Here is a 114,094-nt window from a genome sequence, read left to right as displayed (position 1 = left end):
ATTCTCGCCATGCTGCAATTTATGCGCCGGATGGCGTCCTCTGTGGAGATTCAGCTAATGGTTGAAAAAGAGCTGGAGGTAGAGTTGCGTATGAATGGGCATGTACATCTTCCCCCCGGTATTTTGGTTTACACCATTGAGGGGCCTCTCTTCTTTGGCGCAGCAGAAACCTTTGAGCGCGTTTTGGCTCAAACACACACCGATCCTGGGACTTTGATTATTCGACTAAAGCGAGTGCCGTTCATGGATATCACTGGCTTACAAACGCTGCTCGAAGTCATTGAGCAGCTGCGCAAGCGCAGCATCGTCGTGAAGTTGTGTGAAGCCAACGAGAAAGTCCTCGGCAAGCTCGACAGGGCAGGGATTCTTCAGGCGCTCGGCTCAGAGCATTATCATGCCGACTTCAGTGGCGCACTGGGCAGTTATGTCGACATCGACAAGACCCAAGGCTAGAGAGGGGGGGCAGTAGGCTAAGAAGGAGCGATGAGCAGGCATTCGTCGTGCCCGCTCATGCGCAGACGAATCACTTGCCATTGGCTGCAATTCTGCTTTTGGTCGAGTAGGACACGCCATGCGTCTCTAGGTAGTCCCGAATAAGCTGACGAACAACCTGAGAAGGCGTCAGATCCTGAGACGCACAAAGCTCCTCAAGTGCTTTTTTCTTGACGGGATCAATGAGCACAGTTAATCGTGCAGTCTTATTTTCCATGGGATTGCCTGTACCCTAAATCGGTCGATGATAATCAAATTATAATAGCCGGGCATTCATTTGTCACCGGTTAGGTTCGCTACTGCTAGCTAGATTGGCCGTGGTCAAAAGGTGGCACTGAACAAACGCCTCCCAGCGATCACTGTGCGCCTTGACCGTGCCGTAATGCCCGCCGCCAAACAGATCGCGCAACGCCTGTGGCCCGGCATAGCTCAGTTGTTGTCCATAGCCAAAATTTCGCCCATCCCGTCTATCTACCAATGCCATGATCAAACTCCTCTCGAAGCCAAAACCTTTGAAACTTTCCCCACGTCATCCCGCCAAGAATGTTGAGTGTTATCAGGGATCAAGGCCCCTGCGACCTGTGAGGGTTGTCCGCTAACGCGGGACTGGCGGCTCCTTACGACCGGGAGCATGGGCGTCTCATGACCTGGTCTCCTGAACACTTCCGCAGAAGTGGGCGGGCGGGGGCTGCGCTGGCTGACGAGACCGGCACCGCGAGATCCTGAGTCGGTGAAGGTAGTGATGCGATGGCCGGGGCATGCCTGACTGTCAGTCAGGTGCAGTCTATTCCGTGGGCTGCGGCACCATCATCTGCATCGCTGTTGCTGGTGACTCGGTGTTTGTCACGCCGATTGTCACGAAGGGGAATGCCGCAAAGCCTTGTACGAGCTGGGCTGCAGCAGTGGTAGGAGCGCCCGTCTCTTTCCGGGAGAAAGAGACTGGCGCAGGTTGGCGCAAAGAAATGGCCAAACGGATAGATTGCTGCAGGGCAGCTATGAAAGGGGATGAATTGCCGCAGTGGGCACTCTGCTAGAAGTAGGCATCCATCACATCGCTGTGATCGTGCGAGCCGCCGGACGCTAATCGCACTTTGGGAGAACCACCACGGTGTGGCGTAGCCTTAAAGGTTCTGGCTACCTGGGTTGCTGTCAACGACAGCGCTTTGCCCGACCTTTTCTATGCTTGTGGAGATTTCGGGTCAAGGCTCGAATTTTCGGGAGTTCTGCGGCTGTGGATGAAATTATCCACTAATGGAAATCAGTGGTTCTCCACAGACAATTGCGTGGGCTTTAGATTTTTTAAGTGAGGTCCATCCAAACAGGGCGGCTTTGCAGCCCTGTTTGGATGGACCCGCGTGGACAAGCGGATCACTGAGATATGAGGATCGAGCGCTTACTCAGTTGCGCCACGTTTTGCTTTTAGTCGAGAGACGTTCGCACCCGTCTGATTGGCGAATTCGCGTGGGCTGACATGCTCCTCCTGATTAGTCTCAAGGTAGCGACTCCACCAGTTCATGATCAGCCTGCGCTCCTCGATGAGCTCGGCCTTGTGGATGTAAGCGGCGCGGACGTTGTTGCGTTCCTTGTGGCTCATCTGCCGCTCGATGGCTGTGTCCGTCCACAAACCTGACTCGATCAGTGCGCTACAGGCCATCGAACGAAACCCATGCCCACAGATCTCGGATTTGGTGTCGTACCCCATCTTCCGAAGCGCGCTGTTCACCGTGTTTTCGGACATTGGTTTCCAAGATTTGGTATCGCCTGCGAACACCAAGTCAAATTTGCCTGTGATTGCGTGGATCTGCTCGAGCAGGGCGATCGCTTGCGGCGATAAGGGTACAAGATGGATATCGCCGGCCATCTTCGTACCCCTTGTGGAAAAGGGTACGCCTTCCAACGCTGGTCGCGTGTCGGGTATTTCCCAGACGCCACGTTTGAGGTCGAACTCGCTCCAGCGGGCGAAGCGCAGCTCGCTGGAGCGTACAAACACGTGCAGCGACAGCAAGACCGTCAGCCGGGTAAGTGCGCGGCCTTTATAGGTGTCGATCCGTTCCTGCAATTCAGGCAAGCGCGATAAGGATAAGGATAAGGCGGGGCGGTGGACGACCCGCGAGGCTTTGATCGAGCCTACGAGGTCGTAAGCAGGGTTTACGGTGATAAGCCGGAGGCGCTTTGCCTCGCGCATGATGCTCTGCAGATAGTTTTGTACCCTTAAAGCAATGTCTATCGTGCCGCGCTTCTTAATCGCGTCCAGGGGCCGCATAAGGTCGTGGGTGTCCAGATCGACAATGGCGCGGGCGCCGATCAGCGGGAAGAGGTGAGTCTTGAGGCGACTCATCACTGTCTTGGAATAGTCCGGTGCCCACTTGGCTGACATTTCCGTGTGCCAGGCGAGGGCAACGCTTTCAAAGGTGCGGCCTTTGATCAGAGCGTCCGTCTTGGCTTGGTTCTTGGCTCCTATGGGGTCAATGCCATCCGCCAGCATCCGCTTGACCTCCAAGCGCTTGCGGCGCGCATCGGCGAGGCCAACGATGGGGTAGTTGCCGAACGAGGTCAGTCCTTCCCGGCCATCAGGTTTGACGTATCTGAGACGCCAGCCTTTGCGGCCATTGGGTTGGACTAGAAGGTAAAGGCCGTCGCCGTCGAAAAGCTTGTAGGCGCGGTCGGTGGGCTTGGCCGAACGGCAAGCGGCGTCGGAGAGTGGAGCAGTAGTGCGCGACATAAGGGTACTCCCTTTTATCGAACTGACCTTTATCCCAAACTCTACCCTTAAAATGGCTGGTACCCACCGGAATCCGACAGAACACCAAAACGAAAAAACCCGCCAGAAGGCGGGTTTTTCGGGGGTTTCAGAGATTTTGAAAGCCTTCTCTGGAACCTTGTCTGGCTCCACGACCTGGACTCGAACCAGGGACCCAGTGATTAACAGTCACTTGCTCTACCAACTGAGCTATCGCGGAATGGCGCGTATCTTACTGATTCAAAAAGAGAAGTCAAGCACCGAATAACAATTGGAGCGAATCATCGGGACGGGCGGTGGTTTAGCGGCGATTGGCGGTTACCAGGATCGCCCCAGAGGTCTACCATGGCCGCCCGGAAGTGGTGACACGCGCTGCCGGCCATTCGCCGAAAAGGTACGCGCCATGAATCATTTGACCCTCACCCCTCGACACCACGGGGTGCACCCATGAGCATCTCGCAGATCAGCCTGCCCAAAGGTGTCGGCCCCCACGCCGAAAAGTTGTTCGACGCCATCACACAGGCCGGCACCGCTGAAGCATTGAACCGTGCTGGCGGCAAGGCCGAAGGTTTTGTCCTTGGCCTGGAAAGCACTAAAGCGATCAAGAGCCAGGTCGCTGAATCGCTGTATGTCGCCTACGACGACGCTGCCAGCCAGCGTGCGACCGAACTGGCCTAACCGCCGAAGGTAATCGTGGCAAGCATCAGTTTGGCGTAGAGCGCTGTGGCACCCAATTGCACCAGCCACAGGGCCAGGCCGCCGAGAAACACACCGGCGGCCACCTGCATCACCAGGTTATTGCCGCGTTTTGTCGGGGCGCGGGGGGTGAAGTGATCCAGGTCATCCAGGTCATCGCGGTCGGCGCGCAGGTCATCGTTTTTCATGTGGGTTCTCGCAGGAATTCCAGGGTGTATACAAGCCTGTGGAGTTTAGAGGGCAGAGCCAGCGCTTTGAGATTAATCTGCAACAAATAAAAAACGGGAAGCCAGTGGCTTCCCGTTTTCAGGTCAAGGCGTAATCAGATGACTTGGACGATAGCGTCCGTCACAACCTTGATGTTGCTCTGGTTCAGCGCAGCCACGCAGATGCGGCCGGTGTCCAGGGCGTAGATGCCGAACTCGTTGCGCAGGCGGTGAACTTGTTCAACCGTCAGGCCGGAGTAGGAGAACATGCCGCACTGACGACCGACGAAACTGAAATCGCGCTGAGGCGCTTTTTGTGCCAGCAGGTCGACCATCTGGGTGCGCATGCCACGAATGCGCAAGCGCATTTCGGCCAGTTCGGCTTCCCACTGGGCGCGCAGTTCCGGGCTGTTCAGTACGGCAGCGACAACGCTGGCACCGTGGGTCGGCGGGTTGGAGTAGTTGGTGCGGATCACGCGTTTGACTTGCGACAGCACGCGCGCGCTTTCTTCTTTCGATTCGCTGACGATCGACAGGGCACCCACGCGCTCGCCGTACAGCGAGAACGACTTGGAGAACGAGCTGGAAGCGAAGAAAGTCAGGCCCGATTCAGCAAACAGGCGTACGGCAGCGGCGTCTTCGTCGATGCCATCGCCGAAACCCTGGTAGGCCATGTCGAGGAACGGCACGTGGCCTTTGGCTTTAACGACTTCCAGGACGTTTTTCCAGTCCGCCGGGCTCAGGTCCACGCCGGTCGGGTTGTGGCAGCAGGCGTGCAGCACAATGATCGAGCCGTTTGGCAGCGCGTTCAGGTCTTCCAGCATGCCGGTACGGTTCACGTCGTGGGTCGCGGCGTCGTAGTAACGGTAGTTCTGCACCGGGAAACCGGCGGTTTCGAACAGGGCGCGGTGGTTTTCCCAGCTCGGGTCGCTGATCGCCACGACGGCGTTTGGCAGCAGTTGCTTGAGGAAGTCGGCACCGATTTTCAGTGCGCCAGTACCGCCAACGGCCTGGGTGGTGATGACGCGGCCAGCGGCGATCAGCGGCGAGTCATTGCCGAACAGCAGCTTTTGCACGGCCTGGTCGTAGGCGGCGATGCCGTCGATTGGCAGGTAGCCACGGGATACGTGTTGAGCGGCGCGAATGGTTTCGGCTTCGACAACGGCGCGCAGGAGTGGAATTCGCCCCTCCTCGTTGCAGTAAACACCGACCCCCAGGTTGACTTTGTTGGTCCGGGTATCGGCGTTGAATGCTTCGTTGAGGCCCAGGATTGGATCGCGTGGTGCCATTTCGACAGCGGAGAACAGGCTCATTATTGCGGCGGCTCTGAATGGAGAGTGGAGGGACGTGTCGCGCTCCAGCCGAATGCACTAGAGCGGTGCACAAACGGGGAGCTAGTATAGAGGCCATCGGCGATGGCTGGCGACAGGCGAATCAGCATTTCGGGTAAGTTTTTCCGATTATTTATCGACCGTTAGTCGAATGGCGTCGGCAAAGGTTTTGCGTGATGTAGGACGTTTGCCTTGAAAGCGCTGGCAATCGGCTCCACATTGAGCACAATCCAGTTTTTTCCTCGGGCGACATCGGTCGTTTGCGGTCTTTCTCGTTCGTGCCGGTTTTACCGGCAAGAGTGATCCAGAGGTATTTCATGTCTGAATTCCAGCTAGTCACCCGTTTCGAGCCCGCCGGCGATCAGCCGGAAGCCATCCGCCTGATGGTCGAGGGTATCGAAGCCGGGCTGGCGCACCAGACGCTGCTCGGTGTGACCGGCTCGGGCAAGACCTTCAGCATCGCCAATGTGATCGCCCAGGTGCAGCGCCCGACCCTGGTGCTGGCGCCGAACAAGACCCTGGCGGCGCAGTTGTACGGGGAGTTCAAGGCATTCTTCCCGAACAACGCGGTGGAATATTTCGTTTCCTACTACGACTACTACCAGCCGGAAGCCTATGTGCCGTCCTCGGACACCTTCATCGAGAAAGACGCCTCGATCAACGACCACATCGAACAGATGCGATTGTCCGCAACCAAGGCATTGCTCGAGCGCAAGGACGCGATCATCGTCACCACGGTGTCCTGCATCTACGGTCTGGGCAGCCCGGAAACCTACTTGAAGATGGTGTTGCACGTGGATCGCGGCGACCGGCTCGATCAGCGCGAATTGCTGCGCCGCCTGGCCGACCTGCAGTACACCCGCAATGACATGGATTTTGCCCGTGCGACCTTCCGCGTGCGTGGCGATGTGATCGATATCCACCCGGCGGAATCCGATTTCGAGGCGATCCGCATCGAGCTGTTCGACGATGAAGTGGAAAGCCTGTCGGCGTTCGATCCGCTGACCGGCGAAGTCATTCGCAAACTGCCGCGCTTCACCTTCTACCCGAAGAGCCACTACGTGACGCCACGGGAAACCCTGATGGGCGCGGTCGAAGGCATCAAAGTGGAATTGCAGGAGCGTCTGGAATACCTACGCTCCAACAACAAACTGGTGGAAGCCCAACGCCTGGAGCAGCGCACCCGTTTCGACCTGGAGATGATCCTCGAACTGGGTTACTGCAACGGCATCGAAAACTACTCGCGCTATCTGTCTGGTCGTGAAGCCGGCGCGGCGCCACCAACCCTTTACGATTACCTGCCGGCCGATGCCTTGCTGGTGATCGACGAGTCCCACGTCAGCGTTCCGCAGGTTGGCGCCATGTACAAGGGCGACCGCTCGCGTAAGGAAACCCTGGTCGAATACGGCTTCCGCCTGCCTTCGGCCCTGGACAACCGGCCGATGCGTTTCGATGAGTGGGAAAGCATCAGCCCGCAGACGATTTTCGTCTCGGCGACCCCGGGCAACTACGAAGCCGAGCACGCCGGGCGCGTCATTGACATGGTGGTGCGCCCGACCGGGCTGGTGGACCCACAAATCGAGATCCGCCCGGCACTGACCCAGGTCGACGATTTGCTGTCGGAAATCAGCAAGCGCGTGGCGGTCGAGGAGCGGGTGTTGGTCACGACGCTGACCAAGCGCATGGCCGAGGACCTGACTGACTATCTGGCGGATCACGGCGTGCGTGTGCGCTATCTGCACTCGGACATCGACACCGTGGAGCGGGTCGAGATTATCCGCGATCTGCGTCTCGGCACCTTCGATGTGCTGGTGGGGATCAACCTGCTGCGCGAAGGCCTGGACATGCCGGAGGTCTCATTGGTGGCGATCCTCGATGCCGACAAGGAAGGTTTCCTGCGTTCCGAGCGCTCGCTGATCCAAACCATCGGTCGGGCGGCGCGTAACCTCAATGGCCGGGCGATTCTGTATGCCGACCGCATTACCGGTTCCATGGAACGCGCGATCGGCGAAACCGAGCGCCGTCGCGACAAGCAGATCGCCTTCAACCTGGCCAACGGCATCACCCCCAAAGGCGTGTTCAAGGACGTTGCCGACATCATGGAAGGCGCCACCGTGCCCGGTTCGCGCAGCAAGAAGCGCAAAGGCATGGCCAAGGCCGCCGAGGAAAACGCCCGGTACGAAGCCGAACTGCGCTCGCCGGGCGAGATCGCCAAGCGCATTAAAGCCCTGGAAGAGAAGATGTACCAGCTCGCCCGAGACCTGGAGTTCGAGGCCGCGGCGCAGATGCGCGACGAGGTTGCCAAGTTGCGTGAGCGGTTGTTGACGGTCTGAAATTGAAACGCGGTCCCTGTGGCGAGGGGGCTTGCCCCCGTTGGGCTGCGAAGCGGCCCTAAGGCTATTTGGCTCGGTCGATCAGGATTATCGAGTGTGCCGGATTTGCGACTGCTGCGCAGCCGAGCGGGGCGGTGCGGCGATCCGACAAGCCCCCTCGCCACAATGTTGTGTATGACTCGATATCAGTGTGCTTCACCCGCCTTCAACCCCTCCGGCAACTTCCTGGTCAGCAACACCGCCACCATGCTGATCCCCAGCGCAATCCCGACAAAGTGAAACGCATCGTTATAGGCCATGATCGACGCCTGTTGGTGGGCGATCTCGCTGAGTTTGCCCAGTGCTGCCGTTTCATTGCCCAGCCGATCAGCCAGTGAGGCGATCCGTTCGGCCACCTGCGGATTGCTCGGCACGATGGATTCACGCAAGTAGTCAAAGTAAACCTTGGTCCGTGCATCCAGCAGCGTGGCGAGCAGGGCGATGCCGATGGCGCCGCCGAGGTTGCGCAGGATGTTGAACAGGCTCGAGGCCGATCCCGCATCCTGGGGCAGGATGTAGGCGGTGGCGATCAGCGAGATGGTCACCATGATCAGCGGTTGGCCCAGGGCGCGGATGATCTGGATCTGATTGAACTGCGGCCCGGCAAAGTCCGGGTTCAGCACGCCCGAAGAGAAACTCGCCAACCCGAACAGCCCGAAGCCCAGCGTGCACAGCCATTTCGGCGAGACGAACTTCATCAACTTGGGCACCAGCGGGATCAGGAAAAGTTGCGGCACGCCCATCCACATGATCACTTCACCGATCTGCAGGGCGTTGTAGTTCTGGATCTGCGCCAGGTACAGCGGCAGCAGGTAGATCGAGCCGTACAGCCCGACCCCCATCCCGACGCTGGAAATACTGGATAACCCGAAGTTGCGGTTGCCGAGGATGCCGAGATTGATCAGTGGATTGGGTTTGGAAAACTGCACGATCACAAAGCTGATCAGGCTGACCAGCGCGATGCTGCCCAGGGTCACGATCAGGTTCGACTCCAGCCAGTCCTTGCGATGGCCTTCCTCCAGAAACACCTGCAAGCAACCAAGCCCGACGCCGAGGGTGAGAATGCCGGCGTAATCGGTGCTTTTCAGCAACTCCCAGTGGGCTTCTTTTTTCTCCAGGCCGTACATCAGGCCGGCGATCATGATCAGGCCGGGCGGGATGTTGATGTAGAAAATGTATTCCCAGCCCCAGTTCTCGGTCAGCCAGCCACCAAGAGTAGGGCCGATGGAGGGCGCGAAGGTGGCGGTCATGGCGAACATGGCCATGCCTTTGGCGCGGTGGTGTTCCGGGAGCTTGATCAGGGTCAGGGTGAACGCCAGTGGAATCAGCGCGCCACCGGTAAAGCCTTGCAGGGCGCGGAACACGATCATGCTTTCCAGGCTCCACGCCATGGAGCAGAGCAGGGACGCGGCCAGGAATCCGAGGGACACCCACACCGCCAGGCGCCGGGCCGACAGCAACTGCACGAGCCAGGCGGTGAGCGGGATCATGATGATTTCCGCCACCAGGTACGAGGTGGAAATCCACGAGCCTTCTTCCAGGGTCGCCGACAGCGCACCCTGGATGTCCTTGAGCGAGGAGTTGGTGATCTGGATGTCCAGCACCGCCATGAACGCACCGAGCATCACGCTCATCACCGCAATCCAGTCCCGCCGGGTCGGTTCGCCGACCGGGCGGATCAGTTGATCACCGGCCATCGTCAGGGGCGTCTTTGTGGCTCACTTTGGGGATGACATCTTCAGGGGCGTCCTTGATGTTCACCTTGGCGGTGACCGACATGCCCGGGCGGATCTTGCCGCGCAGCGGATTGTCCGCGGCGAAGGTCAGTTTTACCGGAATCCGTTGTACGACTTTGGTGAAGTTGCCCGTGGCATTGTCCGGCGGCAACAGGCTGAACTGCGCACCCGAGGCGGCGAACAGGCTGTCGACCCGGGCTTTGATCGGGGTGTCGTTGTAGGCGTCGAAGGTCAGTTCGGCTTCCTGGCCGGGCTGTATGTGGCCAATCTGGGTTTCCTTGAAATTGGCCTGAATCCAGATGTCTTCGTCCGGCACGATTGACAACAGGTAAGCACCGGCCTGCACGTATTGGCCTTCGCGGGCTGCTCGCTGGCCGATCAGACCGCTGATTGGCGCGTGGATTTCGCTGCGGGTCAGGTTCAGTTCGGCCTGGGCCAGGTCGGTTTTGGCATTGGCGATCTGCGCGTCAAGGCGTTTGATCTCGGCGTTCAGTGCGTTGACTTGCTGACGCTGACTTTGCGCGTCCGCCTGGGCCTTGGCCACTTGCGAGCGGGCGATGTGGGATTCGGCGGAGAGGGTGGTCACGCGTTCTTCCGAGACATAGCCGGGTTTGCGCAAGGTCTCGGCGCGGGTCAGGTCGATCTGCGAGCGACCGAGGCTGGCCTGGCTGGACGCGACTTGCGCTTCGCTGGCGGCAATCAGGCTGGCCTGCTGGGTCAGTTTGCTCTGGGCTTGCAGGCGTTCGGCCTCGCGGGTGGCGAGGGTCGCGTTGGCACGGTCGACGGCGAGGCGGAAGTCGTCGCCTTCGAGTTTGACCAGCAACTGGCCTTTCTCGACATGCTGGTTGTCCTGCACCAATACCTGATCGATGCGCGCGCCCAATTGGCTCGACACACGGGTGATCTCGCCCTGGACATAAGCGTTGTCGGTGCTTTCATAAAAGCGCCCCTTGAAGAACCAGTGGGCGAACAGGCCCCCGGCAATCAACAGGATGATCAGCAGGAAAAAGGACAGGCGACGCTTGAGTTGGGCAGGCATGAGGCAAACTGTAGTCGAGAAATTGTAAGAGAAGTTATCAGCAGGCAAATCTGGCATACAGCCGATTAACGGTAAATGCCATTGGCCGATATTCGGCCATTCACCGCGTCATACGGGCGTTACAGACGCAACCTTGGCTTAAATGCCCTGTTCACTGGAGCCGGGCGGGTGTCGCCTGTTACCATTCGCGCCTTGTTTGAACTTCGCTTTTATTCTTTTCGAGACATGCCATGACCACCGTCCGCACTCGCATCGCGCCATCGCCTACCGGGGATCCCCACGTAGGTACCGCCTACATCGCCTTGTTCAACTACTGCTTTGCCAAGCAGCACGGCGGTGAGTTCATCCTGCGGATCGAAGACACCGACCAACTGCGTTCGACCCGCGAGTCCGAACAGCAGATTTTCGACGCCTTGCGCTGGCTGGGGATCGACTGGAGCGAAGGCCCGGACGTCGGCGGCCCGCACGGTCCGTACCGTCAAAGCGAGCGCGGCGATATTTATCAGAAGTATTGCCAGCAGCTTGTGGAGCTCGGCCATGCCTTCCCGTGCTTCTGCACCGCCGAAGAGCTGGACCAGATGCGCGCCGAGCAGATGGCTCGCGGTGAAACCCCGCGTTACGACGGCCGCGCGCTGCTGCTGTCCAAGGAAGAAGTTGCCCGTCGCCTGGCGGCTGGTGAGCCCCACGTCATCCGGATGAAAGTACCGAGCGAAGGCGTCTGCGTGGTGCCGGACATGCTGCGTGGCGACGTTGAAATCCCGTGGGACCGCATGGACATGCAAGTCCTGATGAAGACCGACGGCCTGCCGACGTACTTCCTGGCCAACGTGGTCGACGACCACCTGATGGGCATCACCCACGTATTGCGCGGCGAAGAGTGGCTGCCATCGGCACCGAAGCTGATCCTGCTGTACGAGTACTTCGGCTGGGAGCAACCGGAGCTGTGCTACATGCCGCTGCTGCGTAACCCGGACAAGAGCAAGCTGTCCAAGCGCAAGAACCCGACCTCGGTGACGTTCTACGAGCGCATGGGCTTCATGCCGGAAGCGATGCTCAACTACCTGGGGCGCATGGGCTGGTCGATGCCGGACGAGCGCGAGAAGTTCTCGTTGCAGGAAATGGTCGACAACTTCGATCTCAAGCGCGTGTCCCTCGGCGGGCCGATCTTCGACATCGAGAAACTGTCGTGGCTCAACGGCCAATGGCTGCGTGACCTGCCGGTGGAAGAGTTCGCCACGCGCGTGCAGAAGTGGGCGTTCAATTCCGAATACATGATGAAGATCGCGCCGCACGTGCAGGGCCGCGTCGAAACCTTCAGCCAGGTGGCACCGCTGGCCGGGTTCTTCTTTGCCGGTGGCGTGAACCCCGATGCCAAGCTGTTCGAATCCAAGAAGCTCTCGGGCGATCAGGTCCGCCAGTTGATGCAGTTGATCCTGTGGAAGCTCGAAAGCCTGCGTCAGTGGGAGAAGGACAGCATCACCGCGACCATTCAGGCGGTGGTCGAATCCCTGGAGCTGAAGCTGCGTGATGCCATGCCGCTGATGTTCGCTGCGATCACCGGCCAGGCCAGTTCGGTGTCGGTGCTCGATGCGATGGAAATCCTCGGGCCGGACCTGACCCGTTTCCGTCTGCGCCAGGCCATTGACCTGCTGGGCGGCGTGTCGAAGAAAGAAAACAAAGAGTGGGAAAAGCTGCTGGGCGCTATCGCCTGAGCACGCCTGACTCTGCGGTAGCCGTCGGAGGCCGGGATCTTTTGTTCCTGTCCTCCGGCGTTTTCCCCCGAATTTATGGGGGGAGGGCGGTAAGTGGTTGTTATGTCGGCAAAAAATTTTAAATTTTTTGAAAAATAAGTTTGACAGGCTTTCGATACGCCCTTAAGATTCGCCCCGTCCTCAGCGATGAAATCAACGATGAGGGGCTATAGCTCAGCTGGGAGAGCGCTTGCATGGCATGCAAGAGGTCGACGGTTCGATCCCGTCTAGCTCCACCAAATTACACTTCAAGGTCTGGCCACACCGGCCTTGAAGCGATCAACACTCAGCGTTGGTCTGTTGTATAGAAGGGTTTGCGTCCCCTTCGTCTAGTGGCCTAGGACACCGCCCTTTCACGGCGGTAACAGGGGTTCGAGTCCCCTAGGGGACGCCAGTTTTACAGAAGCGATGTTGCAAGATGTCGTTCCGCCGCGAGGCGAAAAATCCGGGGCTATAGCTCAGCTGGGAGAGCGCCTGCATGGCATGCAGGAGGTCAGCGGTTCGATCCCGCTTAGCTCCACCAATTTTACAGTTCAAGGTCTGGCCACACCGGCCTTGAATCGATCAGCTCTCAGCACTGATCAGTTGTATAGAAGGGTTTGTGTCCCCTTCGTCTAGTGGCCTAGGACACCGCCCTTTCACGGCGGTAACAGGGGTTCGAGTCCCCTAGGGGACGCCACGATTACCCGCTCTGCGGGATTTATAAGGGTCATTCAATTATTGAATGGCCCTTTTGTTTGTCTGGCGTTTGGCCAAATTCCTCCATTTCCAAAAAACTGTTCTTCAGACCAGCGGTCACATCCATGACTTGCTAAAATTTATTATGAGAATAATATTTCAATCGTAATATTTGGAGGCAACGATGAACGATAAAAAAGCTCAAACCCGCGAACGCATCCTCAAGGCTGCCAGCGCAGCGCTAATTCAGCGCGGCCCGGCCGAGCCAAGTGTGGGCGAAGTGATGGGTGCAGCGGGCCTGACGGTCGGCGGCTTCTACGCCCACTTCGAAAGCAAGGACGCGATGATGCTCGAGGCGTTCAGGCAATTGCTCGGTCACCGCCGCGACCTGATTGCCGACATGGACGCGGAATTGACCGGCGAAGAGCGCCGCGCGTTGGTGGCAGCGTTTTATCTGTCGCGCAAGCACCGTGATTCCTCCGAATCGGCCTGTCCGATCCCGGCATCGGTCGGCGAACTGGGGCGGCTGCCGGAAGCGTTTCGTGTCGCGCTCAATGAGCATGTGGAATTGATGGTCGCGCAGTTGGCGGCCAGCCCTGAAGAAACCGAAAAAGCCCTGGCCGACATGGCCTTGATGGTGGGTGGGCTGGCTCTGGCGCGGGCGCTGGGGCCGGGAGAGTTGTCCGATCGATTACTGCGTGCCGCCAAATCGGCAGTGCGTTGACCTGAAGGCTGCGGCCTGAGGAGAATGCGATGAGCACGTTAAAGTGGGTTCGTGGCGTTAATGGCACCTTGGGCTGGTTTGCCCCGAAACTGGTCGCAAGCAAAATGCGACAGGCGTTCATGACGCCACGGGATCTGCCGCTGCGTGACTGGGAGCTGCCGCTGTTGGCGAAGTCTGAGCGGATTACCCTGCGTTTCGGTCTCTCGGCCTTGCGCTGGGGGCAGGGCCCGGCAGTCTTGCTGATGCATGGTTGGGAAGGGCGGCCAACGCAGTTTGCCAGCCTCATCACCGCGCTGGTCGATGCCGGTTACTCGGTCGTGGCCCTGGATGGTCCGGCCCACGGTCGCTCACCGGGCAGTGAGGCGAATGTGGTGCTGTTCGCCCGCGCCATGCTTGAAGCGGCCGCCGAACTGCCACCCCTGCAAGCGGTCATCGGCCACTCCATGGGCGGCGCCAGTGCGATGCTCGCGGTCCAGTTGGGCTTGCGCACCGAAACCCTGGTCACCATTGCCGCTCCGGCGCGAATTCTCGGCGTGTTGCGTGGTTTTGCCCGCTATGTCGGGTTGCCACCGAAGGCCCGCTCGGCATTCATTCGCCAGGTCGAGCAAGACGTCGGCATGCGAGCCGCGACGCTGGATGTCGCGCACTATCAACTCGACATGCCCGGCCTGATTGTCCACGCCGAAGACGACAACCTTGTCTCTGTGAAGGAATCCCAGTTGATTCACGAAGCGTGGTTCGACAGCCGCTTGTTGCGTTTGAAAGACGGTGGTCATCAGCGAGTGTTGGCCGACCCGCGGGTGATTGATGGCGTGTTATCACTGCTGGCCGGGCGCAGTCTGCAATCACGCCAATCCGCCTGAGCTTCCGTTACACTGCCCCGGTCGAAATTATCTGACCAGGGAGTCGGGCATGGGCTGGGATCGGGAAACGCCGTTCATCATTGATCTGCAAGTGAGCGCCGAGGACATTGACGGGTTGGGGCACGCGAACAACGCGGTCTACGTGACCTGGCTCGAACGCTGTGCCTGGCGCCACTCCCAGCGCCTTGGCCTGGACCTGGTCGAATATCGACGGCTGGACCGGGCGATGGCGGTGGTGCGCCACGAGATCGATTACCTGGCGGCTGCCTATGAGGACGATGAGTTGCAATTGGCGACCTGGATCATCGATTGGGACCAGCGCCTGAAAATGACCCGGCACTTCCAGCTGATCCGCCCCAGCGACAACACCACGCTATTGCGCGCGCAGACCACGTTCGTTTGCATCGAACTGTCCACCGGCAAGCCCAAGCGCATGCCGGCAGAATTCATCGAGGGCTATGGCCCGGCGCTACAAACCCCGGCCTGACGCTGATTCCTGTGGCGAGGGGGCTTGCCCCCGTTCGGCTGCGAAGCAGTCGCAAAACCTGTCGATGCAATTTATCTGACGAAATGCCGGGGCCGCTTCGCGACCCAACGGGGCGGTACGGCGGTCCGACAAGCCCCCTCGCCACAGGGTATGGGCGAGTCTTTCCATTGATAATCCAGTAAACTGCCGCACGTTTTTCCTCGAGTGTGTTTTTCATGCAAATTGCTTTGGCGCCCATGGAGGGGTTGGTCGACGACATCCTGCGCGATGTGCTGACCCGCGTGGGTGGTATTGACTGGTGCGTGACCGAGTTCATTCGGGTCAACGACCAGTTGCTCACACCTGCCTATTTCCACAAGTTCGGCCCGGAGTTGCTCAACGGTGCCCGGACGGCCTCAGGCGTGCCGCTGCGTGTGCAACTGCTCGGTTCCGATCCGGTGTGCCTGGCGGAAAATGCCGCGCTGGCCTGCGAGCTGGGTTCCGAAGTGATCGACCTGAACTTCGGCTGTCCGGCCAAGACCGTGAACAAGTCCCGTGGTGGCGCGGTACTGCTCAAGGAGCCCGAGCTGCTCAACCAGATCGTCGAGCACGTTCGTCGTGCCGTCCCCGCGCACATTCCAGTCACCGCCAAGATGCGCCTGGGCTTCGACAGCCCGGACGGTTCGCTGGTGTGTGCCACGGCCCTGGCCGAAGGTGGCGCCGAACACATCGTGGTGCACGCGCGGACCAAGGTCGACGGCTACAAACCGCCAGCACACTGGGAGTGGATTCCGCGGGTGCAGGACGTGGTCAAGGTGCCGGTGTTCGCCAATGGCGACATCTGGAGCGTCGAAGACTGGCGTCGCTGCCGCGAAATCAGCGGTGTGGAAGACATCATGCTCGGTCGTGGCCTGGTTTCGCGTCCGGACCTTGCCCGGCAGATCGCCGCGGCGCGGGCCGGTGAGGAGGTCGTCGAGATGACCTGGGCCGAGTTGCTGCCGTTGATTCAGGACTTCTGGTTGCAGGCCAAGGCACAGATGACGCCACGCCAGTCGCCGGGTCGCCTGAAGCAATGGCTGGCGATGCTGACCCGCAATTATCCCGAGGCGGTGGAGCTGTTCACCGTGCTGCGTCGTGAGACCGAGCTGGATAATGTCTCGCGTTTGCTGGGGCTGCCGGTGGCTGAAGCGGCCTGAGCCTTTTTTGTGCCTTGTCCTTTAAAAAAGCGCTACTTCAGCAGTTTTTGAAACTCTTCCACCGGCAACGGCTGGCTATGCAAATACCCTTGGTAGAAATGGCATTCCAGCCCCTGCAGGAACTCAAGCTGCTCCGCTGTTTCCACCCCTTCGGCAATCACTTTCAAATCCAGGCTGCGAGCCATGGCGACGATGGCGCGGATGATCTCGGCGTCGTTCGGGTCGCTGGTGGCGTCGCGGATGAACGACTGGTCGATTTTCAGGGTGTCGACCGGCAAGCGCTTGAGGTAGGTCAGTGAGGAGTAGCCAGTGCCGAAGTCGTCCATGGCGAAGCTCACGCCGAGTTTTTTCAGGCGGCGCATTTTGCTGATGGTGTCTTCCAGGTTATGGATGACGATGCCTTCGGTGATTTCCAGCTTCAACAGGGAGCAGGGCAGGCCATAGCTGGTCAGGCTGTTTTCGATTCGTTCGACGAAGTCGTTCTGGCGGAACTGGCGCGGGCTGATGTTCACGCACAGGCTGAATTTGTACGGGTTCACCAGACCGTCGTCGATCAACTGCTTGAAGGCCTGGCAGGCTTCGTCGAGGATCCAGGTGCCGACCTCCAGAATCAGCCCGCTGTCTTCCAGTACCTTGATGAACTCGGCGGGTGATTGCGCGCCGAGCTCCGGATGATTCCAGCGTACCAGTGCCTCGGCGCCGACAATGCGGTCGCCCCGGGCGTCGACCTGGGGTTGGTAATGCACACGAAACTCGCCCCGGGAAAGCGCCAGGCGCAAGTCAGTCTCCATGCGCAGGCGTTCGCTCGCGGCCTTCTGCATGGTGTTGTGGTACATCTGCGCGGTATTGCGCCCCGAGTCCTTGGCGCGATAAAGCGCGATGTCGGCGCGCTTGAGCAGGTCGGTCGGGGTCGAGCCGTGATCGGGGATCAGCGCAATGCCGATGCTGGGTGTCACTTGCAGGCGCTGGCCGTCGAGGAACATCGGTTCGGACAGCAGCTCGCGGATGGTGTCGGCCACTTCGCGAACCTGATCGCTGACCTCACTGCGCGAGCCTTCGAGACCGCTGAGCAGTACCACGAATTCGTCACCGCCCAGGCGCGCAACGGTGTCTTCCATGCGCACGCTGGCCTCCAGGCGCGCGGTGATGATTTTCAGCACCGTGTCGCCCACCGGGTGCCCGAGGGAGTCGTTGATGTGCTTGAAGTGGTCGAGGTCGAGGAACATCAGCGCGCCGCGCAGGTTATGCCGTTTGAGCAGGGCGATCTGCTGGCTCAGGCGGTCCATCAGCAAGGCGCGGTTGGGCAGGTTGGTCAGTGGGTCGTGGTAGGCCAGGTGGCGGATCTGCGCTTCGGCGTTTTTCAGCAGACTGACGTCTCGCGCGGTCAACAGCAGGCAGGCGGTTTCATTGAGGGTGATCGGTTCCACCGAGACTTCGACGGTGAGCAGTTCGCCGCGCTTGTTGCGCCCGAGCATTTCCTGGTGATGAACCCGACCCTTGATCTGCAATTCCGCCAGCAGCGCCGAGCGTTGTTTTTCTTCCGCCCATATCCCCACCTGATACACCGTGCGGCCCACCACTTCCTCGGCGCGGTAACCGGTCAGGCGGCAGAAGCCGTCGTTGACCTCCAGATAGCGTCCGGTGTCGCGCTCGGTGATGGTGATGGCGTCGGGGCTGGAGTGAAAGGCCTTGGCGAATTTCTCTTCACTGGCCTTGAGCGCCGCTTCCGAGCGCTGTTGCTGGGTGATATCGCGCAGCGTGGTGACGATGCAGGCCTGGTCGCCGACGCTGATCTGGCGGCTGGAAATCACGCAAGTCAGGACCTGTCCGTCCTTGTGCTGGACCAGAATGGCCACGTTGTTCAGGCCTTGTTCGCGGATCACTTGTTCGATCCGTCGCAGGCTTTTCGCCGAAGCGTCCCACAGGCCGATTTCGTCGGCGCTGCGGCCGATCACATCGGCAGTGCTCCAGCCGAAGGTCTGGGTGAAGCTGGAGTTGATTTCAATGAACTGGCCGGAGTCCTGGTGGGTGACGCAGATCGGATCGGGGCTGACCTGGAACAGCGTGGCGAATTTTTCTTCGGAGGCCACCAGCCGTTGCTCGCGCTCGACCTGGTCGGTGATGTCGAGCAATGTGCCGGCCATGCGCACCGGCACGCCGTTGTCATCGCGGTAGAGGCGGGCGCGGCTTTCCAGGTAGCGCGAGCTGCCGTCGGGTAACTGCACGCGGTAGGTCAATTGATAGTTGCCGGCCGGGCCTTCACGCAGGCTGCGGTAAGCGTCGCGCATGGTGTCGCGTTCTTCGCCGGGCACGCCTTCGAAGAACTCGTCGAAGGACTCGTGAAAGGGTTTGGCGTCCAGGCCGTGCAGTTGGGCGGCCCGTGCCGATCCGTAGAGCATGCCGCTGGGAATGTGCCAGTCCCAGGTGCCGAGTTGCGCCGAGTCCAGGGCCAGGTCGAGGCGCTCCTGGCTGTCCTTGAGGGCATGTTCGGCGATTTTGCGTTCGGTGGTGTCAAGGAAAGTGCTCAGTAGATAGGGTTGGCCTTCGAGCTCGACTTTTTGCGCACTGAGGATGCCGTCGTGGACCTGGCCATTGCTGGCACGAAACTGCACTTCCATGCTGACCAGATCGCCTTTGGCTTTGGTGGCCTTGACCAGTTCGTCCCGTTGCTCGGGGTGCACCCACAGGCCCAGCTCCAGAGTGGTGCGGCCGATCGCGTTTTGCACCGGCCAGCCGAACAGGCTTTCGAAATACTGGTTGGCTTCGGAAATCAGGCCGTCTTCCTGGCGGGTCAGCAGGACCATGTTCGGGCACAGGTGAAACAGGGTGGCGAAGCGTTTTTCCGAGCTGCTCAACGCCTGTTCGCGCTGGCGCTGGTGGGTAATCTCGCGGATTACGCCGATCATCCGTGGCCTGCCGTGCTTGTCCGGTAATAGGCTGCCGTTGATTTCCAGCCAGTGCAGGCTGCCATCGGGCCAGCGGATGCGGTGACGCATCGCTTGCTCCAGCGGCGCGCCAGCAATGACCGCGTGGAATGCGCGAAGGGTTTTCGCGCGATCCTCCGGGGGCAGCAGGTCGAGGTATTCCAGATCCGATGGCAACGGTTTGCGGGGGTCGAAGCCGAACAACGCCTGCGTACCCCGGGACCAGCTGATCTGCCCGCGCTCGATGTCCCAATACCAGGCACCCAGGCGCGCGCCGTTGAGCGCGGCCAACAGTTGCGAGGCACTTTCCCAGCTCTGTTCGGAGTTTTTCGGGTCAAGTGCCTGTATGCGCGGCATTGGCGGAATACGGTCAACAGATTTGGGCATTGGCAAGCCTTAGGCTGAATGGGCGTTTGGCACAGGGGGGCGCGGCTCTATAGGAGTAGCACAAGTCAGCCTTGAGTCCCTGGCGGATCGAGTTGAGCATCCAGCAAGGCCATGAAAGCCCGAGCAGCATTCGACAGCGTCCTTTCCGTGTGCAGGATATAGCCTAGCTGGCGAGTGAGCTGTATGCCCGGCAAAGGTATGCGCGCCACCTGGTCATCGAGCATGGTGCGCGGCAAAACGCTCCAGGCCAGGCCGATCGAGACCATCATCTTGATGGTTTCCAGGTAGTTGGTGCTCATGGCGATGTTGGGCGTCAGGCCCTGGGCTTCAAACAGCCGTTGCACAATGTGGTGGGTAAAGGTGTTACCGCCGGGGAAGACCGCCGGGTGTCGGGCGATATCCGCCAGGCTGACCTTGCCGTTATTGAGCAACGAATGTTCCGGGGCAACCACGAAATCCAGCGGGTCGTCCCACACCGGGGTGGCCTTGACCAGCGCATGGGGTTCCGGTGCCAGGGTAATGACCGCCAGTTCGGCACGGCCGTGGAGAATTTCCTCGTAGGCCACTTCCGAATCGAGGAACTGAATATCCAGCGCCACTTGTGGGTAGCGTCGGGTGAACTCCCTCAATAAGGGTGGCAAACGGTGCAGGCCGATATGGTGACTGGTGGCCAGGGTCAGACGGCCGGTCACTTCACCTGTGAGGTTGGTCAAGGCGCGGCGCGTATCATCGAGGACATTGAGAATCTGGTAGGCCCGCGGCAGCAGGGCGCGCCCGGCCTCGGTCAGGCCCACTTCACGCCCCAGGCGATCGAACAACCGCACCTTCAATTGCTGCTCCAGCCCGGCGATGCGTTTGCTGATGGCCGGTTGGGTCAGGTGCAGTCGTTCCCCAGCGCCGGAGAAGCTTCCGGTCTCGGCGATGGCAATAAAAGCATTGAGGTTGGCCAGGTCCATGGTTGTATTCCAGTTGGTTATCCAAAGCATAAAAAATATGAATTTGAGTTATTTAATGTAACCCCATAGGATCAGCCTCACAAGCCAAAGGGTTATTGAGACTTTCAAGACCCAGAGGTCTGTGTAGCGAGTTTGTTAGTTCAAATTCGGATGCCAGAAGTCCATAGCCAAGGCGCTGCGACGAGTCATAGCGCGCTATGGCGAGGAGCAGCAACGCAGGATATGGGCTTCTGGCGCCGAAGTTGACTAACGAAACTCGCTATACAGACCTCACTGGCATAGAAAAAGCTGATGAGGAACCGTCTGATGGCCGGCAAAACGCTCTACGACAAGCTCTGGGATTCGCATTTGGTCAAGCAGCGCGACGATGGCTCTGCGCTGATCTACATCGATCGTCACATCATCCACGAAGTGACCTCGCCGCAAGCCTTCGAAGGCCTGCGTCTGGCCGGGCGCAAGCCATGGCGCATCGATGCCAACATCGCGACCCCGGACCACAACGTACCGACCACGCCGGAGCGCAAGGGCGGCATCGACGCCATCGTTGACCAGGTCTCGCGCCTGCAAGTGCAGACCCTCGATGACAACTGCGATGAATACGGCATCGTCGAGTTCAAGATGAACGACGTTCGCCAGGGCATCGTCCACGTCATCGGCCCGGAGCAGGGCGCAACCTTGCCGGGCATGACCGTGGTCTGCGGCGACTCCCACACCTCGACCCACGGCGCATTCGGCGCATTGGCTCACGGTATCGGCACTTCCGAGGTCGAGCATGTGCTCGCCACCCAGTGCCTGGTCGCCAAGAAAATGAAAAACATGCGGGTAGCGGTCGAAGGCCAATTGCCGTTCGGCGTGACCGCCAAGGACATCGTGCTCGCCGTGATCGGCAAGATCGGCACCGCCGGCGGTAACGGCCACGCCATCGAATTCGCCGGCAGCGCGATTCGCGACCTGTCCGTCGAAGGCCGCATGACCATCTGCAACATGTCCATCGAGGCCGGCGCTCGCGTAGGCCTGGTGGCCGCGGACGAAAAGACCGTGGCTTACGTCAAGGGCCGTCCATTTGCTCCGAAAGGCGCGGAATGGGACCTGGCCGTCGAAGCCTGGAAAGACCTGGTGTCTGACGCTGATGCCAGGTTCGATACCGTGATCGAGCTCGATGCGACCCAGATCAAGCCGCAAGTCAGCTGGGGCACTTCGCCGGAAATGGTGTTGGCTGTTGATCAGAACGTGCCGGATCCTGCGAAGGAAATGGACCTGGTCAAGCGCGACTCCATCGTCCGCGCCTTGAAGTACATGGGTTTGACCGCCAATCAGGCGATCACCGACATTCAGCTCGACCGCGTGTTCATCGGTTCCTGCACCAACTCGCGGATCGAAGACCTGCGCGCTGCGGCGGTGATCGCCAAGGGCCGCAAAGTGGCCTCGACCATCAAGCAGGCCATCGTCGTGCCGGGCTCGGGTCTGGTCAAAGCCCAGGCTGAATCGGAAGGCCTGGACAAGATTTTCCTCGAAGCCGGTTTCGAATGGCGCGAGCCGGGTTGCTCGATGTGCCTGGCGATGAACCCGGACCGTTTGGAATCCGGCGAGCATTGCGCTTCGACCTCCAACCGTAACTTCGAAGGTCGTCAGGGCGCTGGTGGTCGTACTCACCTCGTCAGCCCGGCCATGGCCGCCGCAGCCGCTGTGAACGGTCGTTTCGTCGACGTCCGTGAATTGATTTAAGGAGCGCAGCATGAAAGCTTTTACCCAGCACACTGGACTTGTCGCGCCTTTGGATCGTGCCAACGTCGACACCGACCAGATCATCCCGAAGCAATTCTTGAAGTCGATCAAGCGCACGGGCTTTGGCCCGAACCTGTTCGATGAATGGCGCTACCTGGATGTGGGCCAGCCTTATCAGGACAACTCCAGGCGTCCGCTGAACAAGGACTTCGTCCTCAACGCCGAACGTTACCAGGGCGCCAGCGTATTGCTGGCCCGGGAGAACTTCGGTTGCGGCTCCAGCCGTGAACATGCGCCGTGGGCGCTGGAAGAGTACGGTTTCCGCAGCATCATCGCGCCGAGCTATGCCGACATCTTCTTCAACAACAGCTTCAAGAACGGCTTGCTGCCGATCATCTTGAGCGATGCCGAAGTCGATGAGCTGTTCCAGCAGGTCGAGGCCAATCCGGGCTACCAGTTACAGGTCGATCTGCAAGCCCAGACCGTGACCCGCCCTGACGGCAAAGTGTTGAGCTTCGAAATCGATGCCTTTCGCAAACACTGCCTGCTCAACGGCCTGGACGATATCGGCCTGACCTTGCAGGACGGCGATGCGATTGCGACGTTTGAAGCCAAGCATCGTGCGAGCCAGCCTTGGTTGTTTCGCGACGCGTGATTGATCCGAGATTGATGTAGTCAGGGCCGGCCTCTTCGCGAGCAAGCCCGCTCCCACAGTAATTGCGGCGTACACAAAACCTGTGGGAGCGGGCTTGCCCGCGATGAGGCCGGAACAGGCGCCACAAAACTAAAAGGAAGTCCCCCATGACCAGCACCGCCCGACACACCCAGGTAGTCCAAAAGCAATTCGGTGAACAGGCCTCGGCCTACCTGAGCAGCGCCGTCCACGCTCAAGGCACTGAATTCGCGCTGCTACAGGCCGAGCTGGCCGGGCAGGGCGATGCCCGGGTCCTGGATCTGGGTTGCGGCGCCGGTCACGTGAGTTTTCATGTGGCACCGCTGGTCAAGGAAGTGGTGGCCTATGACCTGTCGCAGCAGATGCTCGACGTGGTGACCGCTGCCGCTGTCGATCGTGGCTTGAGCAACGTGACCACGGTCAATGGTGCCGCTGAGCGCCTGCCGTTCGCCGATGGCGAATTCGATTTCGTCTTCAGCCGTTATTCGGCGCACCATTGGAGCGATCTGGGCCTGGCCCTGCGGGAGGTGCGTCGAGTCCTGAAACCGGGCGGTGTGGCGGCGTTCGTCGACGTGTTGTCACCGGGTAGCCCGCTGTTCGACACTTACCTGCAAAGCGTCGAAGTGCTGCGCGACACCAGCCATGTGCGCGATTATTCCGCCGGCGAGTGGCTGCGCCAGGTCAGCGAGGCGGGGCTGCACACCCGCAGTACCACCCGTCAGCGCTTGCGCCTGGAGTACAACAGCTGGGTCGAGCGCATGCGCACACCTGAAGTGATGCGCGCGGCGATCCGCGAGTTGCAGCAGTCGATGGGCAATGAAGTACGCGAATATTTCGAGATTGAGGCCGATGGTTCGTTCAGTACCGATGTACTGGTGCTGATGGCTGAGCGATAGAATTTTTCCGGGTGCGTCCATGGGCGCACCGACTGATGACATGAGGAAAGCATGAGCAAGCAGATTCTGATTCTCCCAGGTGACGGTATTGGCCCGGAAATCATGGCCGAAGCGGTCAAGGTGCTGGAGCTGGCCAGTGACAAGTTTGCCCTGGGTTTCGAGCTGAGCCACGACGTGATCGGTGGTGCTGCCATCGACAAGCACGGCGTGCCGCTGGCCGACGAGACCCTGGACCGTGCCCGCGCGGCCGACGCCGTGTTGCTGGGCGCCGTTGGCGGCCCGAAATGGGATGCCATCGAGCGTGACATCCGCCCTGAACGCGGCCTGTTGAAGATCCGTGCGCAACTGGGCCTGTTCGGCAACCTGCGCCCGGCGATCCTGTACCCGCAACTGGCCGAGGCTTCCAGCCTGAAGCCGGAAATCGTGGCCGGCCTGGACATCCTGATCGTCCGTGAGCTGACCGGCGGTATCTACTTCGGCGCGCCACGCGGCACCCGTACCCTGGAAAACGGCGAGCGTCAGTCCTACGACACCCTGCCATACAGCGAAAGCGAAATCCGTCGTATCGCCCGTGTCGGTTTCGACATGGCCATGGTCCGTGGCAAGAAGCTGTGTTCGGTGGACAAGGCCAACGTACTGGCCTCCAGCCAGCTGTGGCGTGAAGTGGTCGAACAAGTGGCCAAGGATTATCCTGAAGTCGAACTGAGCCACATGTACGTCGACAACGCCGCGATGCAGCTGGTGCGTGCACCGAAGCAGTTCGACGTGATCGTCACCGACAACATGTTCGGCGACATCCTGTCCGACCAGGCCTCGATGCTCACCGGTTCCATCGGCATGCTGCCGTCGGCGTCCCTGGACACCAACAACAAAGGCATGTACGAGCCGTGCCACGGTTCGGCGCCGGACATCGCGGGCAAGGGCATCGCCAACCCGTTGGCGACCATTTTGTCGGTGTCGATGATGCTGCGTTACAGCTTCAACCAGCAGGCCGCGGCCGATGCCATCGAGAAAGCCGTCAGCCTGGTGCTGGATCAGGGCTTGCGCACCGGTGACATCTGGTCGGCCGGTTGTACTAAAGTCGGTACGCAGGAAATGGGTGACGCAGTAGTCGCCGCGCTGCGGAATCTGTAATCTCTCGGGCCCGCTGCCAAATTCAAGACAAGGCAGCGGCCCACATTTCAAGAAGGTGTAGTTGCGATGAAACGTGTAGGTCTGATCGGTTGGCGCGGTATGGTCGGTTCCGTGCTCATGCAGCGGATGCTGGAAGAGCAGGATTTCGATCTTATCGAGCCGGTGTTTTTCACCACTTCCAATGTCGGTGGCCAAGGCCCGTCCGTGGGCAAGGACATTGCTCCGCTCAAGGACGCTTACAGCATTGAAGAGCTGAAAACCCTCGACGTGATTCTGACCTGCCAGGGTGGCGACTACACCAGCGAAGTCTTCCCCAAGCTGCGTGAAGCCGGCTGGCAGGGTTACTGGATCGACGCCGCTTCCAGCCTGCGCATGCAGGATGACGCGGTGATCGTTCTGGATCCGGTCAACCGCAAGGTGATCGACCAGCAGTTGGATGCGGGCACCAAGAACTACATTGGCGGCAACTGCACCGTCAGCCTGATGCTGATGGGCCTTGGTGGCCTGTTCGAAGCTGGCCTGGTGGAGTGGATGAGCGCCATGACTTATCAGGCGGCCTCCGGTGCCGGCGCGCAGAACATGCGTGAACTGATCAAGCAAATGGGCGCGACCCACGCCGCTGTTGCCGATCAACTGGCCGATCCGGCCAGCGCGATCCTCGACATCGACCGTCGTGTGGCCGAAGCCATGCGCAGCGACGCGTACCCGACCGAAAACTTCGGCGTACCGCTGGCCGGCAGCCTGATCCCGTGGATCGACAAGGAACTGCCGAACGGCCAGAGCCGCGAAGAGTGGAAGGCCCAGGCCGAGACCAACAAGATCCTCGGTCGCTTCAAGAGCCCGATCCCGGTCGATGGTATCTGCGTGCGCATCGGCGCCATGCGCTGCCACAGCCAGGCGCTGACCATCAAGCTGAACAAAGACGTACCGATCGCTGATATCGAAGGGTTGATCAGCCAGCACAACCCTTGGGTCAAGCTGGTGCCGAACAGCCGTGAGACCAGCATTCAGGAGCTGAGCCCGAACAAGGTCACCGGCACCCTGAACATCCCGGTTGGTCGTCTGCGCAAGCTGAACATGGGTTCGCAATTCGTCGGCGCGTTTACCGTCGGCGACCAGTTGTTGTGGGGCGCGGCCGAACCGCTGCGTCGCATGCTGCGGATCCTGCTCGAGCGTTGATCGGTTGATGCAATGAAAGAACCCGCGCCTTGAAAGAGGTGCGGGTTTTTTTATCCTTGTAGGAGCGAGCTTGCTCGCGATGAGGCCGGCACGAACACCACAAATCTCCCGCCGAATTGCCTGCATCCCCACCACCCGGTAAAGTGCCGCTCCCCCCGTTTCGCCAGAGGTAAAACCCATGAGCCAGACCATTGATATTGCCGTGATCGGCGCCACCGGTACTGTCGGCGAAACACTCGTGCAGATTCTCGAAGAGCGCGATTTCCCGATCGGCAACCTTCATCTGTTGGCCAGCAGCGAATCGGCCGGCAGTTCGGTACCGTTTCGCGGCAAGAACGTGCGGGTGCGGGAGGTCGATGAGTTCGACTTCAGCAAGGTGCAGTTGGCATTCTTTGCCGCCGGCCCGGCGGTTTCGTTGAGTTTTGCTTCCCGCGCGACCGATGCCGGTTGCTCGGTGATCGATCTCTCCGGTGCCTTGGCGGCCGAAAAGGCGCCGCAGGTTGTGCCTGAGGCCAACGCTGAGGTGTTGGCCGGCTTGAAAAAGCCGTTTCAGCTCAGCAGTCCAAGTCCGTCGGCCACCACGCTGGCGGTGGTGCTCGCGCCACTGATGGATTTGCTCGACTTGCAGCGCGTCAGCCTGACCGCCAGCCTGGCGGTATCGGCCCAGGGCCGCGAAGCCGTGAGCGAGCTGGCGCGGCAGACCGCCGAGCTGCTGAATGTGCGGCCGCTGGAGCCGAAATTCTTTGATCGGCAGATGGCCTTCAACCTGTTGGCCCAGGTCGGCAAACCGGATGAGCAAGGTCATACGTTGCTGGAAAAACGCCTGGTGCGTGAGCTGCGCCAGGTCATGGCGCGGCCTTCATTGAAGATTTCCGTCACTTGCATTCAAGCCCCGGTGTTTTTTGGCGATAGCTATAGCGTGACCCTGCAGTCCGCGAGTGAAATCGACCTGGCGAAAATCAATGCGGCCCTGGAAGACGCACCCGGCATCGAGCTGGTGGAAGCCGGCGATTACCCGACGCCGGTGGGCGATGCGGTAGGGCAGGATGTGGTCTACGTCGGTCGGGTTCGCCTGGGTATCGACGACCCGTCGGAACTTAATCTGTGGCTGACGTCAGATAACGTACGCAAAGGCGCGGCGCTCAACGCTGTGCAGCTGGCCGAGTTGTTGCTTAAAGACCTGCTGTAAAAGATACTTTGCAACAATTTGTCGAATGATTCCGCGCGTGCCTATGCTTGCCGGAGTGCTGAAGGCGAGCCACTCTGCGGGGCTTTGCCGGGCATCAATGAAATGACCGCGCGCGACGACCCTCGCCGTTGCGCGCAATGCCTTACGGCAGCGGCTATCAATACCTTCTCGCTGGCCGAGGAATGTTCAAACTAAGGATGAGCTAATGGTTCAAGTTCGCAAACTGGTGTTAGCAATAGCGGCCGCCTCGGCGCTGTCCTCCGGTATGGCGCATGCCCTCGGGCTCGGGGAGTTGACCCTGAAATCGACGCTCAACCAGCCGCTGGTAGCGGAAATCGAGCTGCTCGATGTCAAGGATCTCACCGCCGCCGAAGTGGTGCCGAGCCTGGCCTCACCAGACGATTTCGCCAAGGCCGGTGTCGACCGCCAGGCGTTTCTCAACGACTTGACCTTTACCCCGGTGCTTAACGCGAGCGGCAAAAGCATCCTGCGCGTGACCTCCAGCAAACCACTCTCCGAACCCATGGTGAAGTTCCTGGTTCAGGTCATGTGGCCGAACGGCCGCTTGCTGCGCGACTACAGTGTGCTGCTCGATCCGTCCAAATTCTCGCCGCAAACCGCTGAAGCGGCTGCGCAACCGACGTCAACGGTTGCCGCGCCCGTCACCGGTGCGACCAAACCGTCGCAATACACCACCACGCCGCGCGATACCCTGTGGGAAATCGCCGCGAAGGCGCGTAACGGCGGTTCGATCCAGCAGACCATGCTGGCTATTCAGGCGCTGAACCCGGATGCATTCATCGACGGCAACATCAACCGCTTGAAAACTGGCCAGGTGCTGCGCCTGCCGGACCAGGCACAGAGCACGGGCCTGCCGCAAGCCAAGGCCATTGCCGAAGTGGCTGCGCAGAACACCGCATGGCGCCAGGGGCGTCGCTACGTGGCGAAACCCGGGGCAGGCCAGCAACAGCTTGATGCCACCAGTCGCGCTCGTACCGATGGTGCTCCGGCGCAGGCGACCACCGACAAGCTGAGCCTGGTGTCTGCCGAGTCCGGCAAGAACCGTGGCAAAGGGGCTGCCGGAGATGCCAAGGCCCTCGGCAACAAGCTGGCGGTGACCCAGGAAAGCCTCGACAGCAGCCGTCGTGATAACGCCGAACTGCAAAGCCGCATGACCGATCTGCAAAGCCAGGTGGACAAGCTGCAACGCCTGATCGAGTTGAAGAACAATCAACTGGCCAAGTTGCAGGCCGAGGGCGCTGCGGGTGCACAAGCGGCTGCGACAGCTCCGGCGATGTCGGCCGAGCTGGCTGCAAACCCGGCAGCGCCTGGTCCGGCTGAAACTGCGCCAGTGGTCACAGCGCCCGAGGCAACTGCGGTGCCGGCCGAGAAGCCCGTTGAGGCGACACCGGCAGCATCCGATGATCAGAAATTCAATGAGTTGCTGGCCAATCCGGTGCTGCTGGGCCTGGTGGGTGGCGGTGCGGTGATTCTGCTGCTCTTGCTGCTGTTGCTGGCGCGCCGCCGCAAAGCCCAGCAAGAAGCCGAAAAGCATATGCGCATGGCCCGTGCCTTGGCCGAAGAACAGCCGTTCCCGGCCGATTTCGACTTGCCGGAAAGCAGCTTCGAAGGCCTTGGAGTTCCGTCGCCGAGTGTGAAGCTGGCGACTGCCCCGACGCCTGCTCCCGCGCCAGCGCCGGTGGTTGCTCCGGTGGTGATGACCACGCCGATTGCCGCACCATTGGTGGCTCCGGCCGCCGAGCGTTCCGACGACGTGCTGGGCCAGGCTCAGTCGCACATCAATGCCGGTCGCCTGAATCAGGCTGCCGCGTTGCTGGAGGACGGCGTCAAGCAAGAGCCGAAGCGCAGCGACTTGCGCTTGAAACTGATGGAAGTCTACGGCCAGCAAGGCGACCGCGATGCGTTCGTCGGCCAGGAGCGTCAGTTGGTGGCCAATGGCGACAACTTCACCCAGGTTGAAAAGCTCAAAAGCCGCTTCCCGGCCATGGCGCTGGTGGCTGCCGGTGGCATCGCCGCAGCCGCCGTTGCTGCTGAGCTGGACGCGCAATACGTCAAGGATCTGTTGCTCGATGAGCCGCAAGCACCGGCGCCAGAGCCAGTGCCAGCGCCGTTCGAGGATGACCTCGACAGTGCCTTCGACTTGAGCCTGGATGATCTGGACGCGATTACGCCTGTGGCGCCTGCACCTGCACCTGCACCTGCACCTGCACCTGCACCTGCACCTGCGCCGGAGCCTGAAGTGACGGCGCTGGCAGACCTGGACGAGTTCCCGCTGGATGACGATCTGAGTTTTGAGTCGGCGTTGCAGCAACAGACTGAAATCAAGGAAAACCTCGACGATCTGTCGGACTTCGATCTCGACCTGGATCTCGGTGCGCAACCGTCACCGGCGATGCTGGCTGAAGACGATTTCCTGCTGGATCTGGACGAAGGTGTGAAAGATTTCCCGGTTGCCGAAAATCCGGCTGTCCCTGAGGTCGCGCTGGATGATCTGGAATTGCCGGCCGATTTCGATCTGTCGCTGGCTGACGAAATGGACGCACCGGATGCGTTCGCGGCAGAGCTGGATGATGTCAACGCCGAGCTGGAGAGCTTGTCCAACAGCATCGGCGAGCCGACCTTTACCGAAGCTGATGCAGCACTGGGTGACGATGATGACTTCGACTTCCTCTCGGGTACTGACGAAGCCGCTACCAAGCTCGATCTGGCTCAGGCTTATATCGACATGGGGGACAGCGACGGTGCTCGCGACATCCTCAATGAGGTGGTGAGCGAAGGCAGTGCCGAGCAGAAGAATGAAGCCGAGGAAATGCTTTCGCGCCTGGCTTGAGTGATTGGTAGGTTGTAAAAAAGCGGCAGCCCATTGAGGCTGCCGTTTTTGTTTAGTCGATGAGTCGATGTCGTCTGTTGTGGTCCCTTCGCGGGCATTGCGAACGCCACAGAACCCTGTGGGAGCGGGCTTGCCCGCGATGAGGCCGGTGCAGTCAAAGGAGATCCCTCTGGCATCCCCGCCCGGCGGCCTTATAATGCCCGCCTTTGGTACATCAGCAGGCTGTCCCTCCTTGGCAAATATAGATAACCCGGTCGCCGAAATGGCAGCCGACGGCTTTTTCCGGATCGCGCTGGGCGTCGAATACAAAGGCTCGCGCTACCGCGGCTGGCAGCGCCAGGCGTCCGGGGTGCTCACCGTGCAGGAAACCCTCGAAAACGCCTTGTCCAAAGTCGCCGACTCACCCGTTTCGCTGATGTGCGCCGGGCGTACCGACGCCGGGGTGCATGCCTGCGGACAGGTGGTGCATTTCGACACCCAGGTCGAGCGTTCGATGAAGGCCTGGACCATGGGCGCCAACATCAACTTGCCCCACGACGTCAGTGTCAGTTGGGCCAAGGTTATGCCGGCGCATTTCCATGCGCGGTTCAAGGCCATTGCCCGGCGTTATCGCTACGTGATCTACAACGATCAGATCCGCCCGGCGCACCTGAACGAAGAGGTGACCTGGAACCACCGTCCGCTGGACGTCGAGCGCATGGCCGAGGCCGCCCAGTACCTGCTCGGCACCCATGATTTCAGTGCTTTTCGCGCCGGTCAGTGCCAGGCCAAGTCGCCGATCAAGGAGCTGCATCACCTGCGTGTCACCCGTCACGGCAAGATGATCGTGCTGGATATCCGCGCCAGCGCCTTCCTGCATCACATGGTGCGCAACATTGCCGGCGTGCTGATGACCATTGGCGCCGGAGAGCGTCCGGTGGAGTGGATGAAAGAGGTGCTGGAGAGCCGGATTCGCCGGACCGGTGGCGTGACCGCGCATCCATTCGGTTTGTATCTGGTGCAGGTCGAGTACCGTGACGAGTTCCAATTGCCCGAGCGTTACATCGGTCCACACTTCTTGACCGGTTTCTCGGAACTTGGCGGCTGACGCCCTCGAACGCTTTTGTTACCATCCGGGACTTTCCTGGATTTGTCTTGGAGTTGTGCCAACATGTCAGCCGTTCGCAGCAAGATCTGTGGGATTACCCGCATGGAAGATGCGTTGGCAGCCGTCGAAGCCGGGGCGGATGCCATCGGATTCGTGTTCTACGCCAAAAGCCCCCGTGCGGTAACGTTCCAGCAGGCGCGCTCGATCATCAAGGCACTGCCGCCGTTCGTGACCACCGTGGGCTTGTTCGTCAATGCAAGCCGGTGCGAATTGGGTGAAATCCTCGACGCGGTGCCCCTGGACCTGCTGCAATTTCACGGCGATGAAAGCGCGGCCGAGTGCGAAGGTTGGCACCGCCCGTACATCAAGGCGCTGCGGGTCAAGGCGGGTGATGACATCGCCGCGGCCTGTGATGCTTACGCCAGTGCCAGCGCAATCTTGCTCGATACCTATGTCGAAGGCGTTCCCGGAGGAACCGGCGAGGCGTTTGACTGGTCACTGATACCGCAAGGCTTGAGCAAGCCGATCATTCTGGCGGGCGGTCTGACGCCGGATAACGTCGCCGAAGCGATTGCCCGCGTTCGGCCTTATGCCGTGGATGTCAGCGGCGGGGTAGAGGCGAGCAAGGGCATCAAGGATCACGCAAAGATTCAGGCATTTATCAAAGCGGTACGCGGTAACACCTGTTGATGTGACGGCTGGCAGACTGCCGCCGTCCACTGCACTGTACAAAGCGGATGCACTGCACACAGCAGGCAGATCCGAGGGTTTGTGGTTGCACGCAGGTCATGTTTCGCGCTGACCGTGGCAGTCCATCGACCCTCTTCGCACACATGAATTTAGCGCTAGGGCATACACGGGGCTGCGAACCAGAGCGTTCGGGCCACCGGTACTGGAGAAAGAAAGCATGAGCAACTGGTTAGTAGACAAACTGATCCCTTCGATCATGCGTTCCGAGGTCAAGAAGAGCTCGGTGCCTGAAGGTCTTTGGCACAAATGCCCGTCTTGCGAGGCTGTGCTGTATCGTCCGGAGTTGGAAAAGACCCTGGACGTTTGCCCCAAGTGCAACCATCACATGCGTATCGGCGCCCGCGCCCGTATCGACATCTTCCTCGATGTTGAAGGCCGTACCGAGCTGGGTGCAGACCTGGAGCCGGTTGACCGTCTGAAATTCCGCGACGGCAAGAAGTACAAGGACCGCCTGACCGCTGCACAAAAGCAGACCGGCGAAAAAGACGCACTGGTTTCCATGAGCGGCACTTTGCTGGGCATGCCGGTCGTGGTCTCGGCGTTCGAGTTTTCCTTCATGGGTGGTTCGATGGGCGCCATCGTCGGTGAGCGTTTCGTGCGCGCCGCCAACTACGCCCTGGAAAAACGTTGCCCGATGATCTGCTTCGCGGCTTCCGGCGGTGCGCGGATGCAGGAAGCGCTGATTTCCCTGATGCAAATGGCCAAGACCTCCGCGGTGCTGGCTCGTCTGCGTGAAGAAGGCATCCCGTTCATCTCCGTGTTGACCGACCCGGTCTACGGCGGCGTTTCCGCCAGTCTGGCGATGCTCGGCGACGTGATTGTCGGCGAGCCGAAGGCGTTGATCGGTTTTGCCGGTCCGCGCGTGATCGAGCAGACCGTGCGTGAAAAACTGCCGGAAGGCTTCCAGCGCAGCGAGTTCCTGCTGGAGCACGGTGCCATCGACATGATCATCGACCGTCAGGAGCTGCGTCCGCGTCTGGGCAACCTGCTGGCGCAAATGATGGGCCTGCCGACGCCGCAGTTCGTGGCTGCACCCATCGAGCCGATCGTGGTTCCACCGGTACCCGCCAGCCTATGACCCAACGTACCCTTGGCGAATGGCTCGCCTACCTTGAGCAGTTGCACCCTTCGGCCATCGACATGGGCCTGGAGCGGTCGCAGCAGGTAGCGTCCCGCATGGGACTGGGCAAGCCGGCACCTCGGGTGATCACGGTCACCGGGACCAACGGCAAGGGTTCCACCTGTGCGTTCGTGGCGTCCTTGCTGCGGGCCCAGGGCTTGAAAGTGGGGGTTTACAACTCCCCGCACCTGCTGCGTTACAACGAGCGGGTAACGGTCAATGGCGTCGAAGCCACGGACGCCGAGCTGTGCGAGGCCTTTGCCGCGGTAGAGGCCGGGCGCGGCGACACTTCCCTGACTTACTTCGAAATGGGCACCCTGGCGGCATTCTGGCTGTTCCAGCGCTCCGGGCTCGATGCGGTGGTGCTGGAGGTCGGTCTGGGCGGTCGTCTGGACACGGTCAACGTGGTGGACGCCGACATGGCGCTGGTCACCAGTATTGGCGTCGATCATGCGGATTACCTCGGTGATACCCGAGAGTCCGTGGCCTTCGAGAAGGCCGGTATCTTCCGCCAAGGCGCGCCTGCGCTCTGCGGCGATCTGAACCCTCCACAACCCCTGCTGGACAAGGCGCGCGAGCTCAATTGCCCGTTTTTCCTGCGTGGGCGCGATTTTGACCTCGGTGTGACCGATCACAACTGGCAATGGCGCGGTGTCGATGCGCAAGGGCGCGTGGTTGAGCTGCGCGACCTGCCACTGCTCGATCTGCCGATGGAAAACGCTGCACTGGCGTTGCAGGCGTACCTGCTGCTCGGCTTGCCTTGGGTGGATGCGCAGATTGTCGAGGCGCTGCGGGCAACGAAGGTGGTCGGTCGTCTGGATCGCCGCGAGTTCGAGTGGCAAGGCAAGCGCTTGAATCTATTGCTGGATGTGGGGCATAACCCTCATGCGGCGGAGTATCTGGCTCGTCGCCTGGCCAGTCGTCCACCGGTCGGCAGGCGTCTGGCGGTGTTCGGGTTGCTGGCGGACAAAGACCTGGGTGGTGTTGTCGGCGAATTGAATGCTAGTGTCCAGCACTGGGCTGTCGCACCGCTGGATTCGCCTCGGGCGCGTTCGGTTGCGGATTTGCACGCCGCGCTGCAAGGCCTTGGGGCTTCGGTCACGTCATACGACAGTGTCGCGGCCGCCCTGGAAGGGCAGTGCGCGCAGGCCACGAGCGACGACGAAATCCTGTTGTTCGGATCATTTTATTGTGTCGCCGAGGCCCTTGAATGGCTGGCTCGGCGCTCCACGGAGGACGCGGCGAATGGCATTGCTGGATAAGGCATACAAACAGCGCATGGTTGGCGCCCTGGTGTTGGTCGCGCTGGCGGTGATTTTTCTGCCGATGCTGTTTTCCCGCCAGGACGAACAGCGCCAGGTGAAGGTCGAAGCGCCTGCGGCTCCGCAGGCGCCTGCGATGCCCCAGGTACAGGTCGAGCCGGTGGTGGTACCTGAACCGCAAGCCTTGCCTCAGGAACCCGTGCCGAGCGATGAAGAAATCGCCCAGCAGGAATCGGCGGTGCCAGCTGCGCCGCTGGCTCCAGCGCCTGCAGCCAAACCGCCTGCACCCGCGCCGGTCCCGGCTTTGGCGGCTAAACCTGCGACAGCGCCTGCCCAGCCGATCACCGCGGCACCGGGCAAGCCGGACACCACGCAAAGCCGTGTCGATGCCAATGGTTTGTCTGTCAGCTGGTCCGTGCAACTGGCCAGCCTGTCGAGTCGTGAAAGCGCGGAAAAGCTTCAGAAAACCCTGCGCAGCCAGGGTTACAACGCCTACATCCGTACCGCCGACGGCAAAAACCGGGTGTTTGTCGGGCCGCTGATCGAGCGCGCTGAAGCCGACCGGCTGCGTGACTTGCTGAACCGCCAGCAGAACCTCAAGGGGTTTGTCGTGCGCTTTCAGCCGGAACGTGGCTAAAACTATCGCCCCGATTTGAAATGCACTGACAATCGCAGCTTACCGATAAGCATGGGCTCTGCTAAAATGCGCCGCCTTATCCGTCTGTAGGCTGCACTGTGCCATTTACCTGGGTTGACTGGGCGATCGTAGCAATCGTCGCCATCTCCGCATTGATCAGTCTGAGCCGCGGCTTCGTCACAGAAGCACTGTCGCTGCTGACCTGGATCATCGCAGGAGTCGTAGCCTGGATGTTCGGTGGCTCACTGTCCGAGTACCTCGGCGGGTACATTCAAACGCCATCGGCACGTATAATCACGGGCTGTGCCATCATGTTTGTCGCCACTTTAATCGTAGGCGCAATGATCAATTATCTTATCGGCGAACTGGTTCGCGTCACCGGGCTCTCCGGGACCGACCGATTCCTCGGCATGGCCTTCGGCGCCGCGCGTGGCGGGTTGCTGGTGGTTATCGCCGTCGGGCTGTTGAGCCTGGGGCCGGTACAGCAGGACGGGTGGTGGAAAGAGTCACAGCTCGTGCCAAAATTTCTATTGGTTGCAGACTGGTCCAAAAACCTGATCCTCGGGTGGAGCAGTCAGTGGCTTGCCAGCGGAATCAGCGTACCCGCTGATATTCCGTTCAAGGAGCAACTCTTGCCGATGGCCAAAACGCCTCGGTGAGTAGTGCTCAGTTCAGATCCATTAAGTAGGGGTTGCGTCGCATGTGTGGCATCGTCGGTATCGTCGGTAAGTCGAACGTCAATCAGGCGCTGTATGACGCGCTAACCGTCCTCCAGCACCGCGGCCAGGACGCTGCCGGTATCGTGACCAGCCATGATGGCCGGTTATTCCTGCGCAAGGACAACGGCCTGGTGCGTGACGTGTTCCACCAACGTCACATGCAGCGCCTGGTCGGTCACATGGGCATTGGCCATGTGCGTTATCCAACCGCGGGCAGCTCGACTTCGGCTGAAGCTCAACCGTTTTACGTCAACTCGCCTTACGGCATCACCCTGGCGCACAACGGTAACCTGACCAACGTTGAACAACTGGCCAAGGAGATTTACGAATCTGACCTGCGCCACGTCAACACCAGTTCCGATTCGGAAGTGCTGCTCAACGTGTTCGCGCACGAACTGGCCCAGCGCGGCAAGTTGCAGCCGACCGAAGAAGACGTGTTCGCCGCTGTAACCGACGTGCACAACCGTTGCGTCGGTGGTTATGCCGTCGTGGCGATGATCACCGGCTACGGCATCGTCGGTTTCCGCGATCCGCACGGCATCCGCCCGATCGTTTTCGGCCAGCGTCACACCGACGAAGGTGTCGAGTACATGATCGCCTCGGAAAGCGTTTCCCTGGACGTGCTCGGCTTCACCCTGATTCGCGACCTGGCACCGGGCGAAGCGGTCTACATCACTGAAGAGGGCAAGCTGTACACCCGTCAGTGCGCGACCAACCCGTCCCTGACGCCGTGCATCTTCGAACACGTCTACCTGGCGCGTCCGGATTCGATCATCGACGGCGTGTCGGTCTACAAGGCCCGCCTGCGCATGGGTGAGAAACTGGCCGAGAAGATCCAGCGCGAGCGTCCGGATCACGACATCGACGTGGTCATCCCGATTCCGGACACCAGCCGCACCGCGGCGCTGGAACTGGCGAACCACCTGGGCGTGAAGTTTCGCGAAGGCTTCGTGAAGAACCGCTACATCGGCCGGACCTTCATCATGCCGGGCCAGGCCGCGCGGAAAAAATCCGTACGCCAGAAGCTCAACGCCATCGAGCTGGAATTCCGCGGCAAGAACGTGATGCTGGTGGACGACTCGATCGTTCGTGGCACGACGTGCAAGCAGATCATCCAGATGGCCCGCGAAGCCGGCGCCAAGAACGTCTACTTCTGCTCCGCGGCACCGGCCGTTCGCTACCCGAACGTCTACGGCATCGATATGCCGAGCGCTCACGAGCTGATCGCCCACAACCGTTCGACCCAGGACGTAGCCGACCTGATCGGCGCTGACTGGTTGATCTATCAGGACCTGCCTGACTTGATCGAAGCGGTCGGTGGCGGCAAGATCAAGATCGAGAAGTTCGATTGCGCGGTGTTCGACGGCCAGTACGTCACCGGCGACGTCGACGAGGCTTACCTGAACAAGATCGAGCAGGCACGCAACGATGCCTCCAAGGTCAAGACACAGGCAGTCAGTGCGATCATCGATCTGTACAACAACTGAGTTTCTACCGGCCCTGAGGGGCCGGTTTTGTATCTGGCAAAAAGACTTCTATCTATCAAGAGCAGGGCAAGGAGTGACAGCATGAGTCAGGAATGGGATGCCGGTCGGCTGGACAGCGACCTCGAAGGTGTAGCGTTCGATACCCTGGCCGTACGCGCCGGTCAGCACCGCACGCCGGAAGGCGAACACGGTGATCCGATGTTCTTCACCTCCAGCTACGTGTTCCGTACCGCCGCCGACGCCGCTGCGCGCTTCGCTGGCGAAGTGCCGGGCAACGTTTATTCGCGCTACACCAACCCGACCGTACGCGCGTTCGAAGAGCGCATCGCCGCGCTGGAAAGCGCTGAGCAGGCCGTGGCCACGGCCACCGGCATGGCGGCCATCATGGCCGTGGTGATGAGCCTGTGCAGCGCCGGTGATCATGTGCTGGTGTCGCGCAGCGTATTCGGCTCGACCATCAGCCTGTTCGAAAAGTACTTCAAGCGCTTCGGTATCGAAGTCGACTACGTCGCCCTGGCCGATTTGTCCGGTTGGGATGCTGCGATCAAGGCCAATACCAAGCTGTTGTTCGTTGAATCGCCGTCCAATCCGCTGGCCGAGTTGGTGGACATTGCGGCGCTGTCGGAAATCGCCCATGCCAAAGGCGCGATGCTGGTGGTCGACAACTGCTTCTGCACCCCGGCCTTGCAGCAGCCGCTGAAAATGGGCGCGGACATCGTCGTGCACTCGGCCACCAAGTTCATCGACGGCCAGGGCCGTTGCATGGGCGGCGTGGTCGCCGGTCGTAGCGAGCAGATGAAAGAAGTGGTTGGCTTCCTGCGTACTGCCGGGCCGACCCTGAGCCCGTTCAATGCCTGGATCTTCCTCAAGGGCCTGGAAACCCTGAACCTGCGGATGAAGGCGCATTGCGCCAACGCCCAGCAACTGGCCGAGTGGCTGGAGCAGCAGGAAGGTATCGAGAAAGTCCATTACGCCGGCCTCAAGAGCCATCCGCAGCACGAACTGGCGCTGCGCCAGCAGAAGGGCTTCGGTGCGGTCGTCAGTTTTGAGGTGAAGGGCGGCAAAGAGGGCGCCTGGCGCTTTATCGATGCCACGCGCCTGATTTCGATCACCGCCAACCTGGGCGACAGCAAGACCACCATCACCCATCCGAGCACCACCTCCCATGGTCGCCTGGCGCCGCAAGAGCGTGAAGCGGCAGGCATTCGTGACAGCCTGATCCGCGTTGCGGTCGGTCTGGAGGATGTGGCGGACCTGCAAGCCGATCTGGCGCGCGGTCTGGCTGCATTGTGATCGAGTTGTCTACGCCGACCACTGGCTCAAATGGCCGCGTAGCGCTGGTGACCGGTGCTGCGCGGGGCATTGGCCTGGGGATCTCGGCCTGGCTGATCAGCGAAGGCTGGCAAGTCGTGCTGACGGATCTGGATCGGGGGCGCGGTTCGAAAGTGGCGAAAGTGCTGGGCGACAACGCCTGGTTCATCGCCATGGATGTCTCCAACGAGGGGCAAGTCGCGCTGGGCGTGGCCGAGGTGCTCGGCCAGTTCGGGCGCCTGGATGCGCTGGTATGCAACGCAGCGGTTGCCGATCCGCACAACATCACCCTGGAAAGCCTCGACCTGGCCCACTGGAATCGGGTGTTGGCGGTGAACCTCAGTGGGCCGATGTTGCTGGCCAAACACTGTGCGCCGTACCTGCGCGCTCACAGCGGTGCCATCGTCAATCTGGCCTCGACCCGCGCCGGGCAGTCGGAACCCGACACAGAGGCCTATGCGGCGAGCAAGGGCGGTTTGTTGGCCTTGACGCATGCGTTGGCCATCAGCCTTGGCCCGGAGATCCGGGTCAATGCCGTCAGTCCAGGCTGGATCGATGGGCGCGACCCCTCGGTGCGGCGTGCCGAACCATTGACCGAGGCCGATCATGCCCAGCATCCGGCGGGCAGGGTAGGGACGGTCGAGGATGTCGCGGCGATGGTGGCCTGGCTGCTGTCGAGGAACGCCGGGTTTGTCACCGGCCAGGAATTCGTGGTCGATGGCGGCATGACCAAGAAGATGATCTATGAGCAGTGAACGGCAGCTTCAAGCTTCAAGCTGCAAGTTAAAGCGTGACGGTGGTATGCCTGCTGTATGCGTACTTGCTTTTACTCGAAGCTTGAAGCTAAAAGCTGTTTTTGAAAAAAACTTCAATCCTGCTATTGACTTAGGTTCGCTACCTGCGTAAATTTCGCGGCCTCGGAGATGCAAACGGGTGATTAGCTCAGCTGGGAGAGCGTCTGCCTTACAAGCAGAATGTCGGCGGTTCGATCCCGTCATCACCCACCACTTCCGAGATACTTGCGAAAGCAAGAGGTAGGCTGAAATGCCTCCACCGACGCGCAGCGGTAGTTCAGTCGGTTAGAATACCGGCCTGTCACGCCGGGGGTCGCGGGTTCGAGTCCCGTCCGCTGCGCCATATTTTCCGAGTCAGGTCCGCCCTGATTCGAGATTGAAAGAGAGATTGAAAAGTCTCAGAGCTTTTAATCAGACGAGTTAATTGAGCGTCAGCTCAAAGCGATACGCAGCGGTAGTTCAGTCGGTTAGAATACCGGCCTGTCACGCCGGGGGTCGCGGGTTCGAGTCCCGTCCGCTGCGCCATATCTGCCCCGAGGCCCGCTGAACGCCTTGGAGCTACGAAGAAACCGTTGGTTACTTCGAGTCGATAGCAAAAACCCTGGTCGAAAGACCGGGGTTTTTTGTGTCTGCGATTTGGCAATCTGCCTGAATACCTCGCTCAGCCCTGCAAATACACCGCGTGGGTATGGGTGTATTCGTACAACCCGTGTTTGCCATCCGCGCCGCCGATGCCGGACTTGCGCACGCCAGCGTGGAAACCCTGCATCGCTTCGAAATTCTCGCGGTTGACGTAGGTTTCGCCAAAATCCAGCTCGCGCATCGCCTGCAGGGTTTTGCTCAGGTCGCGGGTGTAGATCGATGAGGTCAGGCCATAGTCGCAGTCATTGGCCAGGGCGATGGCTTCGTCCAGGTCATCAACGATCTGGATCGGTAGCACCGGGCCGAAAATCTCTTCGCGCATGATCTCCATATCGGCACGACAACCGGCCAAAACGGTGGGCTGGAAGTGGAAGCCATTGGGCAGGTCAGCGATTTGCCCACCGCTGATCAGGCTTGCGCCCTGGCTCAACGCGGTGCGGACTTTGCGATTGACGCTGTCCAGGCCCTGACGATTGATCAGCGGACCCATTTCGACGTCGGGCTGTGCAATCGGGTCGCCATAGCGGGTCGCGCTCATGGCCGCTGCGATGCGCTCGATAAATTGATCCGCCACCTTGCGCTCGACATACACCCGCTCAGCACAATTGCACACCTGGCCGCTGTTGATGATGCGCGAATCGCGGATCGCCCTGACCGCCAGGTCGAGGTCTGCATCCGCCAGCACAATGGCCGGTGCCTTGCCGCCCAGTTCCAGATTGAGCTTGGTGATGTTTGGCGCGGCGGCGGCCATGATCCGCGAGCCGGTTTCGACGCTGCCGGTGAAGCTGATCATGTCCACGCCTTTGTGCGCACTCAGTGCCGCGCCGACTCGGCCGTCACCGCAGACCACGTTGAACACACCGGGCGGCAGGTCGGTTTCGGCCACCAGTCGGGCAAATTCGAAGCAGTTGTTCGGGGTTTCTTCGCTGGGCTTGATGACGATGGTGTTGCCGGTCAGCAGGGCCGGGGCCATCTTGCGGGCGATCAGGAAGAAGGGGAAATTCCACGGCAGGATCCCGGCCACCACGCCCAGCGGTTTGCGGAACAGGAAGATGTTTTCGTCCTGGCGGTCGCTGGTGATGATTTCACCTTCGATGCGCCGGGCCCATTCGGCCATGTAATCGAGATAATCGGCGGTGAAATTCACTTCGACTTCCGCCAGCCCGGCGGTCTTGCCTTGTTCCAGAGTGATGGTTCGTGCCAGGTGCGCAACGTTTTCCCGCAGTTTGGCGGCGATCCGGCGCAAGTAGCCGGCGCGGTCATTCGCCGGTTTGCGCGCCCAGTTTTTCTGCGCGGCACGGGCGGCAGCGAGGGCGCGGTCGACGTCCTCGGCGGTCGAGGCCGGGACTTTCGACAGCACGGCGCCGGTGGCCGGGTTGATCACATCGAGGTGGGCAGCGGTGGCCACGAACTGGCCGTCGATGAAGTTTTCGTAAACAGGCACGGATGACATGGTGCGACTCCTTGGCAGATCAGTAAGTGCGTGACGGCGCTTGGGTGGTAGCGGGTTCGCGGTAGCGGGCGAGGGTGGCCATGGCGCTTTGGCGCAGCAGGCTGATGTCGATGGCCACGGCAATGAACTGGCAGCCCCAGTGCTGGTAGCGGCGGGCGTCTTCTTCGTTGGGGGCTAGAATCCCGCAGGCCTTGCCGGCCGCCAGCGTGGCGTTCACGGCGTGTTGAATCCGCTCCTGGACTTGCGGGTGACCGGGGTTGCCGGCATGGCCCAGGCCGATCGACAAATCCGCCGGCCCGATAAACACCGCATCCACGCCCTCGACGGCGGCGATCGCTGCGACGTTTTCCACGCCGATCCGCGATTCCACCTGTACGATCAGGCACAGTTGTTCATGGGCAGTATTCAGGTAGTCCGGCACACCGTCCCAGCGGGTGGCGCGGGTCAGGCCGCCGCCGACCCCGCGAATGCCGTGGGGCGGGTAGCGCATGGCGCGCACCAGTGCCTGTGCCTGCTCGGCGGTTTCGACCATCGGGATCATCAGCGTCTGTGCGCCGATATCCAGCAGTTGCTTGATCAGGTTGGCATCGCCATTCACCGCGCGCACTACCGGCGCGGTCGAGTAAGGCGCCACGGCCTGCAACTGGGCGAGTACACCGGGCACGGTATTTGGCGCGTGCTCGCCATCGATCAGCATCCAGTCGTAACCGGTGGTGGCGACGATCTCCGCGGCGTAGCCGGTGGCGAACCCGGCCCAGATCCCGTACCGGGTTCCGCTGTTGTTCAGTGCGGCCTTGAACGCGTTGTGCGGCATGTTCATGTCGAACTCCTTTCTCAGCGGTTATACGGCCGATGCAGTTGGCATTCCGGGTTGAGGGTCACGCCGAAACCAGGCTGGTCGAGCGCGGAAAGGCGCATGCGGCCATTGACCGGCACCGGTTCGCCGAGCAATTGCGGGTGGAACATCGGCACTACTTCGTCGGCTTTCGGCGCCATCATCAGGAACTCGGCGAACGGGCTGTTATGGCGGGTGGCGACGAAGTGGTAGCTGTACACCGAAGAGCCGTGAGGGATGACCAGCGCGTTGTGGGCGTCGGCCAGGGCCGAGATCTTCACCAGTTCAGTGATGCCGCCGCACCAGCCGACATCCGGCTGGATGATGTCGCAGCAGCCCATTTCCAGGAGCATGCGGAAGCCCCAGCGCGTGGCTTCGTGTTCGCCGGTGGTCACCAGCATGCCCTTGGGCACGTTGTTGCGCAGGGCTGCGTAGCCCCAGTAATCATCCGGTGGCAGGGCTTCTTCGATCCATTTCAAGCCGTATTCGTGGGCGCCAACCGCCAGTTTGGTGGCGTAGTTGAGGTCCAGGCTCATCCAGCAATCGAGCATCAGCCAGAATTCCGGGCCGACGCGTTCGCGCATGGTTGCCAGTTCCTCCAGATTTTTGCGCAGGCCTTCCTCGCCTTCGGCCGGGCCGTGGTGCAGCGGCATCTTGCCGCCGATGAAACCCATTTTCTGCGCCAGGTCCGGGCGGGCGCCGGTGGCGTAGAACTGCAACTCGTCGCGAACCGCACCACCGAGCAACTGATGCACGGGCTCCTGGCGGATCTTGCCGAGCAAGTCCCACAGCGCCAGGTCAACGCCGGAGATCGTGTTGATGACGATGCCCTTGCGCCCGTAGTACAGGGTCGACTGGTACATCTGGTCCCAGATTTTTTCGATGTCGGTGACCCGGGCGCCTTCGAGGAAGCGCGCCAGGTGCTTTTCGACAATGTAGGCGGCAGGCTCGCCGCCAGTGGTCACGGCAAAACCGACGGTGCCGTCGCTGGCTTCGATTTCCACCACCAGGGTGCCGAGTACGTTGATGCCGAAGGTGCGGCGGCTCTGGCGGTACTCGGGGTATTTGCTCATCGGCGTGGCAATGTGATCGTCGATCCAGTGGCCGTCGGCCTGGTCGTGATAATCCGCGCCGCCGCCTCGCAGAGTGAAAGCGCGGACGTGTTTGATGGTTGGAATGCCCATGGTGTGACTCCTCAGGTTTAAACGGTGGCCGGTTTGTTCGAGGCTTTATGGCCGGGTGCGCGTATGCCCAGCACCAGCAACGCGGCGATGACGGTGGTAGCGGCCAGCACGTACAAGCCTGCTGCCGGTGAATGGAAGGCGCCTTCGGCCCAGTTCTTCAGCACTGGGGCGATGAAGCCACCGAGGGCGCCGAACGAGTTGATCAGGGCGATCCCGGCCGCGGCGGCGCTGCCGGCGAGGTAGCTGGAGGGGAAGGTCCAGAACACCGGTTGCACGGCGATGAAGCCGGACGCGGCAAAACACAGGGCGATGATCCCCAGCAGCGGGTTGCTGAAGGTCACCGAGCAGGCGATCCCGGCGGCGGCCATCAACAAGGTCAGGCAGGCGGTGCGGCGACGTTCGCCGGTGCGGTCGCTGTAGCCGGGAATCAGGTAGGCGGCGAGCAATGCGCAGATCCATGGAATCGCCGTGACCAGGCCGACCATCAGCCCGACCTTGGTGCCCAGCAGTCCGCCAACCTGGCTCGGCAGATAAAACACCACGCCGTAGACGCTGGCCTGGATCAACAGGTAGATCAGGCACAGGTACAGCACCGAAGGTTGGCAAATGACGTTGAGCAGGCTGCGGCCGTGGTTCTGTTTATGGCTGTCTTCCTGATCGAGCAGGCTCTGCACTTGCTGGCGTTCCTCGACGGTCAGCCACTTGGCGTCGGCCGGGCGGTTGTCCAGGTACCAGTAGGCCCAGATGCCCACAGCCGTGGCCATCAGGCCTTCAACGGCAAACAGCCACTGCCAGCCGTGTAAACCGGTAAAGCCGTCCAGTTCCAGCAGCAGGCCGGACAACGGGCTGCCGAAGATGAACGCCAGCGGCGCACCGAAGTAGAAGAAGCCCATGGCCTTGCCGCGCACGGCGCTGGGAAACCAGTAGGTGAGGTAGAGGATCACGCCGGGGAAGAAGCCGGCTTCGGCCACGCCCAGCAGGAAGCGCAGGACGTAGAAGCTGGTTTCAGTGTGGGCGAAGACCATGGCGGCGGAGACCAGGCCCCAGGTGACCATGATCCGGCACATCCACAGGCGGGCGCCGACGCGGTGCAGGATCAGGTTGCTCGGCACTTCGAGCAGTGCGTAACCAGCGAAGAACACGCCGGCGCCGAAGGCGAAGGCGGCATCACTGATGTTGGTATCGGCCTGGAAGGCTTGCTTGGCGAACCCGACGTTGGCGCGGTCGAGGAAAGCCATGATGTACATCAGCAGGAGAAACGGGAGCAGCCGCCAGGAAATTTTGGCGAGCAGAGGCGCGGGTAGAGTCTTCATCGCAGTTTTCCTTTGGTAGGGCATTTGTTCTTATGGGGAAGACTGTACGGCCGCTGATCGATACGTTACAAATCGAATCTAGCTCACAACTGATACCCTCAGGGTATCGATAAAAAGGCCCGCCATGACCACGCCGACCATCTCCCGCAGTCTGCTCAATCGCCTGCGCTACAAGCATCTGCACATGCTGGTGACGCTCAGCACCAGCCAGAACCTGCACCGCGCCTCGCAAAGTCTGAACATGTCGCAACCGGCGGCAACCCGCATGCTCCATGAGATTGAAGACATGTTCGGCTGCGATCTGTTCGAGCGTCTGCCGCGGGGGATGCGCCCGACAGCGCTGGGCCAGGAGCTGATTCGCTTTGCCGAGTCGGCCATCAGTGGCCTCGACCGTTGTGCCGAGGACCTGATGGCGCGGCAGCAGGGCGGCTACGGCTATCTGTCGATCGGTACCATCATGGGCGCGGCGCCAGATCTGGTGATGGATTCGATTGCCGAGATCAAGGCGCTCAATCCGCAGCTGCGGATTCGCATCATGGGCGACACCAGCGACCAGGTGATCCAGTTGCTGGAACAGGGCCGCATTGACCTTGCCATCGCCCGGCGCAATGCTGCCACCGACAGTGAGCATTACGTCTTCGAGCAATTGGGTAACGAACGCTTGCTGGTGGTGGTGCACGCCGGCCACCCGTTGGCCCGGCGCAAAAAACTGGAGATGGCGGAGCTGGTCAGCGGTTGGCCGTGGATCCTGCAACCGGAAACCAGTCCGGCGCGCATCGGTCTGGATCAGGCGTTGCAGCGCCTGGCCTTGCCGTTGCCGGCAGACATCATCGAATGCAGTTCGGTGTACTCCATGCAGCAACTGATTCAGCTGACCGACGCGATCATGGTGCTGTCGGAAACCGCATTGCGCGACTATCTTAAAATGGGCCTGGTAGTGGCGCTGCCGGTGGAACTGGATGTGCAAATGGCGCCATTCGGGCTGCTGTTGCGCAAGGGCGAGCACATCAGTCGGGAGTTGGGGTTGTTCATCGATCTGCTGCGTCGAAAAGTCGCGGTTTTTTGATTTCTTGGTCAGTTTTTGGTTTTCCGCGAAGGCATAAGCCTATAAACTTAACCTTTCGGTCAGCTTTGCACTGTCACCAACAGCCCTTTGCATCGTCGAAAAGGGCTTCTGCAAGACTCGAGATTTCCAGAACATAACCAGAAGGGCGGACCCCATAACCGCCCAGAGGATGATCCATGTCCAACCGTGATATATCCCGGCGCTCGTTCCTTCAGGGCGGGCTGGTAGCGGGTGTGAGCGTGACGCTCACGCCGTTGAGCAGCCAGGCGCTGGCCGCCTTGATGGAAAACAGCGTGACCGTGCCGTCCGAGCAGTGGCTCGGCAATAACGGCAAGGCGCGCGCCCGTAACGATGCCTTGTCCAAGGTCTGCGGCAGCAAAGTCTTTGCCCGCGACATCCGTGCCAAGGACATGCCGGGCTGGCCGCAGCAGCAAGGCCACGCCATGCTGCTGAAAACCATCAAGGCCGACCACATCTTTGCAGGCATCGACCTGTCTTGGCTCGGCGCCGAGTTGCAGCCGGACCGCATCGTTACCGCCGAGGACTTGGTCAAGGACGGTATCGTGTTCCCTGAGGAGCACGCCCCGGATCCACTGTTGCCGGCCGGCAAGGTGCCGATGTTCATCGGCCACCCGGTGGCGATCCTGATCTGGAACGATTTCGAGCGCTTCCGTCAGGCCAAGAACCAACTCAAATTCAATGACAAGGCAATTCGCTACGGCGATAAAGCGCCGTTTTATGAAGGCGATCCCTACGGCAGCTTCCGCTACGTGCGCGTCGGCGGCGCAACCTCGGCGGACGAAGACGAGTTCGCCAGCCTCAAGGATTCGATTCTGTTCCCGATGCTGCGCAATCGCCGTCCGGTGTGGAATGCCCAGCCGAACCTGCACGGCAACCTGACCGAGCGCGGGCTGTTCTACGCCGAGCGCATGAAGCAGCAGATCGACACGCCGCCGGACAACTGGCTGGTGTTCGACGAGCGCTACAAGACCCCGTCGATCGAGCCGGCCGCGTTGGAGCCGGACAACGGCAACGGCTGGTACGACCCGGCCACCAAGACCCTGCATTTCGTCGTCGCCACCCAGTGCCCGCTGGAAGCGGCGACCGAAACCGCGAAGATGATCGCACCGTCGCGTTTCGGCCTGGCCAACCTGAACATGCACCCGGGTTACACCGTCGGTTACGGCTCCAAGGATCACAACATTTTCGTCTACTACGCAGCGTTGGCCGCGTTGTACGGCGCCGGTGTGCCGGTGCGCCTGGCCAACGACCGCTACGAGCAGTTCCAGAGCGGCATCAAGCGTCACCCGTTCGACATTCGCTACCAGTTGGCGGTGGACAAAACCGATCACAGCTTCAAGATTTTCCGTTCGGAGATGAGCGTCGACGGTGGCGGGCGAATCAACTACAGCCCATCCGTGGCTGCGGTGGGCGCCACGGCGGCACAGTCGATCTACTACATGCCGCAGAACGATCTGCAGGTCACGGCCTATCACTCCCGCGCCGTTGAAGCCGGGTCGATGCGCGGCTACGGCACCCTGCAGAGCATGGCGGCGACCGAGATGATGGTCGACGAAATCGCCGGTCGCCTCGGTGTCGATGCCATTGAACTGCGCCGTAAAAACGCACTGCGCTCGGGTATGAAAAACACCCAGGGCGCGATCCCGGCCGGTGCCTTGCGCCTGCACGAGATTCTCGACAAAGCGGCCGTCCACGACACCTGGAAAAACCGCGACGCGATCAAGAAACAACGCGAAGCCGCCGATCCGGACAACTGGTACGGGGTGGGTTTCGCCATCTGCCAGAAAGACTTCGGTACCGGTTCCGAAGCGCCGATGGCCAGCATTGAATTCACTGCCGAAGGTCGCATCAGCCTGCGCCACATCGGTATCGAAATTGGCACCGGCATGTCCACCTCCCAGGCCATGGTCGTGGCCGATTTCCTTGGTATTCCGGCGCACGAGGTGAAGACCGGCGAAACCGAATGGAAAGAGTTGCAGCTGATCAGTGGCGGCAACCCGTACATCATGAGCCAGGCCGAGCAGGACAACTTCCTGCGCAATCCACGCTGGGTCGGCAAGGTCGCTTCGGCTTCGTCGGCCACCAACTCGGCGTACTACTTCAGCCACGCCACCCGTGAAGCGGCGCGCGTGCTGTTCAACCACGGCCTGTGGCCGGCGGCGCTGGAGATCTGGCGCCAAGGCCCTTACGGCGGCCAGGCCAACCCTTACGTGGTGCGCCGCGAAGACGCCCATTGGGTCGACGGCAAGCTCACGGCCAACGGCATGGAGCCACTGCCATTCGCCATGCTCGCCAAGCGCGTTCACGAGCGGGGCCTGGTGAGCGGCGCCACCGTGCACGGTTTCAACCGCTGGAGTTGGGCCGAGGCTGAGTTCAGCATCGATGGTGTGCGTGAGCGCTTGCCGCTTGACGGTCTGGCCGTGAAGTACGGCGACGGTGCACCGAAGGCGAAGAAGGCGCAGATGAACAGCGCCGGTTTCCATCTGCTGGATCGGCAGGGCATCGCCTACCCGGCGACCCAGCTGAACAACGCGGCGGTGACTTACTACAGCCCGGTCGCGACGCTGGTGGAAGTGAAGGTCAACAAGGGTTCGAACGAAGTGTCGGTGCTCAATCATCACTCGTGGGTCGAGTGCGGTCGGGTGCTGGTGGAAGAACTGGTCAGGGGCCAGCTCGAAGGTGGGATCGCCATGGGCATCGGCCATGCGCTGATGGAAGAGATGCCGTTGTACGAAGGCGGGCCGGGGGAGGGTGACTGGAACTTCAACCGTTACCGCCTGCCAATGGCGCGTCACGTCGCGGTGTGGAAACAGACGGCGGACATCCTGCCGCCGCTGTCGCCGAGCGACCCGTCCAAGGGCATCGCCGAGGTGGTGATGATCCCGGTGGTCGGTGCCATCGGCAACGCCGTGGCCCATGCCATCGGTAAACGTGTCCGCGACCTGCCTATCACTTCTGCACGCATCAAGGAGGCCCTCAATGGCTAACCGTCCGCTTCAACTGACCCTCAACGGTCAATCCGTCGGCCCGGTGGACATCCCTGATGACCTGCCGATGATCGACTACCTGCACGAATACAAGAACCTCACCGGTTCGCGCCTGGGTTGCGGCCAGGGCATCTGCCACGCCTGCGTGGTGATCGTCGACAACCCCGATGGCACCAGCGAAGAAGTGCGCACCTGCATCACCGGCGCACACTATTTCGAAGGCAAGAAAGTGCGGACCATCGAAGGCCATGCGACCCGCGACGAGCAGGGCAAGGTCACCGAGCTGAACCCGATCCAGCAGCGCTTCGTCGACGAGTTCGCCTTCCAGTGCAGCTACTGCGCGCCGGGCTTCGTGAATGCCGCGACCGTGCTGGTGGAAAAGCTGCAGCGTCAGCCCATCGTCAAAAGCCAGCTGGAAAAAGTCATCGAGGACAGCCTCGGTCATCACATCTGCCGTTGCACCGGGTACGTGCGCTACTACAGCGCCACGCGCAACGTGCTGACCGATCTCGGCCTGGTCAAGGAGGGTTAAGCATGAAGCTTCTACTTAGCCGCCTGGCGTTGGCGGTTGGTCTGGCTGCGCCTGTGGTGGCGGCTCACGCGGATGATGCGCAGGTCAAGCAAGGCGAATATCTCGCCCGCGCCGCCGACTGCATGGCGTGCCACACCGCGCCGGGTGGCGCGCCCTATGCGGGCGGCCTGCCGATCGCGTCGCCGTTCGGTACGATCTACGGCACCAACATCACCCCGAGCAAAGAGCACGGCATCGGCCTGTACAACGATGACGAGTTCTTCGCCGCGCTGACCGAAGGCAAGCGCCGCGATGGTGCGAACCTGTATCCGGCGATGCCCTACACCTCGTATCACCTGATGCCGCGAGCAGATTCCGACGCGATTCATGCCTACCTGAAAACCGTCGAGCCGATCGAGCGTGCTGCGCCGGTCACCAGCCTGAGCTTCCCGTTTAACGTGCGCCTGGGCCTGATGGGCTGGAACATGATGTACGGCAAGGACGTGAAGCTGGAGCCTGCCGAGGGCAAGAGCGAAGCCTGGAAGCGCGGCCAGTACATGGTCGACGTTCTGGGGCACTGTGGCGAATGCCACACCCCACGCGGCTTGCCGGGTGCGATGCAGCAGGACAAGCGCATGACCGGCGGGCTGCTTAACGGTTATCTGGCGCCGAGCCTGCTGGCCACTGACCTGGCGGCCCGTGGCTGGAATCACCAAGACCTGAGCTCCTTCCTCAAGCACGGCATGAGCGCCCAGGGCACGATGTTCAACGAAATGTTCCCGGTGTTCCACAACAGCACCCAGGGCCTCAGCGATCCGGATCTGGCGGCGATGGCGACCTTCCTGCTGGGCGATCAGCCGCCAGCGGCGAAAGTGCTCACCGAAGTGCCGTTGGACAAGCTGAGTCCGAGTGCCCAGCGCGGCCGTCAGGAATATTTGAATGTCTGCGCCGGTTGCCATGCGCCGGGCGGTGAGGGCAAGCCGCATATCGCCGTGGCCATGCGCGGTAACACCACGTTGCGCCTGGAAGATCCGCGCAACCTGGTACGGGTGATCGACGACGGTATCGGTGAACAGAAGTTCTCTGGTTTCGAACACATGCAACCGATGCCAGGGTTCGCCGCGAAATTGAGCGACGAGCAACTCACGGATCTACTGAACTACCTGCGTCAGGGGTGGGGCGGTCAGCCGAATGATCTGGCTGTAAACGACGTGCAGAAGTTGCGGGCCGATGCGCCGCCGCTCGAGCACAAGGCCCACTGATATGCAGCATCTCGATCTGCAAGTGATACGCCGGGCGCTGCAGTGGTCGGCGGCCGGGCAGCGCATCTGGCTGTGTACGGTGCTGACCACGTACGGCTCGGCACCGCGCGCACCGGGTTCGCTGCTGGCGGTGAACACGCAGGGGCACTGGATTGGCTCGTTGTCCGGTGGCTGTGTCGAGGAAGACTTTCTCGAGCGAGTCGCCGAGGGCGCGTTTCTGGAACCGGTCAGCGTTGTTCGTTACGGCGAAGGCGACGACCCACGCTCGCGCGTCAGCCTGCCGTGTGGCGGGGTGCTGGATGTGCTGGTCGAGAAGCTTGATGGCGATTGCGAGGTGCAAGCGCATCTGCGGGAGCTGGAGTCGGCGCTGCTGGGTCGGCGTCGGTTGATCCGCGAAGTGGATCTGCAAAGCGGTGCGCGCAGCCTGTTAGATGATCGTGAGCAGGGTGTGCGTATCGAGCGTGAAATCGACCGGGTGCGCGTGCGTGTCGGCGCAGCCCAGCGCTTGCTGCTGGCGGGGTATTCCAGTGTAGCCCAGGCCTGTGCGGAGTTTGCCGTGGGCCTGGGCTTCGAGGTGATTCTGTGTGACCCGCGGGACGAAGTGCTGGAAGGCGTCGTGCTGGAAAACGTGGAGATTCGTCGCCAACTGCCGTCGGTGTTCATCGCCGATGGAGGCTGTCACAGCGACACGGCGGTGGTGGCGTTGACCCACGACCCACGTATCGATGACCTGGCGATGATGGAGGCGGTTCGCACCGAGGCGTTTTACATCGGTGTGATGGGCTCCATGCAGACCTCGCAAAAGCGCTTCGAGCGCTTGCGGCGTATTGGTGGGCTGGGGGATGTCGAGTTGGGGCGGATTCATGCGCCCATCGGGCTGAACCTGGGCAGCAAGACGCCAGCAGAGATCGCGCTGGCGGTGCTGGCGGACATCCTGCGGATTCGCAGCGGTATCCCACGAGATCGTCTCTAACCCGAAACCCCTGTGGGAGCGAGCTTGCTCGCGATGAGGTCGTAACATCCAACATATTCGTTGGCTGCTAGACCGATATCGTCGGATCGCCGCCCGGAGCAGGCTCGCTCCTACAATGTATTGCGTGCCGCTTAGTACCCGAACCTGTCGCGCAATCCGTAGTACCAGGCGCCCAGTGCCGCGAATGGGGTACGCAGCATTTGTCCGCCGGGGAACGGGTAGTGGGGCAGGTCGGCAAACGCATCAAAACGCTCGGCCTGGCCGCGCAGCGCTTCGGCCAGGACCTTGCCCGCCAGATGCGTGTAGGTCACGCCATGGCCGCTGCAACCCTGGGAATAGTAGATGTTGTCGCCCAGCCGTCCGACCTGAGGCAGGCGCGACAGGGTCAGCAGGAAGTTGCCCGTCCACGCGTAATCGATCTTCACGTCCTTGAGCTGCGGGAATGCCTTGAGCATCTTCGGCCGGATGATCGCTTCGATGTTCGCCGGATCCCGCGCGCCATACACCACGCCACCACCGAAAATCAGGCGCTTGTCACCGCTCAGGCGGTAGTAGTCGAGCAAGTAATTGCAGTCTTCGACACAGTAATCCTGGGGCAGCAGGGTCTGTGCCAGTTCTTCGCCCAATGGCTCGGTGGTAATCACCTGTGTGCCGCAAGGCATCGACTTGGCGGCCAGTTCCGGCACCAGGTTGCCCAGATAAGCGTTGCCGGCGACGATGATGAATTTGGCCCGGACCTTACCCTGCGGCGTGTGCACCACCGGATTCGCGCCGCGCACGATGCGCACAGCGGGCGACTGCTCGTAAATCGTGCCACCCAGGGACTCGACCGCCGCCGCTTCACCCAGTGTCAGGTTAAGCGGATGGATGTGGCCGCCACTCATGTCGAGCATCCCGCCGACGTACTGATCGCAAGCAACCACCTCGCGGATGCGGCGTTGATCCATCAACTCAAGCTGGGTGTGCCCGAAACGCTCCCACAGGCGCTTCTGGGATTCGAGATGCCCCATCTGCTTGGCGGTCATCGCGGCGAACACGCCACCGTCCTTCAAGTCGCACTGAATGTTGTACCTGGCGACCCGCTCACGAATGATTCGCCCACCCTCGAACGCCATCTGCCCCAGCAACTGGGCCTGCTTGGGACCGACCGTGCGCTCGATGACATCGATATCGCGGCTATAGCTGTTAACGATCTGGCCGCCATTACGCCCGGACGCCCCGAATCCCACCCTGGCGGCTTCGAGCACCGTGACCTTGAAACCGTTCTCGAGCAGAAAGAGGGCAGAGGACAGCCCCGTATAACCGGCGCCAATCACACAGACATCGGTCTCCACGTCATCCTGCAACGCCGGGCGCGGTGGAACCGCATTGGCCGATGCGGCGTAGTAGGACTCGGGGTAGGGAGTGTTAGCCATCCGGCAGCCTCTGTTTAATATATTTTACGAGTGCGTTGATCCTACCCGAGTTGAAAATCGCCCGCCAGCCACCCGGAAAATCTTCTTTGTACCGGCAAAATTAAATATTTTGCATATTCATAGGGTTAGCTCGAAAAAAGGTGTTGACACCCCTCCGGAATTCCGTAGAATGCCGCCTCACAGCAGGCACGTAGCTCAGTTGGTTAGAGCACCACCTTGACATGGTGGGGGTCGTTGGTTCGAGTCCAATCGCGCCTACCAAACAAAATCCGCTCTGCTGGGCGGTCTAGAAGGGCTCACCGAAAGGTGGGCCCTTTTTTGTTGTCTGCGATTTGCAAAACCCTCACTCAAAACGCCAACTCGGCGCCCATCTCCAGGTACTCGATGTTCTTTTCGTCGTGCCCCTCCTGATAGTGCTTTGTCATCTTCTCGTCTGCATGTCCCATCAGCGCCTGAATTTACTCCTGTGGGAAATTCTGCTGTTCGTACAGCCATGGCGGGGCGTTGTGCGACTCAATTCGGCTACGCATCACCGTTGCCCGGGCCTCCTAGGTCGGCGGCGAGTACGTGCCGCGCCAAGCCTGATCGATGCCGATGTTCCGGCCGATGTTCGTGCTATCGGCGCTGGAGAGCGGCAGGTGACCAAAAATTGCCGGGTCAAGCATCCGCAGGCCGTGAAGCTTGCACATGGGGCGCCCGTCATGGAGCGTCCTATGCCGGGGCATGCCCGGGCGGTGGAGGGGTGGGAATCGTCTATAGTTAGGGGTCCAGCCAATGGAGGTAGATATGGAATGCCTAATTTGCGATGAGCCTGCTTCGGACGTCAATGCTGGTGATGATTACCAGGAAAGAGCATGCACGAAGTGCGGACACTATCGAATTACCCATACAGCGCTTGTTTGGATGGAAACCCATGGCTGGCGATTCGACGTGAAGCTGACTCGGGCCTGGCTCGCACATCAACAGGGCTCGGGGCTGATCCCAACTATTGATTCGCAGCAGGCTAGCGTTCTGATCCAGGCTTAAGCTGCCGCCTCTATCATCTTCCTTTCTCGCCGGCTGGCGTGATTCGTTGAAGTGGGGGTATTTGTGGGCCTGACTTTTCAGAGGTGGCCCATGGAATGGTACGAATCGCTTTTTTTGCAGATATGTACGCACGCACTATCCAGAGCGCGAGTCGCTGATCTGCGTAGGCAGGACAGAAAACTCAACCTCGAGCTTAATCAGGCTCATGAGATCGTCGCTTCTTACAGGAAGGGTGTTGCGCTCGTGTTCAGCCTTGTGCGCCGCTCGAGCTTCTTTTGTGGCCCCTTTCTCTGGCTAGGCCGCGTTGCGCAGGGCCCGCCGTATTCGTCCGGGCGCCGCCAATCAACGTCCAGATCCCGGCTATCGCTGATCTTCACGCCACCGACGTAGCTGTCACTGCCTGAGTACATTGGAGAACCCGGGCCGCCGAACACGTCGTTGAGCTTTTCCCGTTTAGCGTCGAAGCCCGCTTTCTTGGCTTCCCGGTCGGAGACGGCAGCCAGATCGAAAACGCACCGTTGTCGAAGATGAACGACTGGCAGACATCAGCGACAATGCCCATGTCGTCTTGGCGCGGGATCGACACCAGTGCATGCCGCCCGGCAAGGAAGCGAGCCCCGTCCTGTCGGGTTTCGCCGATTGGTGTGTCGATAAGTATTCACACGAAGTCCTCGCCCGCATTCAACTGCAGGCTCAATGTTAATTTTGTTCAGGATTGTGTTCGGGACACTTGGCGCTGCGCTGGGTAAAGTCATGACCGCTCGCCCGGCCTGGTGTGTTTCAGATGGATTACTGAATGGCCAGCAACTGGTCAGGGTGGGCACCAATTCAGGCAAGTTGAAGGCGACAAGCCAGCTAGTTCAGCTTCTGCATAACACCGACGCTGTTAAAGCCTCCGGTGATCCTGGCAACCCAAGCGTCTGGCTCGGCTGTAGATCCTGCCGCGCGGGCGAGGCCTCGCCACGCTCCAGTCATGTTGCAAGAGCCCGAAACTGTAATCATGATGCCTCCCAGGCCGGCGAAATACTGGTTAAGATTTGAGATCAAGCACGATCTCGCATTAATTTCTAACGAGCCGCCATCCACAGTAATCTGACCGAATGAGCCATTGGTTCCGATATCAATGTATTTGCGCTTGCAGCTGCTTGCACTTTTCCAACACATGTCTCCCTGCAAGCAATTAAAAATAGTGCAATTAGTGGGCGCTCCGTCGTACGTTTCGTCGAGAATTTCACTGAAGTAGTTCCAGTCTTCATTTCGCATGCCGGTGGACATTATGCGGTCCACGGTTTATCCAGTCGACTCCGTTATTGTCGCGGGAAACCGAAGCATTATTAGATACGTTAGTTACGTACTCAGTGTAGCGGCCACCACGAGTGCCCCATACGATTACAACGTGATCTATTGTCGTATAGGCACCATAGGCGCAGCATGCCCGGCCGATATCGTTATTTTCTCTGTTGCCATTGACTTGAATGTTTCTTGATTCGAACCAAGAGGGCGCCCGGCTATCTATTGCAACTGGCAGGCCGGCGCGGGTAAAGGCCGAGAAGTTTTCAGATGTCACAAAGTTTACGTTTGATTCCGCTTGCTATAGCAGGATAGGTACCAAGGGGTTCTCGTCCAGGATAATTACCCCCCCTTGAAATGACCTGGGTGCTTGCTACGTACGTTCAAGCCCCAAGCAGCGCTGTTCCGCCAGATGGGCCGAGAGCAGCAACTGCTTGTGCCGCGAGGTACGAAAGGAATAAGAGAAGATTCCTGGTCGGGATCAATCAGGACTTTTACATGTGGAATAATTTCAGCCAGTTGAGTTGATTCGCTATCAGTCATATTTACCTCTAGTCATGTCGACCCCAAGACAATGTTGTTTAAAGTTTCCTTAAGTTTGATGAAGTACGTCCAACTTGGCGGAGTATAAAGCCAGTTGCGGCGCTGCTGCGGTGCAGGACGATTGGACTACCAACAGCCTTCTTGTCGCTCTTGTGGGTGACGGGCATTGCGATTGATTCAGGCAGGCGTCACTAACGAAGGAGTCTATAGAAACTCTTGTTTTTTTTACTCGTCTTTAACATTTTTCAGGCGCCAAATAATTGAACTTTGGAGTTGATCGAAAAGCAATTGGCCTTAGCGCGATTTATTCATACGCGTCATTACAATCTCAGCCATAAGTAAGAAAACGTCCAACTAGAACAAGCGGCGAGGAGTACTGCAACCCTACAAAAAGCCAAAATACTGACAACAAAAAACAGTCACATTCTCCCAATTAAGTCGGTGATATATCATGATCAAGATCATGGCCTACTTTTTAATTGGAGCTGTAACTGCAGGATGCAACGGCATCGTAAAACCCGACTTTTCGGGTCCTGCCAATGATTCATACTTTTCAGTCTATTCGGGGTTTCCCGCACCGTATCTATACATGGCCTCGGCCGTGCAATGGAACGATGACTATGCGGTAACCACCCGCCACACTCCGTTCATCCCCAACGTGAAGTACAGTTGCAGCACAGGCTGCGATCTCGTCTTCATCCTGCACAAGGCCAACGGCCACTACCCATCATGGCGCGCACCGCGTGTGGGCGAGAGCATCACTGCCGTTGGGGCGAGTCCTTACCTCATGACCGCTACCGGGAAAGGCAAGGTGTATCAAACGCCGTTCGTCAATGCCGATGAACACAGCGGTGATCTCTATGCCATCCATGATGCCCCGCTGGTCAAGGGTATGTCGGGTGGGCCGGTCCTCACCAGTGACGGCTGTATTGTCGGCATCAATATCGGTTTCTACTCAACCACTCTGAACGATGTGAGCAATAACTCCGGCGTAAAGGGGGCTGAGAGGATCAGCATTTTTATTCCTTACTCGATCATTCAGCGCGAGTGGGGGATATTGCAGGCAAAACTTGACGATCCACACGGCGCGAGGTACGTGGTGAAGTAGCTTTTAGCTATCAACCAATTGGTCATCGTGTCTATCAAACAAAATCCGCTCTACCGGGCGATCTGGAAGGGCTCACCGAAAGGTGAGCCCTTTTTTGTTGTCCTGGATTTCTTGCAGAATGTTCATGACATCGTAAAGGCCATTGCGGCTCTGTGTGTTGGCGGTGTCATGCCTGCCAGTACCTAGTGGCGCTGCCAGTGGCTGCAGGATTGACCACGCAATGGATCGCTATTTGTACGGGGTGGGCGAAGGCGCACTCGGGACAAATGCGAACAGGGCTGGAATCCCTTTAAAGGCGTGCGCTGGTAATCAATTCTGCAAACAGGGCTGCAGGGTCATAATTGACGTATGACCCTGTGTTAAGACCGGATCGAATGTGCTTAATTCGCATCCGACTCCCCCGTATTCTTTTGTTGGCACCTGAGTGGGTAGCGGTACAACAACTTGCTCAATTGACTTTGACGATCTCGGGCGGGCTCCACGTCCCTTTGCCGGGAGGCAGGATGGAAGGCGTTTCCGTCTTCGGCCAATACAGCCGCATCACGAGGTAGATCAGATCATCCGGTGCAGGCAGCCAGTTGCGTTCCTTGTCCGCACCGGGCGAATCCTTCTGGATGTACAGCGTCAACGAGCCGTCCGCATTCTTCTTCATGTCGGGCAGCATCGGCGAGTTGATGAGGTAGCGATTGATCGGATTTTTGATCAGCAGTTGCGACTTGCCGTCGTACATCGTCACCGACCAGAAGGCATTGACTGGCGGGAGTTGTTCGGCGGGAAAGGTGATGGTGTAGTTGTGCTTGCTGCCGTCGAGCGACTCGTCATTAGGCAGGGTTTTGGACAGCGGATACGTGGCTTCCTCGGCATCGTTGGCATAGATGCCTGCTTGCGCGACGGCAGCACGCTTGAGCCAGTCGCCGTTGTAGAAGGCGCTGTCGCCGCCGGCACCGGCAATGTTCCAGCCATTGATCTTCGTGCCGAGATTCTTTATCCCATCCTCGACCTTTACATGCCCGGCTTGCATGCCCTGAACCACTGCGGCCTTTTGTTCGGCGGACAGATCCTGGAAGTTGAAGTCCTTGCCGGCGCCAATGCCGATACGGGCAAGTTTCGCGCGGATCGCCGCTTCATCCGGTGTAGCTGGGGCGAGCTGCAAGGCAAAGTCGAGATACTTGAAGAAGTCGGTCTTCACGAGGTTCTTGTTGATCTTCGGGAAGTCGATCGTCGGGGCGGCCGGTGGCGCAGGCTGCTTGAGATAGGTGGAAAGCGGCTGAGCCTTGTAGCCTGATTGGATCGCTACGACATTCGGCATGTCCGCCGGGTTGAAGAGCTGGGTGCGAAAGACTGCGAAGGGGAGTTGCGTGCGGGAACGAAACACTTTCTTGATGCCCTGCGGAGTCGTGCCTTTCCAATCGGGGCCGACCACCATGTAATCGCCGGCTTCATTGCCGGTGGCGCGGCCGCCGATGTAACCGAAGTTGTAGGTGTTGCCGTCTATAAGCTGCACCGTGTAGTACCGCGGCTTCTCGACCGCTGGCACCGATAGCACTATCGGCTCGCTGCGCAGGTCCATGAACAGCATGGAATATGGTGTGTCGCTGTTCGGCGAGATGATGGCCGTGTCCTTGTATGTAGCGACGTGATGCAGGCTGTCGATTTGGTTGAACGGCGCCTTGAACTGGCTGGAGTTCTTGTCCACCGCATAGTCGTACATGATCGCGTAATTCATCACGATGGGCAGGCCGTAGACGTAGCCTTCCTCGGCGATGGCTTTCGTTTCGGCGGGAGTGATGTCCGTTGCAAGGGCGAGCGTAGATCCAAAGGAGGCGAGCAATACCAGTGCACAACCAACGGCTCTCGGTAGTGGGGTTTTCATGAACCTACATCTCCATTCGTCAAGTCGGATGAGTGAGTTGGTCAACTAACGACTAATCAGGCGCTGGCGTTTGCTCAAGGCATGAGCTCGCACAACGCACTTGTTTTATCTAAAGATGCTCACTGCTACAGACAGCGCCTGCTGTAGTGCCAGGCTTGACAATTACAATGCTTGCGCTTGAAGGACCGCGTTTGTTTGCTCGTACGGCAAGGAGCATAAAACCCTTACTAGTACCAAGAATCATTATTGGTTTGTGGGGAAGCTGACTGTGGGGTTATGTTTAGTCTATGGATTTTCAATCCACAAGTAATTGCGTGTTATTTGCTGAGCCTGGCATCCAGTTGGCGGTCACTTCGCTGTGTTTGAAAGATGAGATGCCCGAATGAGTAAAATAGGACGGTACCTCCAAGCTCCCTACGACCTGGAGGTGGCGCTCGCTCAGTTCGGTCGACTTTTGTGCTTTTTCCTTGGCCATTCTCGCGTGGTTCATTGCGATTTCGTTGAGCGTTGACACGTTACATCTCCCGGCGACTGACCAAGCGTATCGCTGGCGTCCTTAAGCATTGATTGAGTGGCCGCTGCGTCAGAATCATGTCGTTCCGGCGCTGCTACGCGCGATCTGAGCAAGCCCCAAGCCACGGATGCGGGCGAACTCCTCGTTGTGTTTTGGCAAGCGACGAATGGCGGGCCACTGTGAATGATGGCCAGGATTCTTGGTCATTCGGGCGTAAACTAGTGGTGCTGCCTCATTGAAAGGAGCCGCCTATGAACGTCGATCAAATCATCAAACCGGCATCTGTGGACAAGGCTGTCTGGGATCAATACTTCTGCGCTGCATTGATTGCCGAAAGCAATTTGACTGCCCCGGTTGTTGGCGGGGCTACTCACGAAGACAGGCAGAACCTGTTGATCGAGAGGGCCAAAACCCTCGCTGACAAAATGATGGAAAATCGAAAATAACCAGAGCCCAGCCGTCGCGCTGGGCTCTTCACATACGCGGATATGCACCGATGCTGGTGATGTGCGCATTGTGGGTCAAACGATCAACTCTACCTTGCCACTTGCCAGGCGATAGATACCTCCCACGATCTTCAGCGCGCCTTTGCTCTGCGCATCAGTCAGCAGTGGCGAGGCCTGTTTCAGGCTGTTGACCGAATTTTTGACGTTTTGCGCGGTGGCGTTTTCCATCAAGCTCCCGGGCTGTTTGAGTACGGTCTCGACGGCTGACTTGAGTGCGTCAGTCAGTTTCGGGATATGGCCGGGGAAAATCGTCTGATCCTTGACGGCCTTGATACCGGCCTCGATGGCGCCGCAACTCTCATGTCCAAGTACGAGAATCAGCGGGGCACCCAGTACGGCAACCCCATATTCAAGACTGGCCAAGCCTTCCGGGGTAACGAAGTTGCCCGCGACGCGGATGGAGAAAAGATCGCCTCGAGCGGTGTCAAACGCATATTCCGGAGCGATGCGCGAGTCAGAGCAACTCAGCACTGCCACGAACGGATTCTGACCGGACACCAGGGCCTCTCGCTCGGCTTTGAAATCATGAGTCTTGGACGTACCGCTTACATATCGTTCATTGCCCTCCATCAGTCTTTTCAACGCCATATCGGGACTGATTACGTTTTGAGGTTTGGGTGGGGCTGTCGCTTTTTCGGCTGCCTGGATGATCTTGCCGGGCAGTGTGCCGGTCAGCAGCAGGGCGCCTGCGCTCAATCCGGCAAATTGAAGAAAACGACGACGGCCTGTTGTGTTTGAAGCAGAGCTTGAATCACATGATTCACACATGATTTTGTTTACTCAGTTCAATGCGGTGAGAGTGAGTTGGTGTCGGGGCCGGTACTGTCACGGACGCTCAATACCAGCGCAGTGGAGTCTAGTTGGTCTGTCATTTTATGTTCCGGACATTGTCCGCAGATGCCGTGCAAGCAGCCATTTCATGGGCTACTACTGACAGGCTCATACAACTTCGACCTGGCAGGAGTTTCTCGATGCTGACTCACTGGTTTCTGGCGGCGGTTCATCTTCTGGCATTGGCCTTGGGATTTTGGGCGGTGTTGGTTCGAGGCACGGCTTTTCGGCGTTTGGCCGAAGGGGCGGCAGAAGTGCGCAGTGTTCTGATGGCGGACAATATCTGGGGTATTTCAGCTGTCGTTTTACTGATCAGTGGGGGGATGCGAGCGTTTGGCGGGTACGAGAAAGGCACGGACTATTACCTGCATCAGCCGCTGTTTCATCTGAAGATGACGCTGTTCGTCCTGATCTTGCTGCTGGAAATCGCACCCATGGTGACGCTGATCAAGTGGCGGATAGCGCTGGGCCGTAAAGTGGCTGTCGATACCGGCCGTGCGAAGCTGTTTGCACGGATCAGTCATATCGAGGCGCTGCTGGTGCTATTGATGGTGGTGGCGGCGACTGGCATGGCACGTGGCGTGATGCTTGGTTAACCACGCAGCGAATGCGTCCTTCCCTGGGGTAAACCAGAAAAGTCTGACAGCAAAAGAGTGGAGCTTGCCGCTAGTATCGGCCCCTGGGGTTTGAGTGGGGGCGCAAGCGGAGGGCAATGGGGTGATGAATCTTTAGCCAGCCGTGGTTCCGGGCTGAACGGGCTGGCTACTGACTACAGCAGAATTCAGGGTTGCGGCTTTTCCGGGGCGGTGAGGCCGGCCTGAATGCGCTGATAAATTTCTTCACGATGCACTGCAACGTCCTTCGGGGCGTTGATGCCGATCCTGACTTGCTGGCCGCTTACGCCCAGGATGGTGATCGTAATGTCATCACCAATGTTTATGCTTTCACCGACTTTGCGGGTGAGTATCAGCATGGTCTTCTCCTTGATTGCTTTGTGGGGCACCTGATTCGGACAGTGCAGAGGTCGGTGGTATGTATAGATTAGTGCGAAGTCTCACGGTTTGGGTGCCTCTTTCTGACGCGCAGATGCGGCATTAATTCCCAAGGCGTAACTATACAGAGGCCGCAACCATCATTCTCGTTGTTTTGAGTCCATTTTACGGCACTCGCGAAGTATTCATGGATGTTAAAATCTGCGCTTTAGGCATTTAGAGGGAAACGCCGTGCGCAAAATGGTTTTGGTCGTCGCGATATTGGCGCTGGCGGGATGTGGCGAGGGCAGCAGTGTGGATGCACCGAAGCCTAAGCCGGCCATGGCTGCGGTACCCGCGCCAGTGTCCGGCCCGCAATGGGATCTTGAAGTGCGAGGTGAAACCCCTCAAGCGGTCAGCGATCTGAGTGGCTGGCTGATCGAGCACAGTTTCATGTCCAGCGTCGTCAAGGAGAATGGCAATACCCGAATCCTGATGGGGCCGTTCAATTCGAAAGCCGAAGCCGAAGCCAGGCAGGATGAAGTCCGCGCCGCGCTCACTCGCTCGAAGAAACAGAACATCGAATTGCTGGTGCTTGAGCGTCCGGCCGCTCAATAACGTTCTGTAGCGCTGACGTTGAAGAAACAAAAAAGGCCTCGGGTGTTTAGCCCCGAGGCCTTTTTTGTTTCAGTGTCTGGATTCAACCGCAGGCCTTCATGTCTACCGGGCCAACGAACTCGTTGCCGCGCCCCATGACGCACCCCACGCTCTGGTTGCGTTGGCGCTCCCAGGCCTGTACCGGATAGGTTTTGTCCCAGGCTTCATACAGTTGCCGATCCTGTTTCGACAGGCGCAAGCCATATTGCTTGCTCATGTAGAAGTAGGTCCTGGCGATCATGCCGCGAATGGAAGGGCGGGGCATGACTTTCTTGGCCTTGAAGTCGACCTGGGTCAGGCAGGATCCATATTGTCCCGACTGCTCGGGCAGCCAGCCGAAACTGAAGTTGCTGCGATCGCCATTGACCTCGCCAATGCTGGGCACCAGGTTGTGCAAATCAGCCTCGGCCTTCTGGTAAATCGGGTCGTAGCGGGTGCAGTTCTTGCGGCCGCCCTGTTGCCAGCACTGGCGTTGATGGCCGATTTGCCAGGCCGGAACAATATGCTCCCACTCGATGCGGGCTGCGCGTTTGGCATTTTTACGTGGCACATAACCGCAGGCAGCAAGGTTCACCCGGTTGCCGGTGTACTTGCAGCCACAGTAAAACTCGGTGGACTGGGGAGCGTAGAGCTTCCACGCCACCTTTTTCGCTTCGGTGAAGGTGCGCGGAGCGTCGGCTTGCGCGCCCACGACAAAAAACAGGAACAGCAAAGCAAACCAGCGGGCACTCATCGACTCAATCTTCCTTCGGCACAACCCAGAAAATCTGCACGCCGCCATCGTCGCGATAGGCGAGGGTGACGTTGTCGTTCTCGTCGATTTCTTCCAGCAAGCGTTCCCATTCATCCACCGGTTCGTCAGGAAGGCGGAAGATCAGCGCTGCCCTGGCCTTTTGTGCGGTGGGAGAGTTGATGATTTTCTGAACGCGCAGGCCCATGCGTACATAGGTGTCAGGAGAGGAGGAGGTGGTGTCCACGGAATTATCCTTATTAGGCTGTACGTGCATACAGTATTTAACTGTAGGACATTTCGCAACTGCTTAAAAATCAAGAAAATCCTCTGACAGCGGTTTTTTCCATTTGGCGTAAGACGAAGGGAGTTTTTTTGTCAGATCCAGCGGCAGCCAATCGCCAAGGCTGGCGAATGGCGCACGGGGTGCCCGACCGGATCCGGTCGGGCGAGGGCGAATCAATATTCCCAGAACATCCGTTGCAGATCTTTGCTGTCGTTGGTTTTGGTCAGCGCGACCATCGCCAGGATCCGCGCCTTTTGCGGGTTCAGATCGTTGGCCACGACCCAGTCGTATTTATCGTCAGGCTGTTCGGCGTTGCGCAATACAAAGCCGCCAGCGTTGACATGGGAGGAGCGAATGATCTGCACGCCGTCCTTGCGCAAGGCTTGCAGGGTTGGGACTACCCGCGACGATACCGAGCCATTGCCGGTGCCAGCGTGGATGATGGCTTTGGCGCCGGATTGAACCAGGGCCTTGTAGGCGGTATCGCTGACGTTGCCGTAGGAATAGGCGATTTCGACGTCAGGCAGGTTCTTGATGGTCTTGATGTCGAACTCGGAATCCATGGTGTGACGCTTGGCTGGCAAACGGAACCAGTAGGATTTGCCTTCTACTACCATGCCCAGCGGACCCCAGGCGCTTTTAAACGCTTCGGTCTTGATGTTGATCATTTTGCTGACGTCGCGACCCGACTGGATTTCATCGTTCATGGTCACCAGCACACCTTTGCCCCGCGCGTCTTTGCTGCTGGCCACGGCCACCGCGTTGTACAGGTTCAGCATGCCATCGGCGGACATCGCGGTGCCCGGGCGCATGGAGCCCACGACGATGATCGGCTTCTCGGTTTTTTCCACCAGGTTCAGGAAGTACGCGGTTTCTTCCAGGGTGTCGGTGCCGTGGGTGATCACGATGCCATCGACGTCTTTGCTGTCGGCCAGTTCGGCTACGCGGCGACCCAGTTGCAGCAGGTTTTCGTTGGTGATGCTTTCGGAGGCGATTTGCATGACCTGTTCACCGCGAACGTTAGCCAATTGGCTCAGTTCTGGAACGCCGGCGATCAACTGTTCAATGCCGACTTTCGCCGCTTGATAGGTCGCGCTGTTGGCGGCGCTGGCGCCCGCGCCGGCAATGGTGCCGCCCGTGGCAAGGATTACCACGTTGGCCAGTTTCTGTTGGGTTTCGGCTTCTTTGGCCTGAAGGGCGGTAGGCAGAAGCAGCAGGAGGGCCAAGGCGCCCGGAACAAAGGTCTTGAGTGCAGATGTCATTATTTTTCTCTTCTAGTTGTGAGACGGTGCAGATGCAAGTTCATCTAGATGCGCCCCGGGCGAATCTGAACGCCGAGGGTGCGAGAGGAAGAGCAGGATCTGTACCAGTAATACTCTGAATCGAAAAACACGCTTAAGTTAATGATTTGTAACGGTATTGCTGTTTGTGTCCGGGGCGGTTCCGGGGTCGGGGCGTCCGGAATGCCGAACATGTTTAACTTTTGCGTTCGGCTCTCCGAAACGGATCGCGGTCTTGTTTAAGATTTCAACGGGTCAAATCATCACTAACGACTAAAGAAGCACCCGCGTCGGTCGATGCTCCTTCAAGGGATCTTTTTCTGCAGGAGTTCACATGTCGTTATCTATTGGCTTCCCAAATGCCGCGGGCATCACCATCGGGGGAAAGGCTGCGACGACCATTCGTGCTTTAGGCGATGTGACAGCTGATGCGGCTGCTCAAACGCCGGGTGCAAAGGAAAGTGACGGCACCCAGGTCAAGACGGGCCCGGTAGGTCTGGGAGAAAGTGCCGGCGCACAGGCCGAATCGCAAACCAGCGACAACACCAGCGTTACGGTGAAGGTCCTGCTCAAGCGTCTGAAGGAGTTGCAGCAGCAATTGCGCGAGCAACAGCAGCAACTGGCGCAAACCCAGGCGGCGTCCTATCCGACTCCGCAAGCCAAGACCACCGCGGTAGCGGCCATTGAGGGGCAGGTTGCCGACACCAACGGCGCCATCCTGCAAGTGAGCGCGAGCCTGATCAAGGAGCTGGCCAAGGGTTCTGGCACGGGATCGGTGGTCAACACCACGGCATGAGCTGAATGCTGTTTTTCGCTAAACATCCGTGAAAGCACTTTTCCGGTCGTTGACAAATACCGGCAGGGTTCGCATAGTTTGGTTCACGCAAACGTTTGCGCGACGACAGTGATGACTTTTCATCGCGGTGGGTCGTGAAGCTTACGCCAGCGCAAGCGTTGCTCACAATAATCATAAGATCGGAGTGAACCCATGAAGCTGCCATTCGCTGGACGTCTTCTCGCTGTCGCTATGCTGGCTGCCGCATCCGCTGCATTGCCTGTCTCTTCGGCTTTTGCTGAAACCGCTGAAAAGCCGAAAGTCGCACTGGTCATGAAATCCCTGGCCAACGAGTTCTTCCTGACCATGGAAGACGGCGCCAAGGCCTACCAGAAAGATCACTCCGGCGAATTCGAGCTCATCTCCAACGGCATCAAGGATGAAACCGACACCGCAGGCCAGACGCGCATCGTCGAGCAAATGATCCTGGCCAAGGTCAACGCACTGGTGATCGCGCCGGCAGACTCCAAGGCCATGGTCCCGGTGATCAAGAAAGCCATCGATGCCGGTATCACCGTGATCAACATCGACAACCAGCTGGACCCCGCCGTGGTCAAAAGCAAAAACATCAATGTTCCGTTCGTAGGCCCGGACAACCGCAAGGGCGCACGGCTGGTGGGGGATTACCTGGCCAAACAGCTGAAGGCCGGTGACGAAGTCGGCATCGTCGAAGGTGTGTCCACCACCACCAATGCCCAGCAGCGGACCGCAGGTTTCAAGGATGCGATGGAGGCGGCGCAGATCAAGGTCGTGTCCCTGCAATCCGGCGACTGGGAGATCGACAAGGGCAACAAGGTAGCTGCATCGATTCTCAGCGAATACCCGCAAACCAAGGCCCTGTTGGCCGGCAACGACAGCATGGCGGTCGGTGCGGTGTCTGCGGTGCGCGCCGCAGGCAAGGCCGGCAAGGTGCAGGTGGTCGGCTACGACAATATCAATGCCATCCAGCCAATGCTCAAGGATGGTCGCGTGCTGGCCACCGCGGACCAGTTTGCGGCCAAACAGGCGGTGTTCGGCATCGAGACTGCATTGAAGATTCTCAAGGGCGAGCAGGTCGACGGCGGCGCCAATGGCGTGATCGAAACGCCGGTAGAGCTGGTCACCAAGTAGCCTTCTGGCGACGCAACGGCGCTCGTCCAGCCGGACGAGCGCATGGAGAGTTTTTATGTCAGTTTGCACTCCGAACGCTGTCCTCTCGGTCAGCGGTATCGGCAAGACCTACGCCCAACCGGTCCTGGCCGGCATCGACCTGACGCTCATGCGCGGGGAAGTGCTGGCGTTGACCGGCGAGAACGGTGCAGGCAAAAGCACGCTTTCGAAGATTATTGGCGGGCTGGTCACGCCGACCGCCGGCCAGATGCAGTTTCAGGGGCAGGACTATCGTCCGGGTAGTCGGGCTCAGGCTGAAGCGCTGGGTATCCGCATGGTCATGCAGGAGCTCAATCTGCTGCCGACCTTGTCGGTGGCGGAAAACCTGTTTCTCGACAACCTGCCCAGCAAAGGCGGCTGGATCAGTCGCAAGCAGTTGCGCAAGGCTGCCATCGAGGCCATGGCGCATGTCGGGCTCGACGCCATTGACCCGGATACCCTGGTCGGCGAACTGGGTATCGGCCACCAGCAAATGGTCGAGATCGCCCGCAACCTGATTGGCGATTGTCATGTGCTGATTCTCGACGAGCCGACCGCGATGCTCACTGCACGCGAAGTCGAAATGCTGTTCGAGCAGATCACCCGCCTGCAGGCGCGCGGCGTATCGATCATCTATATCTCCCATCGCCTCGAAGAACTTGCGCGAGTCGCGCAACGCATTGCCGTGCTGCGCGATGGCAACCTGGTTTGTGTCGAGCCGATGGCCAACTACAACAGCGAGCAACTGGTCACGCTGATGGTCGGTCGCGAGCTTGGCGAACACATCGATTTGGGGGCGCGCAAGATCGGCGCTCCGGCGTTGACGGTCAAGGGCCTGAGCCGTGCCGACAAGGTTCGCGACGTGTCGTTCGAAGTCCGTGCCGGAGAGATTTTCGGCATTTCCGGTTTGATCGGCGCGGGGCGCACCGAATTGCTGCGTCTGATCTTCGGTGCCGATATCGCCGACAGCGGCACGATTGCCCTGGGGGCGCCGGCGCAGGTCATCAATGTGCGTTCGCCGGTGGATGCGGTCGGGTATGGCATCGCGTTGATCACTGAAGATCGCAAGGGTGAAGGTCTTTTGTTGACGCAGTCGATCAGCGCCAATATCGCCTTGGGCAACATGCCCGGCATCTCCAGTGCGGGGTTTGTCGACAACGATGGCGAAAGCGCCCTGGCCCAGCGTCAGATCGACGCCATGCGCATTCGCAGTTCCGGTCCGGCACAGCTGGTGTCCGAGCTGTCCGGCGGCAATCAGCAGAAGGTCGTCATCGGCCGTTGGCTGGAGCGCGATTGCTCGGTGCTGCTGTTCGACGAGCCGACCCGCGGCATCGACGTCGGCGCCAAGTTCGATATCTACAACCTGCTCGGCGAGTTGACTCGCCAGGGCAAGGCGCTGGTGGTGGTTTCCAGCGACTTGCGCGAGCTGATGCTGATCTGCGACCGGATCGGTGTGCTGTCGGCAGGAAGCCTGATCGATACATTCGATCGCGACAGCTGGACCCAGGATGAGTTGCTCGCCGCTGCTTTCGCCGGCTACCAAAAACGTGATGCGCAGCTCTTTGAAGCCGCGCCTAGGGATCTTCCATGAAAACCGCTTCTTTCGCCGGCACACGCAGTGGCAACTTCTACGGCCTGGGCACCTATCTGGGCCTGGCGGGTGCCTTGTTGGCGATGATCGTGCTGTTCTCGGTGCTGAGCAGTCACTTCCTGTCCTACGATACTTTCAGCACCCTGGCCAACCAGATTCCGGACCTGATGGTGCTGGCGGTCGGCATGACCTTTGTGTTGATCATCGGAGGCATCGACCTGTCGGTAGGCTCGGTGCTGGCGCTGGCGGCCTCGACCGTGAGCGTGGCGATTCTTGGCTGGGGCTGGGGCGTGCTGCCGGCGGCGCTACTCGGCATGGCCGTCGCGGCGCTCGCCGGTACCATCACTGGCTCGATCACTGTGGCGTGGCGGATTCCGTCGTTCATCGTGTCCCTGGGCGTGCTGGAAATGGCTCGCGGGGTGGCGTACCAGATGACCGGTTCGCGTACGGCCTATATCGGCGATGCGTTCGCCTGGTTGTCCAATCCGATCGCCTTCGGCATTTCACCGTCGTTCATCATTGCGTTGCTGATCATTTTCATCGCCCAGGCCGTGTTGACCCGCACGGTGTTCGGTCGCTACCTGATCGGTATCGGCACCAACGAAGAGGCCGTGCGACTGGCGGGGATCAATCCGAAGCCTTACAAAATCCTGGTCTTCAGCCTGATGGGGTTGCTGGCCGGTATTGCCGCGTTGTTCCAGATTTCTCGCCTGGAAGCCGCCGACCCGAATGCTGGCTCCGGCCTTGAGTTGCAGGTGATCGCAGCCGTCGTGATCGGCGGGACCAGCCTGATGGGCGGGCGCGGTTCGGTGATCAGCACGTTTTTTGGCGTCCTGATTATTTCCGTGCTGGCCGCGGGGCTGGCGCAGATCGGGGCAACCGAGCCGACCAAACGCATCATTACCGGCGCGGTGATCGTGGTGGCGGTGGTGCTGGATACTTATCGCAGTCAACGCGCAAGCCGGCGGACCTGAGTCATGGCGACTATCAAAGATGTGGCAGCCCTTGCCGGCATTTCCTACACCACGGTGTCCCATGTGGTGAACAAGACCCGCCCGGTCAGTGAAGAAGTCCGGATCAAGGTCGAGGCGGCAATCCAGACCCTCGACTACGTCCCCAGCGCCGTGGCCCGTTCGCTCAAGGCCAAGACCACGGCGACCATCGGCCTGTTGGTGCCCAACAGCCTCAACCCGTATTTCGCCGAACTGGCCCGGGGTATTGAGGACTACTGCGAGCGAAACGGTTACTGCGTCATCCTGTGCAACTCCGACGACAATCCGGACAAGCAGCGCAGTTACCTGCGGGTGCTGCTGGAAAAACGCATCGACGGCCTGATTGTCGCCTCGGCTGGCGGCGACAGTGGCCTGGTACAAGGTCTGAAAGGCGTCCGCACACCCATGGTGATCGTCGACCGCGGACTGGACGGTGTCGATGCGGACCTGGTGCGCATCGACCATGAGTACGGCGCGTATCTGGCGACCCGGCACCTGTTGGAGTTGGGGCACCGGGATATCGCCACGATCAGCGGGCCGGAAAACACCAGTGTGGCGCAGATGCGTCTGGCGGGTTATCGCCGGGCCTTGGAGGAGGCGGGCGTCGAAGTCTCCCCCGGGCGCATGCTGGAAAGCGATTTCACCAGCAACGGCGGTTACAGCGCCGCCGCGATTTTGCTGGAAAGCAATCCGCCCAGCGCCATTTTTGCGGCCAACGACATGATCGGCATCGGCGTGCTACGGGCCGCCGCCGAGCGCAATATTCGCGTACCGAGCGAGTTGTCGGTGATCGGCTTCGACGATATCCAGATGAGTCGGTATGTCTACCCGTCGTTGACCACGGTCGGGCAATCGATCCTGCAGCTCGGCGAAATGGCCGCCGAAGTGCTTTTACGGCGAATCGCCACGCCGGGCCTGGTGACCGATCAGCGGATCGTGACGCCGAGTATCGTCATGCGCGAATCGACGGCGCCGCTGGCCGGCGTGTTTGCCCAGTTCCGTTGAAAACAGAAAGCCGTTGAAAACAGAGAGCCGTTGAAAACAGAAAGCCGCTGAATCAACAGCGCCGCCGAAACAGAATCGATGAGTAGCAATGTATGCCAGCAAAAGTAGTGGTAATAGGCAGTTTGAACATGGACCTGGTGACCCGGGCACCACGCTTGCCCAAGGGCGGTGAAACGCTGATTGGTCAGTCGTTTACCACCGTCTCCGGCGGCAAGGGCGCCAATCAGGCCGTGGCTGCGGCGCGGCTGGGAGCCCAGGTGTCGATGATCGGGTGCGTGGGCAGTGACGCTTATGGTGAGGCGTTGCGCGGGGCGCTGTTGGCCGAGCAGATCGATTGTCAGGCGGTCAGTACCGTTGAGGGTTCCAGCGGCGTGGCGTTGATTGTGGTCGATGACAGCAGTCAGAACAGCATCGTGATCGTCCCCGGTGCCAACGGTGCATTGACCGCTGAAGCCATTGACCGTTTTGATTCGGTGATACGCGCGGCGGACGTGCTCATCTGTCAGCTGGAAGTGCCCGATGCTTCTGTTGGTCATGCGCTCAAGCGCGGCCGCGAGCTGGGCAAGACGGTCATCCTCAACCCGGCACCGGCCAGCCGTCCGCTGCCAGCGGACTGGTACGCGTCTATCGATTACCTGATTCCCAACGAAAGCGAAGCGTCGGCCCTGAGCGGTCTGTCGGTAGACTCCCTGGAAACCGCGCAAGCCGCGGCGACCCGCCTGATTGCCCTGGGCGCCGGCAAGGTGATCATCACCCTCGGTGCGCAAGGTTCGCTGTTTGCCGATGGCCTACGCTTCGAACATTTCCCCGCGCCCGCGGTAAAGGCTGTCGATACCACGGCGGCCGGCGATACGTTCGTCGGCGGCTTCGCGGCGGCCTTGGCCGCGGGTAACGATGAGGCGCAGGCGATCCGCTTCGGACAGGTGGCCGCGGCGCTGTCGGTCACCCGTGCCGGCGCGCAACCGTCGATTCCCGCCTTGAGCGATGTACAGGCGTTTAAAATCCCATGAAAAAGACACCCCTGCTCAACATTGCGCTGTCACGGCTGATCGCTTCATTGGGGCATGGCGACAGGGTCGTCATCGGGGATGCGGGGCTGCCGGTTCCACCGGGCGTTGAATTGATCGACCTGGCCTTGACCCATGGCATTCCGGATTTTGTCAGCACCTTGAAGGTGGTGCTCAGCGAGATGCAGGTCGAAAGCCATGTTCTGGCTCAGGAAATCTTCGATAAAAAGCCGTCGGCCCTGGTCGCGCTGGAAGAGCTGAACGGTGACGGCGCGTTGGGTCGGCGTGAGGTGCTCACCCATGAACAATTCAAGGTCCTGAGCCGACAAGCGAGGGCGATAGTTCGTACAGGCGAGTGCCAGCCGTACTGCAACATTGTGCTGGTCGCCGGCGTTACGTTTTGACTGGCTGTCCGCGTTTTGATGTCCCCGGCACAAGGAGTGCGCCCCGTATCGCTATGCTCAGAAACTGCACCCACTGCTCCGGAGCCTGCTGCTTTTGTCCCTGATTATCGCAACCAACGCCCAGGCGGCACCAAAGATCGACTTGATCATCGACACCGATCCGGGGGCTGACGACGTCGTTGCCCTGTTGTTCGCCCTGGCATCGCCGGACGAGCTGAATGTCCGCGCATTGACCACCGTTGCGGGCAACGTTCGCCTGGACAAGACCTCGCGCAATGCGCGACTGGCCCGGGAGTGGGCGGGGCGCGAAGAGGTTCCGGTCTATGCGGGGGCGCCCAAGCCCCTGATGCGCACACCCATCTACGCCGAGGACATTCATGGCAAGGAAGGGTTGTCGGGCATTGCCGTGCATGAGCCCAGGCAAGGCCTGGCCAAGGGCAGCGCCATCACCTACCTGATTGATACCCTGAAATCGGCCAGGCCTCACAGCATTACCATCGCCATGCTAGGCCCACAGACCAACCTGGCCATGGCGCTGATCCAGGAGCCGGGTATCGTTCAGGGCATCAAGGAAGTGGTGGTCATGGGCGGCGCGCACTTCAACGGCGGCAACATCACACCGGTGGCCGAGTTCAACCTGTTCGCCGACCCGCAAGCGGCCGAAGTGGTGCTCAACAGTGGCGTGAAGCTGACCTACCTGCCGCTGGATGTGACCCACAAGATCCTTACCAGCGAAGCGCGCCTGAACCAGATTGCCGCGTTGAACAACAACGCCAGCCGTCTGGTGGGCGACATTCTCAATGAATACATCAAAGGCGACATGGAACACTACGGCATTGCGGGCGGCCCGGTGCATGACGCCACGGTTGTCGCTTACCTGCTCAAGCCGCAGTTGTTCAGCGGTCGCTCGGTCAACGTGGTGGTCGACAGCCGCGAAGGACCGACCTTTGGACAAACCATCGTCGACTGGTATGACGGCTTGAAAGCGCCAAAGAACGCCTTTTGGGTTGAAAGCGGTGATGCCCAGGGCTTCTTCGATCTGCTGACCGAGCGCCTGGCCCGCCTGAAATAAGCATCATCTCCCGCAGGTGGTTTCACTCCTTCGCGCTAACCGCTTAGGTCTTTTGGTCCGAAAGATGTTTCTCGAAGATCTGCTCGATGAACGATTGGGCGGCTTCGGTTCCAAGGTCCCTGACCAGCAGGTCGATACCGATAATGGCGAGCTCTTCCGTGCTGCTTGGGCTGTAGGAGCTGTGGCCGTCTTGCCACTTGGCCTTGATGTCAGCGTCGATGCTTACGGTGGTCATGATGGCGCTCGTGAGGTCGGGGAAGTCTGAGTGCCGAGTTAACCATTTTGCGGGGCTTTTGACACGTCGACTTAGGCATGAAAGGAGGGCTGTGCGACACTTGGCCTCTGACGAATATTCAAGGAGCGCGCTGTGCAGATCGATTTGAACTCCCCGGATGGCCTGACCCTTGAGGCGGTGCGTCAGTTGCTGGCCGGCGCCAGCGACGATGAGCACACCCAGTTGCGGGTCACCAAAGGAGGCATTGCCTACATCTCCTCGGGTGTCGTGGGCGGCACCGATATCGACGGGTTGTTGTTTCGTCTTGAAACCTGGGCCAAGGGCTCAGGCTACGTCGGGCGGGTCGCGGCCAGCGATGAAGTCTGGGTCATGCAAATCTTCAATGCCTTGAAAGAGAACTGGCCCAATCCGCCTTTCGACTATATCGACATCTATTGAACGTTTTTCATATTCAGTCACGATTCAATGATTAAGGGGAGGGCGGCGCTCAGGCAGAATCGCGGCTCGTCCGGATCATGGGCAGGGTGCTAGGGGGCGTTCTCAATTAGTTTCCCCACCGCGTTGTCGCCTTAAAGCTGGCCAGGCAAGGCGTAGGCCGCTGGGAATGGTTGTTCCCTTTCCAAGGCCTGCAACGCAGCATGGCCAGCTTTAAGGCACAACCCGAAGGGCCGGGCCTGCTGTTGTGCAGGGCTGTGTTGCTCGAAGCTGATTTGGAATGACCAAACTGCGCTTCTCACGCCTTGCCCTGCACAACAGCAGACCCGGCGCGGTAGGGAAACTAATTGAGAACGCCCCCTAGTGCTCCCTGTGAAACCAAACGCCAGTCTGGTTGTCGCACGATCTCAGCTTAATCATTGAATAAGGAGGCTTCATGCCTTGGAAGCTCGCGTCATTGGGTACTTTGTTGGCCGTTGCCATGCTGGCCGGTTGCAGCACTACCTCTACGGAGCCGGCAACAACGGATGTTGCGACGACTGACACGGGTCACAGTCGCTGTGAGGCAAAGGCTGCCGAGTTCACCATCGGTAAACAGGCATCGCCGCAGCTGCTTGAGCAGGCGCGTACCCGCGCAGGGGCGCAAAGTGCACGGTTCCTGCTGCCAACCGATATGGTGACGCTGGAGTACCGTTCCGATCGCCTGAACCTGAACACCGATGCCAGCCGGGTAGTGACCCGCGTCAACTGCGGCTGATCGCCCGGCTTTTGTTTCAGCCATAAAAAACCCCGTCACATGGACGGGGTTTTTTTAGTGCGCCTGGAAATTACTCTGGGCGAACTTGAGCAGCTTGCATACCCTTTTGGCCTTTCTCAGCCACGAAGGAAACAGTCTGGCCTTCTTTCAGGCTTTTGAAACCGTCGCTTTCGATAGCTTTGAAGTGTACGAACAGGTCGTCACCGCCACCTTGAGGAGTGATGAAGCCGAAGCCTTTTTCATCGTTGAACCATTTAACGGTGCCGGTTTGGCGATTAGACATGGTGTATCTCCAAGAAACATATATTTTCAGTAGTACTGTGCTGCTCAGGCCAACTGGGCACACCCGAGTATCATAGTCGAAATGTTCGCTTTGGGAGCCCCCCGGGCGAGCTGTTTGCTCTTCTATCGCACACTTTTCGTTGCGCCAAATGGCTGAAGGCCCCGGTTTAAGCGGCTTTTCGCCTAAAAAAGAGCGATTAAAAAAAGCCATAAAAGCTGCATAAATTATGTGAATCAGCAGTTTTTCGGCTGATTTTGGCCTTCGAACCTTCAAAATCTCTACTTGAATGCGTTATTTCTTGGCTTTGCACACCGAGATTTCGGTTAGTGCGCGCTGCGCCAATTCGTTTGATGGCGGTGTTTTCGGGTCCATCAGTTGCGCGATCTCTTGCGTGGTGAATTTCTTCTCCAGGACGTCGGCGCCGCACGCGCAGTGCTTCTGTGCTTCGGACGGGTTGATGCTTTTGCTGGCAGCCGCTGAGCAATCTGTCATGTATTTGGCTTTCAAACCTGCTGGCCAGGCAGCATGGGCGCTCAGTGGCAGCAGCAGGGCAAGCGGGGCGGCAAGGGCAAAAAGACGGATAAGGCGCATGACAGGAACTCCTTGGGGTCGATATCTGTGGCGATTCTCAGTCAATTTGAGGCAGCTCGTATATCTCAAGTTCACTCTGCGCCTGAAAAGTGAGGAAATCTTCACGGCCTGAATGCGTGCAAGTCGACAACCGTTCATCTGTGCTAGCATGCCCCGCTCGGGCGTTTGCAGGCTCCGACGGACCTTCAGTCCCGGTAGCGGCAGATGCGCGATTAACCCTGATTTGAATCCCAGTCACTCTGGTTCGGTTTTCCGGTTGGCCGCAAGGCTCCTGCCGCTGTAAGGCAGGCGTTCGTCATTGAATGGCCTGGACCGGATCTTGTACTGGCTCATCCCAACCCACGTGACCTTTGGTAGGGGTCACCACTAGGAGAGGAGGCGCCATGCCAACTATTACTCTTCCCGACGGTAGTCAACGTTCATTCGATCACCCGGTTTCCGTAGCCGAGGTCGCCGCATCCATCGGTGCTGGCCTGGCCAAGGCCACCGTCGCCGGCAAGGTCGATGGCAGGCTGGTCGACGCCAGCGACATCATCGACAGCGACGCGTCGCTGCAAATCATCACGCCAAAGGATGAAGAGGGGCTGGAGATCATTCGCCACTCTTGCGCCCACCTGGTTGGCCATGCGGTCAAGCAGTTGTACCCGACCGCCAAGATGGTCATCGGTCCGGTCATCGACGAAGGTTTTTATTACGACATCGCCTTCGAGCGTCCTTTCACCCCGGACGACCTGGCCGCCATCGAACAGCGCATGCAGCAGCTGATCGAGAAAGATTACGACGTGATCAAGAAAGTCACTCCGCGCGCCGAAGTGATCGAAGTGTTCAAGGCCCGTGGCGAAGACTACAAGTTGCGCCTGGTCGAAGACATGCCGAACGAGCAGGCCATGGGCCTGTATTATCACGAAGAATACGTCGACATGTGCCGCGGTCCGCACGTGCCGAACACCCGCTTCCTGAAATCCTTCAAGCTGACCAAGCTGTCCGGCGCCTACTGGCGTGGCGATGCCAAGAACGAGCAATTGCAGCGCGTCTACGGCACCGCATGGGCGGACAAGAAGCAACTGGCGGCTTACATCCAGCGCATTGAAGAAGCCGAAAAGCGCGACCACCGCAAGATCGGCAAGCGCCTGGGCCTGTTCCACACCCAGGAAGAGTCGCCGGGCATGGTGTTCTGGCACCCGAACGGCTGGACTTTGTACCAGGTGCTCGAGCAGTACATGCGCAAGGTTCAGCGCGACAACGGCTACCTGGAAATCAAGACGCCGCAAGTCGTTGACCGCAGCCTGTGGGAGAAATCCGGGCACTGGGCCAACTACGCCGACAACATGTTCACCACCCAGTCGGAAAACCGCGACTACGCGATCAAGCCAATGAACTGCCCTTGCCACGTGCAGGTGTTCAACCAGGGCCTGAAAAGCTACCGCGAGTTGCCGATGCGCCTGGCTGAGTTTGGTGCATGCCACCGTAACGAGCCATCGGGTGCCTTGCACGGCATCATGCGTGTGCGCGCATTCACCCAGGACGACGCCCACATCTTCTGCACCGAAGAGCAGATGCAGGCCGAGTCCGCCGCGTTTATCAAGCTGACCATGGACGTCTACGCCGATTTCGGCTTTAAAGATGTCGAGATGAAGCTGTCCACTCGTCCGGAAAAACGCGTAGGTTCCGACGAACTTTGGGATCGCGCCGAAGCTGCACTGGCCGCAGCCCTTGATAGCGCGGGCCTGCCGTACGATCTGCAGCCGGGCGAGGGTGCGTTCTACGGTCCGAAGATCGAGTTCTCGCTGAAAGATTGCCTTGGTCGCGTCTGGCAGTGTGGTACCCTGCAGCTCGATTTTAACCTGCCTGTCCGTCTGGGAGCCGAATACGTCTCCGAAGACAACAGCCGCAAGCACCCGGTCATGTTGCACCGGGCGATCCTGGGGTCCTTCGAACGTTTCGTCGGAATTCTGATCGAGCACTACGAGGGTGCATTCCCTGCGTGGCTGGCGCCGACCCAGGCAGTGGTGATGAATATCACTGATAAACAGGCCGATTTTGCCGCTGAAGTTGAAAAAACCCTCAGCGAAAGCGGATTTCGTGCCAAGTCTGACTTGAGAAATGAAAAGATCGGCTTTAAAATCCGCGAGCATACTTTGCTCAAGGTTCCTTATCTCTTGGTTATCGGAGATCGGGAAGTCGAGATGCAGACTGTCGCTGTGCGTACTCGTGAAGGTGCTGACCTGGGCTCGATGCCCGTCGCCCAGTTCGCTGAGTTTCTCGCGCAAGCGGTTTCCCGGCGTGGTCGCCCAGATTCGGAGTAATTATTATTAAGCGTGAAATGAGACAAGATAAACGAGCTGCACCGAAAGCCCCGATCAACGAGAATATCTCGGCACGCGAGGTTCGGTTAATTGGGGCTGAAGGTGAACAGCTTGGGATTGTGTCAATTGAAGACGCGCTTCTTAAGGCTGAAGAGGCCAAGCTGGATCTGGTGGAGATTTCCGCCGATGCAGTACCCCCTGTTTGCAAACTGATGGACTACGGCAAGTCGATCTTCGAAAAGAAGAAGCAGGTTGCTGCGGCCAAGAAAAACCAGAAGCAGATTCAGGTTAAAGAAATCAAGTTTCGTCCAGGGACGGAGGAAGGGGATTACCAGGTAAAACTGCGCAACCTGGTACGTTTCCTGAGTGATGGGGACAGGGCCAAGGTATCCTTGCGATTCCGCGGCCGTGAGATGGCCCACCAGGAGCTGGGGATGGAACTCCTCAAGCGAGTTGAAGGTGACTTGCTCGAGTACGGTTCGGTCGAACAGCATCCTAAGATGGAAGGACGCCAGCTGATCATGGTCATCGCCCCGAAAAAGAAGAAGTAATCAACAGGGCACGGCAGGCCTTCTGATTATGTTTATCAACTGAATGCGGAGTATCCGAACATGCCAAAAATGAAGACCAAAAGTGGTGCTGCTAAGCGGTTTCTGAAAACTGCTAACGGTATCAAGCACAAGCACGCTTTCAAGAGCCACATCCTGACCAAAATGTCGACCAAGCGTAAGCGTCAACTGCGCGGTAGCAGCTTGCTGCATCCGTCTGACGTGGCAAAAGTCGAGCGCATGCTGCGCCTTCGTTAATTTTAGTCAAGAATAGAGGAAGTAACTCATGGCTCGTGTAAAGCGTGGCGTCATTGCCCGTAAGCGTCACAAAAAAATTCTGAAACTTGCTAAAGGCTACTACGGCGCACGCTCCCGCGTATTCCGTGTTGCCAAGCAAGCGGTAATCAAGGCAGGCCAATACGCCTACCGTGACCGTCGTCAGAAAAAACGTCAGTTCCGCGCTCTGTGGATCGCTCGTATCAACGCTGGTGCTCGTATCAACGGTCTGTCCTACAGCCGTTTCATCGCCGGCCTGAAAAAAGCGTCCATCGAGATCGACCGTAAGGTTCTGGCTGATCTGGCAGTGAACGAAAAAGCGGCGTTTGCTGCGATTGTCGAGAAAGCTAAAGCCACCTTGGCTTAAGTACCCCCGACAGTCACCCGGCCTCGCATCTGTGGGGCCAGGTGTTAAACGTCATAAATAGGGGAAGAGCCTTCAAGCTCTTCCCCTATTTTGTATCTGGAGTCTGTACATGGAAAACCTGGATGCGCTCGTCTCTCAAGCACTAGAGGCTGTGCAAAGCGCTGAAGATATCAATGCCCTGGAGCAAATCCGGGTTCACTACCTTGGCAAGAAGGGTGAATTGACTCAGGTGATGAAGACCCTGGGGAATTTGCCGGCAGAAGAGCGTCCGCAGGTCGGTGCGCTGATCAACGTTGCCAAGGAGCGTGTCACAGAGGTCCTTAATGCGCGCAAGGCATTGTTTGAAGAAGCCGATCTGGCTGCCAAACTCTCTGCCGAGTCCATTGACGTGACCCTGCCTGGCCGTGGTCAGACCTCCGGTGGTCTACATCCGGTCACCCGTACTCTGGAACGCGTCGAACAGTTCTTCACCCGTATTGGCTACGGCATCGCCGAAGGCCCTGAGGTCGAAGACGATTATCACAACTTCGAAGCGCTCAACATCCCAGGCCACCACCCGGCCCGGTCGATGCATGACACCTTCTATTTCAATGCGAACATGCTGTTGCGCACCCATACCTCGCCGGTACAGGTCCGCACCATGGAGTCGAAACAGCCGCCGATCCGCATCGTCTGCCCAGGCCGTGTATACCGCAGCGACTCCGATATCACCCACTCGCCGATGTTCCACCAGGTCGAAGGCCTGCTGATCGATCGCGACATCAATTTCGCCGACCTCAAAGGCACCATCGAAGAGTTCCTGCGGGTGTTCTTCGAAAAGGAACTGGCGGTGCGTTTCCGTCCTTCGTACTTCCCGTTCACCGAGCCATCCGCTGAAGTCGACATGGAATGCGTGATGTGCAGCGGTAAAGGCTGCCGCGTCTGCAAGCAGACCGGCTGGCTGGAAGTGATGGGCTGCGGCATGGTTCACCCGAACGTGCTGCGCATGTCCGGGATCGACCCGGAAGAGTTCTCGGGCTTTGCCTTCGGTATGGGCGTTGAGCGTCTGGCCATGCTGCGTTACGGCGTGAACGACTTGCGTCTGTTCTTCGACAACGACTTGCGGTTCCTCGCGCAATTTCGCTAGTCGTAACGAATTCTTAGGAGAGCAGGATGAAATTCAGTGAACAATGGCTGCGTGGCTGGGTTAGCCCGCAGGTAAGTCGCGACGAGCTGGTTGCTCGTCTGTCGATGGCCGGTCTTGAGGTCGATAGCGTTACGCCGGCCGCCGGTGTTTTCAGTGGCGTGGTGGTTGGCGAGGTGCTGAGCACCGAGCCGCACCCGGATGCCGACAAACTGCGCGTGTGCCAGGTCAGCAACGGTTCGGAAACCTTCCAGGTTGTTTGCGGTGCGCCCAACGTGCGCCCGGGCCTGAAGATTCCTTTCGCCATGATCGGCGCCGAGCTGCCAGGCGACTTCAAGATCAAGAAGGCCAAGCTGCGGGGCGTTGAGTCCAACGGCATGCTGTGCTCGCAATCCGAGCTGCAGGTCGGTGAAGGTCATGACGGTCTGATGGAGCTGCCGGTCGATGCGCCGGTAGGTAAGGATTTCCGCGTTTATCTGGACCTGGAAGACGCCAGCATCGAGGTCGATCTGACCCCGAACCGTGGTGACTGCCTGTCCCTGGCCGGTCTGGCCCGTGAAGTTGGTGCACTGTACGCCGCTGCGGTGGTCCGTCCGGTGGTGGCTTCGGTTCCTGCCGCGCACGATGAAGTGCGTTCGGTAGAAGTGCTGGCGCCTGCCGCATGCCCGCGCTACCTCGGTCGTGTGATTCGTAACGTCGACCTGTCCAGGCCTACGCCGCTGTGGATGGTTGAGCGCCTGCGTCGTGCAGATGTGCGCAGCATCGATGCTGCCGTCGACATCACCAACTACGTGATGCTGGAGCTGGGTCAGCCGCTGCACGCCTTCGATCTCGCCGAAATCAACGGTGGCATCCGTGTGCGCATGGCCGAAGAGGGTGAGAAGCTGGTGCTGCTCGACGGTCAGGAAGTCAGCCTGCGTAGCGATACGCTGGTGATTGCCGACCACTCCCGCGCACTGGCAATCGCCGGCGTCATGGGTGGCGAGCACAGCGGTGTTTCCGCGACCACCCGTGATGTGTTCCTGGAAAGCGCCTTCTTCGACCAGATCGCCGTAGCAGGCAAGGCCCGTTCCTATGGCCTGCACACCGATGCATCCCATCGCTATGAGCGCGGTGTGGACTGGCAACTGGCCCGCGAAGCCATGGAGCGCGCGACTGGCTTGCTGCTGGAAATCACCGGCGGTGAAGCGGGTCCGATCATCGAGACCGTCAGCGAACAACACCTGCCGAAAATTGCTCCGATCACCCTGCGTGCCCAGCGCATTACCCAGATGCTGGGTATGGAAATGGATTCGGCCGAAGTGGAGTGTCTGCTCAATGCCTTGGGCCTGACCATTACTGCCGACGGGGCAGGGCAGTGGCGTGTGGATGTACCGAGCCATCGCTTCGATATCAGCCTGGAAGTCGACCTGATCGAAGAGCTGGCACGCCTGTACGGCTACAACCGTTTGCCTGTTCGTTATCCGCAAGCGCGTCTCGCGCCGCAAGCCAAGGCAGAAGCCCGTAGCGATTTGCCTGAACTGCGCCGCCTGCTTGTTGCTCGTGGTTATCAGGAAGCAATTACCTACAGCTTCATCGATCCGAAACAGTTCGAACTGTTTAATCCGGGTGTTGAGCCGTTGCTGCTGGCCAATCCGATCTCCAATGACATGGCCGCCATGCGTTCGTCGCTGTGGCCAGGTCTGGTCAAGGCGCTTCAGCACAACCTGAACCGTCAGCAGGATCGCGTGCGTCTGTTCGAAAGCGGCCTGCGTTTCGTTGGCCAGCTTGAAGGTCTGAAGCAAGAGCCGATGTTGGCGGGTGTTGTTTGCGGTAGTCGCCTGCCGGAAGGCTGGGCGCAGGGTCGCGATACCGTCGACTTCTTCGACGTCAAGGCCGACGTTGAAGCGGTTCTTGGTTTTGCCGGTGCCCTGGATGCGTTCACTTTCGTGCCGGGCAAGCACCCAGCGTTGCACCCGGGTCAAACCGCGCGCATCGAGCGTGACGGTCGCCTGGTCGGCTTCATTGGCGCGATCCATCCTGAGTTGTCGAAAACCCTCGGTCTCGACCGTCCGGTCTTCGTCTTCGAGTTGGTTCTGGCGGAAGTCGCGTCGGGCAAAATGCCAAAATTCCACGAGTTATCGCGCTTTCCTGAAGTGCGTCGTGACCTTGCACTGATTGCGCACAAAGACGTTGCAGCCACGGCTGTACTGGATGTAATCCGTGAAAATGCAGGCGAATGGCTGACAGACCTCAGGCTATTTGACGTGTATCAGGGTAAAGGCATTGATCCTGATAGAAAAAGCCTTGCAGTCGGCTTGACCTGGCAGCATCCATCGCGCACTCTTAATGACGATGAGGTGAATACCGCAACGCAAAACATCCTCACCTCGCTCGAACAAAGGTTGAACGCCACGTTAAGGAAGTGACGTATGGGGGCTCTGACGAAAGCTGAGATGGCGGAACGTCTGTATGAAGAGCTGGGCCTGAACAAACGGGAGGCCAAGGAATTGGTCGAACTGTTTTTTGAAGAAATCAGGCACGCTCTCGAAGACAACGAACAAGTCAAATTGTCCGGTTTCGGCAATTTCGACCTTCGGGACAAACGCCAGCGGCCTGGCCGCAATCCGAAAACGGGGGAAGAAATCCCGATCACGGCTCGCCGTGTGGTCACCTTTCGTCCAGGGCAGAAGTTGAAGGCCCGAGTTGAGGCTTATGCTGGAACCAAGTCATAACGACGAGCTCCCCGTCATCCCGGGCAAACGCTACTTCACCATTGGTGAAGTCAGCGAGCTGTGTGCGGTAAAACCACACGTGCTGCGCTACTGGGAGCAGGAGTTTCCTCAACTCAACCCTGTCAAACGCCGCGGAAACCGCCGGTATTATCAGCGCCAGGACGTGCTGATGATCCGGCAGATCCGCGCGCTTCTTTACGATCAGGGGTTCACCATCGGCGGAGCGCGCCTGCGCTTGTCCGGCGATGAAGCCAAAGACGACACCACCCAATACAAGCAAATGATCCGCCAGATGATCGCCGAGCTCGAAGATGTTCTGGTGGTACTCAAGAAATAAATTCCTGCTTTTAAATACTTCCAGTTTTCAAAAGCTTGCGATATATTCTTGAGCGTTCCTCGAGATGAGGAACAGGTTTCACGCCTAGTCGGGGCGTAGCGCAGTCCGGTAGCGCACTAGCATGGGGTGCTAGGGGTCGAGTGTTCGAATCACTCCGTCCCGACCATATAATTCAAAGGGTTGCGAGATTTTATCTCGCGACTCTTTTTTATTTTTGGTCGTTTTTCCCCCTACAAAACGACTGGCTCTGGGTGGAATCTTCAGTTGATACCAAGGCCAGAGTTCGGGCACAAGCAGTACGTCGATGCGTCCAGCCAGAGCTTCGGGCTGTGGGGCAACGACGGATCGCTCCAATTGACCTGTTCATCGCTCGGTATGCCGCGCTGCCGATCGCATCTGTTTCGATGATGCTCTGGCGTCCACAGCAATTCCTTCGCCCTTGACCAGGCGAGTGTCATTGAACAACCATCGAAACAGATCACTGTCCCGAAAACAGCCGTGTCGATTTTTGGAAAACGTCGAGTGGTGGAGACTTCATCTTGAAGGCTCAACCGGCAGAACCAGCGATACGCCAGGTTCAAATGGGCCTCTTCGCACAACCGACGCTCTGAGCGAATGCCGTAGCAATAATCCACGATCAGCATGCGGATCATCAGTTCAGGATCAATCGACGGACGCCCAATCGAGCTATAGAAATCGACGAGGTAATGGCCCAGGTCGCTCAGATCGAGTCATTGATCAATGCTGCGCAGAAGGTGATTGGCGGGGATGTGATCTTCAAGGTTGAACGAGCAAAACAGTCGCTCCTGCCCATTCGATAACTGTCCCATCATGCAGTGTGATCCCCCTCCGGCCAATGCAGAGATTTTGCCGTAGGCCAGACAGGGGGGCTACTTATTCAACAGAATCGGCTGATTGCTGCCTGCCGCGAAGGGTCATAACCGACCCATACTGTGTGAAAACGTTTTAGAGCAAGTTTGACAGTCAGGACTAGAGAGAAAATCGCGTTCCTACGCAAGCTTCCGGCCTGCTGATAACCAACCGCTGGCAGATTTTACGTAGTAACGCGGACTTCAAAACGGCGCATGCGTTTTCACACAGCCTGGACCCAAATCTGACGATCAAAGTATCAAGCGCCAACTGTGATTTACCTTGTCGACCTCACGCGCAATGGCTTTGCCACCTCCGAAGGATCGCTACTTCCCAGGGTGGCCAACACTCAGTCAGTCACACAGCCCTGCGGTATTCTCCCGGCGAAACTGTCCACCAGGCTCGCCACCACCATCTCGCCCATCCGCGTGCGGGTCTGTAGCGTCGCACTCGCGCGATGGGGCTGCAGCACCACGCTCTCGTTACCAAACAGTGCCTCGGGAATGTTCGGTTCATCGACAAACACATCCAGCGCCGCACCCGCGATCTCACCAGCGGCAAGGGCCGCCACCAGATCGACCTCGTTGACCAGCTTGCCCCGCGCCACGTTGATCAGATATCCGTCCTTGCCCAGCGATTGCAGCACATCGGCATTGATGATGGCTTCAGCCTTGTCGGCAGCGGCGGCGAGAATCAATGCGTCACTGTTAGCCGCGAGTTGCTTCAGATCGGCGATGAAGGTGTGGTTCACATCGCTCATTGGTTGCAGATCGGTGTAGCTGATCGGGCAACCGAACGCCGCGGCCCGGGTCGCCACTGCACGGCCGACCCGGCCCATGCCGACGATTCCGATGCGCATGCCCGACACCTGACGCGCCAACGGCAACGGGGCCAACGGTGTCGGGCTATGGGGCCATTGCCCCGAACGCACATAACGATCACTGGTGCACAGACCCCGGCACACGGCAATCAACAATCCGATGGCCAGGTCGGCGACGTCTTCGGTCAGCGCTCCGATGGTTGCGGTCACGCGGATCCCGCGATCTCTGGCGTAAGCCAGATCCACCGCATCGGTACCCACGCCGTTGACCGCCACCACTTCCAGTTTCGGTAGCTGCGCCATCAGCGCCTGGCTGATCCCGGTATGCCCGCCGGTGATCACCCCGCGAACGTTCGCGCCGTGTTCCTGCAAATAAGCCTGTTTGTCGGCCTGCTGGAAGTAACGTCTGACGGTAAACAGCTCATCGAGCCGCGCGTTGATTTCAGGGATCAGGATCGGGCTGAGCTGCAAGACTTCTGGCTTCATGTAAACCTCGCGTAACGGAATAAAAAGGCCGGTTTAACCGCGACCGGCAAACGGCATGGCACTGGCCATGACGGTCATGTTCAGGACGTTAGCCTCCAGCGGCAGGCCGGCGATGTAGCGCACAGCATCGGCCACATGCTTGACGTCCACCATCGGCTCCACCGCGATGGTGCCGTTGGCCTGGCGCACGCCTTTGGTCATGCGCACCGACATTTCGGTCAGGGCGTTGCCAATGTCAATCTGGCTGCAGGCGATGTTGAATTCGCGCCCGTCCAGGGCCAGGGATTTGGTCAGTCCCAGCACCGCATGTTTACTGGCGGTGTAGGCGCTGCTGAAGGGGCGTGGGGTATGCGCCGAGATCGAGCCGTTATTGATGATGCGTCCGCCCTGTGGCTGTTGCCGGCGCATCAGTGCGAAGGCACCACGGGCGCAGAGGAAAACGCCGTTGAGGTTGGTGTCGATGACGTTTCGCCACTGCTCGAACGTCAGCTCATCGAGCGGCACTGCAGGGGCGTTGACCCCGGCGTTGTTGAACACCACGTCGAGGCGTCCGTATACCTCGGTGATGGTGGCAAACAGCGCGTCGACGCTGGCCGGGTCGCGCACATCAGTGGGCACCGCCAGCGCTTCGTGTCCTTCGTTGAGCGCCAATTCGACCAAGGCCTGCAACGGCTCCGGCCGACGTCCGGCCAATACCAGGGTGAATCCGTCGGCCATCAGAGCCAGCGCCACGGCGCGGCCGATTCCGCTACCGGCGCCGGTGACCAGGGCCACTTTCAAAGGACTGGACATGTTGTTATCTCCTTTTTTCAATTCACGAGAGCGTATGCCGGGTTCAAGGTCGCTGACCGACGCGCATTTCCAGTTGGCCGACGCCGTCGATCCCAGCGTTAATGATGTCGCCCGGTTGCAGCACATCGACACCTGCCGGGCTGCCGGTCATGATCAAGTCACCGGCCCGGAGCGCTACCGATTGCGAGATGCGGCTGATGATTTCACTGACTGACCAGATCTGACTGTCCAGGCTGTCGCGTTGGCGCTCTTCGCCGTTGACGCTCAGCCACAACTCGCCGTCCGGGTGTCCCGCGCGAGTCACCGGCACGATGGCGGTCATCGGCGCGGCGCCGTCGAACACCTTGGCACCTTCCCACGGCAAACCATTGCTTTTGGCCGCACGCTGGACATCACGACGGGTCAGATCAAGACCGACGGCATAGCCCCAGACATAGGCCTGCGCCTGACTCTCCGGAATATTGGCGCCGCCTTCACCGATGGCCACGACCAATTCGATTTCGTGGACAAACTCTTCGGTCAACGGCGGGAAAGTCACTTCACCCGCCGCATCCACCACGTTGCTCGCCGGTTTCATGAAGAACACTGGCGGCTGGCGGGACTGGCCTTGGGTGTCTGGCCAAGGGTAGTTGCGGCCGACGCAAAATACCCGGCCAACGGGAAAGCGCTGCTGGCTGCCGGCAACCGGTAAGGTCACGGGCAGATCCGGGGTAAATACATACTCGGTCATCGTCATTTTTGTAGTCGTCCTGTTAGAAGCGTCAGCGTAAGGCGGCAATCTTTTGCGAAGTTGGACGAATGCCGCTTCGTGTTGGAGAAAAACGGTGTCTTGGCTCAGCGCGCCTTGAGTTCGATGCGATACAAGCGACCGAGCAGCAACGAATAGGACAAGGTCCCGATCAGCGCCACGCCACCAATGAACCAGAAGGCGTAGGCAAACGAGCCTGTCGCGTGGACGATGCCGCCAATCACGATCGGGGTGACGATCCCGCCAATGTTGGCGGCCAGGCTGGTGACCCCGCCGGTCAGGCCGATCAGTTCCTTGGGCGCGACTTCCGATACGGCCGCCCACGACGACGAAGCGATTCCCTGGGCGAAGAAGGCAATGGTGAGCACGGCAATGCAGATCACGTTCGAGTCGGTGAAATTCACCAGCACAATCGACATACCCAGCATCGATCCGACTACCAATGGCAACTTGCGAGCGAAGGACATTGAGTAACCACGGCGTATCAGCAAGTCGGAGACGATGCCGGCCAGCAGAATGCCGACGGTAGCGCCCACGAACGGCAGCACCGCAAAGATCCCGGCCTTGATCATGGTCAGCTTGCGCTCTTCGATCAGGTACGTCGGGAACCAGGTCAGGAAGAAGTACAGCGCCGAGGTGCTGGCGAACTTGCCGATGCAAATCGCCCAGATCTGCCGATAGCTGAACAACTCGGCGATCTGCCGCCAGTTGAATTTGGTGCGCTCCTGACTGCTCTTGACCAGGCCACCCCCGGCTTCGATGTACTTCAGTTCTTCCGGGCTGACGTTCTTGCAGCTCAGCGGATCGCGGTACAAGTAGAGCCAGATCACACCGAACACAATGCCGAGTATCCCGGTGCTGTAGAAAACATGGCGCCAGTCGTAGGTAGTGGCCAGCCATAACAGCGCGCCGGTAAACAGCGCGGTGCCCAAATACTGGCCGCACACGTAAATGCTGCTGGCCAGCCCCCGTTCGCGGGCCGGGAACCACACCGTGACCGCTCGGCTGTTGGCCGGAAACGCTGGAGCTTCCATGGCACCGACGGCCAGGCGCAGCCCGAACAGCGAAGCGAACCCGGTGGCAAAGCCTTGGCACACGGTGACCGTCGACCAACTGATCAGCGACACCCCGTAAGTGAACCGGGAACCGAAGCGATCGGCAATGAACCCGGCGGGGACCAAGGCGAGTGCGTAGGTCCAGGCAAACGCGGAAAAAATCAGGCCCATTTCGATCTTGTCCAGGCCCAGATCCTTGGCCATGAACGGTGCGGCAATCGAGATGTTTACGCGGTCGATGTAGTTGATGATGGTCGCAATCAGCAGCAATGACAGCATGAACCAGCGCCGACGCGTCGGCAGTCGCTGAGGCAACAGGGCGTCCCGGGCGCCGGCGCTCACCGGCGGTGCGGTGGACGGGGAGGTTTGCGAGTTCGACATGAGTAGACCTTTTTATTGTTAGAAGAATCGAGATGTTCGCGCGCAGCCGAAGCCGATGCCCCCAGTGTCGGGGCAGAGCAATCGCTACTTGAATGAGAGGCGCGGACAGCTACTGTCAGGCGCTCAGATACGCCTTCGGACTGGCTCGATCGGGGGAGGGTTAGCGAGGGGGAAAAACAGGTTCATCACGTGCGCACCTTTTGATTGTTTTTGGAAGGGTCGGGCTGCATTGGTTGTCACAGTGGTCGTACAACCTCTCAAAATCAACGGAGGCGTTAGATCGTTTTTTCTTCTGGAAAAGGCGATCAATGCAGGTGTCCAAGAAAAATCAAATCAGTTCATTTCCTTGGTTATGCTTTATTTGTTTAATAAGTAATTGTTTTTGAATGATTAAATATTTATGTGTGCTCGTAGTTTTTTGGACAGACGACACATCACACACGGATACAATTAATTCTCTGTATTTCGTTGTCATCCTATGACGTGTTGAAGCCAGCGGTGTCTGCCTTCACAATCACCGCAGTCGCCGCTTGCATCTCGGCGCGACGACAACCTGTCCATGTACCTGTCGAGGAATCCCAGGCGATGTCGTCACCCGATCGAGTGCCCACCTACGTCATGCAGCAACGCAGCGAATTGACGGACTTTTACATCCGCGACAAAAAGGGACGGCGCGCCGAAACCAGCCCGCATCGCCATGAGTATTTCCAGATCCAAGTCAACCTCGGTGGCGATACCGTGCAGCACATCGGCAACGTCGAACGTCCGTTTCCGCGCAATACGCTGGCCTTCATCCTGCCGCATCGCGTGCACGTGATTCCGCATCCGGCCGACAGCAATTTCATGGTGATCAATTTTTCCCAGACCTTTCTGCTGCCGCACTTGCAGTGCGACCCGATGGACCTGGAGGAGGTCTCGATTCTGTTGGCGCCCGAGTTGTCGCCATTCCGCTTCCAGGAACATCTGGATTTCATTCTGGGTGATGAGGACTTTCGCAAAGTCTGTGCCTTGATCGAACAGATGCGAGTCCTGGATGAGAACCGTCAGTTCGGCACCCGCGAGATGCTCAAGGGCTTGCTGCTGCAATTGGTGGGGAGCGTCTGTGCCCTCTATGCCGAGCCGCTGAAACGGTTGGCCGAAGAGAATGCCGCCGAAGTCAGCCGACGCGATGCGCTGAGCAGGATGTCCGAATACTTGCGCAAGAATATTGCCGACCCCGATCTCAACCTGATCAAGGTGGCTGCTGCGACTTACCTGTCACCGACGTATCTGACGCACTGGTTGCGCAAGGAAATCGGCAAGACCTTCACTGAGCTGGTGCTCGAGCGCAGGATGCACGCGGCACGCAATTATCTGCTCAATGGCACACGACCGGTGGGGGAGGTGGCGAGGTTGTGCGGTTTCGCTGACGAGGCTTATTTCTCCCGACGCTTTCGCCAGATACATGGCCAGCCTCCAGGGCAATTCAGACGTCAGCAACTCAATCCCGATACGCCGCAATCACCGTCCAACACGTGATCGACAGCTATGGGTGATGTGGCGGTAGGTATCGAGGTCGATCCGGGCGCACCGAATTGTCGAGGTTGATTCGCCTCGGAAAACACCGACCAGATTTTCGCTTCTTTCTACACGACCAAGCCCACCGGATTGGGGGTGGGGTGATCGGCAGTGGGACGCAACGCAGCGCCCCACAAACGCCACGTTGCTCAAGCACGTTTCACTGCATCGGCACCAAGAGGCGGCAGGTGAACATCAGCTGTATTGATTTGCCGATCCAGCAGCGGATTTTAGCTTTCTGGAATGGGTCAGCTGATAAGCAATTGCCAACCAAATGAACCACCCGGGCATGACCAGCAAGGCAATACGAGTGTCAGGTCTTAATGCCAGCAGGCAGAGAACAAACCCTAGGAACGCCAAGGAGAACCAGGCCATCGGCACGCCACCAGGCATCTTGTAGGCCGATTGCGCATGCAGGTCGGGTCGGCTTTTGCGATAGGCAATGTACGACGCGAGGATGGTCGACCAAGTGAAAATCACCAGGATCGCCGACACGGTAGAGACGATGGTGAACGCTGTCATGACTTCCGGAACGATGAAAAGCAGCAGTACACCCACCAGCATCAACAGTGTCGTGAACGCCAGGCTTAGCAAGGGCACGCTACTGCTCGACAGGCGCCGAAAAATCCCCGGAGCATTGTCGTGATTAGCCAATCCAAACAGCATACGACTGGAAGAAAATACGCCACTGTTAGCCGATGAGGCGGCAGACGTCAGCACCACAAAGTTAACGATACCTGCTGCTGCGGGAAACCCTGCAACCAGAAACAGTTCGACGAAGGGGCTCTTGCTGGGCGAAACCTGCTGCCAGGAAGTCACTGCAATAATGCAGGCCAGTGCCAACACATAAAACAGGATGATTCTCAGCGGTATCGAGTTGATGGCTTTAGGCAGGGTCTTCTCGGGGGAACGGGTTTCGGCGGCAGCGATGCCGATCAGCTCGGTGCCGGCAAATGAGAAGATGGCCATCTGGAAACCGGCGAAGAAACCGAATAAGCCGTTAGGAAAGGTTGCCTGTTTATCCAGCAGGTGGCTCAGGGATGCCGTGACGCCATTGGGTGAGACAAAGGAGCTGGCAATCAGCACCATGCTGACCCCAATCAGGGTGACGACAGCAATGATCTTGATGATTGCGAACCAGAACTCCACTTCACCGAAAAGCCTCACGGTCAGTACGTTCAAGGCAAACAACGTCATTAGCATACCGATGGCCGGTATCCAGGCGGCTACATCGGGGAACCAGTACTGAAAGAAGCCGCCGACCACCACGGCATCGCCCACCACCGCGACGCTCCAACTCAGCCAGTACGACCAACCGAGGAAAAATGCCGCTCGCGGGCCAAGGTAAGCACCGGCAAAATCCGCAAAGCTTTTGAAGTTCAAGTTGGAGAGCAACAGTTCGCCCATGGCGCGCATGACGAAGTAGACGAACATCCCGATGATCATATAAATGAGGATGATCGACGTGCCCGAGAGGGCAATGATCTTCCCGGAACCCATGAACAGACCTGTACCGATGGCACCTCCCATGGCCATTAATTGAATGTGACGATTGCTGAGCGTGCGCTGCAGCGCGGGCTGTTCAACCCGCTCGGATGGAGTCGATTTCATTACAAAACCTCTTGATTTTATGTTTTTGAGTTTTGGCAGAAAGTGGGTGTCTAGCGTTCTTGTTAGAGATGCAACGGCTACTGACGGTGGTGGTTTGGGGGTGGCAGGGTTTCTCCTCCGCTAACAAGGTGCACGGCCCATTGGCATTTGCTCAGGGGGCTATCAGCTGACTGTGCGCAGGCGCGAGAGAACTGCTGGTTGCTGCCCAAGCAGTTGGTAGAGATTTTTTATGTTGGCAGGCGTCGGCACCAGATGGATGCGCTCACCGATGGCATGCTTGCGCGCCAGGTCGTGCAGGTAGCGCAGTGACGAAAAGTCTTCCAGGGCAAACCCCACCGAATCGAAAACGGTGACCTGTGCGTCGTTCTCGCGGCCCGGGACTTCGCCCTGAACAATCCGGAAAAACTCCACGACGGGAAAGTCAGGCTCCAGTTGTTGAATATCGCCTTCAATCCGGGTTTGAGGTTCAAACTCAACGATGACCCGGGCATTGCGCAGAATGTCGGCGTGCAGTTCGGTTTTCCCCGGGCAGTCACCGCCGACGGCATTGATATGCATGCCGGGCTCGATCATCTCGGGCGTCAGAATCGTCGCATAGGCTTTGTCTGCGGTAACTGTGGTGACGATGTGCGCGCCCTTGACCGCTTCCTGTACCGAGTTGGCCAGAATCACCTCAATATCCGGGAATGCGGACAGGTTGTGCTTCAACTTGAGTGAAGCGTCGCGATCGATATCGAAAATGCGTAATTCCTTGATGGACAGCATTTCGTGGAAGGCGAGGGCTTGAAATTCGCTCTGAGCGCCATTGCCGATGATTGCCATGATGCTTGCACCGGGGCGCGCCATAGACTGCGCGACCAAGGCAGAGGTCGCGGCAGTGCGCACGGCTGTGGTCAGCGTCAGTTCACTGAGCAGGGTTGGATAGCCACTGTGGACATCGGCCAGGACACCGAAGGCCATGACCGTCAGCAAGTCCCTTTGACCGTTGTCCGGGTGGCCATTCACGTATTTGAACGAGTACTGTTGGCCATCGTCGGTCGGCATCAACTCGATCACACCGGCGGCCGAATGATTGGCGGTGCGAGGCGACTTATCAAACTGCGCCCAGCGTGAGTAGTCAGCTTCGATGTAAGCCGCCATTTCGCGGATTGCCCGGCGGACTCCTACCTTGGCGAACAGGCGTGCGGCATGATCGACGTCTATAAAAAGAGTCATGTTTTTATTCTCCGATTCAATAGTTGAAACGCTGCGATTCAGGGGATGACTCAGGCGCGTTTGCTCTCGTAGCCATGCAGCACGTTGACCGCATTGATCCCGATTTCATCGACCATGTAGCCGCCTTCCATCACAAACAGGGTGGGGCAGCCCGCGCCCGCTATCAGCTCGCCGATGCCGATGAAGTCTTCGCTTTCCAGCAAGAAGTGGCTGATGGGGTCGTCCTTGAACGTGTCGACGCCCAGTGAAATAACCAGTACTTCAGGGGCAAATTGCTGGAGTTTCTTGCAGGCGTGGAGCAAGGCGTTGCGGTAGCTTTCCCAAGTGGTGTTCTTCGGCAGCGGATAGTTCAGGTTGTAACCTTCGCCGTGGCCAGCGCCTACTTCGTGGCTGTAGCCTGAGTAGTACGGATAGGACACCGTCGGTTCGCCGTGCAGCGAGACAAACATGACGTCACTGCGCCCGTAGAAAATGTTCTGGGTGCCGTTGCCATGATGAAAGTCGACGTCCAATACAGCGACACGCTTGGCGCCTCGGGTAATAGCCTGCTGTGCGGCAATGGCTGCGTTGTTGAGATAGCAGTAGCCGCCCATGTATTCGCGTGCTGCGTGATGGCCGGGCGGGCGGCACAAGGCAAAGGCACTGTCGTGGCCTTCATCGATCAGCGCCAGTCCGGTCAGCGCGATATCGGCGCTGGTTTTTACCGCGTGCCATGTGGTGGCGGTAATCGGGGAGCCGGCATCCATGGCGTAGAAACCCAGCTTGCCGTCGATGAAAGTCGGCACTTGCTCGTTGGCCAGATCGCGCACAGGCCATACCAGCGGCAAGGCATCGTGGGTGCGTCCGGTTGCGCTCCATTCAGACCAGGCGTTTTCCAGAAAGGCTACATAGCGCTCGCTGTGCGCGTTGACATAGCACGCCCTGTCAAATACTCGCGGTTCGATGACCTGGCCAAGCCCTACCTGTTTGACCCGATGATGGACGGTATCGGCCCGACTGGGCTGTTCGAAGGACGGCTTGAGCACGCCGTCTTTCAATTCGGTGCCATGGTGCAAACGGTGGGAATCACTGAAAACTGTAAACATTGTGCGCATCCGTTGATGTGAACCAGTGCAAATATTCTGTTCCGGCTGGGATGTGCTTTCTTTGCTTTGTTTTCGTGATTTACTAGATTATTCGGGAATTTTTACTCAGGAATGGCGTAATGCAGAAAAAAACATCCAAGCGCATCAGTCTCGACGACACCGACCTGGCGATTCTCGCGTTGCTGCAGGAAGACGCGAGTATTTCCAACGCCGAGCTCAGTGAACGGCTGTCGTTAAGCCTTACGCCTTGCTGGCGACGGCGTAAGAGAATGGAGGAGGCGGGCGTGATAAAGGGCTACCAAGCCAACCTTGATCGACGAATGCTGGGGCTGGATATCCTGGCGTTCGTGCACATCCGTTTTTCCACCCACGCCGATCACGCTCCGGACGCCTTCGAGGCGGTGATTGCGCAATTGCCCGAAGTGTTGTCCTGTCACAAGATCACCGGGGATGCCGATTACGTGCTGCAAGTGCTGGCAGAGGATCTTGATAGCTACAGTGACTTTATCGAGCAGGTTCTCAGGCGTCAGGTGGGTATTGCCTCCATCCAGTCCAGTTTGTCGTTACGCGAGGTCAAGACCAGTAGCCGTATCGCGATACCCAAATCGAGCAGGGGGTAAAACGATTGAGGTAATCCGGAGCCCCGACGCCTGGTCCAGGCGACATCGGGCGACAGCTGCTGAGCGATCATGTCCTTCGGTACAGACCCGACAAAACGAATGCCTGCATCGTGGACCTCTCCAATCACGTCGACCATTTTATTGGTCACGGTGAGATCAATCTCAATGCCCGGGTCGCGGTCGACAAAGACCGAAAAAACAGGCCCTGAAAAAATTCTGCGCCATCGCTTAATACGTTCAGCCATTAAAAAAAGCAGCCCTTTGGCACCGATAACATCGTTTCTCGGGCGCACCGCTTTTCAATATATTGGCCGCCAGATCTGGTGAATGACTCAACACTCACCACCCTCAGTGCGAGTAGTCTTAATGAACAATAAACCTGACAACACAGGGCTTGATAACGCCGGAGCGGGGACCCGAGCGGTCTGGGGCGGGGAGCAAGTCAGGCACCCCTACAACGCCACTCAAACACCGATCGTGGTCAGCGCCGCTTACGGTTACGACGACATCGACGTCTGGTACGACGTTGCGTTGGGCAAGACGCCGGGCTTTATCTACAGCCGCATGAGCAACCCGACGGTCGAGATTCTCGAAGCAAAAATTCGTGAGTTGGAAATGGCCGAGTCCGCCGTGGCCTTCAGCAGCGGCATGGCGGCGATCAGCAGTGTGCTTTTCACCTTCCTGGCCAATGGCGATCGTGTGGTGTCAACCAAGGACAGCTACGGTGGCACCAACAAGATTTTCGAAGAGTTCCTGCCGCGCACGGGTGTGGAGGTGACCTTGTGCGAGACGTTCGATCACGAGGAGATCGAGCGTGAAATCGCCAAAGGCTGCCAGTTGGTGTACCTGGAAACGCCGACCAACCCGACCCTGAAAATACTCGATATCCAGCGTCTGGTAGCTGCAGCCAAGCGCGTCGGTGCGGTGGTGGTGGCGGACAACACCTTTGCCACGCCGTTGAATCAAAACCCCCTGGCGTTAGGGGTGGACGTGGTCATCCACAGCGCGACCAAGTTCCTCAGTGGCCATGGCGATGTGCTCGGCGGTCTGGTGTGCGGTAACGAATCCTTGATGGCCAAGGTTCGTCATTACCGGGAAATCAACGGTGCGACGCTCGACCCGTTCTCGGCCTACATGATCATCCGGGGCATGAAAACGCTGGTGCTGCGCATGCGTCAACAGCAACGCAGTGCCCGTGCCCTGGCGGAGTTCCTCTGCACCGAACCGTTGGTGGAATCGGTCAATTATCCCGGCTTGCCCGGTCATCCGAACCACGCTGTGGCGTGTACGCAAATGTCCGGCTTCGGCGCCATCGTCAGTTTTGTTCTGGTCGGTGGGATGGACACGGTCAAGGTGCTCTTGCCACGTCTGCGATTCGCCCACTGCGCGGGCAATCTCGGTGCAGTGGAAACCATTTACGGCCCGGCCCGGACCACCAGCCATGTCGAGAACACGCTGGAGGAACGACTGGCTCTGGGTATCTCCGAAGGACTGGTGCGGGTCTCGGTCGGCATTGAAGACACTGACGATCTGCTCGACGATTTGAAGCAGGCGTTCGCTTTTGTCAGGTGTTCGCGCGATGAGCTGGCACAGGCAAACACACAGCACTCAAACAACAAAACGTGCATCGAGGCAGCAAGCTGAAGTTTTAACGTTAGTACCTCACGACAAGGCCGTTAGTGAGGCGTTCATGAAGTGGAATAATAATAAAACTAGTGGCGACCTGTTTTTACTCTGCCCCGTAACTCATCGCAGACGTTAATGCGCGCCCTAACAACTTTCATGAGAGCAACCATGTCCATAAAAGAAGAACAACTCAACACACGTACCGGTTTTAAACAGGAAATGCAGACACGCCATATTGTCATGTTGGCATTGGGTGGCGTCATTGGTACCGGGCTGTTTCTAACGTCCGGGTACACCGTTAACCAGGCCGGTCCGTTGGGTGCGGTCATCGCTTACATCATCGGCGCACTCATGGTTTACATGGTCATGATGTGCTTGGGCGAATTGGCGGTGCATATGCCGGAAACGGGTTCGTTCAGCACCTACGCCACTCGTTTTCTCGGACCCGGCACCGGCTACACCGTGGCGTGGCTGTATTGGCTGACCTGGACTGTGGCAATCGGCTCTGAATTTACCGCCGCCGGGATTCTGATGGCGCGTTGGTATCCGGATACACCGGTATGGATTTGGAGTGCGCTGTTCGCAGGCTTGGTGTTTCTGACCAACGTGATATCCGTGCGCTTGTTCGCTGAGACCGAATTCTGGTTGTCACTGGTCAAAGTGGTGACCGTGGTGGTGTTTCTGCTAATCGGTGGTGGCGCGATTCTCGGCCTGCTGCATATCGATCAGGCTCACAGTATCGGGCTGAGCAACTTCACTCGCGAGGGGCTTTTCCCTACCGGTTTCATGCCGATTGCCATGACGTTACTGGCGGTCTCCTTTGCGTTCTCCGGCACTGAGTTGATCGGTATTGCCGCTGGGGAAACCAAGGATCCGCAGCGCAACGTGCCGCGCGCCATTCGCACGACCGTGCTGCGCCTGGCGATCTTTTTCGTGGGGACCATTTTCGTCCTGGCAACACTATTGCCCCGAGAACAGGCCGGTCTCGTAGAGAGTCCATTCGTCACGGTGTTCACTTACATCGGGATTCCATATTCGGCAGACATCATGAATTTCGTGATCATCAGTGCCTTGCTGTCGGCCGCCAACTCAGGTTTGTATGCCGCGTCACGGATGCTCTGGACCCTGAGTGACCAGGGTCACCTGCCCAAGCGGTTCTCGGCACTGACGCGCATGGGCACGCCGCTCAACGCGATTATCGTCAGCATGGCGGGTGGGGCTGCCTCGTTGCTCAGCAGTGTGTTTGCCGCCAACACCATCTATCTGGCGCTGGTGTCGATCTCTGGATTGGCGGTCGTAGTGGTCTGGATGAGCATCGCTGCGAGCCAGATTGCTTTCCGCCGTCACTATGTGGCCAACGGCGGTGACATCCGCGACTTGAAATTCCGTGTCCGGGGTTATCCATGGGTGCCGTTGGGAGCGCTGGTCTGCTGCAGTCTGGCGTGTGTCGGGATTGCGTTCGATCCGGAGCAGCGAGTGGCGTTGTACTTCGGTTTGCCTTTCATCGCCTGGTGCTATTTCGTGTATTACATTACCCGCAAAAGCCGCGAGCGACGCTTGTCGGTTGCCCCCTTGGCACAACCGTCCGATGCGTTCTAGTCCGCGTCGACGGGATGGGCAAGCGTGCTCGGTGGAGGGGGCGTCCTAGAGGTTCAAGCCATGAAGCAAAAGACGCTACCCCCATTGAACTGGCTGCGGGCATTCGAGGTGTCTGCCCGCTGTTTGAACTTCACCCATGCTGCCGAAGAGCTGTTTTTGACCCAGGGGGCAGTCAGTCAGCAGATCCGCCAACTGGAAAGCCATCTTGGGGTAGCACTGTTCAAACGCTTGCCCCGAGGTCTGGGACTGACCGAGGAAGGCCAGGCGTATCTGCCGGTGGTGCAGGATGCGATCACGCGGCTGGCAGTGGGGACCAACGAAATTTTTGGTCAGCACAAGCGTCGACCGATCAAGGTGCGTGGCAGCCTGGCGTTCTTCGTGCATTGGCTGGCGCCCAAGCTGGCGGGGTTTAGCCAGGCGCATCCGCATGTCGATATCCGCTACATCAGCAATATCTGGGTCAAGGAACTGGACGGTGAGGATGACATGGAGATTCGCTGGGGCCACGGTCAATGGCCCGGCCTGGTGTCGCAGCGCCTGACCTGGGACACGTTGTTCCCGGTCTGCTCGCCGGACCTGATGGCGAGGTCGCCGCTGACGGTCCCCGTGGACGTGTCGCACCATCCGCTGTTGCATGTTCTGGGTTACGAAGAGGGTTGGGGTTACTGGTTGAACATGGTCGGTGCGGACACCGTCGACTCCTCGACCGGCATGCAGTTCGACACATTGATTTCCACTTTGCGCATGGCCGAGTTAGGGCAGGGAATCGCCTTGGCGCGGTCCTCGATGGTGGAGGAAATGCTTCAGGATGGACGATTGGTCGAACCCTTTACCCAGCGTATCGAAGCCAGCGAGTCTTTTTACCTTGTGCGCGGTTCCGGGGCCGAGCAGCACCCCGACGCGGTGATGTTTTCCACCTGGCTGGTCGAGCAGGCACATCGTTTCAAATGAATGGCCGGAGCCAACCATGCGTTATGTAAGTACCCGAAATTCGGCCGTGCAGGTCGACTTCGAACAGGTCGTATTGTCTGGCATTGCCGAGGACGGTGGGCTGTTCGTACCGCTCGAACTGCCGCTGTTTGAAGCGCAGGACATCGCCAACTGGTCGACCTTGCCCTATGACGAACTGGCCTACAGGGTGATCAGTCCGTTCGTGGGGGGGGCGATCCCCGAGACAGACCTCAAGCGCCTGCTCAAAGAGGCTGGCAGTCAATTCAGCCATCGTTCCCTGGCGCCTTTGCATCAGGTCGATCGTAACGAGTGGGTGCTGGAACTGTTCCACGGGCCGACTCGCTCCTCGAAGGATTTTGCCGCGCAGTTGCAGGCGCGGCTGGTGCCGTATTTTCTGCGCAAGCGCGGGCGTCGCGGGGTAGTGATCGGTGCCACCAACGGCGATACCGGGCTGGCGGCCATCGAGGCGTTCAAGCGCTGCGAGGACACCTGCGTGGTGGTGTTTTACCCAGAGAAGGGCGTTCCCCGGGACCAACTCCAGCATCTGCAAGCAGCGGCGCACCCGAGGGTTCATCAGTTCGCGGTCAACGGCAGCTTCGACGAGTGCCAGACCATCGTCACCCGGCTGTTCCGACAATGGCCGTATGCGCAGTACGAGGCGATCAGTTTCAACTCCAGTAACTGGGTCAGTGTGTTGGCGCAACTGGTGTTTTACTTCCACGCTGTGTTGCAACTGGGGGGTGGCCAGCGTCCGATCGGTTTCAGCGTGCCTGCGGCGAGTTTTGCCGAGGTGTATGCAGGCTATATCGCGCAAAAAATGGGCCTGCCGATCACCCAGATGATTGTTGCGACCAACCAGAATGACGCGTTGCATCAGTTGTTTCAGAAGAACCACTACAGCAGGTCACGAGCCAACAAGACGCTTTCGCCTGCCATGGACCTGTCGATCTTTTCCAATCTGGAACGGTTCCTTTGGGAGCTCTACGGGCATGACGACCAGGCGGTGTGTGCCCTGATGGAGGGGTTCGAGTCCAGCGGCGAGATGGTCATCGCCAACGAGTTCTGGTTGCAGGCGCGGATGATCATCGACTCCTACGCCGTCAGTGATGAGCAGACGCTGACTGAAATCACCTCGTTGTATCACGACACCGGTTACGTCATCGACCCGCACACGGCCACTGGCGTGCTGGCCGCCAGGTTGTATCGGCGAAGCCTGGTGGCGCCAATGGTGACCCTGGGGGAAATCTCACCGGTCAAGTCGGCAGCACTGCTTGGCGAGTTAGGCATCAGTGTGGCGGGGCTGCACCCTGAGGTCGCGACGCTAGGACAGGCGCAGGTTTACCGGATTCAACCGGACGACCTCGATACCATCCATGAACTGCTCGGCGCGCTGTGAAGGCGCGCCAACAGGAGGTCAAGTGAAGCGAATTCTGGACCCTCTCGATGAACACATCATCGCGGAACTACAGCTCAATGCCAGGGCTGCACACGCCGAACTGGCGGCCAAGGTCAATCTGTCACGCAATGCGGTGCGCCAGCGCATAGAAAGACTTGAACGCGACGGTGTAATACAGGGATATACGGTACGCACGGGGGAGGGGCGACAAGCGACGTCGAACATCAACGCGGTGATTTTCGTTTACCGCTACGACCGGATGCGGGGAGCGGAAGTGTTGCAATCGCTGCGGGCAATTCCGGAAGTCATCCAGTGCGATGTCATGAGCGGCGAGTTCGACTTGATGTTGCGGGTGGGCGCTGCGAGCCCGCAGCGGGTGCACAAGGTCTGGACTGAAATTGCCGCGTTGCCTGGAGTAGAAAACACCGTGACCTCCTTCGTGCTGTCATCTGTCGTTTAACCCATTTTTCGTGCTGCCAAAAGCCAACCTGCGTTGGCTTTTTTTATGCCTGAAGCTTTGCCCGGGCACTGGTCAAAACGCCCATAAAATAGAGCAAATTGGCCTATTTCACTGCCCTGGGCCCAGCCCTAACCTAGTGCCCAACAACCCATCACCCGGATCAAGGGCATAACAAAATGACTGAATACAAATTGGCGCTGGTAGGCTTTGGCGGTGTTAACCGGGCATTGGCTCAGCTGATTGCCGAACGCAACGAACAGTGGAAAACAGAACTGGGTTTCACCCTGAAAATCGTCGGCGTGACTGACTTGTTTCTCGGTTCGGTGATTGGCCGCGAAGGGCTGGACGCCAATGTGCTCGCCCAATTGCCGGCAGTCAAAGGTGCATTGGCGCAATTGTCGGGTGGCGACGTCACAGCCCTCAATGAAGAGGTGATCAAGGATTCCGGCGCGGACATTATTGTTGAAGCCACGTTTACCAACCCGGTGGACGGTGAACCGGCGACTTCGTTCTGCCGTTGGGCGCTGGAGGGCGGCCAGCATGTCGTCACCACCAACAAGGGCCCCATCGCCTTGCACGGCGCCGAGCTCAAGGCACTGGCTCGACGCAAGCATGTCGCCTTTGAATATGAAGGTTCGGTCATGAGCGGCACGCCGGTGATTCGCCTGGCCAGGCAGGCGCTGGCCGGCAGCTCCATTGTCGGTTTTGAAGGAATTCTCAACGGCACGTCCAACTTCGTGCTCACCAGCATGGAAGGCGGCCTGGGGTTTGCTGAGGCCGTCAGCAAGGCTCAGGAACTGGGTTACGCCGAAGCCGACCCGACGGCGGATGTCGAGGGTCATGACGTACGCCTCAAGGTGGTGATCCTGGCGAATGAACTGCTGGACGCGAAGCTTACGGTCAGCGACGTCACGTGCAGCGGCATTTCGTCCCTCAACCTTGGCGACATCGAAAAAGCCCGGCAGGACGGCGCTCGCTGGAAGCTGATCGGGTCGGCGATGCGCCATACCGACGGCTCGATCAGTGCCAGTGTCGAACCGCGGCTGTTGAACAACGACCATCCGCTGGCCAGTGTCGGCGGTGCAACGAATGCGGTGTCGTTTACCTCCGAACTGCTCGGTGCGGTGACGGTTTCGGGGCCGGGAGCAGGGCGCACGGAAACAGCGTTTGCGCTGCTCTCGGACATCATCAGCATCCATCAATCCATTGCACGCAACCAGGAGTAAACCTGTGAAATTATCGCGCCTGGTTCTGGATATCGTGGAGCCGCCCATTGAAGTCTTTAACGCCTATGACGGTTCCCTCATAGGTAGCGTGACGAATGTCTGTGCGTCGCAAGTTCCGCAGTTGTTGGAGACAGGACGCAGTGGTGCACGAGCGTGCGCCGCGTTAGCGCGTCATCGTCGGGCTCGCATTCTTGAGCAAGCCGCAATCAACATCGAACAGGATGCCGGTGTGTTTGCCAGGCTGATCGTCGACGAGGCCGGGAAGACCCTCAAACAGGCGGAAAAAGAGGTCAAACGTTGCGTCAATACCCTCAAGCTGTCAGCCGAGGAGGCCAGGCGCAATGCCGGGGAGGTGGTTCCCTTCGATGCTTATGAAGGCTCCGAATCGCGTCAGGGCTGGTTTTCCCGTGAACCTCTGGGGCTGATCGTTGCGATCACGCCGTACAACGATCCGTTGAACCTGGTGGCGCACAAACTCGGTCCGGCCATTGCGGGCGGTAACGCGGTGATTCTCAAACCTTCCGAGCTCGCGCCATTGTCGGCCATTAAACTGGTGTCTTATCTGGTCGCGGCAGGCTTGCCTGAATCAGTGGTTACCGTCGCCACCGGCGGCGCGGAACTGGGCAAGGCGTTGGTCGCCGCCCGTGAGGTGCGGATGATTTCCTTCACCGGCGGTTTCGTCACCGCAGAGCAGATCGCCCGCACGGCCGGGTTGAAGAAACTGGCCATGGACCTGGGCGGCAATGCGCCGGTAATCGTCATGGGCGACTGCGACCTTGAGGCCGCTGTCGAGAGTTGCGTGTCCGGAGCCTTTTGGGCAGCGGGGCAGAACTGCGTAGGCACTCAGCGCTTGCTGATTCAGGCGTCGATTTATGAAGCGTTCCGAGAGCGATTCGTCAGCCAGGCCCGTGCGCTTGCGGTCGGCGATCCATTGCTGGCCGATACCGATATCGGCCCCATGATTACTGCGCAAGCCGCGCAGAATGCCGAGAAAGTGGTCAACGAGGCCTTGCAAGAGGGCGCCACGTTGCTCTGCGGCCATCGGCGTGCAGGATCGTGCTACGCCGCCACCGTGCTGGAAAACGTCGATCACGCCAGTCGACTCTGGCGCAATGAAGTCTTCGCTCCGGTGGTGGTATTGCAGCTTTTCGAAACCTTCGATGAAGCCATCGCTTTGGCCAATGAGCCCGAATACAGCCTGCATGCCGGGATCTTCACCAATGATCTGGCAACCGCGATGAGCGCCGCACGGAGGATCGAAGCCGGGGGAGTGATGATCAACGACTCTTCCGACTACCGCTTCGATGCGATGCCGTTTGGCGGTTCCAAGTACGGTAGCCTGGGCCGGGAAGGGGTGCGTTTTGCCTACGAGGAAATGACCCAACCCAAGGTGGTATGCCTTAACACGTTGGGTTAGTCGATTCGCGGTAAATGGATCAGCTCGTATGGCATTGGGTCGGTTTGGTCACCGGCCCAATGCGTTTTGCTGAATGGGGAGAAAGGAGAAGTTGAATATTTCCACTGAGCTGATAATCGCCAAGAAAGCGTCTGTTGCGATCTGAGGGGCGGTGAGATTTGAAGAATGACGACTTCTGGCCGTTTTGTGCATGTCGTGACTGACCCTTTGGGCTTAAGCGGTCGGTGACAGGCCAGTGGCAAATCGAAAGCAAGCGGGCGCGCTATCACCGAATTAACTGAATTTTATAGCGATGCCCTAACCACTAATGGACAATCAACTGGCTGGGTTCCCGATACATCGAGGGTCTCGATCAGGTGCCGGGCAGCCTTGCGACCGATCTCGTAGTACGGCAGTTGCACCGTGGTCAGCGGCGGGATGAACAGCTCAGCAATGCCGATCATGTTGTCGTAGCCGAGCACGGCGACATCGTCGGGAATTTTCAGGCCACGGCCCAACAATAGCTGATAGGCACAAAAGGCAATGCGGTCGTTGCCACAGATCAGAATGTCGAATTGGGGACGACCCTCAATGATGTGCCGGTCGAGGATGGCTGCGGTTTCACCATAGGCGTCATGATCGGAAAGGTCGTATTGCAGGTGTGCGTCAGGCAACAGCCCGAATGCCTGACAGGCACGTTGCAGGCCTTTTTGTCGCAGGTTCCAGGCCAGACTCTGTTTTGGCAGATTGATACACAGAGGGCGCCGATAGCCCTGGCTCAACGCGTGATGTACGGCTCGATACTGCCCCGCTTCGTCGTCTGGCACATAACTCACCAGGCGACTGTCATCGGCCAGGCAATTGGCGAGTACCAGGGGTTTGCTCTTCAATCGTTCGGGAATGCATACCTGGCGAAACCCCATGGCGCTGAAGATCAACCCGTCGGGGCGGTGCGACAACATCAGGTCGATGTTCTGGTCGGTGGGCGGATTGCTCAACAGGTTAAGGATGAACACATTCCAGCCGGCTTGCTGCGCGGTCTGTTCGATGGACAGCAGCAACTCGACGGCGAACGGTGTGGTCGCGGTGTCCAGCGCGAATACACCGATGGTTCGCGACTGGAGGTTGTCGCCGCGCATCTTGCGCGCCGACAGGCTCGGTACGAATTGCAGTTCATCAATGGCGCGACGCACCCGCAGAAGGGTTTCGGGGCTCAGTTTTTCCGGATTATTGAGCGCTCGAGAAACCGTCATCAGGGACACGCCGGCCAGCTGTGCAACGTCTTTCACTGAAGTCATGCGAGGCGAGCCCGGTCAGGTTGACGCAGAATCATGACACAGGGCCCGGGCTTCTCGCGACTCGAATGACGCTGCTCATAGCCATCCAGAGCCGAGAGGCCATGCCTTGGGAATCGAGACACGCCCGCCACTCCCGCTGGCAAACAGCTTCACGCCCAGACTGTCGGGCCGCGGATAGAGGCGACTGCTGAGGCTGAAGCGCCCGTTTTCGTCGAACACCTCGATGGACGAGCGATCGAGGAACACACGCAGTGCCAGTCGCTCTTGTGTCGGGTCTATCGACACGCTGCGCTGGCCTGTGACTTGCGCACCCGAGTGGCTGCGGTCAAGCACCAGACGCCGCAACGCCGCATCGTAGTAGAGCAGGGTTTGTTCATGGTCATCGTCGCTGCAGCGCAACGCGATTCCCAGGTGGCCGTCGGTGCAGCCGAGTAAATCCAGGTGCACATGGATTTCGAGACTGTCGCCATTCACTTCCGGCACCCACCGGGTTCCCGACCCCTCCCACCAGGGCGTACCAGGCAATAGCGTCATGCGCAGAGCGATGAGCTCCCGTGCCGGATACACGCAAAGGCGATCTGCGCACAGTTCAAGTTCGCGCGGCAAACCGAGCATGCCGCACCAATGATGGGTCTGGCTCGGCATCGGGCTTTCCCACATGTCGAGCCATGCCCACACAAGGCGCCGACCATCGGCGGCCAATAGCGTTTGCGCGGCATAGAAATCATGGCCGTTATCCAACTCGATAAAAGGACCGCCGGTGAAGTGCCATTCGCTGTCGAGTCGGCCCACTCGATAACCGGTCTGGTATTTGTTGAGCCGATCGTAACCCTGGGGTTGCATGCCCTGGGGGGAGTAAAGCAGCACATCGCGTCCGTTGAGTCGGAACAGATCCGGGCACTCCCACATATAGCCATCGCCCTCGCTGCCGCTGGACACATAGTCGAGGAACTCCCAGGCGTGCAGATCCGTGGAACGGTACAGCGGGAGCAACGGCACATCGCCCAGACGTGCGCCGGCAATCAGGTACCAGCAGTCATCCTCTTGCCATACCTTGGGGTCACGAAAGTGCATGATCGTGTCTTGCGGCGCGGTGTCGATGACGGCGCCATGCTTGACGAACCGAATACCGTCGGTGCTGGTGGCCAGGCACTGGACTTGACGGATCGAGCGTTCGTCACCCACTTCCCCCAGCCAGGTGTGTCCGGTGTAGATCAGTGCCAAGGTATCTCCACACACCACTGCGCTACCGGAAAAACATCCATCACGGTCGAAGTCATCGCCGGGTGCCAGCGCAATGGGCAGGTGCTGCCAATGAACCAGATCGGCACTCTTGGCGTGGCCCCAATACATCGGGCCCCATTTCGCGTCGAAGGGGTAATGCTGATAGAAAACGTGATATTCGCCACGAAAGTACACTACCCCGTTAGGGTCGTTCATCCAGCCTGCCGGGGGGGAAATATGATAACCGGGTCGATAATCCTGGATGACGCGAGACAGGCCGTCACCCAGTGCGCGCTGCGCAAGGTCAAGGGAAGAAAACATTGGATCGCTCATGGTATTCAAAGACAAGGTCATAGGGCGCGTGCTCGGACTGAGCGTAGAGAGACGTCATCCGGCAGGGTTTCAATGGCGTGTGGGTGGCGACTCAAGGCCGTGCCATCGGCGTCGAACAGGTGCAGATTGCCGAACTCCAGCTGCAGCTCGACCTGATCGCCCACCTGCCATCCGGCATTGACCTCACAACGACAGATCAGTGGCTCGTCCTGACCTGTATCGAGGTGCACATAGGTTTCACTGCCCAGGTATTCGACCCCGGTCACGACGACGCCGGTAGTCCCCTGCGCCGCCTTGAGCGACACGTGTTCCGGGCGAATCCCCAGGCTCAGTGGGGTGTCCGCCGCCAGGCTCGAGCTGTCGAAGGGCAGGGAAGTCATACCCAGGACGGGAGTATCGACCAGGCTGGTTTCACCCGGTGCATGCAGGCGTGCCGCCAGAAAGTTCATTCTGGGCGAACCGAGAAAACCGGCGACAAAGCGGCTCGCTGGGCGCTCATAGAGTTCGCGCGGTGAGCCGACCTGTTCTACGCGACCGCCATTGAGCACGACAATTTTGTCGGCCAGGGTCATCGCTTCCACTTGATCGTGAGTGACGTAGATCATGGTCGAGCCCAGTCGATCATGCAGCCGGGCGATTTCGTTGCGCATCTGCACCCGCAAGGATGCATCCAGATTGGAGAGCGGCTCATCGAACAGCAAAATGTCCGGCTCACGCGCCATGGCTCTGCCCATTGCCACACGCTGACGCTGCCCTCCAGACAGTTCCTTTGGCTTGCGTTGCAGCAGTTTGTCCAACTGCAGGATTTGCGCAGTTTTCAGCACGCGCTCGCGCAAGCTGCTCTTTTCAGTCTTGGCCAGTTTGAGACCAAAGCTGATGTTGTCGTAGACGCTCATGTGCGGGTACAGCGCATAGGATTGAAACACCATGCCGACGCCACGCTCGCGCGGCTCCAGGTCGTTGACCCGACGCCCGTCGATCAGCAGGTCGCCGCCGCAGATCGAATCCAGTCCGGCGATCAGGCGCAGCAGGGTCGACTTGCCGCAACCCGAAGGGCCGACGAACACCACGAATTCACCCGCCGCGATTTCCAGGCTGACGTCGCGAAGAATCCGCGCGCCGCCCAATTGTTTGTTCACGTTGTCCAGTTTCAATTTGATCACGATGCTGTTCCTTGTCTTTGTTGGGCATCAACCCTTTAACGCGCCGGCAGTGAGACCGGAAACGATTCGGCGCTGGAAAATCAGCACCAGAATCACCAATGGGACGGTGACCAGCACCGAGGCGGCCATCAACAATCCCCAAGGCAGCTCATGAGGGCTGCCACCGGAAATCAGGGCGATGGCGACCGGCACCGTGCGTTGCGTGTCGGTGAGGGTGAAGGTCAGGGCAAACAGGAACTCGTTCCACGCGGCGATGAAGGCCAATAAGCCAGTGGTGACCAGCGCGGGCCAGAGCAGCGGCAACAGCACTCGGGTCAGCGTGACCCAGGGGGACGCGCCATCCATGATTGCCGCTTCTTCCAGTTCATGGGGCAGTTGCCCCATGAACGTGGTCAGCACCCAAACGGTGAAGGGCAGGGTGAAAATCGTGTAGCTCAGGATCAACGCCCAGGACGTGTTGTACAGGCCCAGCGCGCGGATCACTTCGAAGAGCCCCGACAGCACCGCGACCTGGGGAAACATCGACACGCCAAGCACCATCATCAACACCGTGCCACGCCCACGGAACTTCACCCGGCCCAAGGCATAGGCGGCGGTCAGGCTGAGGAACAGCGCCAGCGTCACCACACACAGCGCAACCACCAGCGAGTTACCGATGGCCCGCAGGAATGAGGCTTGGTGGAGTACCGCCGAGTAATTGGAGAAATCGGGGTTATCGATCCAGTAGCTCACCTCGAACAAGGCGCTGGATGGCTTCAGCGACGTCACGATGGCGTAGTAGAAAGGGAAAACCGCATACAGCAGCAACACCCCGATCAGACACCAGAACCCGAGGCGCAACAGCGTTTTTTTCAGCAGGCGCGGGCTCATGAGCGGACCTCCAGTTGACGGCGTCCGAGGTAGAGATAAAGCATGGCGATGACCGCAACCACCAGAAACAACAGCGTCGAGGCTGCGCTGCCGTAACCGACGTCCTGGAACTCCACCAGGTGCTGGCGGGCATACACCGACATGCTCATGGTGCTCGACGAGTTCGAGGTCAGCACATAGATCACGTCGAATACCCGCAGCGAGTCGAGGATGCGGAAGATCGCCGCCACCAACAAGGCGGGCATCAGCAGGGGAAGCGTGACACGCCAGAACACCATCAGCGGATGAGTGCCATCGACCCTGGCGGCCTCGTAGCAATCGCTCGGCAACATCTGCAAGGCCGCCAGCATCAGCAGCGTGACAAAAGGCACGGTCTTCCAGACGTCGACGATGATCACCGCCCACATCGACAGGTCCGCATCTGCCGTCCAGGCCAGGGGCGCGTCAATCAGGCCGAGGCTCAGCATCATGTGATTGATGATGCCGAACTGGTCGTTAAGCATCCATGACCAGATCTTTGCCGAGACAATGGTCGGAATCGCCCAGGGAATCAGAATCATCGCACGCACGAGGGAACGGCCGGTGAACTTGATGTTGAGCAGCAACGCCACCAACAGTCCCAGTACGACTTCCAGTCCCACCGACACCACGGTGAAATGCAAGGTGTTGCGCACCGCGTTCCACCACTGAGGATCGACCAGGATGCCCGACCAGGTGGAACCGTTGCGGAACAGATAATTGCTCAGGCCGATGAAGGATCCGCCACCGGTGTCCGACAGACTGGCGTCGGTCAGGCTGAACCAGAATGTGCGCAGTAGCGGCCAGGCTGCCACCAGGGCCAGACACAACAGCATCGGTGTCAGAAATAGCCAGGCGGCGCGTACTCGGCGACGTTGTACGGGCGTTTCCCTGGTGAGCAGGAGCTCGTCACAGGGGGCAGTAGTAGAGACAGACATGGTGATTTCCTTCCTTGTGGCTTACCAGTTCCGGCGTTTGATGCGCGTGAGTTCGCTTTCCAGTTCGGCCAGCGCCTGATCGACAGGCAACTCGCCCGCCAGCACGCCATGCACTCGATCGAAGAACGCATTGGAGACCCTTGGATAGCGATCGGCAGTGATTGAGGCAGGGCGCATGACCCCATCGTTGAGAATGCTGTGGAGCTGGCTGTAATAAGGCATTGCCGCGAGCAATTCGGGATCTTGATACAGCGACTCGATAACCGGGTTATAGGCGCCTATCAGGGCACGACGTTTTTGCTCTTGGGCACGGGTCAGGTAGCTCACCAGCTCGGCGGCAAGTTTTGGATGGGCGCTGTAGCGCGATACCGCCAGGCCCCAGCCACCGAGGGTGGAGGCATGGCTGCCGGTCTCGCCGCCGCGGGGCAGGGGAGCGACCCCGACCTTGTCTTTTACGGCACTGTCCTGGCTTTGCACCAACGCCCAGACATAAGGCCAGTTACGCATGAACAGCGCATTTCCCGACTGGAATACGCCACGACCTTCTTCCTCGGTGTAGTTGAGTACGCCACGCGGGGAGATGTCTCCCACCCAGCTTTTCGCCAGGGTCAAAGCCGTTCTTGAAGCCTGGCTGTTGACCACGATGTCACCTCGTGGATTGACCAGTCCGCCTTCCGGTTGGCTGCTGATCCACTCCAGTGCATTACACGTCAGGCCCTCGTAGGCGCGCCCTTGAAAGATGTAACCCCACGCATTGGGATTCCCGGCAGTGCGCTCGGCCTGTTGAATATTCCTGGCGGTAGCGGTCATTTCCTCCCAGGTCTGGGGAACCTGCTGGTTGTACTTCTCGAGCAAGTCCTTGCGGTAATACAGCAGGCCCGAGTCGGTGAACCACGGCATCGTCACCAGCCGTCCGTTCACCGTGGCGTTATCCACCTGTGCCTGGAAATAGCCTTGGGTCGGGTTGGCAGGAAGCACCTCGCGCAGATCCATCAAGTGTTTGGCCAGCATCCCTGGCCACACCATATCGATTTGAATGATGTCGATGTCGCTGGATTGTGCACTGAGGATCTGTTGATAGAACGACAACCTCTCGGTCGCCGAGTTAGGCGTGGAAACCACCTCGACGTTGTTGCCGGTCTGTTTCGACCACGCCTCGACAGCCTCCTTGCAGAGCTGCAACTCCGCACCCACCGCGCCACACGAGATCGTTAAATCGGCAGCGCTCGAGAGGCATGGAAATCCGGCACAGAGGGTGAGTAGTGCGGCTGGAAGGAGAGTTTTTAGCTGTTTCATAAAGCCCTCTTTATTTTTGTTTTTAGAAAAGTTAACGTTAACATCGCCAAATGTAGCAGCGTATTTGCGATGAGGCATCCTTTTTTTCGTCAATTTTGACAATTCACAATTGACGAAAAAAGGCCGCTCGCGGGAACAGAAAAATAAAAACAAAACAGGAAATTCACATGCAGAAAGCATCAAGCTGGCTACTCGCAGGCGTGCTCGGCACCTCGGCGGTAACCTCTCAGGCCGCGACTCTGGAAGAACGCATGGCCGCGTTTGAAGCCCGTGCCAGCGCCGCGGAAAAGCGTGCAGCCGCAGCCGAGCAGCAAACCCAGGCACTTGCCAGGGAATTGCAGCAGATCAAACTCGCCACTGCTCCCTTGCAGCCCGCCGCGTCTACTGCGGCAGTAATTTCGGCGCCCGCTTTGGATACCCGACTGGCAAAACTCGAAGCCCGTCAGCAAAGCCTGGAGAAAGAGGGCAGTACCGGACACCTCACTGATGGGTTCAGCTTCAACGGCTACGCCCGCTCCGGATTGCTGATCAACGATCGGCTGGGTGGTGGTCGTGGCGGCCCTTATACAACTCCTGCCGGTTCAGTCGGTGGTGCAGTCGGGCGACTCGGTAACGAAGACGACACCTACATGCGTATAGACCTGTCGAAAGAAATCTATGCGCAAAACGGCACCCGTTCCAAATTCACGGTCTCCATCGCCGACGGTGTGGAAAGCACCAATGACTGGACGGCCGACGAAAGCAAACTGAACGTGCGCCAGGTATTCACAGCGCTTGACCATCTCGCTGCGTTCAAGGGCAATTCAGTGTTCGAGAACGCCACCCTGTGGGCAGGCAAGCGATTCGATAGAGATAATTTCGATATCCACTGGCTGGACTCGGACGTTGTCTTTCTGGCCGGCACCGGGGGTGGAATCTACGATATGCAGATGAACAAGAATTGGCGTTCGAACTACTCTTTGATCGGGCGCAACTACGGGGATTTCAGTCAAGGCGATCTTAGTGCCGATGTGGAAAGCTACATCCTGACCTCCAACCAGTTCTTCGAGGATGGTCAGTGGCAGTGGATGTTCAATGCCATCGGCGCAAAGAAAAACGATTTCGCTACCCGGACCAATGCAGCGGGTTTGACGCCTGCGGATTCCGGCTTGCACAGCATGCTGGCCAATCACCAGAAAAACTTTTTCGGCAGGGAAGGCTTCTTCAAAACGGCGCTGCTCTATGGGCAAGGTCTGGGAGCTGAGGTCAAGAACATCGGCTCGGATGGCGAACTCATCGACGATGCCCGCGCTCTGCGTCTGGCACTTTATGGTGAGACACCCCTTGCGCCTGACTGGCGCATCGGGCCCAGCTTGCTGGCCGAACAGAGCAAGGATAGATACGTCAAGGGTGACGACTACCGCTGGCTGACCCTGAACGTGCGATTGGCTAACAAAATCAACAGCAATTTCGAGATGGCCTACGAAATAAGCTGGCAAACCATGAACCTCGACCCGAAGGACTATCTACAACGTAATGCGGTCGACGGTAACTTTTGGAAATTCACTGTCGCCCCGACATTCAAACCTGAGGTTGGAGATCTTCTTACACGTCCCGAATTGCGAGTGTTCGCAAGCTTCATGAACTGGTCTTCGGATCTGGACAGATTCAGTACCACAGACTCCTTTGGCATGACGGACTTCAAAGCCGGAGGTGTATGGCAATACGGTATACAAATGGAAACCTGGTTTTAATACTTGAACGCGTCCGGCCAACATCTGCTTTGAAGTTGGCTATGAAAACTTCTCTAACTTCAACAAACCCTGCCTTTCATCAAAGCGCATTGAGTAAGTGATTACCGGTCGATTCTGATCAGCCAGCAGTTCCCTACGACAAAAAATTGAGGAAATGACGATGGTATTGCCTCGCGCAGTAGTGTTTGGCGAAGCCCTGACCGATCTTGTCCAAGGCACTCCTGGACAGTGGAAGGGCTACCCAGGTGGTGCTCCCTGGAACGTTGCACGAGCGCTAAGTCGCTTGGGTGTTAGCAGTGCTTTTGCCGGGTCGGTGAGCATGGATTCACTGGGTGACGAGATAGTTTCGCAGTCGGAAGCAGCAGCAATGGATATGAGGTTTATCCAACGGGTAGACCGAGATCCTTTGGTCGCCATCGTTCCATCGAGCCGTCCCCCAAGATACTTTTTTGCTGGAGATGCCGATCTGTTTTTTGATCCAGATCTGATGCCCAAAGGATGGATCAACCAAGCAGAGCTGTGTCATTTCAGCTGCATCAGTTTGGCTCGACAGCCACTCGCAGACAAGCTGGTTAAAATTGCTCAGCAGGCCAAAAAAGCCGGTAAACGGATTAGCTATGATCCGAACTGGCGCAATTTAATGGATAGCCATTATCGGGAGCAGACCTTCCCTACGATGACCACCCTTGCTGACATGATTAAGCTTTCCGATGAAGACCTTCGGCAAATTTATCCAGGGCTGACAGAACACCAGGCAATGGATGAGCTTCGCGCTCTTAATCCTCAGGCGCAGATCCTTTTTACCCGAGGAGAACACGGGATGATTCTCCACACCCCGGACAGCCAACTCGATCAGCCGGCGATTGCCGTGAAGGTGGAAGACACGGTTGGAGCAGGAGACGCTTGTATGGCTGGTTGGCTGGCTGCGCAGTTGCTGGGGATCGTGGACTTGAGAGAGCGCCTGCAATTTTCAGCGGCTTGCGCATCCATATCTTGCCGCCATGCCGGAGCCCATGCTCCAGCGCTAGCTGATGTGGAAGGTTTGCTGCAGCTGCTAAAACATACTTGACCATGGTTGCCGACGCCGAGGAGTTGTCTAAGTAAAAAGACTCGGCGCCGACCCTGGCCATAAGCGTTGCTGACTGTAAAAATTACCGATAGCCAACGGTATCACGCGTCTTTTCCTTCAGAGCCTTTCTCCGACTGAATTGGCCTAATGATTTTGGACACCTCACTCCGGTGTCATGAGCACCGCTAACGTCATGTTGATGAACTCTTCGTTTTTGCTGATCCTTTCCAGCGCGCCGCGAACATTGCCGGCTACCTCCGGTGATCCTCGTTGCTCGAGGCGACCTGACGCCGTTTTGCTCACGGAGTCTCACCATTTTTCAGCCAGGTGCCATGACCTTGCTGGACAGCCAGGTCGTGTTAGGAAATATCCCGAGAACCTGAAAATTATGTACGCGCAGGCCCGATTACATTTGTTTGCGTGGCCTCATTTACCACTACGTAATCAGCGATTCTAGCGTCTGAATCGCTAGATCCAATATAGCTTGAGCATAGTCTGTTATTCCATAAAACAAGTACAAAACTATTTTATAGTGCGTTTTAATCTATTCAGATTTTTTGAATTGATTGGAGCACTTGCTTTTGAAAACTACGGCACTTTTGCCTTTTGGCCTGGCGTTACTGGCTACATGCTCGACGGCTTTCGCGGGCGCCACTCTGGATCGCGTAACCAGCAGTGGGGAGCTGACCGGCGTTCTGATGGAAAGCTATCCGCCATTCTCCTTTCTCAATGAACAGAACCAACTGGACGGGTTTGACGTGGATGTCGCCAAGGCCGTTGCGCAACGGCTAGGGGTGAAGCTGAAGCTGCAAACACCGTCCTGGGATGTCATCGCTGCCGGACACTGGAACGGACGATATGACATCTGCGTCTGCTCGATGACCCCGAGCAAGGCACGGGCCGAAGTGTTCGAATTCCCGGTTGAGTATTACCAGTCCCCGGCCGTGATCGTGGTGAATGCCAAAGACAAGGACATTGTCACAGGCAAGGATCTGTCAGGTAAAAAAGTCGGTGTGATCAGCGCGTCGACCTATGAAGCCTATTTGAACAAGGATCTGGTGATCGAGGGCGCCGAGGACAAGCCGTTGAGTTATCCATTCGAAAGCGTCCAGGTCGCGCCCTACGACAACGAAACGGTAGCCTTCCAGGATCTGGCCTTGGGCACGGGCGTGCGCCTGGATGCCATGGTCACCAACCTCATCACCGCTCGCGAACGCATCGCCCAGGATCCTCGCTTCAAAATTGCCGGCGACACGCTGTATGCAGAGCCCAACGTGGTAGCGATCGAAAAGGGTGATCCGCAATGGAATGCCAAAGTCACTGAGGTCGTCACCCAGCTCAAGGCCGACGGCACATTAAGCAAGATTTCACAGAAGTGGATCGGTGCCGACATCAGCCAATGACAGCCCTCAATCCACACCCGGCCAAGGCGGCTGTCGCCCCCGAAACCGAGACGCGTCGTTTCAGCCCGCTACTGGGTTTTCGCTCTCGCCTGTATTTGACCTGGGCAGTGCTGTTCGGCCTGTGCGTCATGTTTTTCATGAGCTTCGATCTGAAGTTCTCGATCATTCTGCAGAAGTTGCCCAACCTGGTCGGCCTGCATT

At 59.0% G+C, this 114,094-nt stretch carries 101 protein-coding genes, 10 tRNA genes and 3 pseudogenes (1 of these 114 cut by a window edge); 74 read left to right on the top strand and 40 right to left on the bottom strand.

Annotated elements, in window-relative coordinates; all coding sequences use genetic code 11:
- Nucleotides 1-453, top strand: partial view of a SulP family inorganic anion transporter gene (locus KGA85_RS04535; protein WP_223454259.1) — the 3' portion only. It extends 1,203 nt beyond the left edge of the window; the window shows 453 of its 1,656 coding nt (coding positions 1,204-1,656); its start codon lies off the left edge, out of view; its stop codon occupies nt 451-453.
- A 70-nt stretch (nt 454-523) separates the two neighbouring features.
- Here the strand turns inward: KGA85_RS04535 and KGA85_RS04530 are convergent, their stop codons facing one another.
- The 4 genes and pseudogenes from KGA85_RS04530 to KGA85_RS04515 form a co-directional block, all read right to left on the bottom strand.
- Nucleotides 524-709 (bottom strand): ribbon-helix-helix protein, CopG family, encoded by a 186-nt coding sequence (locus KGA85_RS04530; RefSeq protein WP_077185744.1) that lies wholly within the window; start codon nt 707-709, stop codon nt 524-526.
- Nucleotides 710-826: 117 nt separating this feature from the next.
- Nucleotides 827-976: pseudogene (locus KGA85_RS04525) on the bottom strand (integrase); the annotation flags it as partial.
- 909 nt (nt 977-1,885) lie between these two features.
- Complete coding sequence (locus tag KGA85_RS04520) at nt 1,886-3,214, bottom strand: tyrosine-type recombinase/integrase (protein WP_223542941.1); 1,329 nt, start codon at nt 3,212-3,214, stop codon at nt 1,886-1,888.
- A 162-nt stretch (nt 3,215-3,376) separates the two neighbouring features.
- Nucleotides 3,377-3,452: transfer RNA gene (locus KGA85_RS04515), tRNA-Asn, on the bottom strand.
- A 227-nt stretch (nt 3,453-3,679) separates the two neighbouring features.
- Between KGA85_RS04515 and KGA85_RS04510 the strand changes: the two genes are divergently transcribed.
- Nucleotides 3,680-3,910 (top strand): hypothetical protein, encoded by a 231-nt coding sequence (locus tag KGA85_RS04510; protein ID WP_007978659.1) that lies wholly within the window; start codon nt 3,680-3,682, stop codon nt 3,908-3,910.
- On the opposite strand, the gene KGA85_RS04505 is transcribed toward KGA85_RS04510, so the two are convergent.
- Entirely contained in the window at nt 3,907-4,116 is a 210-nt protein-coding gene (locus KGA85_RS04505; RefSeq protein WP_150672795.1) for a hypothetical protein, read from the bottom strand. The genes KGA85_RS04510 and KGA85_RS04505 overlap by 4 nt on opposite strands.
- A gap of 134 nt (nt 4,117-4,250) precedes the next feature.
- Nucleotides 4,251-5,447 (bottom strand): amino acid aminotransferase, encoded by a 1,197-nt coding sequence (locus tag KGA85_RS04500; RefSeq protein ID WP_008050829.1) that lies wholly within the window; start codon nt 5,445-5,447, stop codon nt 4,251-4,253.
- A gap of 335 nt (nt 5,448-5,782) precedes the next feature.
- On the opposite strand from KGA85_RS04500, the gene uvrB reads away from it, so the two are divergent.
- Entirely contained in the window at nt 5,783-7,798 is a 2,016-nt protein-coding gene (gene uvrB, locus KGA85_RS04495) for an excinuclease ABC subunit UvrB (RefSeq protein WP_223454266.1), read from the top strand.
- A 185-nt stretch (nt 7,799-7,983) separates the two neighbouring features.
- Here the strand turns inward: uvrB and KGA85_RS04490 are convergent, their stop codons facing one another.
- Together KGA85_RS04490 and KGA85_RS04485 are read right to left on the bottom strand one after the other, a co-directional pair.
- Complete coding sequence (locus KGA85_RS04490; protein WP_223454386.1) at nt 7,984-9,474, bottom strand: MDR family MFS transporter; 1,491 nt, start codon at nt 9,472-9,474, stop codon at nt 7,984-7,986.
- Nucleotides 9,475-9,523: 49 nt separating this feature from the next.
- The gene (locus tag KGA85_RS04485; RefSeq protein ID WP_223542940.1) at nt 9,524-10,612 is read right to left on the bottom strand and encodes an HlyD family secretion protein; all 1,089 of its coding nucleotides are present in this window, start codon (nt 10,610-10,612) and stop codon (nt 9,524-9,526) included.
- Nucleotides 10,613-10,842: 230 nt separating this feature from the next.
- Here KGA85_RS04485 and gltX point away from each other — a divergent pair, with 230 nt between their 5' ends.
- The 9 genes from gltX to KGA85_RS04440 all read left to right on the top strand — a co-directional run bounded on the left by gltX (nt 10,843) and on the right by KGA85_RS04440 (nt 16,290).
- Nucleotides 10,843-12,324, top strand: coding sequence for a glutamate--tRNA ligase (gene gltX, locus KGA85_RS04480; protein WP_223454270.1), 1,482 nt, complete (start codon nt 10,843-10,845; stop codon nt 12,322-12,324).
- A gap of 202 nt (nt 12,325-12,526) precedes the next feature.
- Nucleotides 12,527-12,602: transfer RNA gene (locus KGA85_RS04475), tRNA-Ala, on the top strand.
- A 79-nt stretch (nt 12,603-12,681) separates the two neighbouring features.
- Nucleotides 12,682-12,757 (top strand) — tRNA-Glu (locus KGA85_RS04470).
- A 53-nt stretch (nt 12,758-12,810) separates the two neighbouring features.
- Nucleotides 12,811-12,886 (top strand) — tRNA-Ala (locus tag KGA85_RS04465).
- Nucleotides 12,887-12,966: 80 nt separating this feature from the next.
- Nucleotides 12,967-13,042: transfer RNA gene (locus tag KGA85_RS04460), tRNA-Glu, on the top strand.
- A gap of 183 nt (nt 13,043-13,225) precedes the next feature.
- Nucleotides 13,226-13,765, top strand: coding sequence for a TetR/AcrR family transcriptional regulator (locus KGA85_RS04455; protein ID WP_057715584.1), 540 nt, complete (start codon nt 13,226-13,228; stop codon nt 13,763-13,765).
- Nucleotides 13,766-13,794: 29 nt separating this feature from the next.
- Nucleotides 13,795-14,628: an alpha/beta fold hydrolase gene (locus tag KGA85_RS04450; protein WP_223454272.1), complete on the top strand. Its 834-nt coding sequence runs from the start codon at nt 13,795-13,797 to the stop codon at nt 14,626-14,628.
- A gap of 49 nt (nt 14,629-14,677) precedes the next feature.
- Nucleotides 14,678-15,115, top strand: a complete 438-nt coding sequence (locus KGA85_RS04445; RefSeq protein WP_223542939.1) for an acyl-CoA thioesterase — start codon at nt 14,678-14,680, stop codon at nt 15,113-15,115.
- 215 nt (nt 15,116-15,330) lie between these two features.
- Complete coding sequence (locus KGA85_RS04440; RefSeq protein ID WP_008050845.1) at nt 15,331-16,290, top strand: tRNA dihydrouridine synthase; 960 nt, start codon at nt 15,331-15,333, stop codon at nt 16,288-16,290.
- A gap of 32 nt (nt 16,291-16,322) precedes the next feature.
- Here KGA85_RS04440 and KGA85_RS04435 read toward each other — a convergent pair whose 3' ends face one another.
- Nucleotides 16,323-19,601, bottom strand: a complete 3,279-nt coding sequence (locus KGA85_RS04435) for a PAS domain S-box protein (protein ID WP_223454276.1) — start codon at nt 19,599-19,601, stop codon at nt 16,323-16,325.
- 65 nt (nt 19,602-19,666) lie between these two features.
- On the bottom strand, nt 19,667-20,557 hold the full coding sequence (locus tag KGA85_RS04430) for a LysR family transcriptional regulator (protein ID WP_008047336.1): 891 nt from the start codon (nt 20,555-20,557) through the stop codon (nt 19,667-19,669).
- Between the two features lie 306 nt (nt 20,558-20,863).
- Here KGA85_RS04430 and leuC point away from each other — a divergent pair, with 306 nt between their 5' ends.
- From leuC to KGA85_RS04330, 20 genes are all read left to right on the top strand, one after another.
- Nucleotides 20,864-22,282, top strand: a complete 1,419-nt coding sequence (leuC, locus tag KGA85_RS04425) for a 3-isopropylmalate dehydratase large subunit (protein WP_223454278.1) — start codon at nt 20,864-20,866, stop codon at nt 22,280-22,282.
- 10 nt (nt 22,283-22,292) lie between these two features.
- Nucleotides 22,293-22,937, top strand: a complete 645-nt coding sequence (gene leuD, locus KGA85_RS04420; protein ID WP_150759155.1) for a 3-isopropylmalate dehydratase small subunit — start codon at nt 22,293-22,295, stop codon at nt 22,935-22,937.
- Nucleotides 22,938-23,083: 146 nt separating this feature from the next.
- Nucleotides 23,084-23,851, top strand: coding sequence for a class I SAM-dependent methyltransferase (locus KGA85_RS04415; RefSeq protein ID WP_223542938.1), 768 nt, complete (start codon nt 23,084-23,086; stop codon nt 23,849-23,851).
- 51 nt (nt 23,852-23,902) lie between these two features.
- A complete protein-coding gene (gene leuB, locus KGA85_RS04410) occupies nt 23,903-24,985 on the top strand; it encodes a 3-isopropylmalate dehydrogenase (RefSeq protein WP_223542937.1) in 1,083 nt (360 codons plus the stop codon).
- A 66-nt stretch (nt 24,986-25,051) separates the two neighbouring features.
- The gene (asd, locus tag KGA85_RS04405) at nt 25,052-26,164 is read left to right on the top strand and encodes an aspartate-semialdehyde dehydrogenase (RefSeq protein ID WP_007975660.1); all 1,113 of its coding nucleotides are present in this window, start codon (nt 25,052-25,054) and stop codon (nt 26,162-26,164) included.
- Nucleotides 26,165-26,342: 178 nt separating this feature from the next.
- Nucleotides 26,343-27,353 (top strand): aspartate-semialdehyde dehydrogenase, encoded by a 1,011-nt coding sequence (locus KGA85_RS04400; RefSeq protein WP_223454282.1) that lies wholly within the window; start codon nt 26,343-26,345, stop codon nt 27,351-27,353.
- A 205-nt stretch (nt 27,354-27,558) separates the two neighbouring features.
- Nucleotides 27,559-30,204, top strand: coding sequence for a FimV/HubP family polar landmark protein (locus KGA85_RS04395; RefSeq protein WP_223542936.1), 2,646 nt, complete (start codon nt 27,559-27,561; stop codon nt 30,202-30,204).
- A gap of 262 nt (nt 30,205-30,466) precedes the next feature.
- On the top strand, nt 30,467-31,291 hold the full coding sequence (truA, locus tag KGA85_RS04390; RefSeq protein WP_095943676.1) for a tRNA pseudouridine(38-40) synthase TruA: 825 nt from the start codon (nt 30,467-30,469) through the stop codon (nt 31,289-31,291).
- Nucleotides 31,292-31,354: 63 nt separating this feature from the next.
- Nucleotides 31,355-31,981 (top strand): phosphoribosylanthranilate isomerase, encoded by a 627-nt coding sequence (locus tag KGA85_RS04385; protein WP_223454286.1) that lies wholly within the window; start codon nt 31,355-31,357, stop codon nt 31,979-31,981.
- Nucleotides 31,982-32,198: 217 nt separating this feature from the next.
- The gene (gene accD / locus KGA85_RS04380) at nt 32,199-33,119 is read left to right on the top strand and encodes an acetyl-CoA carboxylase, carboxyltransferase subunit beta (protein ID WP_108217781.1); all 921 of its coding nucleotides are present in this window, start codon (nt 32,199-32,201) and stop codon (nt 33,117-33,119) included.
- A complete protein-coding gene (gene folC / locus KGA85_RS04375) occupies nt 33,116-34,423 on the top strand; it encodes a bifunctional tetrahydrofolate synthase/dihydrofolate synthase (RefSeq protein WP_223454290.1) in 1,308 nt (435 codons plus the stop codon). Before accD ends, folC begins: the two co-directional genes overlap by 4 nt.
- Entirely contained in the window at nt 34,407-35,060 is a 654-nt protein-coding gene (locus KGA85_RS04370; protein ID WP_223454292.1) for an SPOR domain-containing protein, read from the top strand. The genes folC and KGA85_RS04370 overlap by 17 nt, the downstream gene beginning before the upstream one ends.
- Before the next feature lie 98 nt (nt 35,061-35,158).
- Complete coding sequence (locus tag KGA85_RS04365) at nt 35,159-35,719, top strand: CvpA family protein (RefSeq protein WP_223454294.1); 561 nt, start codon at nt 35,159-35,161, stop codon at nt 35,717-35,719.
- A 41-nt stretch (nt 35,720-35,760) separates the two neighbouring features.
- The gene (gene purF, locus KGA85_RS04360) at nt 35,761-37,266 is read left to right on the top strand and encodes an amidophosphoribosyltransferase (protein ID WP_223454296.1); all 1,506 of its coding nucleotides are present in this window, start codon (nt 35,761-35,763) and stop codon (nt 37,264-37,266) included.
- A gap of 81 nt (nt 37,267-37,347) precedes the next feature.
- On the top strand, nt 37,348-38,559 hold the full coding sequence (locus KGA85_RS04355) for an O-succinylhomoserine sulfhydrylase (RefSeq protein ID WP_223454298.1): 1,212 nt from the start codon (nt 37,348-37,350) through the stop codon (nt 38,557-38,559).
- Entirely contained in the window at nt 38,556-39,332 is a 777-nt protein-coding gene (locus KGA85_RS04350) for an SDR family oxidoreductase (RefSeq protein ID WP_223454299.1), read from the top strand. The genes KGA85_RS04355 and KGA85_RS04350 overlap by 4 nt, the downstream gene beginning before the upstream one ends.
- Nucleotides 39,322-39,483 carry a hypothetical protein gene (locus KGA85_RS04345; protein ID WP_223454301.1) on the top strand — a complete coding sequence of 54 codons (162 nt, stop codon included), beginning with the start codon at nt 39,322-39,324 and terminating at the stop codon, nt 39,481-39,483. The genes KGA85_RS04350 and KGA85_RS04345 overlap by 11 nt, the downstream gene beginning before the upstream one ends.
- A 25-nt stretch (nt 39,484-39,508) precedes the next feature.
- Nucleotides 39,509-39,584 (top strand) — tRNA-Val (locus tag KGA85_RS04340).
- Nucleotides 39,585-39,637: 53 nt separating this feature from the next.
- A tRNA-Asp gene (locus tag KGA85_RS04335) sits at nt 39,638-39,714 on the top strand.
- Nucleotides 39,715-39,819: 105 nt separating this feature from the next.
- Nucleotides 39,820-39,896: transfer RNA gene (locus KGA85_RS04330), tRNA-Asp, on the top strand.
- Nucleotides 39,897-40,032: 136 nt separating this feature from the next.
- Here the strand turns inward: KGA85_RS04330 and aldA are convergent.
- The 4 genes from aldA to KGA85_RS04310 are packed head-to-tail and all read right to left on the bottom strand — an operon-like array spanning nt 40,033 to nt 44,798.
- Complete coding sequence (aldA, locus tag KGA85_RS04325; RefSeq protein ID WP_223542935.1) at nt 40,033-41,466, bottom strand: aldehyde dehydrogenase; 1,434 nt, start codon at nt 41,464-41,466, stop codon at nt 40,033-40,035.
- Between the two features lie 19 nt (nt 41,467-41,485).
- Entirely contained in the window at nt 41,486-42,286 is an 801-nt protein-coding gene (locus tag KGA85_RS04320) for an aldolase/citrate lyase family protein (protein ID WP_223454305.1), read from the bottom strand.
- Between the two features lie 14 nt (nt 42,287-42,300).
- Complete coding sequence (rhmD, locus tag KGA85_RS04315; protein WP_223454307.1) at nt 42,301-43,485, bottom strand: L-rhamnonate dehydratase; 1,185 nt, start codon at nt 43,483-43,485, stop codon at nt 42,301-42,303.
- A gap of 17 nt (nt 43,486-43,502) precedes the next feature.
- A complete protein-coding gene (locus tag KGA85_RS04310; protein ID WP_223454309.1) occupies nt 43,503-44,798 on the bottom strand; it encodes an MFS transporter in 1,296 nt (431 codons plus the stop codon).
- Nucleotides 44,799-44,922: 124 nt separating this feature from the next.
- Here KGA85_RS04310 and KGA85_RS04305 point away from each other — a divergent pair, with 124 nt between their 5' ends.
- The 5 genes from KGA85_RS04305 (at nt 44,923) to KGA85_RS04285 (ending at nt 51,618) form a co-directional block, all read left to right on the top strand.
- Entirely contained in the window at nt 44,923-45,864 is a 942-nt protein-coding gene (locus KGA85_RS04305; RefSeq protein WP_223448423.1) for a LysR family transcriptional regulator, read from the top strand.
- Between the two features lie 176 nt (nt 45,865-46,040).
- On the top strand, nt 46,041-48,872 hold the full coding sequence (locus tag KGA85_RS04300; RefSeq protein ID WP_223542934.1) for a xanthine dehydrogenase family protein molybdopterin-binding subunit: 2,832 nt from the start codon (nt 46,041-46,043) through the stop codon (nt 48,870-48,872).
- Entirely contained in the window at nt 48,865-49,404 is a 540-nt protein-coding gene (locus KGA85_RS04295) for a (2Fe-2S)-binding protein (protein ID WP_007982256.1), read from the top strand. Before KGA85_RS04300 ends, KGA85_RS04295 begins: the two co-directional genes overlap by 8 nt.
- Nucleotides 49,405-49,406: 2 nt before the next feature.
- Entirely contained in the window at nt 49,407-50,645 is a 1,239-nt protein-coding gene (locus KGA85_RS04290; RefSeq protein ID WP_223542933.1) for a cytochrome c, read from the top strand.
- Between the two features lies 1 nt (nt 50,646).
- A complete protein-coding gene (locus KGA85_RS04285) occupies nt 50,647-51,618 on the top strand; it encodes an XdhC family protein (RefSeq protein WP_223532628.1) in 972 nt (323 codons plus the stop codon).
- Between the two features lie 131 nt (nt 51,619-51,749).
- On the opposite strand, the gene KGA85_RS04280 is transcribed toward KGA85_RS04285, so the two are convergent.
- Entirely contained in the window at nt 51,750-53,033 is a 1,284-nt protein-coding gene (locus KGA85_RS04280) for an NAD(P)/FAD-dependent oxidoreductase (protein WP_223454319.1), read from the bottom strand.
- A gap of 184 nt (nt 53,034-53,217) precedes the next feature.
- Here KGA85_RS04280 and KGA85_RS04275 point away from each other — a divergent pair.
- A tRNA-Val gene (locus tag KGA85_RS04275) sits at nt 53,218-53,294 on the top strand.
- 1,620 nt (nt 53,295-54,914) lie between these two features.
- Here the strand turns inward: KGA85_RS04275 and KGA85_RS04270 are convergent.
- Nucleotides 54,915-55,334: a hypothetical protein gene (locus KGA85_RS04270; protein ID WP_223454321.1), complete on the bottom strand. Its 420-nt coding sequence runs from the start codon at nt 55,332-55,334 to the stop codon at nt 54,915-54,917.
- Between the two features lie 1,009 nt (nt 55,335-56,343).
- Between KGA85_RS04270 and KGA85_RS04265 the strand changes: the two genes are divergently transcribed.
- The gene (locus KGA85_RS04265) at nt 56,344-57,000 is read left to right on the top strand and encodes a serine protease (protein ID WP_223454323.1); all 657 of its coding nucleotides are present in this window, start codon (nt 56,344-56,346) and stop codon (nt 56,998-57,000) included.
- A gap of 448 nt (nt 57,001-57,448) precedes the next feature.
- On the opposite strand, the gene KGA85_RS04260 is transcribed toward KGA85_RS04265, so the two are convergent.
- Both KGA85_RS04260 and KGA85_RS04255 read right to left on the bottom strand, forming a co-directional pair.
- Nucleotides 57,449-58,873 (bottom strand): DUF1254 domain-containing protein, encoded by a 1,425-nt coding sequence (locus tag KGA85_RS04260; RefSeq protein ID WP_223542932.1) that lies wholly within the window; start codon nt 58,871-58,873, stop codon nt 57,449-57,451.
- Between the two features lie 295 nt (nt 58,874-59,168).
- On the bottom strand, nt 59,169-59,387 hold the full coding sequence (locus KGA85_RS04255) for a hypothetical protein (RefSeq protein ID WP_223454327.1): 219 nt from the start codon (nt 59,385-59,387) through the stop codon (nt 59,169-59,171).
- A gap of 251 nt (nt 59,388-59,638) precedes the next feature.
- Here KGA85_RS04255 and KGA85_RS04250 point away from each other — a divergent pair, with 251 nt between their 5' ends.
- Nucleotides 59,639-59,833 carry a hypothetical protein gene (locus KGA85_RS04250; protein WP_150727129.1) on the top strand — a complete coding sequence of 65 codons (195 nt, stop codon included), beginning with the start codon at nt 59,639-59,641 and terminating at the stop codon, nt 59,831-59,833.
- A gap of 75 nt (nt 59,834-59,908) precedes the next feature.
- Here KGA85_RS04250 and KGA85_RS04245 read toward each other — a convergent pair whose 3' ends face one another.
- Nucleotides 59,909-60,661, bottom strand: coding sequence for a carbonic anhydrase (locus KGA85_RS04245; protein WP_223542931.1), 753 nt, complete (start codon nt 60,659-60,661; stop codon nt 59,909-59,911).
- 203 nt (nt 60,662-60,864) lie between these two features.
- On the opposite strand from KGA85_RS04245, the gene KGA85_RS04240 reads away from it, so the two are divergent.
- A complete protein-coding gene (locus KGA85_RS04240; protein ID WP_223454331.1) occupies nt 60,865-61,320 on the top strand; it encodes a DUF2214 family protein in 456 nt (151 codons plus the stop codon).
- Between the two features lie 185 nt (nt 61,321-61,505).
- Here KGA85_RS04240 and csrA read toward each other — a convergent pair whose 3' ends face one another.
- Nucleotides 61,506-61,697 (bottom strand): carbon storage regulator CsrA, encoded by a 192-nt coding sequence (gene csrA, locus KGA85_RS04235; RefSeq protein ID WP_053161267.1) that lies wholly within the window; start codon nt 61,695-61,697, stop codon nt 61,506-61,508.
- 250 nt (nt 61,698-61,947) lie between these two features.
- On the opposite strand from csrA, the gene KGA85_RS04230 reads away from it, so the two are divergent.
- The gene (locus KGA85_RS04230) at nt 61,948-62,313 is read left to right on the top strand and encodes an SPOR domain-containing protein (RefSeq protein ID WP_223454333.1); all 366 of its coding nucleotides are present in this window, start codon (nt 61,948-61,950) and stop codon (nt 62,311-62,313) included.
- 82 nt (nt 62,314-62,395) lie between these two features.
- Here KGA85_RS04230 and KGA85_RS04225 read toward each other — a convergent pair whose 3' ends face one another.
- From KGA85_RS04225 to KGA85_RS04215, 3 genes are all read right to left on the bottom strand, one after another.
- Complete coding sequence (locus KGA85_RS04225) at nt 62,396-63,085, bottom strand: endonuclease (RefSeq protein ID WP_223454335.1); 690 nt, start codon at nt 63,083-63,085, stop codon at nt 62,396-62,398.
- Nucleotides 63,086-63,089: 4 nt separating this feature from the next.
- The gene (locus KGA85_RS04220; RefSeq protein ID WP_223454337.1) at nt 63,090-63,359 is read right to left on the bottom strand and encodes a DUF1654 domain-containing protein; all 270 of its coding nucleotides are present in this window, start codon (nt 63,357-63,359) and stop codon (nt 63,090-63,092) included.
- Nucleotides 63,360-63,541: 182 nt separating this feature from the next.
- The gene (locus KGA85_RS04215) at nt 63,542-64,630 is read right to left on the bottom strand and encodes an asparaginase (protein ID WP_223454339.1); all 1,089 of its coding nucleotides are present in this window, start codon (nt 64,628-64,630) and stop codon (nt 63,542-63,544) included.
- A gap of 352 nt (nt 64,631-64,982) precedes the next feature.
- On the opposite strand from KGA85_RS04215, the gene KGA85_RS04210 reads away from it, so the two are divergent.
- The 8 genes from KGA85_RS04210 (at nt 64,983) to KGA85_RS04175 (ending at nt 72,682) form a co-directional block, all read left to right on the top strand.
- Nucleotides 64,983-65,444, top strand: a complete 462-nt coding sequence (locus tag KGA85_RS04210; RefSeq protein WP_223454341.1) for a hypothetical protein — start codon at nt 64,983-64,985, stop codon at nt 65,442-65,444.
- A gap of 192 nt (nt 65,445-65,636) precedes the next feature.
- A complete protein-coding gene (locus KGA85_RS04205; protein ID WP_223454342.1) occupies nt 65,637-66,593 on the top strand; it encodes a sugar ABC transporter substrate-binding protein in 957 nt (318 codons plus the stop codon).
- 55 nt (nt 66,594-66,648) lie between these two features.
- Nucleotides 66,649-68,202, top strand: coding sequence for a sugar ABC transporter ATP-binding protein (locus KGA85_RS04200; RefSeq protein WP_223454344.1), 1,554 nt, complete (start codon nt 66,649-66,651; stop codon nt 68,200-68,202).
- The gene (locus KGA85_RS04195; RefSeq protein WP_150752675.1) at nt 68,199-69,176 is read left to right on the top strand and encodes an ABC transporter permease; all 978 of its coding nucleotides are present in this window, start codon (nt 68,199-68,201) and stop codon (nt 69,174-69,176) included. The genes KGA85_RS04200 and KGA85_RS04195 overlap by 4 nt, the downstream gene beginning before the upstream one ends.
- 3 nt (nt 69,177-69,179) lie before the next feature.
- Nucleotides 69,180-70,199 carry a LacI family DNA-binding transcriptional regulator gene (locus KGA85_RS04190; RefSeq protein ID WP_223542930.1) on the top strand — a complete coding sequence of 340 codons (1,020 nt, stop codon included), beginning with the start codon at nt 69,180-69,182 and terminating at the stop codon, nt 70,197-70,199.
- 92 nt (nt 70,200-70,291) lie between these two features.
- Nucleotides 70,292-71,209 (top strand): ribokinase, encoded by a 918-nt coding sequence (rbsK, locus tag KGA85_RS04185; protein WP_223542929.1) that lies wholly within the window; start codon nt 70,292-70,294, stop codon nt 71,207-71,209.
- Entirely contained in the window at nt 71,206-71,610 is a 405-nt protein-coding gene (rbsD, locus tag KGA85_RS04180; protein WP_223454350.1) for a D-ribose pyranase, read from the top strand. The genes rbsK and rbsD overlap by 4 nt, the downstream gene beginning before the upstream one ends.
- Nucleotides 71,611-71,674: 64 nt before the next feature.
- Nucleotides 71,675-72,682: a nucleoside hydrolase gene (locus KGA85_RS04175; RefSeq protein ID WP_411741741.1), complete on the top strand. Its 1,008-nt coding sequence runs from the start codon at nt 71,675-71,677 to the stop codon at nt 72,680-72,682.
- A 43-nt stretch (nt 72,683-72,725) separates the two neighbouring features.
- Here KGA85_RS04175 and KGA85_RS04170 read toward each other — a convergent pair whose 3' ends face one another.
- Nucleotides 72,726-72,917 (bottom strand): hypothetical protein, encoded by a 192-nt coding sequence (locus KGA85_RS04170; RefSeq protein ID WP_046041585.1) that lies wholly within the window; start codon nt 72,915-72,917, stop codon nt 72,726-72,728.
- Between the two features lie 132 nt (nt 72,918-73,049).
- Between KGA85_RS04170 and KGA85_RS04165 the strand changes: the two genes are divergently transcribed.
- Nucleotides 73,050-73,355, top strand: a complete 306-nt coding sequence (locus KGA85_RS04165; protein ID WP_150727144.1) for a hypothetical protein — start codon at nt 73,050-73,052, stop codon at nt 73,353-73,355.
- Nucleotides 73,356-73,788: 433 nt separating this feature from the next.
- Nucleotides 73,789-74,109, top strand: coding sequence for an I78 family peptidase inhibitor (locus KGA85_RS04160; protein ID WP_223454354.1), 321 nt, complete (start codon nt 73,789-73,791; stop codon nt 74,107-74,109).
- Between the two features lie 70 nt (nt 74,110-74,179).
- Here KGA85_RS04160 and KGA85_RS04155 read toward each other — a convergent pair whose 3' ends face one another.
- Both KGA85_RS04155 and KGA85_RS04150 read right to left on the bottom strand, forming a co-directional pair.
- Nucleotides 74,180-74,392 carry a cold-shock protein gene (locus tag KGA85_RS04155; RefSeq protein ID WP_003179963.1) on the bottom strand — a complete coding sequence of 71 codons (213 nt, stop codon included), beginning with the start codon at nt 74,390-74,392 and terminating at the stop codon, nt 74,180-74,182.
- 291 nt (nt 74,393-74,683) lie between these two features.
- Nucleotides 74,684-74,983, bottom strand: coding sequence for a hypothetical protein (locus KGA85_RS04150; RefSeq protein ID WP_223454356.1), 300 nt, complete (start codon nt 74,981-74,983; stop codon nt 74,684-74,686).
- Between the two features lie 383 nt (nt 74,984-75,366).
- On the opposite strand from KGA85_RS04150, the gene thrS reads away from it, so the two are divergent.
- From thrS to KGA85_RS04105, 9 genes are all read left to right on the top strand, one after another.
- A complete protein-coding gene (gene thrS, locus KGA85_RS04145) occupies nt 75,367-77,289 on the top strand; it encodes a threonine--tRNA ligase (RefSeq protein WP_223542927.1) in 1,923 nt (640 codons plus the stop codon).
- Nucleotides 77,289-77,840 (top strand): translation initiation factor IF-3, encoded by a 552-nt coding sequence (gene infC, locus KGA85_RS04140; RefSeq protein ID WP_172668659.1) that lies wholly within the window; start codon nt 77,289-77,291, stop codon nt 77,838-77,840. Before thrS ends, infC begins: the two co-directional genes overlap by 1 nt.
- Before the next feature lie 60 nt (nt 77,841-77,900).
- Entirely contained in the window at nt 77,901-78,095 is a 195-nt protein-coding gene (gene rpmI, locus KGA85_RS04135) for a 50S ribosomal protein L35 (RefSeq protein WP_002553160.1), read from the top strand.
- A gap of 28 nt (nt 78,096-78,123) precedes the next feature.
- On the top strand, nt 78,124-78,480 hold the full coding sequence (gene rplT, locus KGA85_RS04130; RefSeq protein WP_007905879.1) for a 50S ribosomal protein L20: 357 nt from the start codon (nt 78,124-78,126) through the stop codon (nt 78,478-78,480).
- Nucleotides 78,481-78,589: 109 nt separating this feature from the next.
- The gene (gene pheS / locus KGA85_RS04125; protein ID WP_007975711.1) at nt 78,590-79,606 is read left to right on the top strand and encodes a phenylalanine--tRNA ligase subunit alpha; all 1,017 of its coding nucleotides are present in this window, start codon (nt 78,590-78,592) and stop codon (nt 79,604-79,606) included.
- Nucleotides 79,607-79,632: 26 nt separating this feature from the next.
- On the top strand, nt 79,633-82,011 hold the full coding sequence (pheT, locus tag KGA85_RS04120) for a phenylalanine--tRNA ligase subunit beta (RefSeq protein ID WP_223532643.1): 2,379 nt from the start codon (nt 79,633-79,635) through the stop codon (nt 82,009-82,011).
- Nucleotides 82,012-82,014: 3 nt separating this feature from the next.
- A complete protein-coding gene (ihfA, locus tag KGA85_RS04115; RefSeq protein ID WP_002553164.1) occupies nt 82,015-82,317 on the top strand; it encodes an integration host factor subunit alpha in 303 nt (100 codons plus the stop codon).
- Nucleotides 82,298-82,654: a MerR family transcriptional regulator gene (locus KGA85_RS04110; protein ID WP_003179985.1), complete on the top strand. Its 357-nt coding sequence runs from the start codon at nt 82,298-82,300 to the stop codon at nt 82,652-82,654. The genes ihfA and KGA85_RS04110 overlap by 20 nt, the downstream gene beginning before the upstream one ends.
- A gap of 89 nt (nt 82,655-82,743) precedes the next feature.
- A tRNA-Pro gene (locus KGA85_RS04105) sits at nt 82,744-82,820 on the top strand.
- A gap of 175 nt (nt 82,821-82,995) precedes the next feature.
- On the opposite strand, the pseudogene KGA85_RS04100 reads toward KGA85_RS04105, so the two are convergent.
- The 5 genes and pseudogenes from KGA85_RS04100 to KGA85_RS04080 all read right to left on the bottom strand — a co-directional run.
- Nucleotides 82,996-83,487 (bottom strand): annotated as a pseudogene (locus KGA85_RS04100) (transposase); the annotation flags it as partial.
- Between the two features lie 386 nt (nt 83,488-83,873).
- Nucleotides 83,874-84,830 (bottom strand): 2-hydroxyacid dehydrogenase, encoded by a 957-nt coding sequence (locus KGA85_RS04095; RefSeq protein ID WP_223542926.1) that lies wholly within the window; start codon nt 84,828-84,830, stop codon nt 83,874-83,876.
- 33 nt (nt 84,831-84,863) lie between these two features.
- A complete protein-coding gene (locus KGA85_RS04090; protein ID WP_223459296.1) occupies nt 84,864-85,622 on the bottom strand; it encodes an SDR family oxidoreductase in 759 nt (252 codons plus the stop codon).
- A gap of 43 nt (nt 85,623-85,665) precedes the next feature.
- Entirely contained in the window at nt 85,666-86,358 is a 693-nt protein-coding gene (locus tag KGA85_RS04085; RefSeq protein ID WP_223459294.1) for a fumarylacetoacetate hydrolase family protein, read from the bottom strand.
- A gap of 98 nt (nt 86,359-86,456) precedes the next feature.
- Nucleotides 86,457-87,806, bottom strand: coding sequence for an MFS transporter (locus KGA85_RS04080; RefSeq protein WP_223459292.1), 1,350 nt, complete (start codon nt 87,804-87,806; stop codon nt 86,457-86,459).
- A gap of 585 nt (nt 87,807-88,391) precedes the next feature.
- Here KGA85_RS04080 and KGA85_RS04075 point away from each other — a divergent pair.
- Complete coding sequence (locus tag KGA85_RS04075; protein ID WP_046048641.1) at nt 88,392-89,324, top strand: helix-turn-helix transcriptional regulator; 933 nt, start codon at nt 88,392-88,394, stop codon at nt 89,322-89,324.
- Between the two features lie 234 nt (nt 89,325-89,558).
- Here the strand turns inward: KGA85_RS04075 and KGA85_RS04070 are convergent, their stop codons facing one another.
- From KGA85_RS04070 to KGA85_RS04060, 3 genes are all read right to left on the bottom strand, one after another.
- On the bottom strand, nt 89,559-90,974 hold the full coding sequence (locus KGA85_RS04070; protein ID WP_223459290.1) for an amino acid permease: 1,416 nt from the start codon (nt 90,972-90,974) through the stop codon (nt 89,559-89,561).
- A 162-nt stretch (nt 90,975-91,136) separates the two neighbouring features.
- On the bottom strand, nt 91,137-92,189 hold the full coding sequence (locus KGA85_RS04065) for an ornithine cyclodeaminase (protein WP_223459289.1): 1,053 nt from the start codon (nt 92,187-92,189) through the stop codon (nt 91,137-91,139).
- A gap of 50 nt (nt 92,190-92,239) precedes the next feature.
- On the bottom strand, nt 92,240-93,274 hold the full coding sequence (locus tag KGA85_RS04060) for a histone deacetylase family protein (RefSeq protein WP_223542925.1): 1,035 nt from the start codon (nt 93,272-93,274) through the stop codon (nt 92,240-92,242).
- Between the two features lie 119 nt (nt 93,275-93,393).
- On the opposite strand from KGA85_RS04060, the gene KGA85_RS04055 reads away from it, so the two are divergent.
- The 8 genes from KGA85_RS04055 (at nt 93,394) to KGA85_RS04020 (ending at nt 102,569) form a co-directional block, all read left to right on the top strand.
- On the top strand, nt 93,394-93,894 hold the full coding sequence (locus tag KGA85_RS04055) for an Lrp/AsnC family transcriptional regulator (protein ID WP_223459285.1): 501 nt from the start codon (nt 93,394-93,396) through the stop codon (nt 93,892-93,894).
- 366 nt (nt 93,895-94,260) lie between these two features.
- Nucleotides 94,261-95,538, top strand: coding sequence for a cystathionine gamma-synthase family protein (locus KGA85_RS04050; protein WP_223459283.1), 1,278 nt, complete (start codon nt 94,261-94,263; stop codon nt 95,536-95,538).
- Nucleotides 95,539-95,688: 150 nt separating this feature from the next.
- A complete protein-coding gene (locus KGA85_RS04045) occupies nt 95,689-97,119 on the top strand; it encodes an amino acid permease (RefSeq protein ID WP_223459282.1) in 1,431 nt (476 codons plus the stop codon).
- 60 nt (nt 97,120-97,179) lie between these two features.
- Nucleotides 97,180-98,070 carry a LysR substrate-binding domain-containing protein gene (locus KGA85_RS04040; RefSeq protein WP_071483363.1) on the top strand — a complete coding sequence of 297 codons (891 nt, stop codon included), beginning with the start codon at nt 97,180-97,182 and terminating at the stop codon, nt 98,068-98,070.
- A 16-nt stretch (nt 98,071-98,086) separates the two neighbouring features.
- Nucleotides 98,087-99,466, top strand: coding sequence for a threonine synthase (gene thrC, locus KGA85_RS04035; RefSeq protein WP_223542924.1), 1,380 nt, complete (start codon nt 98,087-98,089; stop codon nt 99,464-99,466).
- 22 nt (nt 99,467-99,488) lie between these two features.
- Nucleotides 99,489-99,926 (top strand): Lrp/AsnC family transcriptional regulator, encoded by a 438-nt coding sequence (locus tag KGA85_RS04030; RefSeq protein WP_223459278.1) that lies wholly within the window; start codon nt 99,489-99,491, stop codon nt 99,924-99,926.
- A gap of 176 nt (nt 99,927-100,102) precedes the next feature.
- Nucleotides 100,103-101,152, top strand: a complete 1,050-nt coding sequence (locus KGA85_RS04025) for a homoserine dehydrogenase (protein ID WP_223459276.1) — start codon at nt 100,103-100,105, stop codon at nt 101,150-101,152.
- A gap of 4 nt (nt 101,153-101,156) precedes the next feature.
- Nucleotides 101,157-102,569 carry an aldehyde dehydrogenase family protein gene (locus KGA85_RS04020; RefSeq protein ID WP_223459275.1) on the top strand — a complete coding sequence of 471 codons (1,413 nt, stop codon included), beginning with the start codon at nt 101,157-101,159 and terminating at the stop codon, nt 102,567-102,569.
- A 284-nt stretch (nt 102,570-102,853) separates the two neighbouring features.
- Here the strand turns inward: KGA85_RS04020 and KGA85_RS04015 are convergent, their stop codons facing one another.
- The 6 genes from KGA85_RS04015 to KGA85_RS03990 all read right to left on the bottom strand — a co-directional run bounded on the left by KGA85_RS04015 (nt 102,854) and on the right by KGA85_RS03990 (nt 109,688).
- Nucleotides 102,854-103,846 carry a LacI family DNA-binding transcriptional regulator gene (locus KGA85_RS04015; protein WP_218497899.1) on the bottom strand — a complete coding sequence of 331 codons (993 nt, stop codon included), beginning with the start codon at nt 103,844-103,846 and terminating at the stop codon, nt 102,854-102,856.
- 75 nt (nt 103,847-103,921) lie between these two features.
- Nucleotides 103,922-105,424, bottom strand: coding sequence for a glycoside hydrolase family 32 protein (locus tag KGA85_RS04010; RefSeq protein ID WP_223459274.1), 1,503 nt, complete (start codon nt 105,422-105,424; stop codon nt 103,922-103,924).
- Nucleotides 105,421-106,566: an ABC transporter ATP-binding protein gene (locus KGA85_RS04005; RefSeq protein ID WP_223459272.1), complete on the bottom strand. Its 1,146-nt coding sequence runs from the start codon at nt 106,564-106,566 to the stop codon at nt 105,421-105,423. The genes KGA85_RS04010 and KGA85_RS04005 overlap by 4 nt, the downstream gene beginning before the upstream one ends.
- A gap of 27 nt (nt 106,567-106,593) precedes the next feature.
- On the bottom strand, nt 106,594-107,436 hold the full coding sequence (locus KGA85_RS04000) for a carbohydrate ABC transporter permease (RefSeq protein ID WP_223458766.1): 843 nt from the start codon (nt 107,434-107,436) through the stop codon (nt 106,594-106,596).
- On the bottom strand, nt 107,433-108,392 hold the full coding sequence (locus KGA85_RS03995; protein ID WP_223542923.1) for a carbohydrate ABC transporter permease: 960 nt from the start codon (nt 108,390-108,392) through the stop codon (nt 107,433-107,435). Before KGA85_RS03995 ends, KGA85_RS04000 begins: the two co-directional genes overlap by 4 nt.
- Nucleotides 108,393-108,413: 21 nt before the next feature.
- Nucleotides 108,414-109,688 carry an ABC transporter substrate-binding protein gene (locus tag KGA85_RS03990; RefSeq protein WP_223459268.1) on the bottom strand — a complete coding sequence of 425 codons (1,275 nt, stop codon included), beginning with the start codon at nt 109,686-109,688 and terminating at the stop codon, nt 108,414-108,416.
- A gap of 167 nt (nt 109,689-109,855) precedes the next feature.
- Here KGA85_RS03990 and KGA85_RS03985 point away from each other — a divergent pair, with 167 nt between their 5' ends.
- The 4 genes and pseudogenes from KGA85_RS03985 to KGA85_RS03970 form a co-directional block, all read left to right on the top strand.
- The gene (locus KGA85_RS03985; protein WP_223459266.1) at nt 109,856-111,421 is read left to right on the top strand and encodes a carbohydrate porin; all 1,566 of its coding nucleotides are present in this window, start codon (nt 109,856-109,858) and stop codon (nt 111,419-111,421) included.
- Nucleotides 111,422-111,581: 160 nt separating this feature from the next.
- Nucleotides 111,582-112,490 carry a carbohydrate kinase family protein gene (locus tag KGA85_RS03980; protein WP_223533920.1) on the top strand — a complete coding sequence of 303 codons (909 nt, stop codon included), beginning with the start codon at nt 111,582-111,584 and terminating at the stop codon, nt 112,488-112,490.
- Between the two features lie 581 nt (nt 112,491-113,071).
- On the top strand, nt 113,072-113,893 hold the full coding sequence (locus KGA85_RS03975; protein WP_223542922.1) for an ABC transporter substrate-binding protein: 822 nt from the start codon (nt 113,072-113,074) through the stop codon (nt 113,891-113,893).
- Nucleotides 113,890-114,094: pseudogene (locus KGA85_RS03970) on the top strand (amino acid ABC transporter permease); the annotation flags it as partial. The gene KGA85_RS03975 and the pseudogene KGA85_RS03970, both read left to right, overlap by 4 nt.

This window comes from Pseudomonas sp. GL-B-12, from assembly GCF_019955895.1.
Taxonomy (GTDB): domain Bacteria; phylum Pseudomonadota; class Gammaproteobacteria; order Pseudomonadales; family Pseudomonadaceae; genus Aquipseudomonas.
Note: the sequence above shows the minus strand (reverse complement) of the source record. Positions and strands in the feature narration are given on the sequence as shown.

What these genes read in the sequence shown, in the direction of transcription:
- KGA85_RS04205 (WP_223454342.1), top strand. Translation starts at nt 65,637, where the DNA reads ATGAAGCTGCCATTCGCTGGACGTCTTCTCGCTGTCGCTATGCTGGCT.
- KGA85_RS04040 (WP_071483363.1), top strand. Translation starts at nt 97,180, where the DNA reads ATGAAGCAAAAGACGCTACCCCCATTGAACTGGCTGCGGGCATTCGAG.
- KGA85_RS04500 (WP_008050829.1), bottom strand. Translation starts at nt 5,447, where the DNA reads ATGAGCCTGTTCTCCGCTGTCGAAATGGCACCACGCGATCCAATCCTG.
- KGA85_RS04530 (WP_077185744.1), bottom strand. Translation starts at nt 709, where the DNA reads ATGGAAAATAAGACTGCACGATTAACTGTGCTCATTGATCCCGTCAAG.
- KGA85_RS04210 (WP_223454341.1), top strand. Translation starts at nt 64,983, where the DNA reads ATGTCGTTATCTATTGGCTTCCCAAATGCCGCGGGCATCACCATCGGG.
- KGA85_RS03995 (WP_223542923.1), bottom strand. Translation starts at nt 108,392, where the DNA reads ATGTCTGTCTCTACTACTGCCCCCTGTGACGAGCTCCTGCTCACCAGG.
- rbsD (WP_223454350.1), top strand. Translation starts at nt 71,206, where the DNA reads ATGAAAAAGACACCCCTGCTCAACATTGCGCTGTCACGGCTGATCGCT.
- KGA85_RS04070 (WP_223459290.1), bottom strand. Translation starts at nt 90,974, where the DNA reads ATGAAATCGACTCCATCCGAGCGGGTTGAACAGCCCGCGCTGCAGCGC.
- KGA85_RS04305 (WP_223448423.1), top strand. Translation starts at nt 44,923, where the DNA reads ATGACCACGCCGACCATCTCCCGCAGTCTGCTCAATCGCCTGCGCTAC.
- asd (WP_007975660.1), top strand. Translation starts at nt 25,052, where the DNA reads ATGAAACGTGTAGGTCTGATCGGTTGGCGCGGTATGGTCGGTTCCGTG.
- KGA85_RS04435 (WP_223454276.1), bottom strand. Translation starts at nt 19,601, where the DNA reads ATGCCCAAATCTGTTGACCGTATTCCGCCAATGCCGCGCATACAGGCA.
- leuD (WP_150759155.1), top strand. Translation starts at nt 22,293, where the DNA reads ATGAAAGCTTTTACCCAGCACACTGGACTTGTCGCGCCTTTGGATCGT.
- KGA85_RS04150 (WP_223454356.1), bottom strand. Translation starts at nt 74,983, where the DNA reads ATGCGCCTTATCCGTCTTTTTGCCCTTGCCGCCCCGCTTGCCCTGCTG.
- KGA85_RS04395 (WP_223542936.1), top strand. Translation starts at nt 27,559, where the DNA reads ATGGTTCAAGTTCGCAAACTGGTGTTAGCAATAGCGGCCGCCTCGGCG.
- KGA85_RS04095 (WP_223542926.1), bottom strand. Translation starts at nt 84,830, where the DNA reads ATGAAGCCAGAAGTCTTGCAGCTCAGCCCGATCCTGATCCCTGAAATC.
- KGA85_RS04320 (WP_223454305.1), bottom strand. Translation starts at nt 42,286, where the DNA reads ATGAACATGCCGCACAACGCGTTCAAGGCCGCACTGAACAACAGCGGA.
- KGA85_RS04170 (WP_046041585.1), bottom strand. Translation starts at nt 72,917, where the DNA reads ATGACCACCGTAAGCATCGACGCTGACATCAAGGCCAAGTGGCAAGAC.
- KGA85_RS04010 (WP_223459274.1), bottom strand. Translation starts at nt 105,424, where the DNA reads ATGACCTTGTCTTTGAATACCATGAGCGATCCAATGTTTTCTTCCCTT.
- leuC (WP_223454278.1), top strand. Translation starts at nt 20,864, where the DNA reads ATGGCCGGCAAAACGCTCTACGACAAGCTCTGGGATTCGCATTTGGTC.
- KGA85_RS04280 (WP_223454319.1), bottom strand. Translation starts at nt 53,033, where the DNA reads ATGGCTAACACTCCCTACCCCGAGTCCTACTACGCCGCATCGGCCAAT.
- gltX (WP_223454270.1), top strand. Translation starts at nt 10,843, where the DNA reads ATGACCACCGTCCGCACTCGCATCGCGCCATCGCCTACCGGGGATCCC.
- KGA85_RS04250 (WP_150727129.1), top strand. Translation starts at nt 59,639, where the DNA reads ATGAACGTCGATCAAATCATCAAACCGGCATCTGTGGACAAGGCTGTC.
- KGA85_RS04355 (WP_223454298.1), top strand. Translation starts at nt 37,348, where the DNA reads ATGAGTCAGGAATGGGATGCCGGTCGGCTGGACAGCGACCTCGAAGGT.
- KGA85_RS04310 (WP_223454309.1), bottom strand. Translation starts at nt 44,798, where the DNA reads ATGAAGACTCTACCCGCGCCTCTGCTCGCCAAAATTTCCTGGCGGCTG.
- KGA85_RS03980 (WP_223533920.1), top strand. Translation starts at nt 111,582, where the DNA reads ATGGTATTGCCTCGCGCAGTAGTGTTTGGCGAAGCCCTGACCGATCTT.
- KGA85_RS04345 (WP_223454301.1), top strand. Translation starts at nt 39,322, where the DNA reads ATGAGCAGTGAACGGCAGCTTCAAGCTTCAAGCTGCAAGTTAAAGCGT.
- KGA85_RS04090 (WP_223459296.1), bottom strand. Translation starts at nt 85,622, where the DNA reads ATGTCCAGTCCTTTGAAAGTGGCCCTGGTCACCGGCGCCGGTAGCGGA.
- KGA85_RS04075 (WP_046048641.1), top strand. Translation starts at nt 88,392, where the DNA reads ATGTCGTCACCCGATCGAGTGCCCACCTACGTCATGCAGCAACGCAGC.
- KGA85_RS04065 (WP_223459289.1), bottom strand. Translation starts at nt 92,189, where the DNA reads ATGACTCTTTTTATAGACGTCGATCATGCCGCACGCCTGTTCGCCAAG.
- KGA85_RS04220 (WP_223454337.1), bottom strand. Translation starts at nt 63,359, where the DNA reads ATGCACGTACAGCCTAATAAGGATAATTCCGTGGACACCACCTCCTCC.
- KGA85_RS04085 (WP_223459294.1), bottom strand. Translation starts at nt 86,358, where the DNA reads ATGACGATGACCGAGTATGTATTTACCCCGGATCTGCCCGTGACCTTA.
- folC (WP_223454290.1), top strand. Translation starts at nt 33,116, where the DNA reads ATGACCCAACGTACCCTTGGCGAATGGCTCGCCTACCTTGAGCAGTTG.
- KGA85_RS04430 (WP_008047336.1), bottom strand. Translation starts at nt 20,557, where the DNA reads ATGGACCTGGCCAACCTCAATGCTTTTATTGCCATCGCCGAGACCGGA.
- KGA85_RS04225 (WP_223454335.1), bottom strand. Translation starts at nt 63,085, where the DNA reads ATGAGTGCCCGCTGGTTTGCTTTGCTGTTCCTGTTTTTTGTCGTGGGC.
- KGA85_RS04520 (WP_223542941.1), bottom strand. Translation starts at nt 3,214, where the DNA reads ATGTCGCGCACTACTGCTCCACTCTCCGACGCCGCTTGCCGTTCGGCC.
- KGA85_RS04270 (WP_223454321.1), bottom strand. Translation starts at nt 55,334, where the DNA reads ATGTCCACCGGCATGCGAAATGAAGACTGGAACTACTTCAGTGAAATT.
- KGA85_RS04080 (WP_223459292.1), bottom strand. Translation starts at nt 87,806, where the DNA reads ATGTCGAACTCGCAAACCTCCCCGTCCACCGCACCGCCGGTGAGCGCC.
- KGA85_RS04200 (WP_223454344.1), top strand. Translation starts at nt 66,649, where the DNA reads ATGTCAGTTTGCACTCCGAACGCTGTCCTCTCGGTCAGCGGTATCGGC.
- KGA85_RS04060 (WP_223542925.1), bottom strand. Translation starts at nt 93,274, where the DNA reads ATGTTTACAGTTTTCAGTGATTCCCACCGTTTGCACCATGGCACCGAA.
- KGA85_RS04155 (WP_003179963.1), bottom strand. Translation starts at nt 74,392, where the DNA reads ATGTCTAATCGCCAAACCGGCACCGTTAAATGGTTCAACGATGAAAAA.
- KGA85_RS04265 (WP_223454323.1), top strand. Translation starts at nt 56,344, where the DNA reads ATGATCAAGATCATGGCCTACTTTTTAATTGGAGCTGTAACTGCAGGA.
- KGA85_RS04485 (WP_223542940.1), bottom strand. Translation starts at nt 10,612, where the DNA reads ATGCCTGCCCAACTCAAGCGTCGCCTGTCCTTTTTCCTGCTGATCATC.
- KGA85_RS04000 (WP_223458766.1), bottom strand. Translation starts at nt 107,436, where the DNA reads ATGAGCCCGCGCCTGCTGAAAAAAACGCTGTTGCGCCTCGGGTTCTGG.
- KGA85_RS04415 (WP_223542938.1), top strand. Translation starts at nt 23,084, where the DNA reads ATGACCAGCACCGCCCGACACACCCAGGTAGTCCAAAAGCAATTCGGT.
- pheT (WP_223532643.1), top strand. Translation starts at nt 79,633, where the DNA reads ATGAAATTCAGTGAACAATGGCTGCGTGGCTGGGTTAGCCCGCAGGTA.
- KGA85_RS04045 (WP_223459282.1), top strand. Translation starts at nt 95,689, where the DNA reads ATGTCCATAAAAGAAGAACAACTCAACACACGTACCGGTTTTAAACAG.
- truA (WP_095943676.1), top strand. Translation starts at nt 30,467, where the DNA reads ATGGCAGCCGACGGCTTTTTCCGGATCGCGCTGGGCGTCGAATACAAA.
- KGA85_RS04300 (WP_223542934.1), top strand. Translation starts at nt 46,041, where the DNA reads ATGTCCAACCGTGATATATCCCGGCGCTCGTTCCTTCAGGGCGGGCTG.
- KGA85_RS04015 (WP_218497899.1), bottom strand. Translation starts at nt 103,846, where the DNA reads ATGACTTCAGTGAAAGACGTTGCACAGCTGGCCGGCGTGTCCCTGATG.
- KGA85_RS04440 (WP_008050845.1), top strand. Translation starts at nt 15,331, where the DNA reads ATGCAAATTGCTTTGGCGCCCATGGAGGGGTTGGTCGACGACATCCTG.
- rpmI (WP_002553160.1), top strand. Translation starts at nt 77,901, where the DNA reads ATGCCAAAAATGAAGACCAAAAGTGGTGCTGCTAAGCGGTTTCTGAAA.
- ihfA (WP_002553164.1), top strand. Translation starts at nt 82,015, where the DNA reads ATGGGGGCTCTGACGAAAGCTGAGATGGCGGAACGTCTGTATGAAGAG.
- KGA85_RS04190 (WP_223542930.1), top strand. Translation starts at nt 69,180, where the DNA reads ATGGCGACTATCAAAGATGTGGCAGCCCTTGCCGGCATTTCCTACACC.
- purF (WP_223454296.1), top strand. Translation starts at nt 35,761, where the DNA reads ATGTGTGGCATCGTCGGTATCGTCGGTAAGTCGAACGTCAATCAGGCG.
- KGA85_RS04450 (WP_223454272.1), top strand. Translation starts at nt 13,795, where the DNA reads ATGAGCACGTTAAAGTGGGTTCGTGGCGTTAATGGCACCTTGGGCTGG.
- aldA (WP_223542935.1), bottom strand. Translation starts at nt 41,466, where the DNA reads ATGTCATCCGTGCCTGTTTACGAAAACTTCATCGACGGCCAGTTCGTG.
- rhmD (WP_223454307.1), bottom strand. Translation starts at nt 43,485, where the DNA reads ATGGGCATTCCAACCATCAAACACGTCCGCGCTTTCACTCTGCGAGGC.
- KGA85_RS04215 (WP_223454339.1), bottom strand. Translation starts at nt 64,630, where the DNA reads ATGACATCTGCACTCAAGACCTTTGTTCCGGGCGCCTTGGCCCTCCTG.
- KGA85_RS04285 (WP_223532628.1), top strand. Translation starts at nt 50,647, where the DNA reads ATGCAGCATCTCGATCTGCAAGTGATACGCCGGGCGCTGCAGTGGTCG.
- pheS (WP_007975711.1), top strand. Translation starts at nt 78,590, where the DNA reads ATGGAAAACCTGGATGCGCTCGTCTCTCAAGCACTAGAGGCTGTGCAA.
- KGA85_RS04195 (WP_150752675.1), top strand. Translation starts at nt 68,199, where the DNA reads ATGAAAACCGCTTCTTTCGCCGGCACACGCAGTGGCAACTTCTACGGC.
- rplT (WP_007905879.1), top strand. Translation starts at nt 78,124, where the DNA reads ATGGCTCGTGTAAAGCGTGGCGTCATTGCCCGTAAGCGTCACAAAAAA.
- KGA85_RS04505 (WP_150672795.1), bottom strand. Translation starts at nt 4,116, where the DNA reads ATGAAAAACGATGACCTGCGCGCCGACCGCGATGACCTGGATGACCTG.
- KGA85_RS04370 (WP_223454292.1), top strand. Translation starts at nt 34,407, where the DNA reads ATGGCATTGCTGGATAAGGCATACAAACAGCGCATGGTTGGCGCCCTG.
- KGA85_RS04385 (WP_223454286.1), top strand. Translation starts at nt 31,355, where the DNA reads ATGTCAGCCGTTCGCAGCAAGATCTGTGGGATTACCCGCATGGAAGAT.
- thrS (WP_223542927.1), top strand. Translation starts at nt 75,367, where the DNA reads ATGCCAACTATTACTCTTCCCGACGGTAGTCAACGTTCATTCGATCAC.
- KGA85_RS04110 (WP_003179985.1), top strand. Translation starts at nt 82,298, where the DNA reads ATGCTGGAACCAAGTCATAACGACGAGCTCCCCGTCATCCCGGGCAAA.
- KGA85_RS04160 (WP_223454354.1), top strand. Translation starts at nt 73,789, where the DNA reads ATGCCTTGGAAGCTCGCGTCATTGGGTACTTTGTTGGCCGTTGCCATG.
- KGA85_RS04290 (WP_223542933.1), top strand. Translation starts at nt 49,407, where the DNA reads ATGAAGCTTCTACTTAGCCGCCTGGCGTTGGCGGTTGGTCTGGCTGCG.
- KGA85_RS03985 (WP_223459266.1), top strand. Translation starts at nt 109,856, where the DNA reads ATGCAGAAAGCATCAAGCTGGCTACTCGCAGGCGTGCTCGGCACCTCG.
- csrA (WP_053161267.1), bottom strand. Translation starts at nt 61,697, where the DNA reads ATGCTGATACTCACCCGCAAAGTCGGTGAAAGCATAAACATTGGTGAT.
- KGA85_RS04295 (WP_007982256.1), top strand. Translation starts at nt 48,865, where the DNA reads ATGGCTAACCGTCCGCTTCAACTGACCCTCAACGGTCAATCCGTCGGC.
- KGA85_RS04510 (WP_007978659.1), top strand. Translation starts at nt 3,680, where the DNA reads ATGAGCATCTCGCAGATCAGCCTGCCCAAAGGTGTCGGCCCCCACGCC.
- KGA85_RS04445 (WP_223542939.1), top strand. Translation starts at nt 14,678, where the DNA reads ATGGGCTGGGATCGGGAAACGCCGTTCATCATTGATCTGCAAGTGAGC.
- thrC (WP_223542924.1), top strand. Translation starts at nt 98,087, where the DNA reads ATGCGTTATGTAAGTACCCGAAATTCGGCCGTGCAGGTCGACTTCGAA.
- leuB (WP_223542937.1), top strand. Translation starts at nt 23,903, where the DNA reads ATGAGCAAGCAGATTCTGATTCTCCCAGGTGACGGTATTGGCCCGGAA.
- KGA85_RS03990 (WP_223459268.1), bottom strand. Translation starts at nt 109,688, where the DNA reads ATGAAACAGCTAAAAACTCTCCTTCCAGCCGCACTACTCACCCTCTGT.
- KGA85_RS04240 (WP_223454331.1), top strand. Translation starts at nt 60,865, where the DNA reads ATGCTGACTCACTGGTTTCTGGCGGCGGTTCATCTTCTGGCATTGGCC.
- uvrB (WP_223454266.1), top strand. Translation starts at nt 5,783, where the DNA reads ATGTCTGAATTCCAGCTAGTCACCCGTTTCGAGCCCGCCGGCGATCAG.
- KGA85_RS04025 (WP_223459276.1), top strand. Translation starts at nt 100,103, where the DNA reads ATGACTGAATACAAATTGGCGCTGGTAGGCTTTGGCGGTGTTAACCGG.
- KGA85_RS04050 (WP_223459283.1), top strand. Translation starts at nt 94,261, where the DNA reads ATGAACAATAAACCTGACAACACAGGGCTTGATAACGCCGGAGCGGGG.
- KGA85_RS04260 (WP_223542932.1), bottom strand. Translation starts at nt 58,873, where the DNA reads ATGAAAACCCCACTACCGAGAGCCGTTGGTTGTGCACTGGTATTGCTC.
- KGA85_RS04455 (WP_057715584.1), top strand. Translation starts at nt 13,226, where the DNA reads ATGAACGATAAAAAAGCTCAAACCCGCGAACGCATCCTCAAGGCTGCC.
- KGA85_RS04245 (WP_223542931.1), bottom strand. Translation starts at nt 60,661, where the DNA reads ATGTGTGAATCATGTGATTCAAGCTCTGCTTCAAACACAACAGGCCGT.
- KGA85_RS04055 (WP_223459285.1), top strand. Translation starts at nt 93,394, where the DNA reads ATGCAGAAAAAAACATCCAAGCGCATCAGTCTCGACGACACCGACCTG.
- accD (WP_108217781.1), top strand. Translation starts at nt 32,199, where the DNA reads ATGAGCAACTGGTTAGTAGACAAACTGATCCCTTCGATCATGCGTTCC.
- rbsK (WP_223542929.1), top strand. Translation starts at nt 70,292, where the DNA reads ATGCCAGCAAAAGTAGTGGTAATAGGCAGTTTGAACATGGACCTGGTG.
- KGA85_RS04400 (WP_223454282.1), top strand. Translation starts at nt 26,343, where the DNA reads ATGAGCCAGACCATTGATATTGCCGTGATCGGCGCCACCGGTACTGTC.